At 53.3% G+C, this 115343-nt stretch carries 98 protein-coding genes (2 of these 98 cut by a window edge); 37 read left to right on the top strand and 61 right to left on the bottom strand.

All coding sequences use genetic code 11. The features are described 5' to 3' along the window. A protein-coding gene (locus tag SE15_RS07395; protein WP_201778074.1) for an MFS transporter crosses the window boundary here: on the bottom strand, positions 1–394 show its 5' portion. The gene continues 917 nt to the left of window position 1, outside the view; only the first 394 of its 1311 coding nucleotides appear in the window; it begins with the start codon at positions 392–394; its stop codon lies off the left edge, out of view. Positions 395–511: 117 nt separating this feature from the next. Between SE15_RS07395 and SE15_RS07400 the strand changes: the two genes are divergently transcribed. Genes SE15_RS07400 through SE15_RS07420 form a run of 5 tightly spaced genes read left to right on the top strand, consistent with a single transcriptional unit; the run spans position 512 to position 5513 of the window. Further along, positions 512–3049 (top strand): DEAD/DEAH box helicase, encoded by a 2538-nt coding sequence (locus SE15_RS07400; protein ID WP_054521488.1) that lies wholly within the window; start codon positions 512–514, stop codon positions 3047–3049. A gap of 8 nt (positions 3050–3057) precedes the next feature. Continuing rightward, on the top strand, positions 3058–4302 hold the full coding sequence (locus tag SE15_RS07405) for a ribonuclease H-like domain-containing protein (RefSeq protein WP_054521489.1): 1245 nt from the start codon (positions 3058–3060) through the stop codon (positions 4300–4302). Continuing rightward, the gene (locus SE15_RS07410; RefSeq protein ID WP_054521490.1) at positions 4292–4882 is read left to right on the top strand and encodes a class I SAM-dependent methyltransferase; all 591 of its coding nucleotides are present in this window, start codon (positions 4292–4294) and stop codon (positions 4880–4882) included. The genes SE15_RS07405 and SE15_RS07410 overlap by 11 nt, the downstream gene beginning before the upstream one ends. Beyond that, positions 4879–5217: a hypothetical protein gene (locus tag SE15_RS07415; protein WP_054521491.1), complete on the top strand. Its 339-nt coding sequence runs from the start codon at positions 4879–4881 to the stop codon at positions 5215–5217. The genes SE15_RS07410 and SE15_RS07415 overlap by 4 nt, the downstream gene beginning before the upstream one ends. Continuing rightward, positions 5214–5513: a putative signal transducing protein gene (locus tag SE15_RS07420; RefSeq protein WP_054521492.1), complete on the top strand. Its 300-nt coding sequence runs from the start codon at positions 5214–5216 to the stop codon at positions 5511–5513. Before SE15_RS07415 ends, SE15_RS07420 begins: the two co-directional genes overlap by 4 nt. Here the strand turns inward: SE15_RS07420 and SE15_RS07425 are convergent. From SE15_RS07425 to ssnA, 16 genes are all read right to left on the bottom strand, one after another. Continuing rightward, positions 5510–6361: an aminotransferase class IV gene (locus SE15_RS07425; protein WP_054521493.1), complete on the bottom strand. Its 852-nt coding sequence runs from the start codon at positions 6359–6361 to the stop codon at positions 5510–5512. The genes SE15_RS07420 and SE15_RS07425 overlap by 4 nt on opposite strands. Before the next feature lie 53 nt (positions 6362–6414). Beyond that, a complete protein-coding gene (locus tag SE15_RS07430) occupies positions 6415–7026 on the bottom strand; it encodes a nucleotidyltransferase family protein (RefSeq protein ID WP_054521494.1) in 612 nt (203 codons plus the stop codon). A 1-nt stretch (position 7027) separates the two neighbouring features. Then, on the bottom strand, positions 7028–8383 hold the full coding sequence (gene yqeC, locus SE15_RS14110; protein ID WP_160316685.1) for a selenium cofactor biosynthesis protein YqeC: 1356 nt from the start codon (positions 8381–8383) through the stop codon (positions 7028–7030). Further along, complete coding sequence (gene yqeB / locus SE15_RS07440) at positions 8380–9204, bottom strand: selenium-dependent molybdenum cofactor biosynthesis protein YqeB (protein WP_054521495.1); 825 nt, start codon at positions 9202–9204, stop codon at positions 8380–8382. Before yqeB ends, yqeC begins: the two co-directional genes overlap by 4 nt. 61 nt (positions 9205–9265) lie before the next feature. Continuing rightward, positions 9266–11488: a xanthine dehydrogenase family protein molybdopterin-binding subunit gene (locus SE15_RS07445; protein ID WP_054521496.1), complete on the bottom strand. Its 2223-nt coding sequence runs from the start codon at positions 11486–11488 to the stop codon at positions 9266–9268. 19 nt (positions 11489–11507) lie between these two features. After that, on the bottom strand, positions 11508–11885 hold the full coding sequence (locus tag SE15_RS07450) for a hypothetical protein (protein WP_054521497.1): 378 nt from the start codon (positions 11883–11885) through the stop codon (positions 11508–11510). Continuing rightward, positions 11885–13309 carry an FAD binding domain-containing protein gene (locus SE15_RS14115; RefSeq protein WP_083461792.1) on the bottom strand — a complete coding sequence of 475 codons (1425 nt, stop codon included), beginning with the start codon at positions 13307–13309 and terminating at the stop codon, positions 11885–11887. The genes SE15_RS07450 and SE15_RS14115 overlap by 1 nt, the downstream gene beginning before the upstream one ends. Before the next feature lie 3 nt (positions 13310–13312). Further along, entirely contained in the window at positions 13313–14122 is an 810-nt protein-coding gene (locus SE15_RS07460) for an XdhC family protein (protein WP_054521498.1), read from the bottom strand. Between the two features lie 16 nt (positions 14123–14138). After that, positions 14139–17153, bottom strand: coding sequence for a molybdopterin-dependent oxidoreductase (locus SE15_RS07465; protein ID WP_054521499.1), 3015 nt, complete (start codon positions 17151–17153; stop codon positions 14139–14141). A gap of 17 nt (positions 17154–17170) precedes the next feature. After that, positions 17171–17923, bottom strand: coding sequence for an FAD binding domain-containing protein (locus SE15_RS07470; RefSeq protein WP_054521500.1), 753 nt, complete (start codon positions 17921–17923; stop codon positions 17171–17173). 59 nt (positions 17924–17982) lie between these two features. Beyond that, entirely contained in the window at positions 17983–18978 is a 996-nt protein-coding gene (locus SE15_RS07475; protein ID WP_054521501.1) for an LLM class flavin-dependent oxidoreductase, read from the bottom strand. Positions 18979–18996: 18 nt separating this feature from the next. Next, positions 18997–19611, bottom strand: a complete 615-nt coding sequence (gene cofC, locus SE15_RS07480) for a 2-phospho-L-lactate guanylyltransferase (RefSeq protein WP_054521502.1) — start codon at positions 19609–19611, stop codon at positions 18997–18999. Beyond that, the gene (cofD, locus tag SE15_RS07485; protein WP_054521503.1) at positions 19608–20555 is read right to left on the bottom strand and encodes a 2-phospho-L-lactate transferase; all 948 of its coding nucleotides are present in this window, start codon (positions 20553–20555) and stop codon (positions 19608–19610) included. Before cofD ends, cofC begins: the two co-directional genes overlap by 4 nt. Positions 20556–20568: 13 nt before the next feature. Next, positions 20569–21342 (bottom strand): coenzyme F420-0:L-glutamate ligase, encoded by a 774-nt coding sequence (gene cofE, locus SE15_RS07490; RefSeq protein WP_054521504.1) that lies wholly within the window; start codon positions 21340–21342, stop codon positions 20569–20571. A gap of 15 nt (positions 21343–21357) precedes the next feature. Next, a complete protein-coding gene (npdG, locus tag SE15_RS07495; RefSeq protein WP_054521505.1) occupies positions 21358–22041 on the bottom strand; it encodes an NADPH-dependent F420 reductase in 684 nt (227 codons plus the stop codon). 23 nt (positions 22042–22064) lie between these two features. Then, positions 22065–23411 (bottom strand): putative aminohydrolase SsnA, encoded by a 1347-nt coding sequence (gene ssnA / locus SE15_RS07500; RefSeq protein ID WP_054521506.1) that lies wholly within the window; start codon positions 23409–23411, stop codon positions 22065–22067. Between the two features lie 325 nt (positions 23412–23736). Between ssnA and SE15_RS07505 the strand changes: the two genes are divergently transcribed. Together SE15_RS07505 and SE15_RS07510 are read left to right on the top strand one after the other, a co-directional pair. After that, the gene (locus SE15_RS07505) at positions 23737–25125 is read left to right on the top strand and encodes a dipeptidase (protein ID WP_201778075.1); all 1389 of its coding nucleotides are present in this window, start codon (positions 23737–23739) and stop codon (positions 25123–25125) included. A 10-nt stretch (positions 25126–25135) separates the two neighbouring features. Further along, a complete protein-coding gene (locus SE15_RS07510; protein ID WP_054521507.1) occupies positions 25136–26092 on the top strand; it encodes a DUF1385 domain-containing protein in 957 nt (318 codons plus the stop codon). Here SE15_RS07510 and SE15_RS07515 read toward each other — a convergent pair. Beyond that, a complete protein-coding gene (locus SE15_RS07515) occupies positions 26031–26447 on the bottom strand; it encodes a secondary thiamine-phosphate synthase enzyme YjbQ (protein WP_054521508.1) in 417 nt (138 codons plus the stop codon). The two genes, SE15_RS07510 and SE15_RS07515, sit on opposite strands and share 62 nt — an antisense overlap. A 129-nt stretch (positions 26448–26576) precedes the next feature. Between SE15_RS07515 and SE15_RS07520 the strand changes: the two genes are divergently transcribed. Genes SE15_RS07520 through SE15_RS07545 form a run of 6 tightly spaced genes read left to right on the top strand, consistent with a single transcriptional unit; the run spans position 26577 to position 31532 of the window. Continuing rightward, on the top strand, positions 26577–27173 hold the full coding sequence (locus SE15_RS07520) for a helix-hairpin-helix domain-containing protein (RefSeq protein ID WP_054521509.1): 597 nt from the start codon (positions 26577–26579) through the stop codon (positions 27171–27173). 27 nt (positions 27174–27200) lie between these two features. Next, positions 27201–27656, top strand: a complete 456-nt coding sequence (locus SE15_RS07525; RefSeq protein ID WP_054521510.1) for a GatB/YqeY domain-containing protein — start codon at positions 27201–27203, stop codon at positions 27654–27656. After that, complete coding sequence (locus SE15_RS07530) at positions 27653–29809, top strand: HD family phosphohydrolase (protein ID WP_054521511.1); 2157 nt, start codon at positions 27653–27655, stop codon at positions 29807–29809. The genes SE15_RS07525 and SE15_RS07530 overlap by 4 nt, the downstream gene beginning before the upstream one ends. Then, positions 29806–30255 (top strand): rRNA maturation RNase YbeY, encoded by a 450-nt coding sequence (gene ybeY, locus SE15_RS07535; protein ID WP_054521512.1) that lies wholly within the window; start codon positions 29806–29808, stop codon positions 30253–30255. The genes SE15_RS07530 and ybeY overlap by 4 nt, the downstream gene beginning before the upstream one ends. A gap of 11 nt (positions 30256–30266) precedes the next feature. Then, positions 30267–30647, top strand: coding sequence for a diacylglycerol kinase family protein (locus tag SE15_RS07540; RefSeq protein ID WP_054521513.1), 381 nt, complete (start codon positions 30267–30269; stop codon positions 30645–30647). A 36-nt stretch (positions 30648–30683) separates the two neighbouring features. Then, positions 30684–31532, top strand: coding sequence for a TIM barrel protein (locus SE15_RS07545; protein WP_054521514.1), 849 nt, complete (start codon positions 30684–30686; stop codon positions 31530–31532). A gap of 66 nt (positions 31533–31598) precedes the next feature. On the opposite strand, the gene SE15_RS07550 is transcribed toward SE15_RS07545, so the two are convergent. The 9 genes from SE15_RS07550 to SE15_RS07590 all read right to left on the bottom strand — a co-directional run bounded on the left by SE15_RS07550 (position 31599) and on the right by SE15_RS07590 (position 40088). After that, a complete protein-coding gene (locus SE15_RS07550) occupies positions 31599–32252 on the bottom strand; it encodes a response regulator transcription factor (RefSeq protein ID WP_054521515.1) in 654 nt (217 codons plus the stop codon). 308 nt (positions 32253–32560) lie between these two features. Continuing rightward, entirely contained in the window at positions 32561–34285 is a 1725-nt protein-coding gene (locus SE15_RS07555) for an McrB family protein (RefSeq protein ID WP_054521516.1), read from the bottom strand. Beyond that, positions 34270–35103: an McrC family protein gene (locus SE15_RS14815; protein WP_160316686.1), complete on the bottom strand. Its 834-nt coding sequence runs from the start codon at positions 35101–35103 to the stop codon at positions 34270–34272. Before SE15_RS14815 ends, SE15_RS07555 begins: the two co-directional genes overlap by 16 nt. Further along, positions 35087–35644, bottom strand: coding sequence for a 5-methylcytosine restriction system specificity protein McrC (locus tag SE15_RS14820; protein ID WP_054521518.1), 558 nt, complete (start codon positions 35642–35644; stop codon positions 35087–35089). Before SE15_RS14820 ends, SE15_RS14815 begins: the two co-directional genes overlap by 17 nt. A gap of 149 nt (positions 35645–35793) precedes the next feature. Beyond that, complete coding sequence (locus SE15_RS07570) at positions 35794–36225, bottom strand: hypothetical protein (protein WP_054521519.1); 432 nt, start codon at positions 36223–36225, stop codon at positions 35794–35796. After that, positions 36218–37807, bottom strand: coding sequence for a hypothetical protein (locus tag SE15_RS07575; protein WP_054521520.1), 1590 nt, complete (start codon positions 37805–37807; stop codon positions 36218–36220). The genes SE15_RS07570 and SE15_RS07575 overlap by 8 nt, the downstream gene beginning before the upstream one ends. Positions 37808–37884: 77 nt before the next feature. Further along, on the bottom strand, positions 37885–39276 hold the full coding sequence (locus SE15_RS07580) for a LysM peptidoglycan-binding domain-containing M23 family metallopeptidase (RefSeq protein ID WP_054521521.1): 1392 nt from the start codon (positions 39274–39276) through the stop codon (positions 37885–37887). 7 nt (positions 39277–39283) lie between these two features. Then, a complete protein-coding gene (locus SE15_RS07585; RefSeq protein WP_054521522.1) occupies positions 39284–39652 on the bottom strand; it encodes a DUF192 domain-containing protein in 369 nt (122 codons plus the stop codon). Positions 39653–39680: 28 nt separating this feature from the next. Continuing rightward, positions 39681–40088 carry a response regulator transcription factor gene (locus SE15_RS07590; RefSeq protein ID WP_054521523.1) on the bottom strand — a complete coding sequence of 136 codons (408 nt, stop codon included), beginning with the start codon at positions 40086–40088 and terminating at the stop codon, positions 39681–39683. 356 nt (positions 40089–40444) lie between these two features. On the opposite strand from SE15_RS07590, the gene lhgO reads away from it, so the two are divergent. Further along, positions 40445–41668: an L-2-hydroxyglutarate oxidase gene (lhgO, locus tag SE15_RS07595; protein WP_054521524.1), complete on the top strand. Its 1224-nt coding sequence runs from the start codon at positions 40445–40447 to the stop codon at positions 41666–41668. Here lhgO and SE15_RS07600 read toward each other — a convergent pair whose 3' ends face one another. Next, entirely contained in the window at positions 41669–43222 is a 1554-nt protein-coding gene (locus SE15_RS07600; RefSeq protein WP_054521525.1) for a M1 family metallopeptidase, read from the bottom strand. Between the two features lie 167 nt (positions 43223–43389). On the opposite strand from SE15_RS07600, the gene SE15_RS07605 reads away from it, so the two are divergent. Further along, complete coding sequence (locus SE15_RS07605; RefSeq protein ID WP_054521526.1) at positions 43390–44034, top strand: 50S ribosomal protein L25; 645 nt, start codon at positions 43390–43392, stop codon at positions 44032–44034. Between the two features lie 71 nt (positions 44035–44105). On the opposite strand, the gene SE15_RS07610 is transcribed toward SE15_RS07605, so the two are convergent. From SE15_RS07610 to SE15_RS07630, 5 genes are read right to left on the bottom strand one after another with little or no spacing between them, the layout of a single operon-like run. Continuing rightward, on the bottom strand, positions 44106–44744 hold the full coding sequence (locus tag SE15_RS07610; RefSeq protein ID WP_054521527.1) for an NUDIX hydrolase: 639 nt from the start codon (positions 44742–44744) through the stop codon (positions 44106–44108). Then, positions 44722–45588 (bottom strand): tRNA (adenine-N1)-methyltransferase, encoded by an 867-nt coding sequence (locus SE15_RS07615; protein ID WP_054521528.1) that lies wholly within the window; start codon positions 45586–45588, stop codon positions 44722–44724. Before SE15_RS07615 ends, SE15_RS07610 begins: the two co-directional genes overlap by 23 nt. Continuing rightward, positions 45585–45866, bottom strand: a complete 282-nt coding sequence (locus SE15_RS14495; RefSeq protein ID WP_054521529.1) for a hypothetical protein — start codon at positions 45864–45866, stop codon at positions 45585–45587. The genes SE15_RS07615 and SE15_RS14495 overlap by 4 nt, the downstream gene beginning before the upstream one ends. A gap of 10 nt (positions 45867–45876) precedes the next feature. Continuing rightward, a complete protein-coding gene (gene mnmA, locus SE15_RS07625) occupies positions 45877–46968 on the bottom strand; it encodes a tRNA 2-thiouridine(34) synthase MnmA (protein ID WP_054521530.1) in 1092 nt (363 codons plus the stop codon). Between the two features lie 5 nt (positions 46969–46973). Further along, the gene (locus tag SE15_RS07630) at positions 46974–48146 is read right to left on the bottom strand and encodes a cysteine desulfurase family protein (RefSeq protein WP_054521531.1); all 1173 of its coding nucleotides are present in this window, start codon (positions 48144–48146) and stop codon (positions 46974–46976) included. A 149-nt stretch (positions 48147–48295) separates the two neighbouring features. Between SE15_RS07630 and SE15_RS07635 the strand changes: the two genes are divergently transcribed. Genes SE15_RS07635 through SE15_RS07655 form a run of 5 tightly spaced genes read left to right on the top strand, consistent with a single transcriptional unit; the run spans position 48296 to position 55440 of the window. Beyond that, entirely contained in the window at positions 48296–49516 is a 1221-nt protein-coding gene (locus tag SE15_RS07635; protein ID WP_054521532.1) for a glycosyltransferase, read from the top strand. Next, positions 49513–51312 (top strand): glucosyl-3-phosphoglycerate synthase, encoded by a 1800-nt coding sequence (locus SE15_RS14120; RefSeq protein WP_083461800.1) that lies wholly within the window; start codon positions 49513–49515, stop codon positions 51310–51312. The genes SE15_RS07635 and SE15_RS14120 overlap by 4 nt, the downstream gene beginning before the upstream one ends. Continuing rightward, the gene (gene cobC / locus SE15_RS07645; protein WP_054521533.1) at positions 51299–51925 is read left to right on the top strand and encodes an alpha-ribazole phosphatase; all 627 of its coding nucleotides are present in this window, start codon (positions 51299–51301) and stop codon (positions 51923–51925) included. The genes SE15_RS14120 and cobC overlap by 14 nt, the downstream gene beginning before the upstream one ends. Continuing rightward, a complete protein-coding gene (locus tag SE15_RS07650) occupies positions 51897–53618 on the top strand; it encodes a sugar phosphorylase (protein WP_054521534.1) in 1722 nt (573 codons plus the stop codon). Before cobC ends, SE15_RS07650 begins: the two co-directional genes overlap by 29 nt. 10 nt (positions 53619–53628) lie before the next feature. Next, positions 53629–55440, top strand: a complete 1812-nt coding sequence (locus SE15_RS07655; protein WP_054521535.1) for an amylo-alpha-1,6-glucosidase — start codon at positions 53629–53631, stop codon at positions 55438–55440. A 9-nt stretch (positions 55441–55449) separates the two neighbouring features. Here SE15_RS07655 and SE15_RS07660 read toward each other — a convergent pair whose 3' ends face one another. The 7 genes from SE15_RS07660 to SE15_RS07690 form a co-directional block, all read right to left on the bottom strand. Further along, entirely contained in the window at positions 55450–58074 is a 2625-nt protein-coding gene (locus SE15_RS07660; RefSeq protein ID WP_054521536.1) for a C25 family cysteine peptidase, read from the bottom strand. Positions 58075–58078: 4 nt separating this feature from the next. Next, positions 58079–63442 carry a tetratricopeptide repeat protein gene (locus SE15_RS07665; RefSeq protein WP_054521537.1) on the bottom strand — a complete coding sequence of 1788 codons (5364 nt, stop codon included), beginning with the start codon at positions 63440–63442 and terminating at the stop codon, positions 58079–58081. A 40-nt stretch (positions 63443–63482) separates the two neighbouring features. After that, entirely contained in the window at positions 63483–63812 is a 330-nt protein-coding gene (locus tag SE15_RS07670; protein ID WP_054521538.1) for a hypothetical protein, read from the bottom strand. A gap of 77 nt (positions 63813–63889) precedes the next feature. Next, positions 63890–65053, bottom strand: coding sequence for a sigma-54-dependent transcriptional regulator (locus tag SE15_RS07675; protein ID WP_054521539.1), 1164 nt, complete (start codon positions 65051–65053; stop codon positions 63890–63892). Between the two features lie 5 nt (positions 65054–65058). Then, entirely contained in the window at positions 65059–66990 is a 1932-nt protein-coding gene (locus tag SE15_RS07680; RefSeq protein WP_054521540.1) for an ATP-binding protein, read from the bottom strand. A 19-nt stretch (positions 66991–67009) separates the two neighbouring features. After that, positions 67010–68443, bottom strand: a complete 1434-nt coding sequence (locus SE15_RS07685; protein WP_054521541.1) for an RNA polymerase factor sigma-54 — start codon at positions 68441–68443, stop codon at positions 67010–67012. 136 nt (positions 68444–68579) lie between these two features. Beyond that, positions 68580–70256, bottom strand: coding sequence for a cytochrome D1 domain-containing protein (locus SE15_RS07690; RefSeq protein ID WP_456243297.1), 1677 nt, complete (start codon positions 70254–70256; stop codon positions 68580–68582). A 628-nt stretch (positions 70257–70884) separates the two neighbouring features. Between SE15_RS07690 and trmFO the strand changes: the two genes are divergently transcribed. Genes trmFO through SE15_RS07720 form a run of 6 tightly spaced genes read left to right on the top strand, consistent with a single transcriptional unit; the run spans position 70885 to position 77222 of the window. Beyond that, the gene (gene trmFO / locus SE15_RS07695; protein ID WP_054521543.1) at positions 70885–72261 is read left to right on the top strand and encodes a methylenetetrahydrofolate--tRNA-(uracil(54)-C(5))-methyltransferase (FADH(2)-oxidizing) TrmFO; all 1377 of its coding nucleotides are present in this window, start codon (positions 70885–70887) and stop codon (positions 72259–72261) included. A 10-nt stretch (positions 72262–72271) separates the two neighbouring features. Next, positions 72272–73165, top strand: a complete 894-nt coding sequence (locus tag SE15_RS07700; protein ID WP_054521544.1) for a M28 family peptidase — start codon at positions 72272–72274, stop codon at positions 73163–73165. Between the two features lie 6 nt (positions 73166–73171). Next, positions 73172–74458: a sensor histidine kinase gene (locus SE15_RS07705; protein WP_054521545.1), complete on the top strand. Its 1287-nt coding sequence runs from the start codon at positions 73172–73174 to the stop codon at positions 74456–74458. A gap of 7 nt (positions 74459–74465) precedes the next feature. After that, positions 74466–75650: an aminotransferase class I/II-fold pyridoxal phosphate-dependent enzyme gene (locus SE15_RS07710; protein ID WP_054521546.1), complete on the top strand. Its 1185-nt coding sequence runs from the start codon at positions 74466–74468 to the stop codon at positions 75648–75650. Positions 75651–75664: 14 nt separating this feature from the next. Then, the gene (hflX, locus tag SE15_RS07715) at positions 75665–77041 is read left to right on the top strand and encodes a GTPase HflX (protein WP_054521724.1); all 1377 of its coding nucleotides are present in this window, start codon (positions 75665–75667) and stop codon (positions 77039–77041) included. Continuing rightward, positions 77013–77222, top strand: coding sequence for a hypothetical protein (locus SE15_RS07720; RefSeq protein ID WP_054521547.1), 210 nt, complete (start codon positions 77013–77015; stop codon positions 77220–77222). Before hflX ends, SE15_RS07720 begins: the two co-directional genes overlap by 29 nt. A gap of 73 nt (positions 77223–77295) precedes the next feature. On the opposite strand, the gene rpmF is transcribed toward SE15_RS07720, so the two are convergent. Beyond that, positions 77296–77490 carry a 50S ribosomal protein L32 gene (rpmF, locus tag SE15_RS07725; RefSeq protein ID WP_152965574.1) on the bottom strand — a complete coding sequence of 65 codons (195 nt, stop codon included), beginning with the start codon at positions 77488–77490 and terminating at the stop codon, positions 77296–77298. Between the two features lie 260 nt (positions 77491–77750). On the opposite strand from rpmF, the gene SE15_RS07730 reads away from it, so the two are divergent. Next, a complete protein-coding gene (locus tag SE15_RS07730) occupies positions 77751–79142 on the top strand; it encodes a GH1 family beta-glucosidase (RefSeq protein WP_236690006.1) in 1392 nt (463 codons plus the stop codon). A gap of 76 nt (positions 79143–79218) precedes the next feature. Here the strand turns inward: SE15_RS07730 and SE15_RS07735 are convergent, their stop codons facing one another. From SE15_RS07735 to SE15_RS07760, 6 genes are all read right to left on the bottom strand, one after another. Next, positions 79219–80226: a BMP family protein gene (locus tag SE15_RS07735; RefSeq protein WP_054521548.1), complete on the bottom strand. Its 1008-nt coding sequence runs from the start codon at positions 80224–80226 to the stop codon at positions 79219–79221. A 234-nt stretch (positions 80227–80460) separates the two neighbouring features. Beyond that, entirely contained in the window at positions 80461–81423 is a 963-nt protein-coding gene (gene hpdA, locus SE15_RS07740; protein WP_152965575.1) for a 4-hydroxyphenylacetate decarboxylase activase, read from the bottom strand. A 70-nt stretch (positions 81424–81493) separates the two neighbouring features. Next, positions 81494–82798 (bottom strand): MFS transporter, encoded by a 1305-nt coding sequence (locus tag SE15_RS07745; RefSeq protein WP_054521550.1) that lies wholly within the window; start codon positions 82796–82798, stop codon positions 81494–81496. Positions 82799–82881: 83 nt separating this feature from the next. Next, positions 82882–83148, bottom strand: a complete 267-nt coding sequence (gene hpdC / locus SE15_RS07750) for a 4-hydroxyphenylacetate decarboxylase small subunit (protein ID WP_054521551.1) — start codon at positions 83146–83148, stop codon at positions 82882–82884. A 45-nt stretch (positions 83149–83193) separates the two neighbouring features. Further along, positions 83194–85932, bottom strand: coding sequence for a 4-hydroxyphenylacetate decarboxylase large subunit (gene hpdB / locus SE15_RS07755; RefSeq protein ID WP_054521552.1), 2739 nt, complete (start codon positions 85930–85932; stop codon positions 83194–83196). Between the two features lie 188 nt (positions 85933–86120). After that, positions 86121–86768 carry a response regulator gene (locus SE15_RS07760; RefSeq protein WP_054521553.1) on the bottom strand — a complete coding sequence of 216 codons (648 nt, stop codon included), beginning with the start codon at positions 86766–86768 and terminating at the stop codon, positions 86121–86123. A 152-nt stretch (positions 86769–86920) separates the two neighbouring features. Here SE15_RS07760 and SE15_RS07765 point away from each other — a divergent pair, with 152 nt between their 5' ends. After that, positions 86921–88618, top strand: coding sequence for a histidine kinase (locus SE15_RS07765; RefSeq protein WP_054521554.1), 1698 nt, complete (start codon positions 86921–86923; stop codon positions 88616–88618). Here SE15_RS07765 and SE15_RS07770 read toward each other — a convergent pair. The 12 genes from SE15_RS07770 to ilvD form a co-directional block, all read right to left on the bottom strand. Then, positions 88593–90848, bottom strand: a complete 2256-nt coding sequence (locus SE15_RS07770; protein WP_054521555.1) for a methyl-accepting chemotaxis protein — start codon at positions 90846–90848, stop codon at positions 88593–88595. The genes SE15_RS07765 and SE15_RS07770 overlap by 26 nt on opposite strands. 174 nt (positions 90849–91022) lie before the next feature. Continuing rightward, positions 91023–91943, bottom strand: a complete 921-nt coding sequence (locus SE15_RS07780) for a branched-chain amino acid transaminase (RefSeq protein ID WP_083461803.1) — start codon at positions 91941–91943, stop codon at positions 91023–91025. Positions 91944–91968: 25 nt separating this feature from the next. Continuing rightward, positions 91969–93030 (bottom strand): 3-isopropylmalate dehydrogenase, encoded by a 1062-nt coding sequence (leuB, locus tag SE15_RS07785; RefSeq protein ID WP_054521558.1) that lies wholly within the window; start codon positions 93028–93030, stop codon positions 91969–91971. Continuing rightward, positions 93020–94597: a citramalate synthase gene (cimA, locus tag SE15_RS07790; protein ID WP_054521559.1), complete on the bottom strand. Its 1578-nt coding sequence runs from the start codon at positions 94595–94597 to the stop codon at positions 93020–93022. The genes leuB and cimA overlap by 11 nt, the downstream gene beginning before the upstream one ends. A 14-nt stretch (positions 94598–94611) precedes the next feature. Next, positions 94612–95202, bottom strand: a complete 591-nt coding sequence (gene leuD / locus SE15_RS07795; protein WP_054521560.1) for a 3-isopropylmalate dehydratase small subunit — start codon at positions 95200–95202, stop codon at positions 94612–94614. Between the two features lie 15 nt (positions 95203–95217). Continuing rightward, the gene (gene leuC / locus SE15_RS07800) at positions 95218–96645 is read right to left on the bottom strand and encodes a 3-isopropylmalate dehydratase large subunit (protein WP_054521561.1); all 1428 of its coding nucleotides are present in this window, start codon (positions 96643–96645) and stop codon (positions 95218–95220) included. Further along, positions 96620–96835, bottom strand: a complete 216-nt coding sequence (locus SE15_RS07805) for a hypothetical protein (RefSeq protein ID WP_054521562.1) — start codon at positions 96833–96835, stop codon at positions 96620–96622. The genes leuC and SE15_RS07805 overlap by 26 nt, the downstream gene beginning before the upstream one ends. 33 nt (positions 96836–96868) lie before the next feature. Beyond that, the gene (locus tag SE15_RS07810; RefSeq protein ID WP_054521563.1) at positions 96869–98491 is read right to left on the bottom strand and encodes a 2-isopropylmalate synthase; all 1623 of its coding nucleotides are present in this window, start codon (positions 98489–98491) and stop codon (positions 96869–96871) included. 21 nt (positions 98492–98512) lie between these two features. Next, entirely contained in the window at positions 98513–99598 is a 1086-nt protein-coding gene (gene ilvC / locus SE15_RS07815) for a ketol-acid reductoisomerase (RefSeq protein WP_054521564.1), read from the bottom strand. Positions 99599–99629: 31 nt separating this feature from the next. Next, positions 99630–100160 carry an acetolactate synthase small subunit gene (ilvN, locus tag SE15_RS07820; RefSeq protein ID WP_054521565.1) on the bottom strand — a complete coding sequence of 177 codons (531 nt, stop codon included), beginning with the start codon at positions 100158–100160 and terminating at the stop codon, positions 99630–99632. A gap of 14 nt (positions 100161–100174) precedes the next feature. After that, positions 100175–101896: a biosynthetic-type acetolactate synthase large subunit gene (gene ilvB / locus SE15_RS07825; protein WP_054521566.1), complete on the bottom strand. Its 1722-nt coding sequence runs from the start codon at positions 101894–101896 to the stop codon at positions 100175–100177. Between the two features lie 36 nt (positions 101897–101932). Further along, entirely contained in the window at positions 101933–103609 is a 1677-nt protein-coding gene (ilvD, locus tag SE15_RS07830) for a dihydroxy-acid dehydratase (protein WP_054521567.1), read from the bottom strand. Positions 103610–103953: 344 nt separating this feature from the next. On the opposite strand from ilvD, the gene SE15_RS07835 reads away from it, so the two are divergent. From SE15_RS07835 to SE15_RS07860, 6 genes are all read left to right on the top strand, one after another. Continuing rightward, positions 103954–104643: a GDSL-type esterase/lipase family protein gene (locus tag SE15_RS07835; protein WP_054521568.1), complete on the top strand. Its 690-nt coding sequence runs from the start codon at positions 103954–103956 to the stop codon at positions 104641–104643. A 173-nt stretch (positions 104644–104816) separates the two neighbouring features. Beyond that, entirely contained in the window at positions 104817–105515 is a 699-nt protein-coding gene (locus SE15_RS07840; protein ID WP_054521569.1) for a lysophospholipid acyltransferase family protein, read from the top strand. 185 nt (positions 105516–105700) lie between these two features. Further along, positions 105701–107017 carry an MFS transporter gene (locus SE15_RS07845; RefSeq protein WP_083461804.1) on the top strand — a complete coding sequence of 439 codons (1317 nt, stop codon included), beginning with the start codon at positions 105701–105703 and terminating at the stop codon, positions 107015–107017. A 44-nt stretch (positions 107018–107061) separates the two neighbouring features. Then, on the top strand, positions 107062–108114 hold the full coding sequence (locus SE15_RS07850; protein ID WP_054521570.1) for a tyrosine-type recombinase/integrase: 1053 nt from the start codon (positions 107062–107064) through the stop codon (positions 108112–108114). A gap of 138 nt (positions 108115–108252) precedes the next feature. Next, entirely contained in the window at positions 108253–109134 is an 882-nt protein-coding gene (locus SE15_RS07855) for a TerC family protein (protein WP_054521571.1), read from the top strand. A gap of 174 nt (positions 109135–109308) precedes the next feature. Continuing rightward, on the top strand, positions 109309–110967 hold the full coding sequence (locus SE15_RS07860; RefSeq protein WP_054521572.1) for a PDZ domain-containing protein: 1659 nt from the start codon (positions 109309–109311) through the stop codon (positions 110965–110967). A gap of 87 nt (positions 110968–111054) precedes the next feature. Here the strand turns inward: SE15_RS07860 and SE15_RS07865 are convergent, their stop codons facing one another. Next, positions 111055–112710 (bottom strand): right-handed parallel beta-helix repeat-containing protein, encoded by a 1656-nt coding sequence (locus tag SE15_RS07865; RefSeq protein ID WP_054521573.1) that lies wholly within the window; start codon positions 112708–112710, stop codon positions 111055–111057. 272 nt (positions 112711–112982) lie between these two features. Between SE15_RS07865 and SE15_RS07870 the strand changes: the two genes are divergently transcribed. Beyond that, entirely contained in the window at positions 112983–113252 is a 270-nt protein-coding gene (locus SE15_RS07870; RefSeq protein ID WP_054521574.1) for a YbeD family protein, read from the top strand. Here SE15_RS07870 and SE15_RS07875 read toward each other — a convergent pair. Further along, positions 113249–113779, bottom strand: a complete 531-nt coding sequence (locus SE15_RS07875) for a response regulator transcription factor (protein ID WP_054521575.1) — start codon at positions 113777–113779, stop codon at positions 113249–113251. The genes SE15_RS07870 and SE15_RS07875 overlap by 4 nt on opposite strands. 202 nt (positions 113780–113981) lie before the next feature. Here SE15_RS07875 and pdo point away from each other — a divergent pair, with 202 nt between their 5' ends. Both pdo and SE15_RS07885 read left to right on the top strand, forming a co-directional pair. Beyond that, complete coding sequence (pdo, locus tag SE15_RS07880) at positions 113982–114695, top strand: protein disulfide oxidoreductase (RefSeq protein WP_054521576.1); 714 nt, start codon at positions 113982–113984, stop codon at positions 114693–114695. Positions 114696–114835: 140 nt separating this feature from the next. Then, positions 114836–115343, top strand: partial view of a sulfurtransferase gene (locus SE15_RS07885; RefSeq protein ID WP_054521577.1) — the 5' portion only. 341 nt of this gene lie beyond the right edge of the window; 508 of the gene's 849 nt are visible here — the first part of the coding sequence; it begins with the start codon at positions 114836–114838; the stop codon falls past the right edge of the window.

A 115343-nucleotide genomic window follows, 5' to 3' on the forward strand; every position in this document is an offset into this window, starting at 1 on the left:
CCCGCATCTTGGGGGGGAAGTAATCTGAGATCAGGCTGTAAAGCCCAGGATAACTGGCATCATCAATCCCGGTCGAGGCACGAGTGATGACAAAGGTCGGGAATGTCCGGGCCAATGCACTCAACCAGGTCGTTGCTCCCCAGATAAAAGATGCCAAAGCCAGCAATTTCGAGCGCGCGTATCGGTCATATAAATAACCCCACAAAGGATAGAAAATTCCACCTACCAGCAAGGCTCCTGAAAACACCACCCCCATTTGAGCCTCATTAATGCCAAAATATTCCATTATAGGTGTGGTCAACGGCCCAATGAGAAGTTTATCCGCCTGATGCAAGAGCATAAACGCAAAAAAAACTGCCAAGACAAACCAACGGTAGCGGTTCTTTGTTGTCATTCCTTGGCTCCTGAACATGGAAATTATCAAATCGCTCGTTATGGGATGTAAAGAGTATAATCTGAAAGCGAGGTCCGGGCAACTTCAGGGCAAGGACTTTTTCTCAGGAGCAAGTTCGTGCAAGAAACCGATTTACAAACCCTTCTAGCAGATTGGCAAAGCCGCGCTCATCTCTCAGGAGCCTTTCTCTATCGTGTGATCTTGCCCGCACAGCCGGCGCAAACCTTGCCGCTACCTGCGGAAATGACCCCACCCCTCCGCCAAGCATTAAGCGCGCTGGGGATCGAACACCTTTACCTGCATCAGGCTATGGCCTGGCGGAATGCCCAGGCCAAGGTCCATACTATGGTCAACGCGGGGGTAGGCAGCGGGAAATCGCTTTGTTATCATCTCCCCGTTCTGCATGCTTGGCTAGAACACCCCCAAACGACCGCTTTATATCTCTTTCCCACAAAGGCTCTGGCATACGATCAATATCGGTTCCTTCAATCCCTGATTGACACTTTGCCCGTCTCTACCCAAGAACGCCATGCCCTGGGGAAACAAATTATCACTTATGACGGCGATACATCCCCATCCCAGCGTAAGAGAACACGACAAAATGGGCGTTTGATCCTGACCAACCCGGACATGCTTCATTATGGGATTCTACCCTTTCATCCTTACTGGCAAGAGTGCTTTTCGCACCTGGCCTTTGTCATTCTAGACGAGGCACATGTGTACCGAGGTGCCTTCGGATCCCATGTGGCCAACCTCATCCGTCGCCTGAAGCGCATTGCCACACTCTACGGCTCCCAACCGGTTTTCTTGCTCACCTCAGGCACCATTGGCAATCCTCAGGAACTAGCACAAACATTGATTGAGGCTCCTGTCGCTCTTATCCAGCAGGACACAGCCCCCAAGCCCAAACGATTTTTGGTTTTTTATAACCCTCCCCTTGAAGACATATCAACAGGTCTACGTCGCGAGGCCACTGCCGAAGGAATGAGGTTGGCCGATGATCTTTTTCAACAAGGTTGTCAAACGCTGGTATTTCTCAACTCACGGCGTGGGGTGGAACAGGCCTTACGCTCTTTCAGGGCAAACATGCCTGCCGCCCAGGGCATTGAAGCCTATCGCAGTGGTTACCTGCCTGAAGATCGGCGCTGGATCGAACAGGGGTTACGTGAGCGGTCTAACCGCTTGGTTATAACCACCAGCGCCCTGGAACTAGGGGTTGATATCGGCAGCGTCGAGGCTGTTATTCAAATCGGCTATCCCGGCTCGATCGCCGCTCTTCACCAGCGCTTCGGGCGCGCTGGACGCAAAGGACAACCTGCCCTCGGTGTCATGATTGCCTCAGATAATCCGCTCGATCAGTATCTTGTCTACCACCCCGCTGAGGTATTTGAGCGTCCTCCTGAAAAAGTGGTCCTGAATCCCAATAACCCCGTCATCCTTTACCATCACCTCCAATGTGCTGCCTATGAAAAACCCTTCCATGAGGGCGAACCCTTCGGTTCACTTGAGTGGAGCGCCATCACCCCCTACCTTGAAGCGCTGTCTGAACACGGTCATGTGTTTGCTGCCTCGAATCGCTTTGTTTGGATGCGTAGCACCCAACCCCATCGTGAGATTTCTTTACGAGGCAGCGCTCACCCCACGGTTCGGTTAATTTCACAGGACTACCAGCAGACCGCTCTCCTGGGTGAAGTGGATTACGAAAGTGCCTATTGGATGGTCCATCCGGGTGCTATCTATCTACATCGGGGTGACACTTACCTCGTGGAAGACCTGGACTTCGAGGCCGGACAGGCTTTGCTTGCCCCTACATCAAGTTCCTACTACACCGAACCGCTTCTTGAAACCGAAATCACCTCTCACCGCGTATGGAAATCCGAGCACTTTGCCTGGGGCACCCATGTGTGTGGGGAGATTCACCTTTCAACCCAGATTAAAGGTTACCAAAAACGTCAGTGGGAAAACCATACAGTGTTAGAGCAAATTCCCCTCAACCTTCCTGCTCTAACCCTCCAAACCACGGGCTACTGGCTCAGTCTGAACTCGCACACCGTCAAGCATCTTATTGACCAGGGACTGTGGACAAACGCTCCCAACGACTATGGCCCCAACTGGGAACAGCAACGTCAACGCGCCCGCGCCCGCGATCATTATACCTGCCAGCAGTGTGGAGCGAGAGAAGAAGGGAAACCCTTTCACGTGCACCACCGCATCCCGTTTCGCCGTTTTTCATCCCCTGAAGAGGCCAATCGCCTCGAAAACCTGGTCACCCTTTGTCCACGCTGCCACCGTCGTCTGGAAAGAGCAGTTTGGATTCGCAGCGGTCTATCCGCGCTACGACATCTCCTGCATCACCTTGCACCCTTGTTTATTCTCTGCGATTTCAGCGACCTGGGATCGTTCATCGAGCCCCGCTCCGCACTAAGTCAACGTCAACCCACAATTGTGTTTTATGATACCTTCCAGGGTGGCCTGGGATACTCACCTCAATTCTTTGAGAACCTGTTTCCCTGGCTGCAAACTGCTTATGAAGTCGTGACTCGCTGTCCCTGCCAAAACGGTTGTCCGGCTTGTGTGGGTCCCGCTCCTGAAAAAGGCAGTGGTGGAAAAGCCGAAGCCCGGGCTATTCTGCGGTTCCTGTTAGAAGCAAACTGAGAAGCGCTATGGATGAGGAACTGATGAAGCGCCTGGAAACCCTTGGAGTACGTCGTGGCCTGCCCGCTGATAAACCCGCAAGGCCCCCCTCCTCTTCATTTTGGCGTGTTGAAAAAGTTATTCCAGGGGGGCGGTTCTGGCCTGACCACTCGCGTTCGACCTTTATACTCGAACATATTTACCCGCCCGACTACCAGCATGGAAAGAAGAGCCTCAGAATATCCCCTCGGGATAGGGTTTATCCTGGCTTCTTTGACGGCAACCCGGAGATCAACCACGAGCATCTGCTCTTCCTCGATGTAGAAACCTCCAGCCTTAGCCCAGGATCGGGAACCCTGATTTTCTTGGTTGGTTTGGGTTACTGGGGTCTTGAAGGCTATCACTCTCACCAGGTTTTTCTTAACGACCCCACAGAGGAACTTTCCTTCCTGGCTTACCTTGATGATTGGATCAACCGTTTTCCTGTCCTGGTGACATTCAATGGACGGGCATTTGACCTGCCAGTACTCAACCATCGTTTTCTCATCAATGGAATCCGATCAAAAATTCTGGAAAAGCCTCACGTAGATGTCCTGCATCTTGCCAGGCGACTCTGGCGTAAACGCTTCCCTTCAAGGCGCTTGGGATTTCTAGAAAACGAAGTTCTTGGTTTCGTCCGAGATCAGAATGAAATCCCCTCTTGGATGGTGCCTGAAATTTACCAGAATTACCTTGTACTGGGCGAAAGCAATCTCCTGCATGGGGTCTTTTATCACAACGAGATGGATATTGTATCCCTGGCGGGCCTATTTCTTTACATTGAATCCCTATTTGAGCGGCCTGAGTGGGACCGTCTTTTAGCCGACGAGGCATATTCCCTGATCCGTGAAATGGAACACCAGGGCCATGAGCTACTTATTTGCTTTCTACAAGAGTTAACAAATAACCCCCGGTATTGGGCAACCAACGATCCTGAAACTGCTCCCCTATGGCTTCTGGTAGGGCGCATTTACAAACGCCACGGACGTATCTTTGAAGCCTTACAATGTTGGGAAAAAGCCGCCAACCTGAATTCCTTAGAGGCTTGTCTGGAGCTATCGCGCTACCACGAACATTTGGAACATAATTACAGAGACGCATTGGTCTGGATTGATCGCGCCATTGCCATTCTGGATACCAGCGCATCTCTCAAAGAGAAGCGACAATTCAGCGCCTTATCGCGTCGCCGTCTTAAGTTGCTCACCCAACTTGCCCGGAGGTCCCATGCCACGTGAGGACGCAGAGCGCTGGAATGCCCGTTACCAATCTTTGATCCATACTTCGGACATGGACCGCCCTCGGGAGTTGTTGGTCTCCTTTGCTCATCTGCTCCCTTCGTCTGGATGGGCACTGGACCTTGCCACCGGTCTGGGTGCCAGTGCGGCCTTTTTAGCACGACGGGGCCTGACCGTAGTGGCCATAGATATTTCCTGGACTGCCCTACAATACGCTCGCCAACGTTGCCCATCCCTCAATCTTATTTTAGCTGACCTGACCGAATCTCCTCTCCCTCCTAAAGAATTCGACGTGCTAACTAACTTTTATTATCTAGAACGCTCGCTATTTCCACATTTTTATTCCCGTCTAAAGCCGGGGGGATGGTTATTCATTGAAACCTTAACCGAACGTATGGAAGAACTGCTTCCCGGACAAATTGCACCTGCCCACCTGCTTAAGGAAGGCGAGCTTTACGAAACTTTCAAACACTGGAAAATTATTTACTATAATGAAGGTATCACCCAAGGCCACTCAGGTCTGAAGGCTGTGGCAAGTTTGGTTGCTCAGCGCCCGCTTAACCCCTGGAGAACACCATGACCGAATCCCCCCTTTCCCGTTTACGCAAGGAAATTATCCATCAGAAGACCGCTCATTTGGATGCGCCATCCCACTGCCCATTGTGTATTCGGGCTTACGAGCAATTTCAATATTACGAGGCCTTTGTGACACAACGTAGCATTGAAGCCCTTCAAGGCAATCCCCAAGTTGTTGAGTACCCCCATCAGAAAGCGCTCGATAAGACCATTGAGCAACTTGGTGCCTCCCCTGCCCCCGAAGACGCACGTTTTTACCGTCTTCTGCAGAATGCAAAACAGCGCCTGGACCTCATACTGGCATTGATCCAAGAACTCAACCAGGAGAGTAATCAATGAGTCCCTCAGAATCCACTCCCTATGAAGAGGTTTACCGCGCAAATGGCCGTCTCCACGCCGACATCATTCGCGGTTTCCTGGAGGCTGCGGGTTTTAGTGTGCTGCTCTATCAGGAGAGCGCAGGCGCCGTATATGGATTAACCGTTGGCCCCTTGGGAGAGGTACGAATCCTAGTGCCCGCCGACCAGGCAGCAGATGCTCGCGATTTGCTGGCCGCCATGGATCGTGGCCAAATTCCCGCACCGGATGAGGGGGAAGCCTTTGAAGAAGCGCCCCCAGACCAAGACGCTCACTAGATAGGTTCAACCATTTGCTCTACCCGCAGAGCATACAGGCAGGCAATACTCCGAGTAATTACACCCGGGCTTCCATTTCCTATGGTTATTTCATCAATGCGCACCAGCGGTAGGACCCCTCGGCTGCTGCTGGTAATAAATGCTTCCTCAAGCCCACTGAGTTCGTCAATTTTTATTGCCCGAAAGAGGAGTGGATATCCTGCCCGTTGCGCGATTTCAATTACCAACGAGCGCGTCACACCCTGCAGGACCCCATGTCCTGCTGTCAAAATGTGTCCCTCTTGAACGGCAAAAAAATTGCTCGATAGGCCTTCGAGAATCTCACCCTCTGGGTTAACCATTAAGATCTCGTTGACCCTGGGATGCGCTTTCAGGTCGCGTTCACGCATATCAGCAGTTTGATAAATAAACCGGCTGGATTTGGCCTGAGGCTGCTCGCGGCTTAACACTCGCGTCACCGCCCATGCACCTTCTTGATAAAGCCATGCTGCCGGAACGGAGAGCGGTTCAACAAAGACGTAACATCCTGGCACCTTATCGAGCATGGGGATAAGTAACCGAACGCGGACATCTTCCATCGGGGCTTTATTCGCAATTGCCAACCGAATCGTCGCCCGCAATTCTGAGCGAGGCAGTATTACATGATATCCGCTCAGACGCAGGGTTTCTTCCAGGCGTTGAAAATGCGCTTCCAGGTGCAACGCGCAATTGCCTTTGAAGGTGCGAAACGTAGTATAAGCCCCTGCTGGGAGTTCCAGCGTCAAACTATCAAGCGTACCCTCCCGGCTTCCCAGCCCCTGTGGCTTCAACGTGCAAAAATCTAAAAACCACCGCGAAACGGTTGCCATGATGCCATGCTCCAGTTATAAAAGGCAATTATTGGCGCAATTATACGTCTCCTTTACTCAAGTGAAGGGCCCTCGAGGGGCTTCATGCGTTCATAATCATCCGGCGTATCCAGGTCTTGCACAACCGTAGGAGTATCAACCACAAGATAATCAATATCGCCCGCATGGATGCCTAAGAAATCACGCAGTGTTTGAGAGGCTGGCAAACTAATTAATTCTCCCCATAGGCGCCGGTCCACCAGCCAGGGATGTCCACGTCGCATCTGGTAACTGGGCACCACTAATAAAGATTTTCGCTCGGCGTAAAGCGAAAACAGGCTGATGACCACTTCTTTTTGGATCTGGGGCTGATCCCCCAGGACAACCAAAGCGGCTTCCAACTCTGGTGGGAGATGTTGGAAGCCCACCTTCAACGAAGAAATCATTTCACCATGAGCATAATTCGGATTATGCACACACCGAACAGGAAACGTCAGAGCCCGAAGAAGGGCCTCGACTTGTTCACGATATCCACCCGTAACCACATAAATAACCGTTACTCCGGCTTCCCACAACGTGGTTACTACCTGTGTCAAAACGGTCCTTTTGCCCCAGGGTAACAGCAGTTTAGGCGTCCCCATACGCCGGGACAAACCCGCGGCCAGAACCACAGCCCCAATTCTCATCTCACTCCCCACGGCATGCCCTCCGTTTCATTTTACGAGCCTGCTCCCAATCCGCGGGTTGGTCAATGTCCAGCAAAATACGTTCATCAGACCACGGCAAGGCCAGAACAGAATATTGATCAAAAACAGCTCGCCCCCCCACATCCCCACGGATTTGCCTCAACGCGGGGAACGTAATGCGATCAAATAGAACCGGGTTTGCGCGTCTTTCTCCAACAAACGGAGCCACAATCGGCGCCAAAGTCCGGGCATGTTTTTCCACCAAGGCACGGATAAGGTCTACAGATACAAAGGGCTGATCACTAAGAAGGAAAAGAGCAGCCCCCACCTGCTCTGGAAGTGCCTTAATCCCACAGACAACCGAGGTCGCAACTCCCTCTTGCCATCTCGGATTCACGATGATTTCAACGGGCATATCAGCCAAGGCTGCCTGAATTGGTTCGACGGTAGCCCCCACGACCACTATTACTGGCGAAAGATCTGCTTGTAGGGCCCTTTCTACCACTACACGAATTAATGGCCTGCCATTCCATTCTAACAACTGCTTGGGTTGGCCGAAACGACGCGACTCACCAGCCGCTAGGACAATTCCTGCTACTGGCTGATGAACAGCCACCACCGCCTGTTCCCCACCCCGGATGACATTACCCAACAACACGGCGTCATAGGCAGAATAAAGCCGCTTCAAGTGCTGCAAAATTTCCGCCCGATATTCCGGTACACACTCATCCCACTGGTTGAGCAAAACCGCTCGTCGTGCCTCAGATGGAATGTCTTTCAACCCGCCCTGGGGGTGCAAAAGATAAGTGATCAGTGCCGAAGGGGTAACTGGCGATCCGGGTTCCAGGCCTGTCAATTTTGCAAACAGATCGGAACGAAAAACCGTTGCTTCATCGAGAGGCTGCCCCAATCCCGAAAGCCCACATACCACCACAACCAGATTGATCCACTCGGGAATGGGAGGCTCATGATTAGCCGGCGCTTTAAGAGGGCGCATGCGTGAACCGTCCGCTTCCACCAGCACAGGCAGGTGCAATCTATCTGCGTACTCATAGATGCGTCTCAACGCTTCATCTCCAGGGCTGATCAAACGCCCACTTTCATACTCAACCCCGGTTATGAGAATCACCCCTCCCCCCAGTTCAGTAAAGATTTTATCTACCTCCGACTCTGTCCTGATGACAAAATGCCGATCTGCCAGCAGGGCTTGTTGACGCCCCAGATGAGCACTATTGGTTAGAATCACGGATCCTTCCAGAGCACGCGCCAGAGCAAAAAGCGTGGTGGTCTTCCCGCCAGCCCCAACCAGCGCCACTCGGGAATCATGACTTACCCGCAGGGCATGTTTGAGGTTCATCTCCATCCATCCTCGGCATAAAGTAAGGGGCGCAAGGCTGGAATGGAGAGGATTGCCTCCAGCGCAGCCCCTCCAATTGCCAGGGATTTATCCGAGACTAAGAAACAAAATTTCGGATTTTGCCGCGGATCCACATCACCGATTTTCATTCCTTGCGTGACATGGAGACCTTCGGCCACCAGCCCGCGAATAACACCGTCAAACGGAGCGCGTACCTCATGACCATTAACTTCTGCAATCACCTGTCCCTCTCTCACCAGATCCCCAATCTCAACTCGCGTGTGAACTACCCCCTCAACTGGTGCCCGTAGCACCCGTTGGGCATTGTACCCACTCACGCTTTCAGGGATCCCGGTGTCGGGTTCCGCACTCCCCTCCCAGTACAACCGGCCCAGCGTATGTCCACGCATGGATTCAATTACCACGTGACAATCTTTACCTGCCACAAATCCCGGTCCAATCCCTATAACCAAAGGGGCCGCTGGGTGCACCAAGTCCCCACCTTTTTTGGTCAGCCGGGCATCTACCAGCACATGAGGTTGGAACCAAATACGTGTTTGCGCTGCCGGGTCAATTACAACCGGCACCTCTCCCCGCAGGAAACAGGCTCGGGCTTCTTCAGGAGATTCCACCTTTCGCGCAATAATTTCTTCAACCCTTGCCACCCCGGTGTAAATCGCCTCGGCAAAGGCCACCTTGCGCCGTACCACCAGTGGCTTTTCCAACTCGGTGACCAATACCCAGAAACCGGCGCGGTGCAATCGCAGCACCACTCCACTTCCCAGGTCACCTCCTCCTCTCACCAGAACTCGCAATGGCATCGGCTTATAGACTCTCAATCTTGTCAACCCGGGGACGAGCAACTCGTCCCCGGATTCGGTTTCACGCGGGTTTTAAGCCCGACCAAACACGTTCAGGCGTATAGGGGAAAGCATCCAGCCAATGCCCTGTTGCCTGACGCAAAGCAGCCGCAACCGCAGGCGCTAAGGGCAAATAAGGCATTTCAGCCATTCCACGCGCGCCCCATGGCCCAAGCGGATCGGGATATTCTACAATGAGGGATTCCACCCGTTCAGGAACATCCAGAACCGTGGGGATCAAGTAGGTCGAAAGCGTACCGGTAAGGACCTGGCCTTCTTGGGTCACAAAGTTTTCCAGCAAAGCGTAACCCGCCGCCTGGACAATCGCCCCTTCAATCTGCCCCTGTACCTGTTGGGGGTTGACCGCTTTACCCACATCATCTGCACACCAGACATTAACCAGGCGGGTTTGCCCGGTTTCAAGATCCACTTCCACCTCAACCGCCTCTGCCACATAACCGTAGGCAAAGTTTGGTTCAGATTTGCCCGTTTCCGGATCAAACGGGGTGGTCTTGGGCGGACGGTACTGAAATACCGCACGAGCCGGTCGCTCCTCATTGCGCCACTTTTCAAGAGCCAGTTGAGCCGCTCCTCGAATGGCATTTCCAGCCATGAAAGTCATCCGCGAAGCTGAGGCGCTTCCGGAATTGAGCGTGTAAGCCGTATCCGAAGCCACCAGCGAGACCTTTTCAAGCGGTAGCCCCAACGCCTCAGCCGCCATCTGCACAAAAACGGTATGAGCCCCCTGGCCCACATCAGCACCAGCATGATAGAGGGTCGCTTTCTCGATCTCTGCTCCGCCTTCCAGTTCTATGATCGCCCAACAATTTTCTGGTGCTCCAAATGAAAAGCCCACGTTCTTGAAACCACAGGCAAAACCGATGGCGCGGCGCAGGTTCGCAGAACCCTCAATCGCCCAATAATACCCTCCCGGTCGGGCCCAACCCTCCTCAGTCTTTTCCCAACCAGCAGCCCTGGCGCATGTCTCCACCACCTGTTTGATGCTAACGCCTTTAGGCAGGGGGGTACCGACAGAGAGCAAATCCCCTTCATCCAAGAGGTTGCGCATCCGGATTTCAACCGGATCCATGCCCAACGCTTCGGCCAGTTTGTTCATTTGCGATTCGGCGGCAAAAATGGCCTGCGGTCCACCAAAACCGCGGAAGGCTCCGGTTGGAATGTTGTTGGTATAAACAGCATACGCATCTACTTTAACATTGGGAATGTTATAGGCGCCGGTACAGAGGAGCGTTGCATTCCCAAGAACTTTGGTTGATGTATATGCATAAGCACCGCCGTCAGCAATAAGTTCCGTCTCGGCTGCGATGACCTTGCCTTCGCGCGTTGCCCCCCACTTAGCCCGAATGTAGAAGGGATGGCGTTTGTGATGGCCAATAATCGATTCTTCACGCGACCACACAATCTTTACCGGCCGATTAATTCCGCGCTGGTGTAAGCGCCAGGCAGCCAGGGCCAGCACAATCTGCACCGACATATCTTCTCGACCGCCAAACGCCCCTCCAATCGCTGGATAAATCACCCGGATCTGTTCTTCAGGAAGATTCAATGCATGCGCAATCTGCTCCCGATCTTCATGGGTCCACTGGCCAGCCACCACCACCGTCACCCGGCCAGCCTCGTCTATATAGGCCACCCCTGCTTCCGGCTGCAGATAAGCATGCTCTTGGAACGGGGTTTCGTAATACCCCTCCACAATGACATCTGCTTGAGCAAATGCATTGTCCACGTCCCCCTTACGGATCCGGTAACGGCAAAATACGTTAGACCCTTTATCCGGATGAAGCAAAGGTGCATCTTCCCGCATGGCTTCTCGCGGGTCCGTCACAATCGGTAGATCCTCATAATCCACATGAATGGCGTGTAAGGCCTTCTCGGCAATAGCCTCACTTTCTGCCACTACCAGTGCTACCTGATCGCCAATGAAACGCACCCGATCGGCAAAAGGTTTGTTTGAACCGGGCCCACACAGAACGGGTTGATCGGGCATAATCAGGCCATATTCATTAACAGGCACATCGGCAGCCGTGAATACTGCCAATACTCCCTCAATGCTCAAGGCGTCTGAAACATCAATTCCTTTGATACGAGCATGAGGACGATTGGCAAACAGGATTTTCATATACACTTGATTAGGAAAATTAAAATCTCCCGGATAGAGCGCCTCACCTTTAACCTTCGCCACGGCGTCCAGCCGGGTTACTGATTGCCCAATGTAATGACTCATAGCCCACTCTCCAGAACCATCATCGCTGTCTCTTCCTGCGCTTTGGATAAGCCACCGGAGGCACATCAAGCGGCCCATATCGTGAAGGACCAAACAGACGGTAAAGCACGTAGGTGATTAGCTGAAAGAACGTGAAGATGACCAGCATCAACGCAATCGTCAGAATGATCTTCACATACAACAGGGGATCACTACCCGGCGCCAGCAAATCAGCAGGGATCGTCGCCCAACCCCGACGCGCGTTTTCATCCAGAAGGGCAAGCGCACCAAAATACCCCAGCACTGGCGTGAGAATCATCAGGCCGAAGCCCACTCCCTGCCAGATGGGATGCAATTTCGAATTGGCTTCACGCTCGTTGAGCGACGGTTGACGTTTGTAGTCGGTATATTTGCCCATCAGACCCCTTCGGTTTGTTGCTCCGCTGCACGCTCAATGGCCTGAATAATTTTGTAATATCCGGTGCACCGGCACAAATTGCCGGTAATAGCATGTTGAATATCCTCAATCGAAGGACGTGGCTTTTCCTCAAGCAGTTTTACCGCGGACATGATGAAACCCGGAGTACAATAACCACACTGTACAGCCCCCTCCTCAACAAAGGCTTGCTGAACAGGGTGTAGCCGGTCATCCGTTGCAATCCCCTCAATCGTGCGAATCTCGGCAAGATGGGCCCGCACGGCGGGAACCATGCAACTCATCACTGCCACACCATCCAGGAACACCGTACAAGCCCCACATTCGCCCTCTGCGCATCCCTCCTTCGTGCCGATCAAGCCGGCTTCTTCCCGCAGGAGGCGCAGGAGAGTCTTATTCTGTCCTGATGTGAACTCATAAGCCTTTCCGTTGATAGTTGTCCGGATTGGGGTATTCGGTGTATGAACAATGGTCGCCTGTAAAGTGCGGCTGTTAGGCACTGCATTCCCCCACAACAGCACGGGGGAGGCGGGCAAATTACCCCGTTCACGCCCCTGAGCGATTGCCGTTAGACCCCGCCGTACCAGGACACCCACCATATAGCGCCGATACTCTGCTGATCCCCGGATATCTGAAATAGGTCGAGCAGCCTGTGCAGCCAGTTCGGCCGCCTGCCGAATCGTTTCGGTATCCAGAACCCGACCCACGAGGTAGACTTCGGCCTCGCGAGCATGAATGATGGTAGGCGCAACAGCCCCCAACGTGATGGCCGCATGAACAACTCGCTCGGCTTCAAGGGTCAGCACAATAGCCGCGTTAACCACCGAAATGGCTTGTGCCCGGCGCAGGGCGTATTTCAGGAATATGCCATGCTGATTGGACTTCAAGGCCGGGAATACAATGTCCACCAGCATTTCATCCGGTTCAAGGACAGTGCGTCGCACACCCGTGTAAAAATCCTCAAGAGCGACTAAACGTTCTCCTCGAAGCGAGCGCAAACGCACTTTGGCTCCCAGCGCCATGAGCGGTGTGATCGTATCATTGGCGGGTGAGGCCGTGATCAGGTTACCGGCGATTGTACCGCGGTTACGAATCTGCGGGGATCCCACCTCCCAAGTGGCCTGGGCCAGGGGCAGTGCATATTCCCGAATCAACTTAGACGCCACACAGTGGTTGTGAGTCACCAGTGGACCCAGGTGAAGATATCCATCTTCATCCAGCACAATCTGATCCAAATTGGGGATGCGAGTCACATCCACCAGGGTCTCAATGCCTTTACGCACTCCACGCTCAATTTCCAAAATCAGATCTGTGGCACCAGCCACAACGCGTGCCTTTTCGCGTTTTTGCGCCAAAACGCGCAATGCATCTTCCAGGGTTGCTGCACTAACGTATTCCTGCCACATAAGCTAGCCTCCTGATACAGTTTCTTTCATTCGCCGTCCGCTGCCGCCATTACGCAACATGATAATTTCAGCCATGATGCTTACGGCAATCTCCTCAGGGGTTTCGGCGTTGATCTCCAACCCAATCGGTGAGACGACCCGCGCCAGCGAACTCTCGGCAATTCCGCGCTCTATCAGCGCTTTTCGCGTGACCGCCCAGCGTCTTTTCGAACCGATGACACCAATATAAGCGGCTGGGGTCTCCAACAAAGCCGGTAAGCCCTCTATATCAACTACACTACCGCGAGTGGTCAGAATCAGGTAGGTCTGGGAATGGATACGCAAGTGTTTAGGCAATTCAGACATGGGCACAGGGTAGAATTCATCAGCATCCGGATTGAACTCCGGGGTGCAAAATTCTGGGCGGTCATCACACACCGCCACCCGAAAACCCAACCATTTGGCCAGGTGGGTGACCGCTTTGCCCACATGACCTCCTCCGATGACCACAATCATGGGCTTAGGAAGCACCGGCTCCACATAGACCTCCAGCTGACCACCGCAGACACCTGGATCACCGCGCTGCGGATCTACCATATCATACCGCAACAAACGTGGCCGGCCATCCTGAATCGCCGCTAGCGCCTCTTTATGAACCCGATTCTCCAGTTCGCCGCCGCCGACAGTACCAATGAAATGCCCATCGGCATACACCAACATTTTACTGCCCTCGTGACGAGGCGTGGAGCCCCGTGCATAGACTACCGTGCACAGAGCCCCCGCCTCCCCTCTTTCAACCAGATTCAGAACCTCCCGATAAATTTCCACACTCATGGCTCTAAACCAAGGATTACGCCTTTCTCAAAGCCCGCCAAACTTTCTCTGGCGTCACAGGGTTATCAAGGATATCCGCCCCGCAGGCATCCAGCACTGCATTGGCCACCGCCGGTGCCACACCATCCATGGGGATCTCGGCCACCGCTTTAACCCCAAACGGGTGAGAAGGCTCAAAAGTTTCCACAAAGATGGTCCCCAATTCTGGCATCTCGTTTGCGCGGAAGATGTGGTAGTTAACCCAATCTTTTTCCCGCGGGCGGCCCTGCTCATCATATCTCAATTCCTCACACACCGCGTAACCCAGCGCCTGAGTCATTCCCCCTTCAATTTGACCGGAGGCCGTGATGGGGTTGACTATCACTCCCGAATCAACCGCCATGACCAGACGATCAACCGTCACCGCCCCTGTTTCAATGTCTACGGTCACCTCGGCAAACTGAGCCGCAAAAGGTGGAGGCGCAACAGGGGACATGTGGGAACCAATGCCCATGATTTGCTCCTGGTCCGCGTGATGAAGGCTGTTCAGGGCAATTTCTTCCATGGTGACATAACGACCATCCGGAGCCACGGCTTTTCGATCAACCAGACGGATGTCTTCCGGCTTGACCTCGCCATGACCATTCCCGCGTTGATTGAGCATTTTTGCCGCGCGAATTCGAATCCGCTCCGCCGCCTGTTGTGCGGCTTTGACCACTGCTGCACCGGAGATGTAGGTGGTACTGGAAGCGTAGGCACCTTTATCAAATGGCGTGAAGTCGGTATCCGACGAGTAGACAATAATATCTTCAACCGGTACCCCCAACACTTCAGCCGCCATCTGTGCCAACACTGTATCCGAGCCGGTCCCTAAGTCTGTAGCCCCAACCATGAGATTGAACGAGCCATCATCGTTCATCTTGATCGAGGCGCCTCCCATATCCAGGTAAGGGATGGCCGTCCCTTGCATGACCATCGCCACCCCGATCCCCCGGCGCAAATGAGGTTTACCGGGCACCTGATGCCATTCGGGGTTGCCAAACTTCTGCTCCCATCCAATGACCGCCTTACCTTGTGCAACACATTCCTCCAGCCCTACCGTGTGGATGATCTCGGGACGGGGTTCGCGCCCTTCACTCCAGGCTGTGCTGAAGGGATGCAACTCGCCTGCCCGTAAGGCATTTTTCAGACGAAATGTGATAGGATCCAGCCCCAAATCTCGAGCAATACGCTCCATGTGACGCTCTACCGCCCAAAAGCCCTGAGGCACACCATACCCTCGATAAGCCCCTGCTGGGGGCTTGTTGGTATATACAATATCCGCGTAGAAACGGATATTCGGGGCCTTACGGTACTCACCATCCCCTACATAAAGGGCCATAGCTTTATGCCCGGTATTTCCTGTGACAGTCAGCCCATGGCAGCCATAGGCCCCCGTATCGCTCAAAACATACATGGCATTGGCGGTAATTGTGCCGTCAAGTTTGACACCGGTTTTCATGCGAATGCGCATCGGGTGGCGGGAGCGCGCCGCGGTGAATTCCTCTTCACGGTTATACACATACATCACCGGCCGCCCCGTTGCAATGGTCAAGTGCGCCGCCACATCCTCGATCAGTACTTCCTGTTTACCGCCAAACCCACCTCCAATACGCGGCTTAATCACCCGAATACGCTTAACGGGTAGCCCCAGCACAGGAGCCAAGATACGGCGCACATGAAACGGCACCTGTGTACTGGTGCGGATAACCAACCGATCATCCTCATCCCAGTAGGTCACCACCACATGAGGCTCAATATGGGATTGCTGCACCTTGGGAACTTCATACTCCGCCTCGTAGATACGGTCGGCTTCCTGAAAACCCTTCTCCACATCCCCAATATCAATGCGTATTTGCGCCGCCAGGTTGCGTTTGGGATCCGATTCGGCAAAGTTTACATAATCCGGTTCATCATGAATGATAGGCGCCCCATCTTTCAACGCATCTGCAGGGTCCAGGATGGCGGGCAGAGGCTCGTACTCGACCTCAATCAACTTTAGAGCCTGCTCTGCAATCTCTTCCGTTTCTGCGGCTACAAAGGCTACCCGATCTCCCACAAAGCGGACCTTTTCATCCAGGGAAAAGGTGTCCAGCGGTCCAGGAATAGGATCCGATTGACCAGCCGTAGAATATGGAACACGGGGAATATCCTTGTAGGTTAATACCGCTGCCACCCCAGGCAAGGCGCGGGCTTTTGACACATCAATATGCTTAATCCGCGCGTGGGCTACCGGACTGTGCAGTACCTTGGCGATCAACATTCCCCGCATTTCAATATCTGCTGCAAATGCTGGCTTGCCCTGCACCAGTTTAATCGCATCCACTTTGATTTCCGGCTTTCCCACACGCTGCAGAGCCTGACGCTCGGGACGCATCACCGTCCAGATGCGTGGCATAACCTGAGTTCGCACCGAGGGGGATACTTCATTGTCCAATGCGCTCTTAGGCGCATCAGAGGCTCCACCGGGCCAGTCGGTTGGGAAAGCCATAGCCTCAGGTTCACCCTCGATAGGCGGTACCTCTTCCCCACGCATGACCGCTGCCGCACGCATAATTGCCTGCACAGGTTTGAGGTAACCGGTACAACGACACAGCACGCCCGAGATGGCCTCGCGCACCTCTTCCTCGGTTGGGTTAGGGTTGCGCTCCAATAGCGCCTTCGCCGCCAGCGCTATTGCCGGCGTGCAATAACCGCACTGTATGGCACCGCTTTCCACCAGCGCTTGCTGAATGGGATGCAACCCTTCAGTTTTACGCCAGCCCAAATCGGGATGCTTTCCCATCCCTTCAATGGTTTCAATGCGATGACCATCTGCCTGCGCCGCCAGCATCACGCAAGTGTTGGTCGGTACCCCATCCAGCAAGACCGCACAGGCACCACACTCTCCATGTTGGCAGCCACCATCCTTTACGCCGTAATAGCCATGTCGGCGCAGAGCGGCCAACAGAGTCTCATGGGGGGCCACTTGCCATTTATGCTCTTCACCGTTGATCCAAAGTCTGATTTGCATGGCTCCCTCCTCTGCGCTCACAAAACACTCATACATCGGCTTAATAGTACCTGCGCTACCTCTTGACGATACGCGGCACTCGCCCATTCGTCATCTGCATCCTGCAACACCGAACGCAAGGCTACCTGGGAACCACTTGCATCCGGTCCATCCATAACCAAGCGAGGTGTTTTTCCAAATCCTCCCACGACCACCCGTGTGCGCCCCGAGGGCCACTTCGCTACTGCTACCAGGATGATCGGGCGATCTTCGGGCGTACGGGCAACTGCTTCATACTTGAAATTGACATTGGTTGCTACACGCAACTCCGTGATCAGTAGACCCTTCTGAGGGCGTCGCCCCCGCAAAGCCAGAAAATCCCCTACCGACTCCACCTGCTCCCTCGGCATCCAAAGCAGTGTGGCATCTAAAGCGAGCAAGGCCGCCAGGAAAGGTGAGCGCCCATCACCGCTGACAACACTGCCCGCCACGGTAGCACGTTGCCGTAAATTGAAGGTGGTCTCTTTGCGCGCGGCCAGAACCAAATCGGGCCGAAGGCCTGCATAATCAATGAGTTGTTGCAAGGTGACTGTAGCCCCGATTTTTAAGATGTTTCCCTGAAGCATAATTTGATTTAAGCCAAGAGCCTGCAAGTCCACTACGGCACAATCGGGCTCTTTGAGACGGCTCAGCGTTGTTCCGCCCCCTAATGGAAGTGTGGGCGGCTGAGGACGCTGCAAAAGCCCCAAAGCCTCTTCCAATGTTTTTGGACGATGATACTCGATGATCATATTTCCCTCCTTACCGGGTCACCCGATATAATCAGGTGACCTGGTTCCAGGTACTACATCTATATCTGAGCAAAAGTATCAATCAGGAGCTTGTAATCACCACCGACAGGGTACAGAATCGGGCAGGTCGCGCCCGTCTTGAGATACTCCTTGACTTTGGCCTTGGCCTCCTCAGGCGTACCCGAAGCCGTAATACGATGAATCAGATCTTCCGGCACCAGGTGCTTGGCCTTTTGAATCTGTTCATGGGTTGCTGGCCATCCTAAAATGCTTTGGATCTCCGCCACCACGTCTGGAGAAACTCCTGAGGCTTTGGCAATATGAGGCTGCTGAGCCAGGTACTGGCACAAAAGTTCACGGGTTGTATCAATGGCGCGATCATGATCCGGATCCACCGAGCACACAATTAACTGTGGGCGATCCAGGTCATCCACCCGCCGGCCTGCCTTCTTGGCGCCCTTATCCAGAAGTTCCATTGCGCGGTAATTGTATTCGGGCGGAACACAATAATTCAAAACCACCCCATCCGCAATCTCACCCGCCAGTTCCATCATCTGATCGCCTGTCGCACCGATCATAATCGGCACGTTGCGTGGCTCGCGCCGACCATGCACCACATCCAGTTCAATCCCTTCAACATGGATGAATTCTCCGTGGAAAGTAACCCGCTCCATGTTGAGCAGCCGGCGCAAAACCGTCACCGTCTCGCGCATGGCCACCAGCGGCTTCCTCCGCTCAATCCCCACGTTACGGGCTAGCGGATCCCACCAGGCCCCAATGCCACAGATGATGCGGTTGGGCGCTAAATCATCCAGGGTCAGGAAGGTAGCCGCCAGTAAACCGATGTTGCGTGTCCAGTTGTTAATGACCCCTGATCCAATTTTGATCCGCTCAGTAACCGCAGCATAAGCTGCCATTGGCACAATCGCGTCCCGCACCAGACGGCTTTCCGCCTGCCAAACAGCCTCAAATCCCCGCTGTTCGGCATAGCGGACGAAATCCAGCCCTTCGCGCAAATCATGGGCATCTTGTAAATAAAGTGCTACGCGTTCCATGGTTTCCTCCTGGGGATATTATAGAGTAAGTGGGGTAGAGTGAAGTTGACGCCAGTGCTCCAGATCCTCGGGCCAGTCGAGGTCGAACGCAACTGATGGAAGTTCCAACGTTCGTACCTCCAGTCCCTTTTGACGGGCCTGGCGACAATGCGCTTCATACGAGTTGCTGCCAAACTGATAATCCAAAACCCCTGGTGGCCGTACCAGTAAAGCGTTGGTTCCATAGTGATGGCGGTCAGGTACTATCACAATCCCTCGTTCAAATCGTGCCGTCTGAAAAATGGCTTGCACATCCTCGGCAGTGATCAGCGGCAAATCTACCGGCAGAATCAACACCTCACTCGCTGCGTAAATTTGGGCCATAACCGTTGCCCGGCGCAGGGCCATATTCAACCCGATACGACCATCCTCCTGTAAGGTACGAGCACCCCATTGACGTGCGGTAGCAAGAATGGAGGTGTCACGGCTAACCACAAGGATCTCTTCAATATTATGAACCTCTCGAAGTACCTGAAGCAAGTGCATGTAGAGCATCTGGTTCAGCAGAACCCGTTCATGTTGCGATAAAACAACTGCCAGCCGTGATTTGCCCTGATAGATGGGTTTTACAGGCACAATCGCCCATGTGCTCATAAAGATAGCGCCTCCCGGACCGCTTGTCCAAAGGTGACTGCTTCCTTTGCTAGACGGATACGATCCTGTTCATCTCGCATTACGATATCGGTAACATGCGGAATTATACCGAGATGCTGAATCTCCTCAGCCATCATTGCATCTGAGTTATCCACCAAAATTCCATGCAACAATGGCTGGTAAAAATGAGCCACTGCAAGCGGACTGGGCTGCCACCCCAATTCACGAAACATTTTCGCCGCAGGGCCTTTCAGCGCTTGCCCTCCTACAAGCGGTGAAACGGCAATAACCGGTTTTTGCATGAGCGCCTCCCGCACACCCGGAAGAGTCAGAATAGGGCCAATGCTGACCCATGGATTTGAGGGGCAAAGGATGACCAAATCTGCCCCCCAAAGGGCCTCCAACACGCCCGGGGCAGGCTGCGCCGTTTCACTCCCCATAAAACGAAACCCCTTCACCTCAGGCTGACACTGCTGCGCCACAAAATAGTCCTGGAATCCAAGTTCATCCCCTTCCTTTGTCAGGACAATAGTGGAAACGGGATCATCGCTCATGGGTAAAACTTTCACTTTAATCCCCCACGCCTGACAGAAAGCCGCCACTACCTCTGAAAGGCGCTCCCCTTGCTGTAACCGGCGAGTTCGCTCTAGGTGCGTTGCCAGATCACGATCTCCCAGGCGAAACCAGGTTGGTCCCCCAAGTCGGCCGATTTCTTCCATAACCGCCCAGGTATCTCCCATGCGCCCCCAACCGGTATCCGGGTTGGCTATGCCCGCCAGTGTATAGCAAACGGTATCCAAATCTGGGCTGATATGCAACCCAAAGTGGCAAAAATCATCTCCAGTGTTAACGATCACGGTCAGGCGATCGGGCGGCACGCAGCGCGCCAACCCATCCACTAATTTTGCTCCACCGACTCCGCCTGCCAGGGCTACGAGGTTCATAGCCAATCACTTCCTACCGGAATAAGTCCTGTTCTTCAGGACGACGTAACTCAGAGAAAGATGACTCGCGCAACGGATACGGAAATCCCCTCACATGGACGACCGGGGTCCTCTCATCCGCCTGGCCCATTACCAATGAGGCCGCCGCTGCCAATTCATCCGCTGCAGCCACCTGAGTCACTCTCAGTTGATAACCGAACAAATCGGGGTGGCCTCGCAGATCTACCAACGCCGGAACTCCTGCCACGCCAATGCATACCCCCACGGTACCCAGCCGCCATGCCCGCCCATGAGAATCAATGATCAGCACCCCGATTGAAACCCCACTGCGCTCTTTTAATCCATTACGAATCCGCCGGGCCGAAGCATCCGGGTTTTCAGGCAACAGCAACACCCACTCCTCCGGATTACCGTAAGGACCCTCCACGTTCGAGTGATCAATGCCCGCATTGGCACAAACAAACCCCAACCGATGCTCCACAATCAGCGTTCCCGGCCGGTAGCGTAAAACCTTACGGCTTTCACGCAACACAAGTTCAACAAATCGCTCATCCTTGTCAGTAAGACGCGCCAGTTCTACTGCCTGTGGCGAGGGCGCCACCTCTCTCAGATTCACCAGGCGGCCCTCGGATTTCGAAACAATTTTCTGAGCAATGACCAGGATATCTCCGGCTTGCAAGGCAATCTCATTTTTGAGCAAAGCGCGCCAGAGAATATCGCCCAAGTCATCACCTGGACGGATTAGTGGAATACCTTGCAAGGGAGTCAACACCAAAGGGGCAGGCATGGCAGATTTGAGTCTCTAATCTGGTCGTGGTACACCCGTGATTCGAATTCCAGCCGACTGTACACCAAATTGTTTATTTAAGCCGATCAAAATCGAAGTCAGTCCTTCAACAACCACCGCATTCTCTGTGGGTCCGGCATTCCAGCCCACGAGCCCCGCATCTTTTACCAAACCAAGCACCACCTCACGGGCCTCTTTATTACCGCCACACACCAGTACATCGCACTCAATCGGTTCATCATGCAAGAGATGTTCATAAGAGATATTTTGGAAAGCTGCCACAACCTGAACATTTTCGCCCAGAATGCGCTGCGCTTCCATTGTAGCACTACCGTCCGGAGGCATCTGAACACGGGTAACCTTGGGAGGTACCAGCGGAACCGTAACATCAATGACGATTTTGCCCTGAACAAATGGCTTAATAAACTCACACATCTCACGGTGGGCCGCATAGGGCACCGTCAGGACCACAATCTCACCTGTTTGAGCCGCCCGTTCGTTAGCCATCCCAACAACCGATTGACCTGATGTCCCCAACAACCTGTTCACTTCTTCAGCCGCTGCCTGGGCTTTGGCTTCCTGCCGCGAACCAATAATGACGCGATGCCCGAAACGCGCCCAACGAAAGGCCAATCCCTTACCCTCTTTACCGGTACCCCCTATGATTGCAATTGTACGTGTCATTCGTGGCTCTTCCATGGTGTTATGCTCCCGAAATGAGATTAGAACAGGGCGTGATAGCGTTCCCAAATGCGTGGCGCCAATTGTCGCGCCTCATAGGCGATTTTCTCTGCATCCAACGTGAGCAGTTCTCGTTCGCGCATCAGCACTTTCCCGGCCACAATGGTCGTGGTAACCATGCTTTCATGGAATCCGAATACGATGTGCCAGGGAAGGTTATCGGGAGTCAACGGCGTAAATGGATGGTAATCCACAAATATGAGATCGGCTTGCGCTCCAGGAGCAATGACCCCAATTGGCCCACAATTGAACTGCTGGGTAGCCAAAGCCGCGTTGTTGTAGATCGCCATTTTGACCACATCCGTGGCCGGCATACGGCGCGGATCCAGATGCCACAGTTTATGGGCAAGATAGGCCGCTTTCCATTCTTCCCACATGGCATTGGAAAAGCCATCATTCCCGAGACATACCTTAACCCCTGCTCGCAACATTCCCTCGGTCATGGCCATGCCCACTGCATTATTCATATTGGAGCGCGGCTGGTGTGTCACCCACGTACCTGTCTCGGCCAGCAGGTTGATCTCGCGGACATCCACATGCACTGCATGGACTACAATGGACCTTGGCCCCAAAATCCCGTGTCGGTAAAGGCGATCCACCACGCGTTCACCATAACGGTGCAAACTATCATACTCGTCCACGGGATGTTCGGCAACGTGGATATGGAACCCCACGTCCTCACCAACCCGCTCTCTACAAGCGCGTAAGGTTGCTTCGCCCAAAGTCAAGGAGGCATGCAGCCCAAACATGGCGCTCAGACGCCCACCAAGAGGATGTTCGCGTTTAACGTATTCGATAAATCGCAGATTCTCCTCAATCCCAGCCTGTGCGCGCTCGGGTCCATCGCGATCTGTGACCTCATAACACAATGAGGCTCTAACACCACTCTGTTCCACTGCACGCGCGATATCATCCAGCGAACCCGCTATGGCATTGGGAGAAGCATGGTGATCTATCAAAGTAGTCGTACCGTGACGTATGGCATCCACCAAACACACCATGGCGGAGTAATAAACAGCCTCATGAGAAAGCGATTTATCCAATGACCACCACAGTTTTTCCAGAATCTCGGGGAAATCAGCGGGAGCGGGTCCAGGGATTGCCAGACCCCGGGCAAAAGCACCATAAAAATGGGTATGGGCGCAAATGTTGCCAGGCATCACATATTGGCCTTTTGCATCCAGACGCTCTTCCTGAGGGTATTTGGCTAATAAGGTTTGGGTGGGACCGATTTCCTGAATGCGCTCATTGTCAATATATATGGTATGGTTCTCGAGGATACGATTGGGGGACTCCCAGGTAATCAGAGTACCATTCGTGATTAACATAAACCACCTCAGACAGATCAAATTAACAAAGGCGCCCGTGGTCTAGTCATGTTCACGGGCGTCAGAAAAAAAAACACGGGCTTAGCGAAGGAAGAAGGGGAGAAATTAGCAGACAGGTGTAAGTACAGACTCATTGGATCGGTGGACCTTATCCGGCGGCACTTTTCGACGGGCTAGTGGGATTGCCCGACGCCAGTCAAGCAGTGCTTGAACTGACCACCGATTCCTGCATATATTTTAGCACAAAACAAAAACAGAGGAAGTGTTTTTGTCTTACATTTCCAATTATAATCGGTTTATCCCGATTGGATACAGGAGTTTGAACATGATGTCGGACAAAACCCAAGCCCTGAATTACATTGAGCGCCACCGCCAGGCTTTTCTCAATGCCTTAATGGAATTTGTGAGCATTCCATCTGTTTCCACTGATTCAGATCACAAAGGGAATATTCTCCAAGCCGCTCGCTGGTTGGTTAACGAGTTGCAGCGCCTTGGTTTCACTAACGCCAGATTGGTTGAAACACCGGGGCATCCTGTGGTCTTTGCCTATACCGATCCGCCGCTACTGGATAGCCCTACTGTCTTAATTTATGGGCATTACGATGTTCAACCCCCTGATCCCTACGAAGAATGGAAAAATCCACCATTTTCGCCGTGGTTAGAAGGAGAACACCTTTATGGGCGCGGTGCCTCGGACATGAAAGGCCAGGTCGTGGCTGCCCTTAAGGCGGTGGAGGCCATCGCAACGACCGGTTCTCTTCCTCTCAATATCATCTGGGTCATTGAAGGAGAAGAAGAAATCGGATCGCCCAACCTAGGTCAATTCCTTGAACAGAACCGCCACCTTCTTAGGGCGGATGTGGCCTTAAATCTGGACACGGGAATGATTGCTCCCGATCAACCCACGATTACTTACGCGCTACGGGGTGTAGCCGCGTTCGAACTCCGTGTTTACGGGCCCGAACGCGATTTGCATTCCGGGCTTTTTGGGGGTGTGGTACACAACCCTGCTCAGGCGTTGTGCGAACTGATTGCTGGAATGCATGATGCCTCTGGAAGAGTGCTGATCCCCGGCTTTTATGACCGCGTCCGACCCCTCGATGAGGAAGAACGCCGGGAATTGGCTCGCATTCCCTTTAAGGAGATAGAACTGGTCCGCATTCTTGGTGTGCCTCACCTTTATGGCGAAGCGGATTACACGCCAATCGAACGCATTGGCGCCCGGCCAACCCTGGAAATCAACGGGCTTTATTCGGGCTACACCGGCCAGGGATCTAAAACAATCATCCCGGCATGGGCAATGGCAAAGATCTCGACACGCCTGGTTCCCGACCAGGATCCCGAAGAAGTCCATCAACAATTACGTGCCTACCTCGAGGCGAAATGCCCCCCTACGGTGCGGTGGGAATTAACCGCCTTCGCAGGTTCTCCGGCTTCGATCACCGATCGCCATCATCCTGGGGTCCGCGCGCTGGCACATGCACTGAAGAGTGTCTGGGGCAAAGACCCTCTCTTCCGCCGCGAGGGTGGAAGTGTCCCCGTAGTTGGCATGATGCAGCGCATCCTTGGACTGGAATCGGCCCTCTCTGGATTTGGATTGCCCGATGATCACATTCATTCCCCCAATGAACGGCTCCATCTACCCACCTGGTATCGAGGCATTCAAGCCGTGATTGAATTTCTGCTGAGCTATCCCGAATTTGCTCGCGTCTGAGGTTGCCCCTATGAATCGGCCGCTAAAACTCCCAGCCTACGGAGGCCAGGCTTTGATTGAAGGGGTCCTCATGCGTGGCCGGCACGCCGTCGCAGCGGCTATGCGAAGCCCTCAGGGGGAGATCATCCTTCAATCCGAGCCTCTCCGGGGCATTTACCTTACCCGCCTGACCAGCATCCCGTTTCTAAGAGGATTAGTGATTTTATGGGATGCGCTAGGGCTGGGAATGCGCTATCTCTCGATATCGGCCAACCTGCAAGCCAACGATGAGAGCGAGAAGATCGAAGGACCTGCCTGGGCGTTGACTCTGGTCATTAGTCTGGCACTGGCGGTGGGACTGTTTTTCCTGCTCCCCGCTTTGCTGGGCAAAGGCCTCCAGGCCTGGCTGGGGCTTTCAGGGTTGGCAACCAATCTCATAGAGGGAGTGCTGCGCTTGGTGGCTGTAATCGGCTATATCTGGGGAATCGGACGCATTCCAGATATTCAACGGGTGTTCGCCTACCACGGCGCCGAGCACAAAACCATCAACGCCTACGAAGCCGGAGCGGAATTGACGCCGGAGAATATCAACCGCTATCCTCTTGAACACCCGCGTTGTGGTACTTCCTTCATCCTTACTCTGGTGGTGCTCTCGGTCCTGGTTTTCTCCATCCTTGGGGATCTACCGTGGCTGGGGCTAATTCTCAGCCGGGTTTTACTCATCCCCATACTTGCCATGCTGGCCTATGAATATATTCGCTGGGTCGCCGATCATCTTGATAACCCGTTAGTTAGCCAATTGATTCGCCCTAATCTATGGCTACAAAAACTGACCACCCGCCCGCCCAGCCTGGACATGCTGGAGGTTAGCATCGCCGCTTTCAAAGCCATGTTAGAACTTGAAACCGCCCTCGCTTCGAACTCACTTAATCGCCAAGAATCTGCACCACCAGTCGTCGCTGCCGTGGACGCACATCAAAATCAATAAAGATCACCTGCTGCCAGGTGCCCAGACTCAAGCGACGTTCCACAAACGGAATGGTCAGCGAGGGTCCCAGCATTGCTGCTCGGAGATGGCTGTGACCGTTGTTGTCACCCCAACGGTAATTATGAGCGTAATCACGCTCCGAGGGGATCCACTCCTCCAGAAGTTGTCGTAAATCGCTGATACAACCAGGCTCATATTCGATGGTGGTGAGCGCGCTGGTGCTGGAAGGGGTAAAGATCACCACAACCCCATTTTCAATCCCGCTTTCCTCCACTGCACGCGAGATCAGCGAGGTGATTTCCTGCACGTCTGTGTTCCCCCGAGTGGATAAAGACAGATAAGTTGTCTTGACCATTCCGTTCTCCCGGTTATAGCATTGTCAGGAATTGGGTTGAAAACCAATGCACTGAACGGCCTTGACGGGCTTGCCGCACATATTATACTGAGGATGATCCCATCTCATTTCTTTTTTCGACACCTCTCTATGGAAAGCTCTTCTCTCAAATCCTGGCAGATCCTGATTTTAGGAATACTAATTGGCCTTTTGTCCGCTGGCCTTATTTTGCTGGTAAGCGCTCCACCGAGGGCTCAAGCAATTCTCCTCCTTCCGACCAAAACCCTCCGCCCCTGGGTGATTCACCTCTCCGGCGCGGTGGCTACCCCCGGCGTTTATGAAATTGCACCCGAGAGCCGGCTTCGAGATGTCATCGCCCTTGCAGGCGGGTTGCTTCCTCAGGCAGACCTGGAAGCCATTAACCTGGCAGTACGCTTGAATGATGGGGTCAAAATTCGCATTCCTTATCAGGGTGAAACGCCCCCCGCCCCAATAATCGAGATGCCCGTCCTTCCCGAAAGTTCTGAAGAGGCACCGGTGGCTAACACCACTCGCGTAGATATCAACCATGCCAACGCCGAGCAACTGGAGGCTCTTCCAGGGATCGGCAAAACTCGGGCAGATGCCATTGTTGAATACCGTCAGAAGCACGGCAATTTTGATACAATTGAACAGATCCAGAATGTTCCGGGCATTGGGCCGACGATTTTCGAGCAAATCCGGGATCTTATTGTAGTGACCCCATAAATGCTAATCGAGATTGGAGAGAAAGCGATGGGAGAATTAAAAGCAAAACTCGAAGCGGCACTGCGAGATGCCATGCGCAGCGGTGACGAAGTTCGCAAGCGAACCATCCGTATGATCCTCTCAGCCATTCGCCTAGCGGAGGTTGAGAAAGGGAGTGGGCTGGATGATAACGCGACTCTGGCCCTCCTACATAAAGAGGTTAAATCCCGCCGTGAAACCATCGAAGATGCTCAAAAAGGCCAACGCTCTGATCTGGTGCAGGCTGCCGAGGCAGAAATCCAGGTCATTCAAGAATTTTTACCTCAGGCGCTATCGGAAGCAGAATTGCTCGCCATGGCCAAATCTGCCATTGAAGAGGCCGGGGCGAAAACCCCAGCGGACATGGGAAAAGTGATGAAAATTCTCATGCCGCGCCTGCAAGGACGTGCCAGTGGGGAAACCGCCAGCCGGGTTGTGCGGGAGCTCCTACAAAAGGAGACATGAAGACTTTACGTTTTCCTCCATCGCTGGTTGAGCGTCTTAATCGCATTGCCATTAAGCGCGCTCTGTTGATCCTTTGCAGCCTCCTCTCCCTCGGAGCGCTGCTCTTTCCCATTGCCATCCGCCCTCCGTACTTGAGCCTTAAGGTTGGCGATGTTGCAACCCAAGACATACTGGCTCCTAAGAATTTGACGTTTGTCAGTGATGTGCTGACTCGTCAAGCCCAAGAGGAAGCCCGCAAATCGGTTGCCCCGGTTTACCTTCCTCCTGACCCCTCTATCACGCGTCGCCAGATTGAAAAATTGCAACTGGCGCTAAATTACATCACAACGGTTCGTTATGACCCATATGCCACGGCCGAACAAAAGATTGAGGACTTGCGGGCTCTGGCCGAAATTCCTCTTTCTGAGGAAACGGCGCGGCTGATCATAGATCTAAATGACAATCAGTGGCAAACCATTCAGCAAGAAGCCTTGCTTACCCTCGAGCAGGTCATGCGGGGCACCATTCGAGAGGATCGCCTGGAGGAAGCCCGTCAGAGTGTCCCCGGGATGATCAGTTTCACCCTTCCTGAGGAACAGGCTCGCATCGTCGCGGACCTGGTAACGCCCTTGGTTCAGCCCAATAGCCTATACAGCGAAGCACTGACCGAAAAAGCCCGCGAAGAGGCCGCCAAACGTGTTGAGCCCGTCACACGCTCTTACCTGGCGGGCGAGGTTATCGTGCGCCGCGGTCAGCTGATCACCCCGGTTGTCATGGAGGCCCTGGAGAAATTCGGCCTGGTTGAAACCGAAAACCGTTACCGGGAGATTGCAGCAGCCACTGCACTGGTAGCCTCTCTGAGTGTCTTCATTGGTCTTTATTTCACCCGCCGACGCGCCCCCTCGCTCGAAAGTCTTAAGGCCCTTTTGCTGCTGGCACTCACCTTCCTGGCATTCCTTTATGCTGCCCGCATCATCATTCCCAATCGAGTCGTTGTTCCCTACTTATATCCTCTGCCTGCTTTCGCCCTCACCGTGGCCAGTCTCTATAACCTGGAGATCGGACTCATTTTCTCGTTAGTACTGAGCCTGCTCTCGACCTACAATCTGCCCAACGCACTCGGATTGTTCATGTTCTACCTCCTCACCAGCCTGGTAGGCATTCTGGCATTAGGAAAGGCCCGCCGGGTGGCCAACTTTTTTGGAGCAGGCATCGCCATTGGGCTGATCGGGAGCGCCATGATTATCGCCTTTCGTCTGCCCGACCCTTTTGCGGATTGGATCGGCATCACTACCCTGGTGGGGTCTTCGTTCATTAATGGCATTGCTTCGGCCAGTCTGACCCTCCTGCTCCAATTTCTCTTTTCTCAAGCCCTGGGGGTCATCACCCCGCTACAACTCCTGGATCTGCTTCGACCTGATCATCCTCTGCTTCAATTCGTTCTGCGAAACGCCCCGGGGTCCTACCAACACAGCCTTCAGGTCGCCAATCTTGCCGAGCAAGCAGCCGAAGCCATCGGCGCAGACACCCTGCTGACCCGCGTTGGGGCCATTTACCACGACATTGGCAAGGCTGTTAATCCGGCCTTCTTCATTGAAAACCAGGTCCAGGGAAAGACCAACCCCCATAATGAACTGGATCCCTACACCAGTGCTGAGATCATCATTCGCCACGTGGAGGATGGTGTGCAACTGGCGCGCAAGCACCGCCTCCCCCCTCGGATTATTGACTTCATCCGTGAGCACCACGGCACCCTGATCGCCCGCTACCAATATGCCCGTGCGCTTGAAGCAGCAGGTAACGATCCCACCCAGGTGGATATGGAACGCTTTCGCTACCCAGGGCCTCCTCCTCAATCCCGCGAGACTGCCCTCCTCATGCTGGCAGACATGACCGAGGCACGTGCCCGGGCTGAAACCCCCACCGAGGAAGAAGAATTCCGGAATCTGGTGCGCAAAGCCATTGAGTATTGCCAGCGCGAAGGGCAATTAGATCAGACCAACCTGACCCTGCGTGATTTTTATCTGATTACCGAATCCTTCACCAAAACCCTGCTTAACGCCTATCATCCACGGATCAAATACCCCGAGGTCCAGCCAATTTCCAAATCCTCGGATGAGCCGGAAACTCAACCCATAGAATCTCCATCCCCTCTGGAAAGTCACTCCCCATGATCAACCTCATAATTGAACCTCCTTTCGAAAACCGGGTAAATGAAGATTCGATTATCCAGGCCGCTGAAACCGTCTTGAAGCACCAAAACAAGGATGTGGACCTTTCCATAGTAATCAGCGACAACAATGAGTTACAACGCCTTAATCGCGAGTTCCTTGGTGATGATGTTCCCACCGATGTGCTATCCTTCCCTTCCGGCGAGGTTGACCCGGATACACAGCGCCTCTATGCCGGTGATATCATCATTTCGTGGGAAAAAGCAAACGAACAGGCCCAAAAATCTGGTCATAGCCTGGAATGTGAAATGACTTTGCTGGTTGTGCATGGCGTTCTGCACCTGCTGGGCTACGACCACGCCGAAGAAGATGAGAAACAAATCATGTGGCGTCTTCAGTCTGAAATCCTTCAATCCCTGGGTTGCAATTCCCAAATCTTACCTGATTGAAAGGCAAGCGCATGATCCGGTTTCTTCGTTCGCGACTACCGGCCTTTCGCCACGCTTTCAGCGGTCTGGGATATGTCTTGCGTACCCAGAAAAACGCCTGGATTCATGCCATGGCAACCTTATTGGTTATTGCGCTGGGCTTCTGGCTACACCTTGACCTGATCCAATGGGCACTCTTGACTTTTGCCATTGGCGTGGTTTGGCTGAGTGAGGCCTTCAACACCGCGCTAGAAGCCTTCATTGACCTTGTCAATCCGGACACCCATCCCCTGGCTGGGATCGCCAAAGACACCGCGGCTGCCGCCGTCCTGATTGCTGCTATCACCGCAGCAGTCATCGGATTTTTGATTCTAGGGCCTCCGCTTTTCCAAAAAGTCTTTGCTCTCTGGTAAACTGCGCCCGCTCCGGGCTAGAAAGGACTTAAAATCATGCGCCCATTCCGCTTTGGTACCGTAGGCTCTCCCCTCTCCACCCCCAAAAAGCCGGGTGGATCGGTGGGGGCTGTTTACCAGATTGCTTCTCTGGGACTTTCAGCCCTGGAACTGGGCTGGGTGCAGGCTGTACGGGTCACCCCCGAGACATGTGCGCAAATTTCAGCAGCGGCCAAAGAAACCGGGATCGCCTTAAGTGTCCATGCGCCTTACTTTATCAACCTAAATGCCTCGGATGAGGAATGGCCGAAATCCCGCCAGCGGCTAATAGATGCAGCTTTTTACGGGTTTCTTGCCGGAGCCACCGATATTGTGTTTCATCCTGGCTCCTATTTTGGTGAAAGTGCTGCCCAGGTTATGGGAAAGGTGATCTCGCGTTTACAAGGATGCGTGGAAGAGCTCCAGGCCAGGGGTGTTCGGGTGACACTCCGCCCGGAGACAATGGGGAAATCAGCCATGATCGGCTCGCTGGAAGATGTGCTCCAGATGAGCCATGAAGTCCCACAGGTACAACCCTGTCTGGATTTTGCCCACCTACATGCACGAGCCGGGGATGGCTCCATGAACAGTTACGATGAGTGGATGCGCGTCCTGGAGACCTACGCCCGTGCCCTAGGGGAAGAATCCCTACAGCGCTTACACATTCACCTCTCCGGCATTGAGTACTCGACCAAGGGGGAACGCAATCATCTGCCCATCCAAGAATCGGATTTCGACGTCAAAGCGCTTTTTTCCGCCTTGCACGATCGTGGCTGTGCTGGACGCATTCTCTGTGAGAGCCCTAACCTCGAAACAGATGCCCTCTGGATGCAAGAAACCTGGGATGCTTTGTTTCCCATGGGCTAGAAAAAAAACAAAAGGCGGGATGGCCCCGCCCCTTTCACGCCTTTTCAGGGGATCAGCCCCTGTTCTCTAAAGGTAATCTCGCAGGTTGTGTTCGACCGCGTAGGCCGCGGCTTCGGCACGATTGCTAACCCCCAATTTTGAAAGAATGCTGCTGACATAATTGCGTACCGTACCTTCCCCCAGGTAAAGTGCTTTAGCAATCTCGCGGTTGGTCTTGCCCTCCGAAACCAATAACAAAACGTGCTTCTCCTGCTGGCTGAGGTTAGCAAAAGCAGAAGCCTCTTCCTCCCGAACCGCTCGGCGCACTTCTTGAAAAACTCGCTGGGTAACCGCCGGATCGAGCAAGGCTTCTCCACGCCCGACCGCCTCAATGGCCCGGATCAGGTCCTCGCGACCGATTTGTTTCAGCACATATCCTGAAGCCCCCGCCCGGATTGCCGAAAAGAGCATCTCGTCCTCCGCATAGGAGGTTAGCATAATCACTTTGGTTTCAGGATATTTCTGAGTGATCTCCTCGCAGGCTTCAATCCCCGAAGCCCCCGGTAAGCGAATATCCATCAACACGACATCCGGGCGATGTTGAGCCACTTGTTCCAAAGCCTCTTTCGCCGTCCCTGCCTCACCCACTACCTCAAATTGTGGGTGATGTTCCAATAAAGCCCTCAGCCCCAGGCGCACCACCTCGTGATCATCTACCAGCAAAATCCTCTGCTTTGCCATAATCGCTACCTCCTTAAATCCAGAACCAACCCCGCTCTTGAGTATATTCAAAAGCCCCTATTATGACAAGATAGGGTCTTTCTGAATAAAGGGCTTTTCGGGGTTCACATGCGTCTCAAAATCACTCATGTGAGGGGACGCTAAGCAAATTGGGACTGTTGTGCGTTCGGGGCTTGACGAAGAACAGTTGCTCGATCTTGATGGAGGGGGGCAGGATTTTCAATCCACGCTCCCCGTGTGGGGAGCGACTTCCCCTCTATCAAACTTCCATTTTCACGTCCCAGAATTCTGCAGGTGAAGATCAGGTCTCACAGGCGACTCAAGGCTGCTATCAAATCATCATCGTGTAAAACAGGAACAGTAGTAACGGGTGACTCATCCTGAGCGAAGAAACTTGGCAATACCTGTTGTAATAAATCAGTTTGGCCATAGAAGTATTCTTTGAGCAGCGGAACAATTTGAAAATTCCAAATGTCATCCAAGAGAGCAATCTTTTCCTCCCGGGTAAGGCTTTTTTGCTTCAACGGGAGAAAATAACTATGTCCAATTTGATAGTCCGCACCGCGCGTTTCAGTGATGCGTTGATTAATTTTCCGTAAACAGGTACCCAAATTCAAGTCTTCTTCAATAACTATTTCATCCAACAGGGCGGCATCGGGCATCAATTCCAAAAAAGCAAAACGACGGCGTAGGGCAACATCCAAAAGCGCGATACTGCGATCGGCAGTGTTCATTGTTCCGATGAGAAAAAGATTGGACGGCACACGAAAAGGCTGATTGCTATAAGGAAGTAACACCGACAAATTACCGCGCTTGTCTGCCTCAATCAGGGTCATTAATTCGCCAAACACTTTGGCAATATTTCCACGGTTAATCTCGTCAATGACAAGCACATACCGATGTTGTGAATCCTGTTCAGCAAGTTCACAAAGCCGGCGGAAAATACCATACTTAATCTCGAAAGAGAGACCATTGGAGGTATTGGTATCAAGCTTGGGGCGCAAGCCCTCAACAAAGTCTTCATACGCATAGGATTGATGAAAGGTAACCCAGTAAATATAAGTGGCAGTCTTTCCGACGACCACTTGTGATACACTATTCTGCTCGGCCACCAATCGTTCGGCAATTTGCTTGGCCCAGTAAGTTTTCCCAGTACCAGGTGGCCCGGCCAGTATTAAATTTTTAAAGCGAAGAAGCAATTGTATAGCCTTTTCAACGACTTTATCATCAGGGGACTCTTTAATCCCTCTTCCCCATTCATCCCTCAAGTGATCGTAAAAATCCAAATCTGGACCTTGAGGGCGTATTTTGACCAATTGCTGGCGAATCTGGAGAAGTTGATCATCTAAGTCTGCCGTCGGCTCGGTAACATATCGTTTATAGTGCTCTACAATCTTTCGTTTGTCAGTTGTACTGATAATCCGCTCATAGTTTTCGGGAAACATTAGATACAAAATAGCATGGCGCATGTCATAAGCGCGGTCTCCCTTGTTCTCAATGCTTTCGAGGATTTCATCCAATAAACCCGAAACGCACTTTGGATCATTCAAACACGAATTGGGGTCTGATAGTTCTTTCACCTTTATCGCAAACAAGGCAAGTAAGTTCAACTGTGTAATGCGAATATGGTATTTATAAGCCGTTCTACAAAACCCCAATTGGCGGTGAGCTTCCCAAATTGGGTCGTCCTCGGCAGGCAAACTAAGACCAGCTTTTTCTGCTGCCCAACGAATTCGATTTATACGGGTTGAAAAAGTAATGCTCGTGGATGGAAGGTAATAGACGAAGAGAAGATCAGCCGTGATAGCCCACAACGCAGTAGGTGCTTGGGCTAACTGATCTTCTATCTTTTCGCTGAATGTTTGAGAGGTCGAGATTGGGCGGTCATTAACCAACTTTTTCCACCGCCTCAGGTTTTCAAGCGTCCAGATACGCCGTTCTGGCCAAAGCAGAGAGGTATCCCCAATTAAGCAGCGCTCCTTAAACAGAGCAAACGTATCGTAAAGTAACTGATCCTTTAATCTGCGCGCCATAAGGTCTCCTCCGTCATGTTCATATGTCGATGGACATACCCCAAGATATCCCTAAATTCGCCAATTATCCCATCCAACTTATCCAAAGGTTGGTGCAGATTAAGTGTGGCAACATAAATGCGGATAGGAGAAAGTTCAACATCCAGGAAAAAGGGTATGACGTTAGTATTCTTTGCCCGCGGATAAAGAAGTAAAACATTTGGACAACGCAATCGAGTAGCATATGCTACCATTTGATAGAGGTCATCTTCGGCTATGGATGCGTATACCGGCTGATGTGATAAAACTTTGTTTTTGGCATCGATAATTAGAAAGGGTGTGCTCCCTCGTTTGATCAAAATGTCCGGTTTGATCTGCGAAAAGGGTTTCGCATTGGAGTAATTTGGTCGGGCAAGGTATTTGGGTACTCTGCCCCCTTGCGTTTCGATCACGGTCTCTTTCCATTGAGGTGGAATAATGCGGATTCGGTTGGATTGAAGCAGGCTGGTAACAAACGCTTCAAATAATTGGTTCATATCCAGAACAAACGCCCACGCTTGCTGTGCACCGGCTAACAGATGCACTGACTGTCCTAGCAGAAATAAACGTGCCAGGTCAAAAGCACCCTTGAAGCGTTCGCTGAGTCTCGTAAAATGGATCTTATCTAGGTAGGCAGATGCACTCGTAGGAATCTCAACGGGTTGGAGTAAATCGTCCAATTCGGCTAGTCGCTGTCGATTTGCCGAATCACGCGTAATTAATTGCATTTGCCTGACTGCCAAACGAAAAATTCGGTTTAATGGTGTATCTGGCAAATATTCGTCATAAGCAACATCCAACCCCCCCACTTAGATCAGGATAACGGACAAACTGACGAGTAACATTCCACCGTCCTCGCAAGTAGGGAAGCAAATCCTCCTGCACCACATAATCAAGGTGATACCCTTGTTTTAACTGGATTAGTAGTTCATCGGCAAACAGCCGGGTAAGCATTTCGAACCAGCCCGCTTGAACGGTGCCCACCGAGGCCAGGGTTAGATGATGCAGTTTTAGGTTGCGGGTGTGAATTAACATGTATATCAAGTTTCGTGCAGCGGTAATCCCTGCCGAATTTTCAGATAAAAGGACATTAGACGAGGCCGTGCCTATCCGGGGATCATAATCAATTTTGGGCAAAATCTGGATGGTACATCTTTCCGTCTGGATGACTCCAACGTACTGAAGGGTTCGCAAGGCTTTGCGTTCAAGGCGAATAATCTCTTTCCCTTGATCCTGATTAATGCGCTCGAGCACTTCCAGCAAAGGATCACTACTGGATAAGCCAAGTGCATGATAGGGAACTGCTTGTTGCTCGAAAAGGGTGATTACGCGATTAGTCATCCAGACAATGTATTCCCCAAAAACCTCTTCTCAATGCCGAATCTAAAACTTCTATCTACCTACATTGAGCCCCCCTACCTGGAAGCCAAACCTAAAGAAAAAATATAACTAACACACAAAGCCCTACCCCCTCCCCCTGCCATAAATCTCTAACCTTTGCAGGGGCGAATGCCGTAATACACCTGCGGACCTGAAAGGGTGCGGAGAATCACCTCGGCCGGACGCCCTACCAAGGGCGCCATCTCTTCAGGAGTCATAGGGCGGTTGCCATTGGCTAACAGCAACTTAAAAATCTTATTGATCAGTGAGGTCTCGCGGAGTAGGAAATCTGGTTGTTTAGCACAGTGATTCATCAATATATGCTGCAAACCATCAACCCGGTGCACCTCAGCCGTTTGGGGATCTATATCATCAATCCAGATTTCCGCTTTACCCTCAAAGGCTTTCTGATGTTCAGGACAAAGAAAATCATTTAAATAAACACGCCAATTAGAATCATGATGCTGCCACCACTCAAAATCAATGTGGAAAGGCGTCTTAATCGTCGGGCGAATCATGCTAAAGGATTGAGGGCTACTCATGCCTGTCCTCCTCTTCGCTCAGGCGGAAATAAAGGTCGCCCAAATGAGTGACATCCGGCAACCCAGCCAGCACGGCGAGCAAGGCGCTAGGCGGACAGCGCTTAACCAGATTAACCGCCGCGTAGAGTTCCTGCGCGTGAACATGTCCCTGCGGGTTCAGTTTGGCCAGTTCCTTCGCCATCGTCCGCGCCACCCGTTCAAGCGGGGTACGCTGATGATGCATTTGCTCCCACACCTGATCCAGGCGATCCGGGTCTGGGATGATGATGATCATGCGCTCATCGTATTCGACCCCAAGGGTATGTTTGAGCATGGTAAAGACAATTCCCCCATCGGAGCCAATGAGCACCGTTCGCAACCATTCCTTGGTAGGGCGTTTCTTACGCGCACGGATAAACACCTCCCCAGGTTTTTCACCCTGACGAACTGTGATCAGGCTACCCGGAATCACCCCCTGGCGGGCAAACCACTCTTTCAATCCATATATATACCGATATGGACGCACCACCCAACCCGGGTAAGGGGTTCCGTCTTCCTCATCCACAAAATTGAAACGCACCCGCGGCGATTCATACGCTGTTGGGAAGAGCGTTGCAACGGGTCCCGCAAGAGGAAGCGTACCAGCCCGCCAGTGTGGGAAAATTAAACTTAATGTAACCTCGCCAACCTCCTCACTTGGAACCTCATAATCCTCCAGTTCGTCATATACGAGCCGATTAAGTTCCTCCAAAATGTTCGGTGGGGGCTTCACCAACCCATCCTGCGCACTGTATTTTAGAAGCACAGGGGGCGTCTGAACGGCTTCTGGTTCTAGCCGTTTCAGGAACCACAAAATCTGCCCCGCCGGACCCACCTCATCAAAGCGCCCATCTTCCTGAAGCGCCAGATTAAGAGAGAACTCGGTGAGCTTAGGATTTACATCTGAGGGCAGTTCAATCTGTTCAAGAATGGCACGGGTGGGAAGCGGCCCACCTCCGGCCATCTCCAGAACAGCCTCTGCCAGATTTAAGTACCCAATCGAGACATCCACCAGCAATGCACGCGGGAACCAGGCACCCGCAATTCGCACCAAATCGGGGTTTGTCTCAAAAATCGCGTTGAGTTTGGCAGCAATTTCACGCCCGTAATGTTTGATCACGTATTTGGCGTCCAGGAGAGGATCTTGAGCGTTGACCACCATTGGGGCATTCAAGGAATGCTCCGCCAGCCCGGCAGCAAACTCCTTATGAGTGGAGGAATCAAATTCAACTTCAATCACCTCAAAAGGTGGGTAATCCGGATTGAACCCCGGACGCACGTTTACCACCACACCCTGTTTCATTCCAAGGGCAGGGAAACGCAGGGCCTGTCCGATACGATAGTGATTTTTGGGTTGGTAAAGCTCTCCCCCCGCCTCCTGTTCCCTCTTGAGACGCTCAATTTCTCGATGAATACGCTCCTTGATCAAAACCTCAGCCAATTCTGCGGCTGTTTGAGGCATCTCGGTTTCAAGGAGGTGATTATAAAGAAATTGCAAGTCTTCATCTGCGATAGTGAAGTTTTGCCAGTAGCCAGGCTCAAGGGATAATCCTAATGAGGCCATGTCTCCTATCCGTTCTCTTCAGGGTCACAAAATAGATTGCACCAAAAAGCACAAAAATTATACATCATCTCTCCGGCTCACGGATATTCCCGCTCCAACCAATCCAGGGGCTCCACCTGAACCCCATTCACCCAGACCTCCCAGTGGAGGTGTGGGCCAGTTACGCGCCCGGTACCGCCGATCTCACCAATCAGTTGCCCGGCTTCAACACGATCCCCTACGTTTACCAGGATTTGACTCTGATGCCAGAATCCACTATAGACCCCCCACCCATGATCAATGATGGTAGCATTGCCGCGAACCGTCAGGGAACCGGTGTATACCACGATTCCCGCCGCTGGTGCATATATGTTTAGATTTGCACATACTCCGTAATCCACTCCAGTATGGAAATAGGTGTAACCGCTGTCATTGTATGAACGACGATTGCCAAACCAGGATTTGATGCAACTGGGCTCGTCCACAGGTTTGCGGAAAGTGCCCTTCCAGTACTTTACGGGAGTGTTTCCGCTCGTCACCGTGCGCACCAGTTGATCCTCTGGCTCGGTTATCGATTTATCCAGAGTTTGTGGATCAACATACAGAGGCGGATCCTGGGGGTAATTACCGGGCTGTAAGAGGACAGGCTGGCTAAATGAGAACACCCTTCCATCTTGGGTAACCATGGAAAGCGAGAAGTCAACCAGTCCAGGCTGTGCCAGGGCATGGATACCCTGTAAAGCCCCATAGGTACTTGCATCCAGGGTATCAAATTGAAGGGACCAATCCCCAATAGCACCACTTAGTCTGACCGGTTGGGTCACACCCACCTTGACCACCACTGTCTTCCCTTGCGTGACTGGCAGAGGATAGAGCTCAACCCCTTGCACAAAATCGGGAGCCCCTGGAAGAGCGGACACTTTCTCCGAGGAGGATTGATCCGTCTTAACCGCCACAGGGTCTAAAGGCAAAAGGCGCGCACTGGTCTCAATATCATTTTGGAGCAAAAGTTCCCATAAAGTAAGCCCTGAGTCCACAGCCAGTTCGAGCGGGGATTGCCCGGCCTGCAGGCTTACCAAATGCACGGACTGTGAACGGTTTACTTCCTCTTGCACCGGCAAAATCAGGGTGGACCCCACAAACAGTTGCGAAGGACTGGTCAAGCGATTCAAACGGATGATTTGCTCTTCACTGATTTGATACTGACGGCTCAATGAGGCCAGAGAAGCCCCAAGGGGCACCGAAACTGTGGTCAGGGTGCCATGAACCCCTGCGAATCCGGGGATCTTAAGCGCCATACCAACGCTTATAAGGTCCGGGTTGGTCAACTGGTTAACCCGAACAAGTTCTTGAGGCGAAATCCCAAACCGGCGCGCAATGGTATTGATCGTGTCCGAAGGTTGAACAATGTAAACTGGCAAGTCCTCCGTTTGTGCCAATACGGCAGGTGGGGGTGTTGTCCAGGAGAGCAACAGCACCAGCAGAACCACGAAAACCCTAAAGTATAGTGATCTCGACCTCATCGCTCACCCTGAAATGACTAAGATGAATGGGATGGATTTCGAGAATATACGAAGCCGGTTGTTGGGGCATATATATACCCTTCCATGGACGTGCATGGCGCACATCCACAACCCGCCCGGCACGGTTGATCCACACGACAGCAATGTCAAATCGCATGAAAAGCATGTGAATTGCTGCCTGAAAACGCCCCTCCTCGGGCTCAACAAGAAGAATGCCCTCATAAGGGGCAAGGCGGGGGTGAAACATCAACCCTCGCAATCGTTCCCAATAACTCGAACAAACACGGACCCGCAGGGGGATTTCCAGTGGCCTGGTTAGATTCTGGATGATACCAAGGGGCATGTCAGCGCAGGCTCACCTCCCCACACATTCAGGCCGAGGGCTGGCCCGAGACACTCTTCAGCACATTTTCTATACTTTCAACCAGTTCCTGGGGGTGGAAAGGTTTGGCTATATAATCATCCACCTTGGCAATGTGAAGCCCAAGCACGCGATCTATGGGCTGAGCCTTGGCAGTGATCACAATTACCGGGATTTTGCGCGTCTCTTCGCGGTTCTTTAATTGCTGAAAGACCTCCCACCCATCTACATCCGGCATCATCAGATCCAGCAAGATTAAGTCAGGCACCTGCGCAAGGGCAACTTCCAGACCATTCCGTCCCCCTTGGGCGCCAATGACCTCATAACCCCGACGACTCAGGATTAACGTGACCAGTTCAATCATTTCCTGGTCGTCTTCAATATATACAATGCGTTTAGGTCTTTGGTCATCCGTCATGCTGCTCACTCCCTTGCATATATACAAGTTTACCACATAGCATTCAAATACCTGGCGGGAATGAGCCGGAGATTGGCAATGTCCGTTAAGTTCACAATAGAGTAGAGAGACAATCACTCCGTTCCCCGAAAAATAATTTAGTTTCGGTAAGGCGATTCTATTTTCACATGAATTTTGCTCATATCCTCATTATTTATGTGATCCAATGCAATTGACTGCCAATCAAGTCCCACTCATAAGGCCCGCCCCTACGTGAAACGCGCTATAATCATGGTGGCGCATTTGCTACATAGCCGACCCAATAAGAAATCTTTATGGCGCCCCAATACCACCCGCTCGAGGAGGAAGTTTTCATCATGATGGCGCGTTATGACATTGCAATCGTTGGAGGTGGAATCGTGGGTATGGCCACGGCGATGGCTTTGACTCGATCTAGCCGCGCTTCCCTCATCATCCTGGAAGCCGAAGATCGCCTCGCCGCTCACCAAACCGGCAATAACAGCGGAGTCATTCATTCGGGGATTTACTACAAGCCTGGCTCATTGAAAGCCCGAAACTGCATTCAGGGGCGAGAAGCATTGTACCGCTTCTGCGAGCAATACGAAATTCCCCATGAGCGCTGTGGTAAGATCATTGTTGCCACTCTGCCTGAAGAACTTCCTCGCCTGGAAGCACTCTATCAGCGTGGTTTAGAAAATGGACTGGCCGAGATCCGCAAACTTGGGCCGGATGAGATCAAGGACTACGAACCTCACACCACCGGATTGGCTGCTATTTACGTCCCTTACACCGGCATTGTTGATTACATTCGCGTGACCCAGAAATACGCTGAGTTAGCCCAGGCTCAAGGTGCAGTCATTCAAACGCGTGCCCGCCTGATTGGATTCCAACGGCGAGGAGAGAACCTGATTCTTGAAACCACGGCGGGTAACTATGAGGCTCGTCATTTGATTAATTGCGCCGGCCTGCATTCCGACCGGGTAGCCCGCATGTGCGGCCTGAAGCCCGACCTACAAATTATCCCCTTCCGGGGCGAGTATTACGATATTGTGCCTGAGCGCCAATACCTGGTCAAAAATCTGATTTACCCCGTCCCAGACCCACGCTTTCCTTTTCTAGGGGTCCATTTCACTCGGCGTGTCACCGGGGGTGTAGAGGCTGGACCCAACGCCGTACTTGCCTTTAAACGCGAAGGCTACCGCATGACGGATATTTCACTCCGCGATATTGGTGAGTACCTTTTCTTCGCCGGCTTCTGGCGCATGGGACTGAAATACTGGAAAACCGGTTTGGGTGAATTCTACCGCTCTCTCTCCAAACGTGCATTTGTGCGCGCCCTCCAGCGCCTGCTCCCCGAATTACGCGAAGAGGACGTCAAACGCGGGGGAGCGGGGGTGCGCGCCCAGGCTCTGGGACGCAATGGAGCCCTGCTCGATGACTTTAGCATCCTGGAAGCCCCGCAAATGATCCATGTCCTAAATGCGCCTTCACCCGCCGCCACCGCCTCCATTAGCATCGGTCAAACTATTGCTGAAATGGCCTTGAAATCCTTCGAAATCCCTGAACGCGAGACGGCCTGATCAGCGGGGAAGATAGGCGCTCAAATATTGGCGAAAAATGGGCTCAAGGTCGTTCGGGGAATGCGCATTCAGCACATCTAACAGATCTTCCGGGAAGGCAATCTTCCCGTCATAGCGTTGAGCGTATTCACGTAAGGCGGCCAGGAATGCCTCATCCCCCATGGTTTGGCGCACTCCCTCAAAAAACTGGGCCCCGCGTAAATACACTGCGTTTCGATAGGCCTGGTATCCCGCATAATCGTAAATGCTTTGATCTATCCATCCCCCCGGCTGATAATAGTTGACACGGTAGAACCACCACCAGGATACCAGATCGGGGTAAATGCTCTCATAGAATAGGCGCTCACTATAGGTACACAAGGCTTCATCTAACCAGGGATGCATAGCCTGATCATTTGCCACCCGAACATACCACCATTGATGCGCCGTTTCGTGAGCAGCGATCATGGTCAGATACCCCTGCGGAGTACCGTCGTACAGGTTGTAAAACCCCTTACTCAGAAAATACAGTCCATCGTATTCCATCCCATCCAGAAAATCGGCTTCTACCAGGCTAAGTTGAGGCCGCATGTAGGGAATAAACCACTGGGAATACAAATCCAGCGCCTGCGCAGTAGCCTCCAGCGCTGCCTGTCCTGCCCGCTCATTTTCTGGGAAAACATAACCGCGCACATCCACTCCATTGACCGTCTGCTCAAACAAGCGGTATTCAGGGCTGAGGGAAAGCACAAAATTGCGCGCTCCCTGATGCTCAAAAAGAAGAGTTCCCTCCGACGTGCGCTCGATCGGAGCACTGGCCGCAACCACCCATTCACGCGTCGTTCCCTCAATCTGCAAAGTTACCTCCTGCAAAGTTACCTCAAAATCAGCCAACGGATAGACCAAATGCTCACCAAAAAATCCTGGCGTGTGAGTTAGCCATCCACCACCCTGATAAGGGGGCACATAGGGATACCAGTCCACCAGATTCACCTGCCGCTGGGTGAAGCCAAAGATCTGGGGCTTGGCTGTGCCTGAAGGTGGAGGAATCTCTGGAAGATCCAACTGGTAAGTAACGGTAAACTCGCTCGTACCCCCTGCGGCCACCGGGGTTACTGGCTGAAGCCACCAGACATTTACTGTATCCTGCACCAGAGTTACCGGTTTTCCATCTTGAAGCGCCTCTATCAATATAAACCCATTTGGATAACCAGCTGGCTCGATGACCAGAGGTAGTTTAGATTGGGAATCTCCTGTGTCATTGACCCAGTTTATTACAGCCTCCACCTGGGCAGTATGGGCTTCGGGATTCAGTCTTAGCCTTAGGCGATAGCGGGTTAATTCACCTTTATTTGGATACACCTCTGTAGAAGTCAGTGCAACCGTTTCGGTCACCTCAGCCACTGGTGTAGGAGCCGGCGCCGAGGATGATAGCGATGGAGAAACAATCTCGTGAGTCTGTTTTGTTGGGGTTAACGGTGTATCCCTAACCGTCTGGCAAGCCACCAGGCCAAGCCCCACGCTCACACCCAAACACCACCCCAAGATTGCTCGCCCAAATCGCCTCGTTAGCATACCCCACCTCTCACCCAAAATTGGGGGAACATGTAGCCTTGACGAAGCCGACAGAGGTGCTTAAAATCACACCCTGCGGCCAATTTAACTGGCCTATATCATACCTCAAAAAGAGCGAAGGTAACCTCGATTTACCGAGGTGAGAGGCGCTCGAAGGATGGAAAAAAATGGAAAAAGTTGTATTAAAAGCCACCCGCCGAAACGTGATTGGCAAAAAGGTTGGCGCTTTACGTCGCGCAGGTCAGCTTCCTGCGATCCTATACGGGCATCACTTTGAACCTACCCCAATTACTCTCGACCTGCACGAAGCCACTAAAGTGCTCGCTGGCCTGAAACCCTCATCCCTGGTGACCATCGAACTTGACGGCACCCAGCACGCTGCGTTGATCCGCGAGAAACAGCGCGACTTTATCAAGGGCACACTGCTGCATGTGGATTTCCAGGTCGTTTCCCTGACCGAGAAAATTCGCGCAGATGTTTCCCTTGAGTTTGTAGGTGAGGCTCCCGCCGTGCGTGACTTCAATGGCGTCCTTATCACCAACCTCGAGGAGGTTGAAGTCTCCTGTCTGCCCCAGGACCTGCCCGAAAAGATTGTGGTGGATATCTCCGGTCTGGCCCGCGTTGGCGATGCCATTTATGTCCGTGATCTCACTTTCCCGCCCAATGTCGAGTGTCTGGAGGATCCCGATGAAGTAGTGGCAGTAATAACGGGCGGCGCTGAAGAAGAAATGGTCGAGGGAGAAGAAGTAGGCCTGGCAGAACCCGAGGTCATCGAACGTGGTAAGAAAGAAGAAGAGGTGGAAGAGGAATAGCCTTCCCCTCTGGTCATGGTAGCCTATAAAACTGGATGCCTTTCTTAGGGCATCCAGTTTTATTTGCGCCTTTATGCCGTAAGTTTTAGGGCTTTTAGCAGCAAATAAACAATGCGGGCAGAAATGCCCCAAACACGCTCCCCCTGATAGGGTGCGAAAAAGAGCACCTCGTGAAGAGTACCGTCTCCCGCGGGCAGAATCTCTCGCTCCAGGTGGTCCGGCTGAGCCAGCCAAGCCAACGGGATTGTAAAAACCTTTTCAACTTCTTCCTCAGATAATCGAAGCGACACCGGCCAGTCCATCTTACCCACCACTGGGTAAATGAGGTAATGAGTCACCGACGTAAGCAGCGGCAATTGGCCCAAAAGCGTGATCCGTGACGCCTCAACCCCAATTTCCTCCCAGGTCTCCCGTAAAGCCGCACTCTCCACCGAAGGATCTTCTGGTTCGATCGCTCCACCCGGAAAGGCGACCTGTCCTTTGTGATTCTGCACACGTGAACTGCGACGGGTAAAAAGCAAATGCCACTCCCCGCCTTCCCGCACCAACGGCACCAGAACCGCGGCCGGACGAAGGGACGTCCGCTGAACAAACAAGGTGGGATTCGAGGCCGACCAGGTAGATTGAAACTCAGCCAGCCGTTGCTGAATGGTCTCTAAAGTGAGGTGATTCACCGCACCGGCAGTATCAGAAAGTGGCCGCTTCGCCATCATCCTCGTGCGCCATTTCCATCTCTGAAAGGTGCTCTTCTGAAAGTGCTTCTGACCCTGCCTGGACGGCGCGGGCAAAGATCAGAAAACCAGTGTGAGCCACCATGCGGTCCACTGGTCGCAATCGCTCAGGTTCTGGCTTGTAATGGCGCAAAAGCACTTCGCATACCTCAATCAGATCAAACGCTTGCGCTCTCAAGGCGGCCACCAAACGCGTTACCTGGTTCGTAGTAGGCAAAATGCTACCAAAAAATCCCCCCGGCTTAAGCGCTTGACGGGCTTGTTCCGTATAATCCTGCGGATTGGGCACATCCAGAAATACAGCATCTACCTCGCGTTCGTCAAAACCAGCCGCAATGTCCCGCAGTTTAAGGGTTACCCGTTCAGCCAGTCCCAGACGTTGCAGGTTTTTTGCCGCTAGGTTTTGCACGTCCGCGCGCACATCGTAACTGGTCACCCGCCCATGAGCGCCCACAGCAAAAGCAAATGCACAGGTAAGCGAGCCTGAGCCGGTGCCAGCCTCGAGTATGTGCTGTCCTTCGCCAATACTCATATTGACCAGGATCAGGCCAATGTCTTTCGGATAGAGGATTTGAGTGGTCCGGGGTAACTCACGGATCAGATCGGCCAGGGAAGGCTGGAGCACCAGGAAAGTTTCTCCCATGTGACTGGCAACACGGCTTCCCCAGGGTTTTCCAATCATATCGTCATGTTTGATGATGCCACGATGGCTGTGAAATTCACCGCCTTTTTCCAGACGCAAGATGAAAGCTTTGCGCCGCGGACTGACCAAATAAACCAGGTCACCATCTTGTACAAAAGTTGAATGAAGATTCCAGCTCACGCCCGTTTTCCTCCTTGAGGGGGTTCGACCTGGCCTAACCAATAAGCAAGGCCAAGAAAGAGAACGCCGCCCACCAGTGCACCCCCCAGGTTGATCGGTCCAACTCGCCCTGCCGTCCAATTCAGCGCACCAGCAGCCCAGTGCCCTACCCAAAAGCCCAGGTTAGCCGCTACCAGGTACGCTATCAGTTTCACCCAGCCGCCTCCTCGCCACAAGTGAAAGAGCGCCCCCAACAGTGTGGCCATGCAAATGCCAAGCAGGATGCTTTGTATGGTCATCGTTAAATCCTTACCTGTTCGATGCTGAAACGATAGTCCCCCCACCTACGACCACATCCCCATCGTAAAAAACCGCGCGCTGGCCAGGTGTAATATCTCGAACCGCTTGGTCAAATTCAACCCGTACCTGTTGCGGTGTCTCCACTATGACCGTCGCAGGAAGGGGATTAGCAGTATAGCGGATCTTTACCTCGGCACGGAATCGCTCCGCTGGAGGCTCACCCAACACCCAGTTCACCGGGGCCCCATGAAGCACCGTCTTTCCCAAGTCCTCCAGGTGTCCAACAATCAGGAGATTCTGGCGAATGTCTTTGTCAATCACATAGAGGGGTCGGGAAGACGTCACCCCCAATCCCTTGCGTTGCCCGATTGTGTAAAACGCCAGCCCGTGGTGTTCGCCCAGAACCTCACCCTCACGATTGACAATCCGCCCAGGGCGGATCACCTCAGGAGCATGCCGTACCAGAAAATCTCGGTAATCCTCTCCGGCCAGAAAACACAAATCCTGGCTCTCCGATCGCTCCGCCACCGGTAAACCGAATGCACGCGCCAGTTCGCGTACCTGAGGTTTGGTATAGCCCCCAATGGGCAATAGCGTGTGGCGCAACTCCTCCTGCCCCAACACACTGAGCACATAGGATTGATCCTTGTTGGCGTCCAGAGCGCGTAAGAGCAAAAAGCGCCCCTGCTGGTCTCGTTCAATTCGCGCATAGTGTCCGGTCGCCAACCACTGGGCGCCCAGTGAAAGGGCTTGCTGGAGCAGCAATCCCCACCGAATCTGACGATTGCAAACCAGACAGGGGTTAGGCGTCATCCCCGTCAGGTAACCCTGGATAAAGGCCCCTACCACCCATTCACGAAATTTTTCCCTTACATCCACAACGTAAAAGGGGATCCCCAACTTGGCTGCCACACGCCGAGCCATCATCATCGCATCCGGGGTACAACAACGGTTGAGATCTTCTTTGCCCGGCTCGCTCCATAAGCGAAGCATCATCCCCGTGACATCATACCCCTGCTCGACCAACAATGCAGCAGCAACTGAGGAGTCAACGCCCCCGCTCATTGCGACCACAACCTTAGGGTTTCGATCCGGCTCCATGCTGATTAATTCACCCTGCTAACAACCCGGCACTTCTCCACTGCTGCCGGCAGCACGCCCAAAAACCGTTCAATATGGTCTTGAGTTGTACCTCGTCCCAAGGTCACCCGTAGCCCGCCCATAGCCCACTGCGAGGTGAAGCCAATCGCCTGTAGGACCTCAGAAGGCTCCGGATTGCCCGTCTTACAAGCCGATCCTGAAGAACACGCAAAACCTGCATGGTCCAGGTACATCAGGAGTGCGTTGGCCTCAACATTCTCAAAGGCAAAGGAGGCGTGGTTGGGCAACCGTTCTATAGGATGTCCAGTCAGTCGCACGCGGGGGATGGTGTTCAATATTCCTTCAATTAAGTGATCCCGCAATGCGCGTAAACGTTGCGTTTCCTGGTCAAGTGTTTCCAGGGTCCATTCAAGGGCCTCGGCCATGCCGACTATCAACGGCACATTCTCGGTTCCAGCGCGTAAACCCCGCTCTTGGGCGCCTCCAGTTTGAATAGGAAGAATAGACGTCCCCTGACGCACATAGAGCGCCCCAACCCCTTTGGGCCCATAGAACTTGTGGGCACCAATCGAAAGCGCTGAAACTCCTAAGGCCCTCACATCCAACCGCAGGTGTGCCACCGATTGAACAGCATCTGTGTGAAAGGGCACACCCTTCTCCGCACAAACGGCTGCAAGCTCGACAATCGGATTGAGAGTACCAATTTCATTATTCGCGTGAATAATTGAAACCAGAGCCGTACTCGAATCAATCAAGCCACGCAAGTCATCCGGATCCACACGGCCATAGGAATCCACAGGTACGTAATCCACAATGAAACCAAACACATCCTGCAACTGGCGGGCTGTTGCTGAAACTGCATGATGCTCAACGGGCGTGATCAGAATGCGATATGCTCCGCGCCGTTGATGTTCCGCCAGCGCAATTCCGCGCAAAGCCAAATTATCACTCTCCGTCCCCCCCGAAGTGAAAATTATTTCCCTGGGTTTGGCCCCCAGTGCTCGCGCAATCCGCTCACGTGCTTCTTCCAGCGCAGCCTCGGCTTGTTGACCCTCAAAATGCACCGAGGAGGGGTTGCCAAACGTGCCCCCAAAGAAAGGCAACATTGCCCTTATGACTCGATCAGCCACCGGGGTAGTGGCAGCGTAATCCAGATAAACACGTTCATCCCAGGTCATCTCTCGCTCCAGATAACGCTAAAATCAGCACTTCGTCTCTGATAACTCCCGATTATAGCACGAGATGTTTCGATCCCCTGGCGTTCATAAGAAGCCATTTGACAAAAGATTTAATTTCACGATAAACTCTCAATAGTGAGGAGATCATCATGCACATAGCCTTACTTCACTACGCGGCTCCCCCAATTGTCGGCGGGGTAGAAGCCGTAATCGCACGCCAGGCTAAGTATCTGCTGAAAGCCGGTCACCAGGTTACCATCCTGACTGGACGAGGCAAAGCCTGGGACGAGCGCATACCTGTGCACGTGTGTCCACTCCTTGATTCTCGGCACCCGCAAATTCTTGAAGTCAAGCGCGATCTCGACCGTGGACACATCCCGCCGGAAATGGATGCCCTGGTAACCACTTTGCAAGAATGGCTCGAATCTTACTTGCTTCAAACCGACGTGCTCATTGCACACAATGTGGCTACTCAGCATAAGAACCTACCTCTCACAGTAGCCCTTCATCGCCTGATAACTCGTGGCATTCCTCGCCGGGTTATCCTCTGGCATCACGATCTGGCCTGGACCGCTGAGCGGTATCAGGGCGAATTGCACCCAGGCTGGCCATGGGACCTCTTGCGGCAAGCCTGGCCCAATACGATTCAGGTCGTTGTGTCTGAAGCCCGTCGCCTTGAGTGGAGTCAGTTGTGCGGATTGCCGCGCGAAGAAATTCATGTCATCCCAGCGGGCATTGAACAGGTAGAATTCCTCGGCTTATCAGCGATCACACAAGAGCTCTTTGAGCGCCTCAGCCTGGCTTCTGCCATGCCGATCCTGCTTTGTCCGGTGCGCATCACCCGGCGTAAGAACCTGGAACAAGCGCTCGCGATTATGGCAGAATTACACTCCCTCCTCCCCGCCGCCAGGCTTATCATCACAGGGCCACCAGGTGCCCATAACCCAGAGAATTTAAACTACTACCAGAGTCTTCTTTCCCTACGTGACCAACTGGGAATCAAAAACTCGGCTCACTTTCTGGCAGAATACTACCCGGATGGCGTCAGCGATCTCGTAATCGCAGATCTCTACCGCCTTGCAGATGCCCTATTGCTCACCAGCCGTGAGGAGGGGTTTGGCATACCTCTGCTAGAGGCAGGAATCAGTCGCCTACCCATCTTCTGTACCGGCATTGCCCCATTACGCGCTATTGCCCAAGAAGATGCCTTTTACTTCACACCGGAGACCTCCTCTCTGGATATTGCCTATGCCATTAAGGAGCGCCTCGAGGGAGATCCTCTTTATCGAGTGCGTTGTCGCGTACGCCTTAATTTCTCCTGGGAAGTTGTCTACCAGCGCCAGATTGTCCCCTTGCTGGAGGGTCTATGATAACCGAGAAACGCTTTATCCCTTTTCGACGGGTGGCTGTCCCCGTCCTTGGACAGGTGCTGCCCCACCACGCGTTAAGTCTGGCCCGTGCTCTGAATACCGAGATCATCATCTACCAGTTGATGCCGCCTTCATCAGGAGAAAGGATCACCCCCCACCCCAAAGGGTATAAAATTGCCGCCACATTGCGCGAGTCGCTTGGTGTTACCAACCGAGTCCAGGTTCTTTCCGAGTCTACCGAATGGTTTGATTTGCGTCAGCGCCTGGAAAACGATTCACCAGATTTGCTTATCCTGGAAATTCCTTACCATTTTCAAGGTCTGTTTACCCTTCCCGAAGTCCTCGCCTCCGCACCTTGCAACCTAGCGCTGATCCGCGGCCCGTGGCCAGAGCACAAAGGCAACATCTTGCTCCCTTTACGCGGCGGTCCTCATGCTGAACTTGGCCTGCGCATGGCCTTGGGATTGCACGATTTTCGCACAACGGCACTCCACCTGGTTGGGCCAAATCGCAGCCAGATCGAAGGCCCGTTCCGCGGCCTGGCGCGGATTCTCCCCAGTTTCCGAGAACTCACCTACAAAACTGCTGCTGCGGATCAACCAGCCCGCGAAATTCTGGAAGAGGCTCGACAGGCCGATCTGCTGATTATTGGGGCAGCCGCATGGCCAACCTCTGAAACCAGCGGTCTGGGATCAACCGCTGAAACTCTGCTCAATCAGGCTCCATGTGCGGTGATCGTCATTAAGAGCGCCCAACCGCTGCCAGCAACCTGGAGCGGCCCCGAAAGCGAACGTATTGGTTACAAAGCCATCTCCGTTTTGGTGGATAAATGGTTCGCCGAAAATACCTTCCACGCGGATGAGTTTGCAAATTTAAAGGAATTGGTGGCGCTTAAAGAGAAACAAAACCTGACCATCAGCCTGGCTCTCCCGGCACTTAACGAAGAGGAGACAGTCGGGCAGGTCATTTCCTGTGTCAAATCCGCGTTGATGGATCAGGTGCCCCTGCTGGATGAAATTATCCTGATGGATTCCAATTCCACCGACCGCACGCGAGAAATTGCCACCGACTTGGGCATTCCTGTGTACATTCATCAGGAAGTCCTGCCTCAATATGGGGCTCGCAGGGGAAAGGGAGAGGCTTTATGGAAGAGTCTGTATGTCACAAAGGGAGACATTATCGTCTGGATAGATACGGATATTGTTAACATCCATCCACGATTCGTCTACGGCATATTAGGCCCCTTGCTCCACTTCCCCCAAATCCAGTTTGTCAAAGGCTTTTACCGCCGTCCAATCCGCGAGGGTGAGAAGATTCAGGCCACGGGTGGAGGACGAGTCACTGAGTTAACCGCTCGCCCTCTGATCAATATGTTCTATCCTGAACTCTCCGGGGTGATTCAACCGCTCTCTGGCGAATACGGGGGCCGACGTCGCGCCCTTGAACACCTGCCCTTTTTCTCGGGCTATGGGGTAGAGACAGGGCTTCTTATAGACGTTTTCGAAAACTTCGGGCTTTCCGCCATCGCTCAGGTTGATCTTCAAGAGCGCATCCACCACAACCAACCTCTGGAGGCGCTTAGCCGGATGTCCTTCCTGATCCTCCAGGCGTTTATCCGCAAGCTTGAACAGCGCTACCATCTCCCCATTTTGGAAGAGGTCAACAAGTCCATGAAGTTCATCCGCTACGAAGAGGGGCGCTATTCACTCATGGTTCAGGAGGTCGTGGAACAGGAGCGCCCTCCCATGATTGAAATCCCCGAATATTTGGAGAGGCACCCAGATGGTCGTTCCTGAATCCCGCTGTCATCCAACGCAATGTGAAATCTGGGCAGTTCGCCACGGTCAGACCGACTGGAATCTGGAAGGTCGTTACCAGGGCCAAACGGATATCCCTCTAAATGCCACCGGGATTGAGCAAGCCAAGCGACTCGCCGCCACCTTGGATGGATATCGTTTTGCCGCCATCTACAGCAGTGATTTGAAGCGCGCCCACGAAACAGCCCTCATCCTTGCCGCCAGGATTCAATGTCCGGTCATCGTGGACCCACGTTTACGGGAGATCCATCAAGGTGAGTGGGAAGGTATGCAATTCTCCGAGGTAGTGGCTCGTTTTCCCGCTCATTTGGCGCAGCGGCAAGAACAACCCTTGCATGCCCGTCCTCCCGGGGGTGAAAGTGTGCTCGAAGTAGCCCAGCGAATCGCTACTGCCGCTAACGAAATCGCCTCTCGTCACTCCGGTCAACGTGTGCTTTTAGTCTCACACGGTTTGGCAATTGCCACACTTATCGTCCAGGCCTCGCAACTACCTTTCGAACGCGTCTTTTCGTTGATTCCCGAGAATGCCTCTATCACAGTAGTCTGCTGGCCCCCTCAGTCCAATGGACATCAACCCCACCCCTCTCTTTGAACACCTGGAATTCATTTACGGTAGCGACACCGCACAACGTGTTTTGCCCGTGCTGGTAGCGCGCCTTCAACGTTTTCGCTCGCCGGCGATCTCAACGCGCCCCTTAGATCATCGGGATGCCATTCTCATCACTTATGGGGACCAATTTACGACCCAGGGTGAGCCCCCTCTAAAAACATTGCATCAGTTTTGCCAACGCCACCTTAGAACCGCCTTGACAGGGTTGCATATTCTCCCCTTTTTCCCGTATTCCTCGGACGACGGGTTCTCGGTTATAGATTTCTATCAGGTCAATCCTGCCCTGGGCACTTGGGATGACATCCGGGCACTGGCTTCCGATTTTATCCTCATGGTTGACCTGGTACTCAATCACACCTCAGTCCAAAGCCCATGGTTTCAGGGCTTTCTGCGAGGGGACCCTGACTACCGCGATTTCTATCTTACTGCGTCACCTCAGAGTGATCTCTCCGCTGTGGTACGTCCACGCGCACTGCCTCTACTGACCCCTTTTGAAACTCCGCAAGGAACGTTGTGGGTCTGGACCACTTTTAGCGCTGACCAGGTAGATCTCAATTACAAAAATCCTGAGGTATTGCTCCGGATGGTGGATGTCTTGCTCACTTACCTGGAGCAAGGAGCCCGGATTATTCGTTTAGATGCGGTCGCCTACGTCTGGAAAGAAATCGGCACTCCTTGCATTCACTTGCCCCAGACACATCGCCTGGTGAGTCTCTTCCGCACAATTCTAAACCAAATTGCGCCCTGGGCGCTTCTCATCACCGAAACCAATGTGCCGCACGCCGAGAATCTCTCCTACTTTGGAGACGGGTCTAACGAGGCTCATCTGGTCTATAATTTTGCCCTCCCCCCATTAATGCTCCATACCCTCCATAGCGGAAATGCCGAAAAGTTGACCCAATGGGCCAGTTCTGCTCTCCAACTACCTTCGCCAGAGGTTACCTTTTTTAACTTTCTCGCTTCCCACGACGGGATTGGCGTCAATCCCGCGCGGGGTATTTTGAGCGAAAGTGAAATTCAGGCCGTGATGACTCACGTTCTGGAACGCGGCGGGTTGATCTCCTATAAGAGCAATCCGGACGGCAGCCTGAGCCCCTACGAACTCAACACTACCTACTTTGATGCCCTTGCAGATCCCCATTCAGAGGAGGTTTCCCTCCAACGCTTCTTAGTAGCCCATGCAATCCTGATGGCCCTACAAGGGATCCCGGGAATTTATGTTCATAGTTTGCTTGGCTCGTCAAACTGGTACGAGGGAGTACGCTTGCTGGGCTACAATCGGGCCATCAATCGCCAAAAGTTTTCCGTATCTATGATTGAAGAAAAACTACGCCATCCCGAATCTCGAGAAGCACGTGTACTCAAAGGAATGTTATCGCTGATACACGCCCGACAAAAAAGTCCAGCCTTCAACCCATACGCGCCTCAAAGGGTGCTTTCACTTTCACCCGCAATTTTCTGTCTGATCCGTCAAACCCAAGAAGCCGCCTCGACAGTCCTTTGCCTGCACAATGTAAGTGCAAAGCCTCAAAATCTTAAGATACCCATCACCTCATATCAACTTTTTGGAACAAAAGGAGTAGAATTACTATCCGATCGCGTCGTTGCACTGACCGATCCACTCGAAGTAAACCTCCCACCTTACGGGATTCTGTGGCTTGAGATAGTGAGGTGATGCACCCTCTATGCCATTCGATACCAGTGTTCCCCCATCCGGTTCCATTTGCTCTTTGCTGAAGAATCGAATTGATTTGATTAATATCCCCTTCACCGAGCGCGGTTCGCGCCTGATGGTCTTGCGCAATAATGACACGCTGACCATCCGCCTCGCCGAACGGTGGCTCAAAATAGATCCACGCCTCTCCGGTTACCGTTACCGCCCCCCACTGATCGAAAACCTGACCTTCTGCGACGAAGAGGGATATCCTCTCGCATTTAGTGAAGTCACCACGTATCCCCATCTAATTGACATTCACACAACTAAAGGGAATTTCGCAATCACGTTTGTTGACCCCGAGACGCTTCTTATCCTCCTCCCTGAAGCACGCTGCGGTCTCTGCTTCACTGTTCATGTTAACCAGGGTCAAACAGATCGGCGCGGGGGAATTCTTCACATGGTCGGGGATATTCGGCGCAACGTAGCCTACACTACCGACCGTCCAATGCTCAAGAATCAGATCACACAAAAACAACCCAATGAAATCAACGTAGAGGTCTTATTCGACCAGGGCGGTCCCAATGCTTTGCTGATTAATATCACACCACGTCTGGGCTTCAATCGTTATCTTCCCGACCCCCAAAAGACCCTTGCTGAAGCCTTGCAGCGATGGGAAGAATGGTTCCAGGCTGTACCCAAGGTAGAAGGGAAATATCAAACACAATATTACTATGCCTGGTGGATTATGCGGGCCGGGCTGATTTCCACACGTTTCTACACAACCCGAGAGGCCATGGTGCCCTCCAAGCCTTTCTACGTTGGGGTCTGGCAATGGGATGCCTTCTTTCACGCACTTGCCTATCGCCACGTAAACCCCCGTTTAGCCCAGGATCAATTCCGCGTACTGCTCGACCATCAACGTGAAGATGGCATGCTCCCCGATGCCGTCCACGACGAAGGCACCATCACACATCTGGATTTCCCGGTCGAAGCAGACGTGACCAAGCCTCCTGTTTTGGGTTGGGCGGCCTGGAAGTTCTATCTAAGCACCGGAGATCAGCAGTTTTTGAAAGAGATTTACGATGCTGTTGCCCGCTGGAATGCATGGTGGTTCAGCAAGAACGACACCGATGCAGATGGTCTATGCGAATACCATCACCCTTATTCCTCCGGCCTGGACGACAGCCCGTTATGGGATGAAGGGATGCCAGTAACTTCCCCTGATCTGAATACATATCTCTTCCTTCAACTGGAAGCTCTGGCTAAAATGGCCAAGGTGCTCAACTTTAGCAATGACGTTCAGCATTGGCAAACCCAAGCCCAAACGTTGCTTTCCCGCATGATCGCAAGGCTTTGGGATGCCGAAGCCGGGGTGTTCTGGCCGCGGCACTGCGAAAAACCCATCAAAATCCTGACCCCATTCAGTTTATTTCCTCTTCTAACCGGGCAACTTCCTCCCAAAATTAACTCTGCCCTGGTTCAACACTTGACTAATCCGGCTGAGTTCTGGTCCGCCTTTCCGGTGCCCACTGTGGCGCTCAACGACCCTCACTACAATCCAACCCAGATGTGGCGTGGACCGACCTGGATCAACGTCAACTACCTCCTCATCGAGGGACTGATGCGTACGGGCTACCTTGAACTCGGGCAAGAACTACGCCAGCGCACCCTGGAATTGATTAACCGCAATCGCGATATCGTTGAGTACTATCACCCCGAAACCGGTGAGGCTTGTGAAAAAGCCGCCCACGTTTTTGGTTGGTCGGCGGCTTTGTTCATTGACCTGGTATTGCAGGAACAACGGGAAACTTCACACCCGCGGGAGCCAGTCCCGGCCTAACTTTATTAATTAATGCGAGACCGAAATCTTCATCACCTTCCCTTCTTTGCTCATGGTGACTCGGGCAAAGTAGTGGTGAGCCTTTCCACCCTCAACTTGACTCCTGCGGAAGACAAGCACCAGTGGATCATTACTGCTTCTTAGAGGAGACTTTCCAGAACCTGAGTGAATGTCTTTTTCACCCGTTAAGGATTTGGCAACATTAAGTCGCCACTCTGCCTGCGAGAGTCCGGGTAGGAAGGGCTCCAAAATCCTCTTGGCCTCCATCACCAAATGGCCACTCTCCGCTTCGGAAAGCATCCTGCCATCCGGCTGATCAGCAATGGTCTTAACCTTAGGACGCTGGAAGGATCGGGGCAGGCGCTTAGGGGTTTTGAGCAAATCCACCCCATAGACCAAAGGATCCCCATAGAGAGTAAACGAGATAAGGGTCTTCTGGTCTTCACCATCTAGAAAACCCTGGCGGCGATTCATTTCTCGTACCAGGGCAATTTTTGCCAGCGAAAGAGCCTCGCCAGCCGAATAACCCGCCCGCAACCCGTTCCAGAAATAATAGCCCAGCAAATCGGCACCAACCAATGGGCTTTGAACTGCTCCATAAGAGATGCTGGTTGAACCGACAATGGCTAAGGTACCAATTTCCAGAAATCGCAGGGCAATTGAGTCTTGCTCGCTTTTACCTAAAATGTGACCACCATAACAAGCCTCGGTAAATACAATCCGAGGAGCTTTACCGTTCTTGACAAGATCACCGGGGGTTAGGGCAACCGGGTAATCCGGCCCAGGGGCGGGATCGTGAGGATCCTTTTGACCGTACCACTCCGCTCCATCTATCACCCCGTGGAGATTGTAGTAATTCAACGGGGCATGGGTCAACGCCTTGGGGTTGAGTTGCTCTCGCCGGTAAGGGGGTGAAATCCAGAATATTCTCCGTCTTCCCACTGGTCGGAAGGTTGCCAGAGCAGCCCGACGCCATACGGCTGCCGAGTATCCCAGCCCCCGATACCCTGAAAGGCCCCAAGCCCGCCAAAACGCCAACCAGCGCTCCCACCAGGAGGGGGCTTTGCGACGCTCACGATGGTACCTCTGCATGGCTCGCAGGCTCTGCAAAATCGGCCCAGGATCGCGATCCCTCCCACCAGGCAAGCGCCCAACAGCCCACTCAGGAACAAAGTAATTACTGTCACGGGTGGCATAAGGATTATCAGACAACACCTCAGTGTCTATATCATCAGTCGGGTTTGGCAATCGGTGGAATGGAACAATTTCATCCCCCCCTACAATTAGCAAAGCGCCGATGCGAGCACCCCGTTTGGCTAGCGCCTCATCCAAATCTGCCAAAGCCAGTTTGAGTGACCAGGCATCGGTTTTTAGAAGGGGTTTCATCCCCAAATGCGCCATCAAATCGGCATCATCCGGTAAAAAGAGCATAGCTCCCCAGCCAAATTCATTCGCCACAGCCTCCACTAACTCTCGCATGTGAGCCACTATAGTAGCAGCAGTTTGCTCCCCATAATGGCGTTCCAGAGCAAGGCGTGAAGTAAAAGCCACATAAATTGGGAATCGTCCATCCGTACGTCCAGGAGCGCCACGATTAATTCGTTTGGCGATGGCATCGAGCTCGTTCTCAATCTCTAGAAGCCAGGGACTCTTTGCTCGACGTGAATGGAGTGTTTGGCTTCCCCTACCACACTCCCCCGCTGCCCCTCCATGCTGATCAATTAATTTTTCTTCTAATGGGTGCTCAGGAGACCCTTTGGCAAACGAATCCGGGTTGGTGCTGGCGGTAACTTCAGTAGAAACCTCTTGTGCCACAGATTCGGCAAGTTGATTCCATCCCAATCGAGCAGCCACCTCCGCCGGAACCGGAAAATCAAAGCCCAGAGTCAAACACTCGGGCCAAAGACGCCAGAAGGGGTGCTCAAATCCCAGCCACCGTTGAATCACCTGGCCGGCGATATCCATGGTTACACATCGGTGCAACAGGCTTGTGCCTTCCGCCTCATCTCCCAGTGCCAATTTGCCCTCTGCCAGCGCCAGGGTCAGCCCCACGCAATCTGGCCAACGCTGGCGATAGAGATTACCAAATCGAATGACACTCACCCAATCCTGCAAATTAAGCAGAATCCGAATGTGAGTAAGGCAGACCAACAATTGATCCTGGGCAAGGGTAAGGGCACGGTAAATCAGATTCTCCGCTTGATCAAAGCGCCCCTGCTCTAACGCCTGCCTGGCCTGGCGTAACCTTTCAGCCCACTCGGGCATGGGTTCAAGCGGCTCAAGGTCTGTGTTTAGGATAAATAGCGCGGCCTTCGTGGCTTGGGGGTCCACGTGAGTACTCCCTTGCTCAGCGATATCCAGGAGTAATTGGTGTCCCTCGTAAAACTCCGGGTCCACCTGCAAAGCGCGCTCCAAGATAACCTGCCCTTGCCCGATTAGTCCATCCAGAACGAAGCTCTTGGCCAACCAATAACTCATCATCAAGTCACCCGGATAAACGTTCAACCAGGCCATAGCAACCTGTCGGGCAAAACGTAGGCTTCGTACCTCAGTTGCTATTCGAATAACGGTCAACCATTGCTCACGATCCCAGAGCCGTGCGGTTGAGGGCAACATAGAGAATTGCTGTTCCATGAGATCATGCCTCCTGGAGTTGATGCACCAGATTCAAGGCCACCAAAGCCCCCAACTGGCGCTTGATGGTCAGGTTATCCGGAGCCAATTGGGCTGCTCGACGCAGCATAGACTCGGCGGCCAGATAGTCCTTGCTATCCCGAAGTGCCAAGCCATACTCGTAATACACTCGAGGATCGCGTGGGGCAATACGTAAAGCCTGTTGATAGACTTCAAATGCCTTTGAAGATTCGCGCCGCTGTTGGTATACCTTTGCCATGGTCAGGTATCCCTCAACATTCTGAGGATTCAACCGCAATACCTCGCCAAGGTGATAAAGGGCTTTATCCAGTTGCCCCTTCTGAGTACAAATCTGGCCCATCAAAACATGCAGGTCTTCCTGATTGGGATCGCTTTGCAACCCCTTGAGCGCCATATTTTCCGCCTGAGTGAGATCGCCCAGTGACCAAAGCGCTTGCGCTGCCAACCTGAGCATGGCTAGATTCTCCGGGTCCTGAGCCAGCACCTTTTGAATAATGGGCAAAGCCTGGGCATTCCCCTCCAACTGACCTATAAGGCGGGCTTTCTCAACCAACAGTGCCACCTCCTCACCTCGGCCATCAATGAGCCGCTCCAGGTAAGCCAAGGCCTCCTTCTTGCCCAATCGTTTCTCCAAATAGGCCACTCTCAAAATTACGGACTCATAGTCATCCTTCGATTTCTCCATAAGCGCTTCGGTCCAAACATCGGCCTGTTCCCACTGGCCGGATTCCAGCGCCGCTTGAGCCGCAACTTTCAACAACGCAGGCTCCTCAGAAAATTCACCCAAATAATCCTGGGCAATTTCAATCACCTGGCGAGACTCACCAAGGATCAGCAGGGTCTGAAGATATTGAAGAATAACTTTCAGATTATCGGGAGCCAACTGAAGAGCCTTTTCCAGGTGCCCTCGAGCCAGTGCTCCCTGATTAAGATCCATATACAATTGCGCCAGATTCAGGTGCGCTTCCAAGTGATCAGGACGCTCTTTCAATAAGCGTTCTAGATGATCAACTGCCTCGGTTAAATTTCCGGTTTCCATAGCCAAACGAGCCGCTTCTTCCCGCCAGACCCACTCGGTGGGCCACAGGTCCAGGGCACGATCCATGGCTTCCAGAGCCAACTCCGAGTTGCTCGCCATTCGAGCACAGCGAGCAAGGGCTACGAATAATGGTGGGAATTCGCTCAATTCCTCCAGAGCCTTTAGAGCCCAAGCCATTCCCTTTTCTGGCGCCCGCATACCAAGAAACGTGGCAGCGTGGAATAGCACCCAGGCATCCTGCGTGAACTGCTCTACCACCTTTTCTGCCCCAGGCCAGTTTCCCAGGTGGACCAGTGCCATAAGCAGAGCCACCGCACGCTCACCGTTCAATGGAAAGCCCACCAATGAGCGCACGGTGGAATAGGTGGGAGTGAAGACACAATGCCCCCAGACACGCAGCGGCTCCACAGAAGCCTCGTAGCCGCTGTCCTTTAGCCTTGCAACGGCCTCCTCAAAGCGCTTGAATGCTTCCGAAGACATAGGAGGTCGGTGATTCTGAATGCCCAGCACATCTACCCAGGTAGCAGCCAAATGAGCACTCACCCACGCGCGCGCCAGACGCCAATGTGCCAATGGGATTTCCTTATACCGTTCAGCATTGGTCAGTAGCAACTGAAGTCCGCGCTCCCAATCCAAAACCGCCAGCGCCGCCTCACCTAACCACCCCAACTCCACGTCATTCCCAGACCCTTCCAGAGTACCTGAGAGGGCGGCCTGGATAACGGGCTCCAAGCGCTCATAGGCTGCGCGTGCTTCGTGCCACCGTCCTGATGCCGCCAAGTATCGCACTTTTAGGGCAATGGCCCGGGGATGGTCGGGAATTCGGCCAAGACTCTGCTCAATCCCTTGACGGGCTTTTTCAAGATCACCCTCTTCCAACCCAACCTCACCGACAAGGAGCGCCAGCAGGGTTAGCCAATTACGCTCTACCTCCCCTAAGAGCATTCCCTCAACAGCAATCCGTTCAACTTCAGTAAAAGTGCATACCTCTGCAAAACGCAACGTTGCCTGTGCCAGAAAAGCAGCCCACCCCCGATAGGCGACCACCTCGGGCTTCAGAGTCGCAGAGCGCACGAAATGCAGATAAGCCGCCTCAACATCTCCCGACCGGAATTTGAGATGGGCGTAAAGAAAGTGGATAGAAGCCCAGGAGAGATCAATTTGACTTTTCTGAAGCAAATCGAGAGTCCAGGCTTCAATACCAAACTCATCGCAAACCTCATCATCCTGGGCTTGCTGCAAAATGGCTCCCAGTTCAGCCATTGCTCCAGAGATTTGTCCATCCTGAGCCAACCAATGCGCCTTTACGAACCGAGCCGGTAGCCAATCGGGAGCCAGGCCAAGCGTTTCCTGAAGTACGGCGCGGGCCTTTTCTGGCTCGTTTCCCAAGAAGCGCAAAAGCGCAACCTGCAATCCTCGCTCCCGATTCCAGAACTCAGCATCCCCTTTCAACCGGCTCAATGTTTGGGCAGCCATCAAATAATTACCATAAGCATATAAACGCTGGCTAAGCATCGGCACAATAGCGGAATCTAACTGGGACTGTGAGGAAAGTGTGTTTAGAATTTCAAGCCCTCGGCCCTCTTGCCCCCCCTCCACCAGAGCATCTGCCAGTTTAAGCCAGTAAATCCCGCATTGAGGTGCCAGCACAGTGGCTTGCTCAAACCCCTTTATCTTCTCCTCTACCCACTCCTCACGTTCCGCGCATTGTATAAACCACTCTACAACGTCAAGATCATCTGCGAAGCGCTCCAGAAGGCGATTGGCGGTTTCACGGGCAGTGGCTTTTAGATTCAAGCAGGAATAAACGTCGGTTAACAACATATACAATCGCGGCCACTCAGGACATAGGGCAATGGCCTCTTCCAGGGCAGCCAACGCAACCTCAGGCTGCTGCTGCTTCATGGCTCCCACCCCAATCCCTCCTTGAAGGACAGCCTGCTTACAGCGATCAAAAGATGGTTGGCTGCTTTCCAGCATTTGGAAAACATTCAGCGCGGCTTGGGGTTGTTCCAGAGCCAATAGCACACACCCCATGACCAGGCGGACTTCTTGATTTTCAGGCTGCTGACCTAGAAGACGCTGTAACAGCGTATGTGCTCGCTTCAATTCCTCCGAAGTAGCCCGTGCCTCCAGGTTCAGTAGGTCCTCATCTTTATTCCACAGTGTTTTCAAGTAAAACCAGGCCCATTCGGGTTGTACATTTCCATGGTCTAAAAGGGGATGCATCATCTCCCGAACTTGGTGGGGATCTGCTCCCAACCGCTGCTGGAGGCAAGCCCCCAGAAAAGTCACACGGGGATCACCAGGCCAACGTGTGCTCGCACGGGTTAAGACAGCCTGGCTTTCCTCAAAGTAGCCCAACCCAAGCAGAGTCTCAATCAGCAGGAGATTAGCCTGGTAGGAGTTCGGAGCCAGCTCAGCAGCACGACGCAGGTAAGGTAGCGCTTCAGAAAGGCTTCCTCGTTCCAAGAGGATCTTTCCTAATGCCAGATGAATTTCCGCTGCAGCCGGCAAAATAAGGCTGGCGCTGCGTAGGGTATCAATCGCCTTGTTGGCCTCGCCCTGACGCTGGTAGTACTCCGCCAGTTTCACCCAGGGGTAGGCTTCATTAGGACATAAGAGCGTGGCCTGAGTCAGGGCTTGAACGGCTTCTTCCGCCTCTCCGTTCTCCAGCAAGATGACCCCGAGATAAGCGTGAGCCATCCCGTTTTCAGGGAAATCAAGCAGAATTTTTTGGCACTCCTCGAAAGCCTCCTGAAATCGTCCTGCCTGAATGGCACAGTGAATCAACGCCATCCGATCACTGAGGTCATTCCTCGAAGCCTCGTCCCCAATGAGACTGCGCCATTCCTCCAGTGCCTTCTCCCAAGCCCCTGAACGTTCATAGGCTTGGGCCAGTTTCCGTCGTATAGGACGCGATTGTGGAAAGTGGATAATGCCCTGCAACCCATAGGTCAGCGCCTGTTGATAAAACCCCGCCTCATCGCAAAGATCGCACATCTGAAGATAGAGATCTTCAGAAGAGGGGAGAAATTCCAACACTCGCTGCCCCAATTCAATACCCAATTCACTAAGCCCCAAACGCCGCAAGGCTTTTAGCAGGGGATTTGGGTCTAATTTACCCAGCCAGGCCATTATCTTCTGAAGGTGCGCTGAATCCTGATCATCCAACCAGGCGCGCAACCTATCTGCCAGGATCTGACGTCGTGTTGCCGGGAGGGGTTCATCTTTCTGAGCACACTGCAAGATCTCCACCAGAATAGGTGGAGCGTCCTTCGGGCAATCATCCCCTTCCCCCATGGCCTGTCCTGAAAGGGCCAGGGCATCTCCCAATCCCCAAGCGGAGAGTTGCTCCATGGTCACCCCGGCCAACTCCGGTAAAGCCTCCTCCCCAAAGCCAGGCGAACGCACCACCGACCGCTGTACTGCCACCCCGGTTTTCCAATAATCCAACAGCCTCTGCAATTGTTCATACCGCTCCAAACTTCTTGTGGGCATCCCGCTAAGCCGAAGCAGTAACGCCATTGCATGCAGCCAGAATGCCCGCTCTTTCAGATCGCTCCACGTGGTCAGAGCAGAAATGTCGGTGTCGCACCACGCCTCCAGGGCCTTTCGAGAAAGAACCAGCACATGACTTGCGGCAAGGCTGGCCACCTCCTCTTGACCACTTTGCAGGAGATACCACGGCCATTGTACTTGCTGGGGCAAAGGTTGCCTGAGAATCAGCGGGCGCAAATACTCCCACTGCTCTTGATCGCTCAAAGGTTGGCTAAGCAAAACGTGAAGCACATAATGGTAGCACAGTGGCTCGGGTAGCACGGCCAGGAATTCCAGCAGGGAATGAGGATCGTCCAGGTAGGCCCACACACAAACCAGAGGAGCGTTCCACCGCTCAGGGTTGGTTTCAAACTGGACCCGGGGCAATACACTTTCCCAGGCGGCTTCTTGAGAGCGTCGCCATAATACCAAAGCCACCAACCCCGCTTCCCGCAAGTTGACCGGGGTATGCCCCTTCTCCACTCGCCCTAAAAGTGTCACCCCTTCTCGCACAATTGTTTCATCATTCATCAAATGCCCCAAACCTACTCCCCCCGTTGTTTGAAGCATGGGATGGATTAAGGGGAGCGCCAAATTTCCCGGCATCCACAATTCACGGGCATCACGCTTTACCCCATTCAGGATTCCCAATGCACTGGCTTCCTGCAACGCTCTCCATACCACGGGGTCGCGGCGCAGTGCCCGTAGCACCAGACCTTGCTCATATTCGTTTAGGGACGAGCGGATCCATTCCAAAAGCGACTTCATAATAGCCTCGCCTTGTTTTGGAAGATGAAGAGGATTGGTTTTAGACGATCCGCACCACCAGGAGGTAAGAGGCCAGGATCAAGAGCATCCCCACCAGCATCAGAAAGACCCCAATGCCCGCTGTAGTGTGCACCAATTGATTGAGGGATTCAATTAGGGTCGCAGCATTGCCAACCAAACCGGCGATCTCTTCACTAATCCCCTTCTGAATTATCTTGGTAGTCTGGGTCGCCAGGCGCTGAATGTCGCTTCCCAAAACCCGCGAGGCTAGCGTGATAAGCCCCATCAGAAAACAAACGACCCCCAGCAGGAGCAAAAGCCCAGCCATAGTAAAGAAAAAATCATTTTTGGTCATCTCAAAAGGCATCATTCCCATCCTCCTGACTTTGACAGACCGGATGATGGGAATGATGCAAGAAACGTGCCAAACCAGCAAGCCGCCTACACCTAGATCACATCTGCTGGCAAGTCCCCTAAATCAATGACACGCCCATTACAAAACAACATGGCCCGTTCGATGGCATGATTGAGCTCCCGAATATTGCCCGGCCAGTCATAGCGCATCAGGGCTTCCATGGCCGCAGGCGTTACATCCTGCACATTCATCCCCAATTTAGCTTTGTGATGACGGATGAAGAAGCCCACCAATTCGGGAATATCTTCCTTGCGTTCCCGCAAGGGAGGTAGGTGCAGATCCACCACCTTCAAGCGGTAATAAAGATCCTGACGGAATTGCTGTGAGCGGATCATTTCCTGTAGATTGCGATTGGAGGCTGCAATGATTTGTACATCCACCTTGATCATGGTCGTTCCCCCCACGCGGCGGATGGCCTGCTCTTCAAGCGCCCGCAACAATTTAGCCTGCATATCTAAAGACATGGAGGAGATTTCATCTAAAAACAATATGCCCCCATCGGCCACTTCAATAAGGCCGTGTTTACGCTTCTCCGCGCCAGTGAAAGCCCCCGCCTCGTGCCCAAAGAGCTCCGATTCGATCATGGTCGGTTGGATGGCCGCACAATTGACCGCGATATAGGGTTTTGACGCGCGCGGGCCGTTCTGGTGAATGTAGCGCGCCAGCACATCTTTGCCCGTGCCAGTTTCACCCGTAATAAGCACCGATACCTGAGCCTGGGCCGCCTTATGCGCTTGCAAAATGACTTTCTGCATGGATGGGCTTTTGCCAATAATAAAATTGACCTCCCGTGTCTGAGCCCCACGCCAGTGAGCCAGTTCGCGCCGCATAAAGACAATTTCACTTGCCCGTTTCACCGAATTCGCCAATTGGGATAATTGAAATGGCTTGGTCACAAAGTCACTGGCACCGTTGCGCATCGCCTCGACGGCCATCTCAATATCCCCATAGGCTGTAATGACGATCATTGGAGGGCGGAAGGGCAAACGATTGCTCTCTAAAAGCAAGTCTGGGCCGTAGCCATCCGGCAATTGCACATCTACAATAAAGATGTCCCCCTCGCCGCGCTCCAGGCAGGCGCGGGCTTCGGCTAGCGTGCTCAAGCCAATCGTTTCGTATCCCAACGTGCTCAAATGCTCTAGAATGTTCAGACGGGCATTATCTTCGTCTTCAACGACAACAACTGTGATCGCCACGGTGTTTAACCCTCATCTTCTGGAATGGCCGGTAGAAAGACGTGAAACACGGTTCCACCGGGAAACGAATTGACCTTAATCGTACCATGATGAGCCGTGATAATGCGCTTGGTGATGGGCAATCCCAGGCCAGTACCATGGGGTTTGGTAGTCACAAAGGGCTGAAAAATGCGTTCTCGGATCTCTTCAGGAATACCCGGACCATTATCTGAGATGGTAATTTCCACCTGGGGGCGCAGCGTTTCGGAATAATTGCGCTTAACGCGCACCGAGAGCACCCCACCCTCCTGACTCATTGCATCCATCGCATTGCTGATCAGGTTCATAAAAACCTGTTCCAGCGCGCGCCAGTCCCCCAGCACCCGGGGCACATTTTCATCCACCTGCACAATAGAGGTAATCTTTAAGCGCGCCATGCGCGGCCGCCACCTTTCTACCAGGCGGCTGACCACTTCGCCAACGTCCACCGGCTCCTGCTTGGGCTCATAGGGCTTGGAAAGGCTCTTTAATGCCTCCATCTGATGTCCCAGACGGTGGCAATCGGCTTCCATGCGGCTGATCAGATCCCGATGGGGGCTATCCTCACCCAACCGCGCTGCCAACAACTCCAACCCGGTTGAAATTCCGTTTAGGGGATTGAGCACCTCATGGGCAAAAACCCCCATAAACTCTCCCAGAAAGGCCCGCTGTTCCAACTGACGCGTTTGGGCGCGGATCTGCTCATTTTCGCTGATGTCGTTGATCAGGACCACTACCGCCTGGACCTCACCCTCCCGCTCAACCGGCAAGATTTTTAAATCCGCAGGAAACGATTGCCCATTACGACGATGCAGGGTCACTCCAGGCAAAGATGGAAAACTCTTTCCCTGGCTGGCGCTGATTAGTGCCGGCATGACCCGATCTGGACTGATAAGGATATTTTCCACGGTATGGCCCACCACCTCATTACGGGCGTACCCCAGCATCATCTCAGCCGTTGCATTGAGATCTTCAACCAACAGCGCCGTATCCAGAATTAAGATCCCCTCGTGGCTGTTCTCCACAATGGCCGTTCGAATCAGGTTCTGCCGCTCATAAATGGCCTTTTCTATCTGCATGGATTCATTGCGCAGGTAGTGCTGAATGAGCAGATCTATGTAACTGGCCATTAGCATGGTCACTTCCAGTAAAAACGGGGGCGGAGTCTTTTCCCAGTCAGCCACAATCAGTAACCCCACCATTGCTTGCTCATAACCAATGGGGGCACTCACCACGTAACTGAGGTTTTGCATGCGGGCCAGGCGATGAACCTCGGTGGTAATGCGCTTACCCGGCACCCATATGGTGCCAACCGCCAGGCGAATTAAATCGGTGGTGGGAAGGGTCTCCGGAAACAGGGCTTCATTACCCATCCATGCCATACGCCGCAGAGCAGGGAACCGACTCTCGGCCTGATAAACCCCCACATAGGCAACCCTAAAGAGACGGGCAAATGCACTCAGGGCCTCCCACACAGCCTGCTCCAGGGTGGGCTGACGAAAAAGGCGCGGCAGGTTTCCCAGAGATTCCAAAACCTGCAGCCACCAGCGCTGCATCATGGCAGAAGGATCCTCACCCGGGGTAAGGCGTAAAACCGCCCAGGGTTCAGGCAAACCCAGGGGCATCCACCGCCCTACCACGCTAATCACATTCCCGCTTTTGGAGTGAAGCACCAGATCACGATCGCTGCCTTCAACGAACTCCGTTATATTTTCGCCACCTAGAATATCGTCTGGAGCCCGCTTTACCAATTCGCTCAAGTAGTAGCCGCTTAATTCGCAAAAGCGAGGAGTAGCGTATAAAATTCGATTCTGACGGGTATCAAACAGCAGAACCGGTTCATTGCACAAATCCAGGAGCAAAACCAGGCTGCGGAACAGGTTATTTTTGGTGTTGCGTCCAATGGAATAAAACGTCATTCGGCCTCGTTTGAGGAATTCATAAGGTAGAGGTTGAGTGGGAAGGTGAATGTCGCAAATGAGCAGGCAGGATACCCTCAATGGTTCGGTATTTGGCTACCGTCCGACGCGCTACCTTGAACCCCTGCTGGCGCAGGTGTTCAGCAATCTCAGCATCACTCAGCGGATGGGATTCACTGGCGATGATCTCGCGCAAGGCGCTTCGCACATTGCCATGCCGATCAAAGAACGAAGCCAGCGGCACAATGCGCTTATTTGGAAGTTGCACATTTTTCTGGGCCACCGCCCTGGAAATGGTAGATTCGTGCAGGTCCAGTTCGCGCGCAATTTGATGACGGGTAATGGGCCGTAGATAGCGCTCACCTTTCAGAATGTAATCGCGTTGCAACTCAACCACGCGGCGCATCAGGCGCAGTAAAGTGTGGTTGCGTTGCTGGAGGCACTTGATAAAAAGCGCCGCCCGGTCCAGATCGCTGCGCAGTTCCTCGCGTGCCTCACCCTCGGCCAGTTGGAGCCCCTGGCGAAAGGCCGGGTTGATGCGCAAAACACCTCTCAACGGCAGGATGATCTCCACCACCAGCGGCCCATTGGGATCATCGTTGAGGTGCGAGATGATAATATCAGGGTAGGTCAAAGTGCGCTGAGCCACAGCGGCTGGTGAGCGTACATCTCCCCAATGCCCCCGCGCGGGGAAGGGGTTCAGATTATCGCTGATAAACTGCGCCGCCTCTTTAACTGCACGCAATGGAATGCCTAGGCGCCGCGCCAGATCCGCATAATGGCGCTTACCCAGGTCATCCAACCCCTCCCGTATCAAAAGGTCCACCACCGCGGGCACCTCTTGAGTTTCTTTCAACACCTCCAGTTGCACCAGCATGGCCTCCTGAGGGGTGCAGGAGCCCACCCCCAGCGGTTCGGCGTGTTGAATAGCCCGGCGAATGCGTTCCACCCGCGAGGCCGGTATGTGAAAATAATCTGCCACCTCGGCCACATCCACCCTAAGCAGCCCATCTTCATCCAGATGCATGACCAGATGCGCTGCAATGAGCTGGTCGTCGTGCCCCAACTCGAAAGCCACCTGGCGCAGGACGTAAGTGGGCAGATCCAGCGGATCGGAGAAGAGCCGCTCTTCCGGGAGGCCCTCCTCGGTTTCCTCGCCGCTTTCCCCCGAGGAGGTGGGGAAAAAATCTTCGCGCGGGGAGATAAACACCACCACCTCATCCTGGGCATCGCTCCGCGGCTTGCTGCACACGGGACAGACGCTTTCGCCAGCTCTCAGCAGACGCTGACACATTGGACAACGCCGTTCCTCGACCAATTCAAGAGCGGGGTTGGCCAGTTCAGCCTGAATCTGCTGCCATAATTCCGTAACCGACTGGTGCAGCAGCGACATGGTTTGGGTCAGATGAGCCGTAATAACCGTTCGCGTGGAAGTTTGCTGAACCTGCAACATGGACGCTCTCCCAGCCTGCTTCTGATAGTATATGCGCAATTGATTCGCGTTGCAAGTTTCATGCCTGATTAAATCCAGCCCCCAGCGCTTTCGCTGGGAGCTGGAAGGTCCTGCCTCTCTGCTGAACAGCCGGGGCTCAGTAGATGTCGTTCACCGTGTTGTACACGTTAAACTTGCCGGTGGGGGTGATCAGGTTGGGGATGCGTTCCTTCTCCTGCAGGGTACGGTCATCGTAAATGACGATCTCGCCGGTCTGGCCCGGCTTATCCGCCGTGCCCCACACACTCACCCAAACCTCGGTGCCCTGCCGATTGTACTCAAAGTGTGTGGCTCGCCCGTAGTCGGCCACCTCCCAGCATTTATAGGGCTGGGTGGGGTCGGACTTGGCCACCACGCAGATGGTGCGCGCCAGTTTGGGGTCGGAATTCAGGGTCATATCCACCCAGATCCACGGGCTGGTGGGGTGTGTCTTGATGAACAGGCTACCAGAGCCGGGCAACGCTATCTCGCGCACGGCTTTCCAGGCATATTGCGGGTGACCAACGGGGTCAGTGCCGATGGTGGTGATTGCCGCATCTCCCAGATGAGCCGTGCTCCAGACCGGCCCAAACTGCGGGTCTACCCAGTTCGCCCCGCGCCCAGGATGCGGAACTGCTGGTGTATCCACCAACGCCACCAGTTTGCCATCCAGAGCGTCCACGACTGCCACCTTGTTTGATTGATTGGCAGCCACCAGGAAGTAGCGTTTGGTAGCATCCCATCCCCCATCATGCAGGTAGCGCGCTGCTTCAATCATCTTGATGGTCGGGTTATGGGGATCGCTGTAATCCACCAGCCAGATCTGACCAATTTCCTTGATATTGACAATCCACTCCGGCTTGAAGTGCGAAGCCACAATGGCGGCCACCCGGGGCTCGGGGTGATACTCCTCCATATCTATCGTGTACCCACGCGTACTCACGATTTTGAAAGGCTCCAGCGTCTGCCCATCCAGAATGACAAAGTGAGGCGGCCAGTAACAGCCCACAATGGCGTACCGATCCGTGAAATCACCCAATTCGCCTTTGTACTTACTGACCTCCACCGACCGGGCATCGTAGCAGGTCTGCACCTCGGCAACTTTTTGCGGCACCTCGGGCCAGAGATCTACCATCACAAGGCGACCGTCGCGACCGATGACGTACACATAACGGCCAGTTGCCGACATGCGCGAGATGTGAACTGCGTAACCGGTATCCAGTTTGGCCACCACCTCATACGTATCTCCATCAATCACGGCCACCTGGCCGGCATCCCGCAAGGTCACCACAAAGTAATTCTGCCAGTTGCGCGTCGTCTGAGGCTGGGTGGGGCGCTGCTCGGGGGGTACCAGCACCTTCCAGGTCTGCTTCATCTGCTCTAGCGACATTTCCGGGGGCGCAGGCGGCTCCATCTGCAAGAATTTCGCCATGATCTCTGTCTGCTCCTGGGTCAAGAACCCCTGCTTGCCCCAATCCGGCATTCCGCGGGGTGTCCCATTGAAGATAATGGAAGCCAGAGCCAGCGTCCCCTTGGGCTGCGTCTTATCGGGGGTGAGCGCTGGGCCGGTCGCACCTTTGCGCAACGTCCCGTGACAACCAGCACAGCGCTCAAAGTACACCTGCTTGGCCCAGGCAAACTCCTCCTCACTCAAAAGGGGAACCTCACCGGTAAGCGAGGGTTCTTCAGGCACGGATGTGGTTTGCTCTGCAACCTCCTCCGGTGGGTGATAGAGGTATTGAACCACGGCTTCAATTTCCGCTGGGCTAAGAAGCGCTCCCAGGTTTGCAGGCATCAGACCTTTCTGACAAGGTACCCCATTACAATCTGGGGCCACAAAGGCATCGGGCTCGACAATCGCCTCATGAAGATAATCAAGAACGCTCTTGGCCTTACCAGTGTACTCGCCCGATTCCAGCCGCTTCTCTGCCACTTCAGCAATTTGGGACAGATCCGGGCCAAGGGTGCCCTGCGCGCCCGGCACGCCTGGAATCACATGGCACGCCCCACAGGCCCCTTTCTTGAATCCCTCCATCGCCAGTTCCATGACGTCACTGCCAGCCACAGGAGAGGTCGCTGACAGCGCGGGGGTAGATGTTGGGGTTGGTTGGGAGCGTCCTGCACAAGCCGCCAATCCCAGCACACTAATCCCGAGCAGGATCCATGCCATCCAATGGTGCTTCATGTCACCTCCTTCAAATTTAATCGTTTTAGAGCAAAATAGGATGATTGAGTGACCTGAAATTTAGCATATGACGTTTTATCCTCAGCATGATTGCGCCAGCGCAAACAACGCCAGCCAAAGGGTCTGAGCCCTCACCGCGACCAGCACCACTTGACACTTCTCCTCCTCCTGGGATACTATCAACACCACAACGCCCAGGTGCCTTGAGCACCGTGGCGCAGAGAAACGAGGTAAACCCATGGCAGTTGTTCATGTGATTGGTGGTGGATTAGCCGGAAGCGAGGCAGCCTGGCAGGCTGCGGAACTGGGAGCAGAGGTCATACTTTACGAAATGCGTCCCCTGGTCAGCACCGGGGCTCATCGCACAGACAAACTGGCCGAGTTAATCTGCTCCAATTCTCTCGGATCCCGCCTCTTGGACCGCGCCTCGGGGCTGCTCAAAGAAGAATTACGCTTGTTGCGTTCCCTGCTATTGGCGTGTGCCGAGGCTACCGCGGTACCCGCCGGGGGCGCCTTGGCTGTAGATCGAGATGCCTTCGCTGACCTGGTCACCCAGATTATCAGTCAGCACCCGCGCATCCGGGTGGTGCGCCAGGAAGTGACTCGCCTTCCCGAAGGGGTGGTCATCATCGCATCCGGCCCGCTGACCTCCCCCGCGCTGGCAGAGGAGATCCAGCGATTAACAGGTGAAGATTATCTTTTCTTCTACGACGCCATCTCCCCGATTGTGACAGCCGATTCCATCAACATGGACATTGCTTTCAAGGGTTCACGCTACGGGCGCGGAGCACAAGAAGAAGGGGATTATATTAACTGCCCAATGAGCAAAGCCGAGTACAAGGCTTTTGTGGATGCACTGGTCCATGCCGAACGCATCCCTCTGCGCGATTTCGAGAAAGCCATCGAACACGGCGTCAAAGCCGGGGCCGACAAATACTTTGAGGGGTGCTTACCCATCGAGGTGCTGGCTGCACGTGGTGAAAAGGCTCTGGCATTCGGACCACTACGGCCGGTTGGTTTGATAGACCCGCGCACCGGGAAACAGCCTTACGCGGTGGTTCAACTGCGTCAGGACAACCTGCGTGGTACGCTTTACAGCCTAGTGGGATTTCAGACCAACCTGACCTACCCTGAGCAAAAACGGGTTTTCCGCATGATCCCGGGCCTGGAACAGGCAGAGTTTGTCCGCTACGGACAAATGCACCGCAATACTTACATCGCCTCTCCGCGCCTTCTGCTTCCCACCCTCCAATTGCGTCAGCACCACACGATCCTGTTTGCCGGGCAGATTACTGGCGTGGAGGGCTACATGGGGAACATCGCCACTGGGCTGCTGGCCGGCTGGAATGCAGTGCGCCTTTTGGGCGGTAGCGACCCCCTCACCCCTCCAACCACCACCATGTTGGGAGCGCTATGCCGCTATATCACCGAGGCTCGCCTCGAGGACTTCCAGCCCATGAAAGCCAACTTTGGCTTACTGCCCGACCTGGACCATCCTCCGCGGGGCAAACAGGAAAGACACCAGCGCCTGGCCATGCGCGCCCTGGAGGATTTGAGCGCCTGGCTACGCCGTTTCCCAGAGCGCACCCAGGTCACACTTCCCTTACTGCACTGAGGTGATCACCATGCGATCCCGAATTTATCGCCTGCGCCTCCTCCTGACGCTCCTTCTAGTAGCGAGTGTGTTGGTCATCGGACGTTGGATCCTCAACGCAACCCGGCCCGCCGAAGTGTTCAATGCCCAGCGCGCCTACCGTGATGTGCAAGACCAGGTGGCACTGGGGGCACGTACTCCCGGTAGTCCGGCTCACGCAGCCCTTCAGGATTATATTGTGAAAACCCTGCGCACCAACGCCTGGACAGTTGAAGTGCAATCGGGCACGTATAACAATCAGCCCATCACCAACATCATTGGAAAACGAGGCACCAACGGGCCGTGGATCATCCTGGCCGCTCATTATGACTCTCGCCTGCTCGCTGACCAAGACCCCGACCCCGCCAACCATTCCCAGCCGGTGCCCGGCGCCAACGATGGAGCCTCGGGGGTAGCCGTTTTATTGGAACTGGCACGCACCCTTCCCACCTCCATTGAGAAGCGCATCTGGCTGGTCTTCTTTGATGCTGAAGACCAGGGCGGAATACCCGGCTGGGAATGGATTATGGGATCTCGCCACTTCGTCTCCCAACTTGAGGGACGTCCAGATGCAGTAGTCGTGGTAGATATGGTTGGCGATACCCACCTTAACCTGTTCAAAGAACGCCATTCCGATCCTAAATTGATGCGTGAAATCTGGGCAGTCGCTCACTCTCTGGGCTACCAGGAAAACTTTTTAGATGCCGATGGCCAAGCCATTTTGGATGACCACATCCCATTTCTGGAACAGGGAATCCCCGCTGTGGATTTGATTGACTTTGATTACCCCTACTGGCATACACTGCAAGACCTTCCTGATAAAGTTTCACCCTATAGTCTGGAGGTTGTGGGACGTACGTTGTACCACTGGCTCATTCAGCCCTGAGAGCGCATGCAGGAATTGGCAAATTTCACATCCTCGCTTAAACTTGAACCCATGAAAGGTCTTCCGGAATCCTGGCAGCAAATTCAAGCCGAGTGGATTGAAAATACGGTTCGGGTGGTGGGCCAGAGCACCTCAACGCGCGAGAACCTCCATTACCTGGTCCGTGAATTCGTCCACACCACTGCCCAGATCCTGGAAGGAGGGCCTCTTGATCTCCTGGATCCTATCTTAGCCCGGTGGGCCTCTTCGCTGACTCAGACAGACCTTGAAAGCAGTGCCAGCGACCTAATGCGTTTCATGGGTGTGCTGGTCACTTCGGCCCTGGAAGCCCTTATCACCCATCTAGAACCTGCCACAGCCCTAGTGACATATAAAGCCTTGCTTCCCTGTTTCAATTACGCCTATGAACGCCTGGCTCAACATGAGATTGAAGCCAAAATCACCTACATCTCAAATCACCTTAGCGAGGTGCAACAGCGACTGGAACGGCTCGATAAAAGCAAATCCGATTTTATTGCCATTGCGGCGCATGAGCTGAAGACTCCGCTGACGCTGGTGGAAGGGTATACCGCCATGCTCCGCGAAGGGTTGAGTCAGCCGAATACTGACTCTGGTGAACTAACCCCAATGTTGGATGGGATTGAAAATGGCGCCAGGCGCTTGCGTAGCATCATCGAAGATATGATTGATGTTTCGCTCATTGACAATCAATTACTTTCCCTTAATTTTCAACCGGTTTGGTTGAACCATCTTTTTGCCATCCTGGAGCGCGAGTTTCAGCCGGCTATTGCAGAGAGGCACCAGACCCTCAAGATCCACGACTTTCCGGGCAGCCATGCGGTCCTGATGGGCGATCCCGAACGATTGTTGCAGGCTTTTCGTAACCTGCTGAACAACGCGATCAAGTTCACCCCGGACGGGGGCAAAATTGAGGTGAACGGACGCGAGCTGCCGGGGTTCATCGAGGTTACCATCACCGACACTGGCATTGGTATTGATCCCGATGACCAGGCCATTATTTTTGAGAAGTTTTCACGCCTGGGAAATGTGGCCTTGCACTCCAGTGGTAAGACCAAATTTAAGGGAGGTGGCCCAGGGCTCGGATTGCCCATTGCCAAAGGCATTATTGAAGCCCATGGTGGCACAATTTGGGTAGAATCAGAGGGTTATGATGAAGTACGCTGCCCTGGCTCTACCTTCCATATCTTGATCCCCCAACAACACCCCTCCCTGGAAGGTCGCGTGGCCGATATCTTTGCTTCTCTTACCCCAACCCCTACCCCTTCAGAGTAGATAAACCATGAGTAACGCATTTATTCAACCCGCTGACCGCATTGCTTCGTTCAAACCTTACTTCTTCGCGAGCCTGAATCAGAAAATCGCCGAACTTAAGGCCCGCAAGGTGGATGTGATCCGAATTGACATGGGTTCTCCCGACCTGCCGCCAGCCGACTTTATCATCGAAACCCTGGTTGAAAATGCTCGCCGACCGGATACCCATGGCTATACACCCAATGGGGGCTTTCCCGCCTTCCGGGAAGCCGTTGCCTCTTACTATCACCGACGCTTTAACGTCGAACTGGATCCCATGCGCGAAACCCTTGCGCTGATCGGCTCCAAGGAAGGCCTTTTCAACCTGGCGCAGGTTCTGCTCAATCCGGGCGATCTAGCCCTGGTGCCGGATCCCGCCTATCCCGTATATGAAGCAGCCAGCCTGATCGCGGGGGCCGAGGTGATTAAACTGCCCCTCAAACGCGAGAACGGCTTTCTGCCTGCATTGGATGAGATTGCTCCCGAGGTTCTCGATCGGGCTAAAATCTTATGGCTCAACTACCCCAACAATCCGACCGGTGCAGTTGCTCCCTATGAGTACCTCGCACGGGTGGTAGACCTGGCTCATCGCCATCGCTTTGTAATTGCCTTTGATGCCCCCTATACTGACATTTGCTTTGGCGGCTATAAAGCCCCTAGCATCCTGCAGGTTCCAGGCGCTAAGGATGTGGCCGTTGAATTTAACTCGCTTTCTAAAACCTATAACATGGCTGGCTGGCGTGTGGGCATGGCAGTGGGTAACCCCCGGATTATCCAGTATCTCCACGTTTACAAGAGCCAGATGGATTCGTCGCACTTCCAGCCCATTTTGCTGGCCGGAATTGCTGCCCTTACAGGTGATCAATCCTGGATTGAGGCACGCAACCGGATCTACGAGCAGCGCCGCGATTTAGTGGTTCAAGCGCTTCAAAGGGCCGGTTTTGGTGTCGAGCCTCCCGCTGCCGCCATTTACGTTTGGGCACATCTTCCTCCCGGTTTCAGCAATAGCACCGAGTTCTGCACGCGTTTGCTGGAAGACACTGGAGTTAGCATTACTCCTGGGGTTGTCTATGGGCAGTATGGCGAAGGCTATGTGCGCATCTCATTGGGAGCACCCACAGAGCGCCTGGAAGAGGCCATGGAACGCCTGCTTTCATGGATTCAAAGGGCGTAGAGTATAATGAAAGCATGAGCCCTAAGATTCCAGAACCCACCGGATTCCCACGTGAGCGCGCCTTCCTGGTAGGGGTAGAAATCCGCAGCGAGCCTTCGCCGCTCTCCATGGAAGACTCGCTTGCCGAGTTGCGCCTCCTGGCCCAAACTGCCGATCTGGAGGTGGTGGGGGAAGCCTACCAACGCCTCGATCGGCCCCATCCGGACACATTGATCGGTAAAGGCAAAGTTGAAGAGATAAAGGTGCTGCTAGAGGAAACTGCTGCCGACGTGGTGATCTTCGACACCGAGCTTTCGCCCCGCCATCAGCGCGAACTGGAAGAACAATTTGGTAATCAGGTGCGAGTGTTAGATCGCACCGCACTGATCCTGGATATTTTTGCCCGCCACGCCCACACTCGTGAGGGCATCCTGCAGGTTGAATTGGCCTTCTACGAATACCGACTGCCCCGCCTGACCCGTGCTTGGACCAACCTGGCCCAGCAAACAGGTGGCGGTGGAGGTCGAACGGGAAGCCAGGGCGGGGTAGGATTGCGTGGACCCGGCGAAACCCAGCTGGAGGTAGATCGCCGCGAAATTCGTCGCCGCATTGCCTTCCTCAAGCGCGAACTCGAGAAGGTACGCGCACATCGCCAGCGCTACCGCCAGCAACGGCGCAAATCCCAAGTCCCGGTCATTTCACTGGTAGGCTACACCAACGCGGGAAAGTCCACTCTGCTGAATCGACTGGCCCGTGCGCAGGTGTATGTGGCCGATCAACTCTTTGCCACACTCGATCCCACCACCCGGCGCGTGGAGCTTCCCGGTGGTCACATCGTTCTCTTCACTGATACCGTAGGCTTTATCCAGAAACTGCCGACCCAGCTTGTGGCCGCCTTCCGAGCCACCCTTGAGGAGATCACCGAATCGGATCTTCTGGTACACGTTCTCGACGTTACCCACCCCAACGCTGTAGAGCAGTGGAAAGTGGTCCAGCAAACCCTCGAGGAGATCGGTGCGGGGGCTATCCCGGTGATCACGGCATTGAATAAGATTGATCGGTTGCCCAATCCCTCTGCTATCCAGGCACTCTCAGAAACTTTTCTGCACTCGGTCCCCATCTCTGCACTCACTGGGGAGGGCATTCCCGAATTGCTCCGTGTCATTGAGACTGCCCTCTTTGAGGATTACAGCCCCATGACAGTGCACATCCCTTACACAGAAGGGCACATGATTTCACTCTTCCACGAGCACGGGAAAGTGGAACGCGTCACGCACCATGATGGTTATGTGACCATTCGGGGACTACTGCCGGGCCGTCTGATCGCCCGCTTCCAGCCCTTCACGCGTCGCATCAAAACTGTGACCCAACCGGATAACGTCCATGAGCCAGTTGATCTCTCGGATTCTTGATCACCTTTCCGAATTCCTGGCAGCCCGCAAAGGACTTCTGCCACTTCTCGGCCTTGGGTTGATCCTGCTTAATTTGATCATTCAGTTTCTTAGTGATGGATGGGTGGCCCAAACGCATCTTCTGCTTCATCTAGGGCTGATTATTGCAATTTTGGGCTTCATGCTGGCACGAGCCTTATAATCACGAGCCTTATAAAAGAGAAACGCGACTCTGAATCAAGTCGCGTTTCTTACAACGCCAAATATCCACGCACCTATTTTTTGGTTTCTTTCTCAAGGCTGACAACTTCGCGACCTTGATAATAACCACAATTAGGGCAAACGGTGTGGGGCAGTCGCAGTTCCCCGCAGTTGCTGCACTGAACCAGGTTCGCGGCTTTCAAGGCATCATGCGCACGCCGGCGATCCCGTCGTCCTTTCGAAAGTTTTCGCTTTGGTAGAGGCACCATAGTTTATTCTCCTGAACCTTTTCTTGCTCCCAATCTCCAGTGACCGCCGAATTATAATGAGAACCAGGTAAAAACGTCAAGTCTTTGAGAAAAGTTCCACGATTTCCCCTTGCATTTCGCCCCAAAACCCCTATAATTGGAATTGAGAGCGCTCCTAAAATATCCCGTTTTTCTTTGTAAAAGCCGCTTTTCGAACGGCTTTTAGTCCCCAATATATTGGGAGCGCTCCCAAACCAACCGCACGACGAGGAATTTTTCCCATGAGCGACCAGATGCAAGTCTCCCCATTGACTTCAATTCATGTTGAAACCCAGCCTCTTCGTTTCCCACCCGATTTCCTTTGGGGCGCTGCCACCTCTGCCTATCAAATTGAAGGGGCCTGGAATGAAGATGGCAAAGGGCTTTCTATTTGGGATACTTTCACCCACCACCCCGGCAACATTTGGCAGAACCAGAACGGCGACATTGCCTGCGATCATTACCATCGCTGGCGAGAAGACATTGAGTTAATGAAAACCATGGGGCTTAAGGCCTACCGTTTCTCCATTGCCTGGTCCCGAATCCTTCCTGAAGGCACTGGCAGGGTAAACTCCAAGGGTTTGGATTTTTATCAGCGATTGGTAGATGGGCTGCTGCAAGCCGGCATTGAACCCTTTGTCACTCTTTATCACTGGGACCTTCCTCAGGCGCTCCAGGACCGCGGGGGATGGCCCAATCGCGAAACGGCTGAGGCTTTCGTGGATTATGCCGACCAAGTAAGCCGCGCTATAGGTGACCGCGTCAAATACTGGATTACCTTCAACGAGCCTTTCATCGTAGCATGGCTAGGGCATCTGGTTGGTGAACATGCCCCTGGCCATAAAAGCCAGGCCGAAATGCTACACACCGCGCATCACCTCTTGGTGGCTCATGGGTGGAGCGTACCGGTGATTCGTCGCAATTCCACTCAAGCGAACGTAGGAATTACGTTGGACTCGGTTCCCATGACTCCCGCTTCCTCTCGTTTCGCGGATCGCTACGCCGCCTGGCTACAGGACGGCTACCGCAATCGCTGGCTACTTGATCCCCTGGTCGCTCGGGGTTACCCTTTGGATGTAATCGGATTCTTCAATTACCCCATGGATTTCGTTCGCTCGGGTGATTTAGAGATCATCGCTACACCCATTGATTTCATCGGATTGAACTACTACAGCCGTCAGATCATCAGGGCCCGCAACAGCGCAAAAGAGGATTACACGCCCATCCCCCTCCCGCCCGCTCCTGATGCCGAGGTCACCGAAATGGGCTGGGAGGTGCACCCACAAGGGCTGTTCGACTGGCTAACGCGCCTCACTTATGAATATCGTTTTCCCGAGATTTATATCACCGAAAACGGCGCCGCTTACCCAGACAGCCTTGCCGAAAACGTTATTGAGGATACCCTGCGCATCCACTATCTACGCGAACACTTCGTTCAAGCCTGGCGTGCAATTCAGGCTGGAGTGCCTTTGAAGGGCTATTTTGTGTGGTCGCTCATGGATAATTTTGAGTGGGCACATGGCTATGCGAAACGCTTTGGATTAATCTATGTGGATTTTGAATCCCAAAAGCGTATCATGAAACGCAGCGCTCACTGGTATCGCCAGGTTATCGCCTCTGGAAGTGTGGTCTAGATTCGTCTCTTCCTCCTTGAAAAGGAAGCCCCCACGTCGACGTGGGGGCTTCCTTCTTTGGCTACAAGACTTCGAACTACTTCACATCTACCACGATGCTCCCGTCCTTAATGCCCTGGATGGTAGCTTCCGCTTTAGCCTTGACCTCAGGTGGCACTAATTTGTCGTTATAAACCATCTCCAGGCCACCGTTTTTGAACGAGAGGTAGAAAACTTTTCCACCCGGCTCGCCTGCCTTATTACTGGCAATCATATCCCGCAAAACCACTTCCCAGCGATAGATCAGGTTAGCGGCCACCGTATCAGGAGCCAGCGAATCCTGATACCAGGCAGATGCCAGCCACAGAATGCCATGTTGCTTTGCCACACTGATCGCGCCCGTGACCGATTGAGAAGTGCCGGTTAACACATCTGCTCCAGCCCGGACATGCGTCTCTGCTGCCGCCGACATCAATGACACATCCGAAAAAGACCCCGTGTAACTGATATTAACCTGAATAGTAGGATCTACCGACTTTACCCCGGCTTCAAAGCCCAGGTTATATAGTCGAGCATCTCCTGCTTCCACAGGTCCGGTAACGCCTACCACCTTGGTTTTAGTCAGCATTCCGGCAATCACCCCGTTGACGTATCCCCCTTCTTGAGCCTGGGGTTGATAGGCAAAGATGTTGTTAATCCCCTCATCTTTGTAAGTCTGGTTGGTTGTACCCCAGGCAAACGATGTCTGTGGGAATTCAGGCGCAATTTGTTGTAGTGAGGTGCCGTACTGGGCTCCGTGGGCAATGATCAGGTTATACCCCTGGCTGGCGTAATCGCGGATCGCCGCAGCCGCATTGGTAACATCCCAGGCATCCTCGGAAATGGCGATTTCAAGTTTTTCAGGGCCGCCCATCTCCTGTTGAACTTTTAGCAGCCCCTCATAGAGCGATTGACTCCATTCCAGATCCCGAACAGTACTGGGCAAGATCAAGGCTACCTTGAAGGGTTTCTCCTCGGTCTTGGGGGGTTCTGTGGCTTGCGAGCATGCTCCAAGCAAAAACGAAGCCAAGACCGACCACAAAACAAGCCATTTTGTCGTTTTCATAAATTCCTCCTTGATGTGTAAATTGGTAAAACGCTCGAAACACCCGGTGTTGTTCCCCCTATTTCATTTTACACCTTACACACCATTTCACCATCCAAATAGTGTCCCTAAAAAACACAACGCGGCTAGGGGCTCAAACTCCCTATCCGAGCCTCCTCTATTCCTCCTCCGAGGCGGCCCATAGAAGGCCGCCTCGGTTCCAAGTGGATGGCTACTTCTTTTACATAGTTACGGTTAGAACGGGGTTTCAGACCCCACGTAACACGCAATTTGCTGGTCTAAAAGGAGTTTCTGGAGGTGCGCCATTTTCTCCTCGGGGGTGCCTTCATAATCCCGATAGGGATAAACGGCTCCAAGTTGTGTCCATTTTGAATCCCCCAGGCGGTGGAAGGGCAGAATGTTCATCTCTACCAATCCCACTTCACGCAGAAATTCGGCTGTTTTCAGGATGTTCTCATCATCGTCATTGAATCCCGGAATAACCGGCATTCGAATTATCAGACGCCCCGACCAACCTGAACGTGCAAGTAATGCAATGTTGCTAAGGATCAATTCGTTGGAGACACCGGTACCTGCCCTATGCTTCTCCGGATCCATGTGTTTAATATCAATAAATGCCCAATCCACAAACCTCATTAATTCCAAGAACGCGCCCGGCTCAATATAAGCGCTGGTCTCAACGGCTATGTGAATATAGGCATCACGACAAGCCTCCAATACGGCGCGCATAAAGCGGCGCTGCATGAGAGGTTCTCCTCCCGAAAACGTGACCCCTCCCATGCCGCCCCAATATTGCTGATCTCGCTTCAGCACCCGCATCAATTCTGAAACCGAGTACCATCGGCCGCAGACTTTCAAGGCCTCAAAGTAACATAGCGCCACACAATCCAGATCCCGACAGTGCTGGCATTTTGAACGATCTAACACCAGTGGCGCGATTTCTTGATCTCCATTTCCCGAAAGGTTCTTTTGAATCGCCCCTTCTGGACAAGCCGTTATGCAACGTTCACATCCTTGGGTCAAATAAGTGCATTTTGTCGCCCGATACATGATCTCGGGTTTAAATAGTTTTCCCTCCGGATTAGAACACCACGCACAATCCAGAGGGCATCCTTTCAAAAACACCAGCGTTCGGCAACCTGGTCCATCGTGAACTGAATAACCCTGAATATCGAAAATTAGCCCTTTTTCCTCCATGATCTCTCCTTATATCTCATTGGACCTGGGAGATAGAACCCTATCTACCAGGTCCATAACCCCAGGCTGGCTAATCTGCAGTGACACCCTCAACGGCTTTCACAGCAACGGATTTTGGAACAGCCGCCAAAGGCAGGAAAGAAGCCACAATCGCCGAAACCACATAGGCCGATAGGGCAAAGATGATTGAGTAGCGATAGGTCCCGGATACGTCAAAGAGATAGCCTCCCATGAATGAACCCACCGCCGGACCGATGCCCATTACAATCAGCGTCGCCAACCCCCAGATTTTACCCAGGGTTTTGCGCCCATAAACGGAGCCTGCATAACCCGCGCAACCACCGGGTTCAATTGCCCAATAGATTGCGAACAGAAGACAGGCAATCAGACCCGCGATAATGGTCATTCCGGGTGTCAGGCTGACCAGCAACAACACACATGCAACAGCGCCGCAAATGGGAGCGAAGATCAACATTGTCTTGCGTGCCTTGCTCTCCAACCCCAGTTTCGCCACCAATTTATCCGCCACAACCCCCATCAAGGGCATGGTAACGATGCCAGCCAAACCAATGGCCACATAGAGGTTCGTTGCAGAGGAAAGGCTTAGTTTGGCATCCTCGGTCCAGAAGCGTACAACCTGGGTCCAGATCAAGAATTCCGCCAGCATACTGGTCAAGAATGCCAGAATGGTGCCCCAAATGGCGAAATTGCTGAACGCCTCCTTGATAGACCAGTTATATTCCTCCTTCGCCGCAGCACCACTAGCGGTTAACCCAAAGGGCTTTAAGCCGTACCCTTCTGGATTCTTGCGAGCCAAAATCCCCGCCAGGACCAGAGCCACAAAAACCACAATGGCCAGAACCTGCATCGCCGCCCGCCAATCTGTACGCAGAAGCGCTGCCTTCACCCCCAGGCTAAGCACTACCTGGGCGATTGGAGCACCGGCAAAGGCAATACCCCACATGGTAGCATAAGTTCGTCCCACATACCATTTGCGCACCGAAACCGTGGAAGAGACCCAAAGCATCCCGGTACCGATTCCGGCAAACAAAGCGTAAACCAGCAGGTATTGCCAGTACTCCTGAACCCGACTGGTGACAAAGAAGCCCAGTGAAGCAAACACGGCCCCAATGAAATAAGCGGGGCGAGTCCCCCACCGATCAATGATCATACCGCTGAAAAACGCGGTGATCGCGTAAACCGTCATCATCAGCGAATAGCCCAGGGAAGTCTGGGAAGTCGTCCAGCCCATGGCTTTGGCCATCGGTCCCTGCAACACCGAGAATGTCGAGCGGTATCCAAAGAGGCAGAACACGGCCAACCATGAGGCGGCAACCACCATATAACCTAACCGCTTTGCTGTTTTCTCGTCCATTTTTTTGATCATCCTCTGGTCTTGAGATTTAGGGGCGTTGGGGGTGCCTGTGCAGGGCACCCCCATTTTGCCATTTCAGGCGATTATTTTGTGGCGTACATCTCGCAGGTAACCGCGATCAAATCCTTGTACGTCCATGGCTGGTTCTTCTCGGCAGTGCAGGTTCCAATCGTCTCCTGGCCATCTTCCTTGAAGAAAGCGCAGTTTTTGCACTTAGGCAGCGGAGTGAAGCAATCACACACCTCCGAGTCAATCAGTACCAGTTCGTTTGTGCGGCGGCAAATGCCTTTAGTCACATCCACCGCAACGAAGTTCAAGCAATCATTGTGCCGTAAGGTTTCCTGGCTCACGTTAGTTTCTCCTTCTTGTGATAAGTTTCGTCTCTCACTGTAGCCTTAGACTTCCTCGTACTCCGTGCGCGCGATCACTTCATCCTGGATCTGCTTGCCCAATTCAACCCAGTACTGGGTGAAGCCGGCCACACGGATGAGCAAGTCGCGGTAGTTTTCAGGGTGGGCCTGCGCGTCCTTCAAAATCTTCGAGTCCACGATGTTGTACTGAATGTGGAAGGCACCACGGCGCATGTAAGCCCGAGTCAGTTCCAGCAACTTGCGTGACCCTTCGATGCCTTTAACCGCGCTTGGGTGGATCTTGAGGTTCATCTGGCTGTTCTGGGATTTGGCATGATCCCACACCGTAGCCGAATTGAACAAGGCGTACGGGCCATTGCGATCCGTGCCCGGATACGCAGACATCGAACCATCCGCATAAGTGGTGCCCGCAAGACGACCATCCGGCGTTGCCAGAGTAGCAGCCCCCTGAGGCCCATGAGTTGAGACGGAGATCTGGCAGGCGTAGAGCGGTTTCCCGTACAGCGACTCAAACTTGTGGCACATGGCGCAGAACCAATCTTCGTATTCGCGCAAGATGCCATCTACGTAGGGGTCATCGTTCCCATACTTATTGGCCAGCAAGCAGTCGCTGTGGATCTTATCGTACTTTTCACCACCTACTTTCTTGACCTGTGAGAACAAGGAGAAGGATCCCACTTCGTGAGCGGTCTTGAAGCCGAAGTTCTCAAGAATGGCCTCACGCATCTGGTCGAGAGTGTACTTCTTATCCTCATAGACCAGTTTCTTAAGCGCCGCCAGCGAGTTCACCATATTGATGGTGCCGCAGGACTCGACATTGAAAGTGGCGTTATAGCGGTACCCCAGTTGCCCAATATGGCGGCCCTTTTCCAGGCAATCCGGCTTCAAGAACGAGTTGATAACCGTCATATTATTCTTGCGCCAGATATCGTGCTGGATGTTGTTGCACTTGCACAGGGCGTCAACCGCCATTTCGTAGTACTGCTTGTAAACCTCCCACAGTTCCTCGTAGGTTTCCAGTTTGCGATTGTGCGGCGGGAAGATCTGCTCTTTGAGACGGTGATCGTAACCGTTGAACAGCACGCACTCGAGGATCTTGGGATTGGCAATGAAGTGTACACCCACCGAAGTCGGTTGACCAGCACCGCCCGGGATCCAATACTTCTTCCCATTCAGCGTGAGCGGATGCCAGGTGCAGGGTGAGGTTTCCAAACAACCACCAATTGCAATGGCACGCGCCTCTGGGAGGGTCATTCCCTCGGGGCCATACTGGCTCAGCAAGAACTGAATACCGATCTGGTTATTCATCCAGGCCGGATAGCCTGTTCCCGTCTTGACACACTCAATCGCTTTCAGCAAGAAGTCTTCCGGTAGTTTCTCATCATAGAGGACCGAGAGCGTGGGCTGCGGTGACTGCAAGCTCATCGCTGATTCAAGGATCAGTTTCTCCAAGTCATTGCTGGCCGGGTCGCCGTCTTTGGTCAAACCGCCCATGCTCAGGTTATTGAAGGTATTTCCAGAGAGCACGCCACCGACTACACCGGTTGAGGCGAAGCAGTCAATGCAAGTAAACTTGACGCGATGGCACTCAAGCAACTCAAGGGTCTTTTCTTTTGTCAAGCGTCCAGCCTCTGTATCCTGCTCGTACCACGGCCACAAGACCTGCCCCAAACGCCCAGGGGACATACCCGAAATGGCATCCTCGTTGAGCACGGCGATGTGGAGCGTGTAGGTGAGTTGCAGCGCCTCACGGAAAGTGCGGGGCTGATAATGCGCGATCCATTCCAGGGTTTCAGCAATTTCTTCGTACTCTCTCTTCTGAACCGCGTCCTCGGTGATACCTGCCAGACGGCGTGCCTCTTTCGCGTAATTGAGGATCCACGTCTGCAAACCTTCGATAACGTGAATCACGGCATCGTAATAGTACAGCCGGTCCATGCCGGTGATTCCATCACCATCCGCCTTACCAGCCACCTCGGCCTTGCGCTGCTTGCAAATTTCAATCAGGCCATCGAAACCGTACTGGAGCGGGTAGTAGTAATTGATAACTTCGCGTCCCTGGGGTAGGGTAAAGCCCGAATCGAACATACAGATGAGCGAGCGCATTAATTTCTCTTTCAGCTCATACTCGGGCACCATCATCTCGTACTTATGCCCCAGATCTTCCACCGACTTACCCACCCACTGCTTAGCCAGTTTAATCAGGGCAGGCACTTCCTCACTGCGAATACCGAATTTTCCGGCGATGGAAACCACATTCCCAAAGGACTTAGTGACGTTGCCACCACCCGATCCAAACTTGGAAAGCTCACCCGATGAAGCGCTCCCGCGTTTCAGAGCCTCCTGGTAGAGCTCATCCTCTTTTGCAACGTAGAAGGACTCAGAAAGCCAGGGCATCGGGAAAGAACCGCGGTAGTAATGCGCTTTCCCCATCACCAGAAGCTCACCCGGGTAGATGCTGGGCGTCAGGTGGCTAAAGGCATGCTTCAGGGCCAACGCGCGGCGTACAATCGGAACCTCGTTGTCCAATTCCATGTACTTGCGCGTGTACCAGTACGGGAACTCCAGATCAACCGAAGAGTAGGTATTAAAATACAGATCGCGAAGTTTCTTTGCACGCGGGGTCGGCTCGCGCTTAACCTCGCGATCTACCATCTCTTCCGGGGCTTTCCCATACTGGAAACTGATGGGGATCCCCTTCTCCTGCAGTATGTCAGCCAGGCTCCTGGTGACTTCCTGCACACCTACGGATTTTTCTGACATGTTCCACTCCTTTCCTACGAAAATTTGGGAGGGTGACTCCGTAAACACTTTAACCAAATCCGATACCCGACTCAATCGGGGATTCCTCCGATCTTGCAGACAGAAAAAAGGCCGATTGAACAATCAGCCTTTTTTCCGATTCGTGCATCCCCCATTTGACCGATGGGACGCCCTAAGCCAGATGTAAATTAGCCTTGCAGAATGCCTTTGCGTATCGCTTTGGCAACGGCTTCAGCACGATCATTAACCTCAAGTTTTTGATATATGTTACTTACATGGGTCTTTACTGTATGACTACTAATTGAAAGACGGACTGCAATCTGCTTGTTTGACGCCCCATTTGCCATCAGGCGTAAGATCTCAATCTCACGCTCCGTTAGCGTACTCTCCTGCTCCGCTTCGGTGCTGCTCGAAACCCGTTCAAGCAATTTGCGCGTAATCCGCGGGTGAAGCAAGGATTGTCCGCTGTGAACTTCACGAATAGCATTAATCAATTCTTCTCGTGACACATCCTTTAAGAGATATGCCGATGCTCCAGCCCGTATCCCCTCAAAGATATACTCATCATTATCATAGACCGTCAAAATGATAAAACGCACTGACTCGCACTGAGCGTGGATTAACCGCATGGCTTGAACACCGTCCATGCCCGGCATTCGCAAATCCATTAGCACGACATCCGGCTTTAAGCGCAGGGCCAAATCGAGCACCTCCTGCCCATCCTTGGCTTCCCCCACCACCTCAAAACCCTCCACACTGGAGAGCATTGCACTCAAACCCTCGCGTATGACTGGGTGGTCGTCAGCGATTAAAATGCGCACTTTCGGATTTTCCACCGGACCTCCTGTAATAAGGGTGTTAACCAGAATCGGGACAATCTGATTATAAACTGGCAACCCATTTTGAGGTAGAATACCACCATACCCATTATTCTTGGCTATCAGATTCCCTCAACAAGTTTTATAAACCACGAAACATGAGCAACCCCATGACCATTTCCCAAACGTTTGAATCGCCTCTCGAAGACAGCTTTCAGATAGGTCAACAAGCCGCCAACCTCGCCGCTGAAGCCATGGAAGCGTTGGGCAAGCAACTGATTCGCCAGAAAGCATCGGATATCGCCAAACAAATCGAGATCTACCTTTCCTGCCACACTTATTCGTCTCTTGAAGCGCTAAGCGCGGACTCAACCCTGGCGGCTATTGCCGTGCAGCGGGTCGGTCAGACCGGTTACTCGGCAGTTCATGATACCCAGGGCATCAACCGATTTCACACCAATCCAGAGTTGATCGGTGCAGATTTACGCCAACTTGCTGGTCAATTCCAAAATTTCTGGGAAATTATTGAAAACTCTCTGAGCGGGGAATCTGAGGGCTACTACGAATTTAAAGATCGAGAAGGGAAAGTACGTAAAAAGTTCATGGCATGTTATCCCGTATGGCCACCCTCACTGCATCCCCATGGTCTGGTTGTTGCTGTTACCACCTTCATGGATGAATTCCTTCAGCCTTCCCGAGAGATTCATCGTAGCATTCTCACCCTCTTGAATCACTTAGAAGAACGCACCCGCGCTGAAAAACGTCGGGCAGATCAACTTCGTGCCATTAACGAGGTGGGCCAGAAAATAAGTGCGGTAGTGGATGTGGAACAGGTCTTACCCACCATTGTTGAGTTTCTCCAAAAAACTTTTGCATTTAGTAGCATTCGTGTATATCTTAAGCAACCCCAAACCCGCTTTCTGGTATTGGTCGCTCAAGCCGGTCATGTCAAAGATAAACCGGTGGGCACACTTATAAGCATGGAAGAAGGGGTTGAAGGTCATGTGGCCCGTTCCGGCCAACCCCACCTTGAAAACGAAACCCTCTCTGCCTTAAAGACCGTTGGCCCCAAGGCCGAAGCGCTCTCGCGCATTGTGGTTCCAATCAAAATTGGTTGTGATACCCTGGGGATCTTGGATATTCAAAGCCCACGCTACAGCAGCCTCGATGCTCACGATCTTTTCACAGTTCAAACCCTGGCCGATCAAATCGCCATTGCCCTGGAAAATTCGCGCATGTACCAGGAACTGCGAGAAATGGCGGTGGTTGAAGAACGCAATCGCATCGCGCGTGAAATACACGATACCCTGGCCCAGGGCTTTGCCGGTATCCTCATGCAAGTCGAAGCCCTGCGCCAGGCTTTAGTGCAGGGTAATGCTGACCTGACGAATGATCACCTGTTTCGCATTCAAAGCATCGCCCGTGAAAACTTAAACGAAGCGCGCCGCTCAGTGCTTTCCTTAAGGCCGCCCACAGTAAGCAGCCAGTCCCTGGAAGATCTCATCCGCAACGAAGTCGAGAAGCTCACTCGCGACTTGGCCATAGAAGTTCGATTTCAGGTATTTGGAAGTCAGCCATTATTCACCACTGATGTCAAACAGGCCCTCTACCGCATTGCTCAAGAAGCGCTCTCGAATGTACGCAAACATTCTCAGGCAACCGAGGTACAAATCACGCTGAATTACAGCGAACGATCTGTCTCATTGTGTGTTCAGGATAATGGGATTGGCTTCGACAGCCAGGCTCAATTTGAGCAATCCTTTGGCATTACCTGCATGCGTGAACGGGCACGCATGTTTGGAGGCGTTGTAAATGTTCATAGTGAAAGGGGCAAGGGGACAACTATCGAAGCCGTACTTCCTGTTTAGAGGGGGTGCTTACCATCTCCCAGCGCACATCATACTCACAAATGGGATCACCGTTGTACACACAACGTGTCTTCCGAATGTAAGGTACCCCTCCTGCTGCCTCGATTACCCCTTCCATCCAACCCACATGGTTGTACGTGCACCGCTCGCGAGGCTGTTTCTTACCCATATCCACTTCCATGCGCACGTGGTTCTCCGCCAAATCGAAAATCCGCACAATCACCCCATCGCCCCAGTTATGCCGCAGGCCCAAATCCATCCGGCGAATGATGTAACCTGGATCGCCGGGTTTGAAGTACTTTGCCAGAGCGGCACCTGGCTGAATATCGTATTTGGCCCGGTAACGCGTCATCTCACGCAGGATGTCATCCTTACCTCCCGCCAGGGTATCTTTAATGGCTGCCGTGAGTGCCCCCAGTACTTCAGGTGGATACTCCCCCTCGGGGTCTATTTTCCCACGTAGAATCTGCTGAACCTCAGCCGGCACCCGACTTATAACCTGATCCAGAGCAGCCTGTCCGTATTTCTCACGTACAAAATCCAATCGTCCAATTAAAGCACTTCCCCGGCTGACCTTTCCGCTCACCTGCTGGGTAACGATCCGGGCAATTTGTTGCTGCAAAAGGGTTGTTTGTTCACTCATCCGCTGGATAGATGATGTGACCGCCGCAACCTGGTCACGAATTTGTTCCGAAGCCTGTGCCACGTTGTTGAGCACACCCATATTTTGCTCACTGGCACCAACATAGGCACGGACAGTAGTGGTCACCTCCGCAGCACTGGCAGCAAGCTCCTCGGTGGCCGCTGTATTCTCTTCAACAACCGCGGAAACCGTTTCCATGGCGACCATCAGCCCACGAGTGGCTTCATGGATCTCGTCAGCAGCCTCAGAAATATCCTGGATCCTGCTTTCTACTTCTCCAATTCCCTTCAGAATGGCATCCAGTGCTTCACCCGCATGAAGGCTCTGTTGCACCCCTGCATCTATTTCTTTGCCTTGTTCCTGGATGGCCACCCCCATCTCGGATACTGACATCTGAATATCACGGATCAAGCCTGCAATTTCCTTGGTCGCCTGGACCGATTTCTCAGCCGGTTTGCGCACCTCATCGGCTACAACCGCAAACCCTTTCCCTTGCTCACCAGCGCGGGCAGCCTCTATGGCTGCATTAAGAGCCAGGAGATTCGTTTGAGCCGCCAATTCTTGGGTGGTTTCAAGGATGATCCCGATTTGCCGTGTGTTTTGCCCCACCCATTCAGCCTTCTCTTGCACATGCTGGGTGCTTTCTACAATTCGTCGCATGCGCTCAATACTTTCCCCAATAACTTGCGAGCCACGCCGGGCTGAAACGGAGACCTCTCCAGTAACTTGTTCGGCTAGATGCGCTCGCTCCGCGACCACTTGAATCTTCTCTGTAATTTGTTGCATCCTTCGCGATGCCTCCGCCACGGCTTGGGCCTGCTCCTGGGCACCTTTACTCACTCCATTGATAGCCAGAGCCATTTGTTCAATGGCCTGCAATGTGGCTCGCAAGCGCTCAATTTGCTCATTAGTCTGTTGGGCCACGTGATGTAGATTATCGCTAATTTCACGCGTTGCCTGACGCGTCTGATCAGCCGCGAAGGCAATGTTGCCATATTCGCGGCTGATCTGATCAATGTTCTGGGTCATCTTGCTAATGACTTCCCGCAGGGACTTCACCATCCTTACCAGGGCTTGTCCAATGGCATCGTTTTCAGAACGTGCACCAATGTCTTGCGCCAGGTTGCCCCCGGCGATTTTCTCCGCAATCGAATTAATTTGCAACAAGTATTCCCGTATCTGACGCTGAGCCTGAAGCAAGTCTCGGATCTCATCCCAGCCCTCAATCGAACGGTTTTGCCCTAAATCCCCCTGCGACAGTTGAAGAGCCGATTCGGCCACAGATTGTATGGGCAACACAATGCGTTTGAGAGCCAGCAACAGCAAGAAATAAGCAGGCGCTACCGAAACCACCGCCAGTCCCAAACCTGCAAGGGTTAACCCTTGCTTCCCCAAAATAAAGCCCGCTGTTGCCGCCAACGATGTCATGCCCACCACAATGGCATTGAGACGAAGCGCTATACCCCGCCGGAAGACCAGATACACAATTCCTAACGTCAACAGCGCGACTAGCAAAATTAATCCTGCAAAAGTCAGCCCGTCCATCTGCGCCATTACTCCCTTGAATTCACCCCAGAACGCTGCCATGCACTCTTTTCCCATTGCGTTGATATTGGCGGCTCCACCTCAGCCATTTGTAATTTACCGATGGTCCCTTACCAAAATCGTAAATAGTGGCTAAAAACCCGATAAATTCCCAATTAAAATAAAAGGCGCCCTCTACCCGGGCGCCTTCGTTCAACCATTGCGCACGCAAACAGACTACCCATTTACATAACTCAGCCATTCCGCTGAGCGTGGATGTTCTCCTCTAACTACCTCTCGGAACGCCCTGGCTAAGGCGCGGGTCACCGGTCCGGCTTTGCCATCGCCAATGATCCGGAAATCAATCTCCGTCACCGGTACCACTTCGGCCGCCGTTCCACACACAAACATTTCATCCGCAATATAAAGGTGATCCCGGCTAATCTGCGTCTCCACTACCGGATAACCGAGATCCCTGGCCAGGACGATTAGCGAATCACGGGTAATGCCTTCCAAAACCGCCCAAGTTCCCGGCGTATAAATGACCCCTTTGCGAACAATAAAGAGGTTTTCGCCCGTGCATTCCGCAACATATCCTTGGGGATCCAGCATAACTGCTTCATCAAAGCCCAATCGCACCGACTCGGTCTTAGCCAGCACGCTATTGGCATAGTTTCCAGTAACCTTGGCCTTGGTCATCATCACGTTGGGGTGGTGGCGAGTGTAGGACGAAACATTCATCCTCACCCCTTTTTCCTCGGAATCTTCTCCCAGATAAGCCCCCCACGCCCAGGCCGCAATGCCTACCCGCGCTACGCCGCTATCTAGATTCAGATCACGTTTCTCACTCTCGTGAAAGATCAGCGGACGGATATAACATGCCTGAAAACCGTTTGCCCGCACCACCTCTTTACACGCCTCCCCCAATTGATCAGCGGTAAAAGGCAGGGAGCGAAAGCCCAAAATTTTGGCCGAGTTGACCAGTCGCTCCATGTGCTCCTTCAACCGAAAGATGGCCGGACCGCGAGATGTGCTGTAGCAGCGAATCCCCTCAAACACCCCCAGCCCATAATGCAGGGCTGTGTTCAGAAAATGAACAGTGGCCTTCTCGTACTCAACGAGCTGGCCATCCAACCAGATGTAACGTGACTCAGCCATAGATGATTCCTCCATATCTGAAAAGTTATCCTAACCGCTCAATGACCGCATCCGTCATCGCGGTTGTGCTCAACGACCCGCCCAAGTCTCGTGTACGGCATCCCTCCTCAATTGCACGATCCACTGCCCTTTCGATGGCTCGAGCTTCCTGTTCCAACCCCAATGAGTACCGCAACAGCATTGCCGCACTCAGAATGGTGCCAATAGGGTTGGCAATTCCCTGGCCTGCGATATCAGGAGCCGAGCCGTGAATGGGCTCATACAGCCCGCCGTGCTTCCCGTTCAACGAAGCCGAGGGGAGCATTCCCATTGACCCCACAAGTACGGCAGCCTCATCGGTGAGAATATCCCCAAACATATTCTCGGTAACCACCACATCAAAAGAATGGGGGGCACTGATCAAGCGCATGGCTGCGGTATCTACCAATACATGTTCCAGCAGAATGTCCGGATATCGCTGTGCAACCCGATTGGTAACTTCGCGCCACAAGCGTGAAGATTCTAGCACATTCGCTTTGTCCACCGAACTCACTTTCTTCCGACGCTGACACGCCAGCCGGAATGCTAAATCCACAATGCGTTCGATCTCGGTTTCGCTGTATTCCAGAGTGTCTACAGCATGGTACTGACCATTTACCCATTCGCGCTTCTTAGGTTGCCCAAAATAAAGCCCACCTGTCAATTCGCGCACAACGATCAAATCCACACCCTGAAGCCGATCCGGCTTTAGTGGAGAGGCTTCGATCAGTGCTGGGTGTACCCGAACCGGACGAAGGTTTGCAAACACCCCTAAACCTCTGCGCAAACCCAAGAGCCCCTGCTCCGGACGCACGGAGGCTCGCGGATCATCCCATTTGGGCCCTCCAACCGCCCCCAATAGAACTGCATCCGCTGTCCGGCAGGCTTCCAGCGTTGCCTCGGGTAGGGGATTCCCGGTCTGGTCAATGGCACATCCACCAATCAGATGTTCGGTGAACTTAAATGTGTGGCCAAAGCGTTGCCCGATTGCCTCCAAAACTCGCACCGCTGCACTCACAACCTCCGGACCAATGCCATCTCCTGGCAAGAGAACAATGTTAGCCTTCATGTGTCTTTCTCCTGCTCAATTCCCAGAGTCCATATTCCACAGAATCCGCCAATGCTAGCCAGGAAGCTTCAATGATATTAGTAGAAGCTCCCACCGTACTCCACTGGCTCACCCCATTGCTGGTATCAATGAGCACACGTGTGGTTGCCATCGTGCCATGGTTTCCATCCAAGATACGCACCTTATAGTCCTTGAGATGGAAATGATCAATTTCAGGATAAAAGGGTCGCAGAGCCTTACGCAATGCCCGGTCCAGTGCATTGACCGGCCCGTTCCCATCCGCAGCAGTATGAATGACCTCACCGTTGACCCGCACTTTCACGGTGGCCTCTGCGATCATCCCGCGCCCTTGGCGATGTTCCACACTTGCCGTGAAGTCAATCAATTCAAACGGTGGCTGATAATCCGGCTGTCGGCGACGCAACATCATCACCACTGAGGCCTCGGCGGCCTCAAATGAGAACCCCTGAGCCTCCAACCCCTTGAGGTCTTTTAGCGCCGAACTCACATCAAACTGTTCATCCAGGTTCAGTCCATACTCTTCTGCCTTGCTGAGCAAATTGCCTCGCCCTGATAGTTCTGAGACCACCACCCGACTGCGGTTGCCCACCAATTCTGGATCAATGTGCTGATAAGAGCGAGAAGTGCGCCGCATGGCGGCTACGTGGATGCCACCTTTATGGGCAAATGCGGCCCGGCCAACATAAGGGAGGTGCTCATCCGGCGCAAGGTTGGCCACCTCCGCCACATAGTGCGAAAGTTCGGTCAGTTTTGCCAGGTGCCCTTCGGGGAGGGCTTTGAGCCCCATTTTTAATTCCAAATCGGGGATGATCGAACAGAGATTTGCATTTCCACAACGCTCACCGTAACCGTTGATCGTGCCCTGCACCTGAATACACCCCTCACGCACCGCTACCAACGAGTTCGCCACCGCGCACTCGCTATCGTTGTGAGCATGAATACCCAATTGGGCTGCGGGGAAGTGTTTCCGAACTGTCCGTACAATCTCACCCACCTCCCAGGGTAGTGTGCCTCCGTTGGTATCGCAAAGCACCAGCGTTTCAGCACCTCCCCGCAAGGCTGCCTCTAGGGTCTGAAGGGCGTAGTTTGCATCCTCTTTGTAGCCATCGAAGAAGTGCTCGGCATCGTAAATAACTTTGCGCCCGTTTTGAACCAGGTAAGCCACACTCTCTTCGATCATCCGAAGGTTATTTTGCGGTGTCGTTCGAATGACCTCATGCACATGCAGAAGTGAGGATTTGCCCACAACCGCACAATAGGGGGTCTGCGCATCCAACAACGCCCGAATGTTCTCATCCTCGTGCGCGCGCTTTTCTGCCGCGCAGGTCATTCCAAACGCTACAATCTTGGCATGACGCCATTCCATTTTGGCAGCCCGGCGAAAGAACTCAGCATCTTTTGGGTTAGATCCAGGCCATCCCCCCTCAATAAACGCCACGCCCAGATCATCCAAGCGCCGTGCGATGTTCAATTTATCATCCACAGAGAACGAGATATCGGTCCGCTGGGAGCCATCTCTCAAGGTGGTATCATAGATCTGGATCATGGCCGCAACTCCCTCTACCTGGTAAGATATCTGGACTCAAAAGCCGCAATTTCAGGTTCTAAACTGAGCAAATAGCCGAGTTCGTCAACACCGCGTAATAAACAGTCTTTTGAAAATGGGTCAATGGGGAACTGCACCTCTCGGTCAAGCCAGCGCAGAGTTTGGGTTTCAAGATCAATCGTCAACGTCTGAGCCGGGTCTTGCAGGAAAAGGCGCATTAAATCCTGGTGCACCTCGGGCGATACAATCACCGGTAGCAAACCGTTTTTGAGCGCATTATTGCGGAAGATATCCGCAAATGATGTGGAAATCACGGCGCGAAAGCCCCAGCCCAACAAAGCCCAGGCAGCGTGTTCGCGCGAGGAGCCACACCCAAAGTTATCGCCCGTCAGAAGGATCTGAGCTCCCTGGCTTTCGGGGCGATTCAAGACAAACGCGGGATCAGGTTGCCCATCGGCAAGGTAACGCCAATCTGCAAAAAGGCTGGCTCCCAGACCATGTTTATCTGTGGTTTTCAAGAAACGGGCTGGGATGATCTGGTCGGTATCGATGTTATCCACCGGTAACACCACAACCCGCGAGGTCAAACACTTAAAGGCTTCCATAGGTCTTCATACCTCCTAGAGCAAGGTACGGGGATCGGTAATCACACCATTAATGGCCGTTGCCGCTGCCGTGAGCGGACTGGCTAAGAAAGTGCGCCCGCCTCGCCCCTGCCGTCCTTCGAAATTTCGATTGCTGGTACTCACGGCATATTGTCCTGGCGCTAGGGCATCCCCGTTCATTGCAATGCACATTGAACAGCCCGGCTCGCGCCACTCTGCTCCGGCCTCCTTGAAAATACGATCTAGACCTTCAGCTTCAGCCGCCCGTTTGACCTGCTGAGAACCCGGTACAACCAGAACCCGCACATTGGGAGCCACCTTGCGACCTTTAATCAGGCTGGCCGCTTGGCGCAAATCCGTCAACCGCCCGTTGGTGCACGATCCGATAAAAACCACATCCACTGGATGCCCCAGTAAGGGCTCACCGGGGCGCAATCCCATGTACGCCAATGCCTTCTCTAGAGCGGCTCGCTGAGCCGGATCGGTTATTGCGTCTGGATCGGGAATGCGGCCAGTGATGGGCATCCCCATTCCTGGGTTTGTGCCGTAGGTAATCATTGGCTCCAAACGGCTCACATCCAGGGTGACCACTTTATCGTAAACCGCTTCCTCATCACTGGGCAGTGTGCGCCAATCAGCCAAGGCTTTTTCCCAGGCAGCCCCCTGGGGAGCAAAGGGGCGTCCTGCCAGATATTCAAACGTGACATCATCAGGGGCTACCATACCCGCCCGCGCCCCAGCCTCTATGGACATGTTACACAAAGTCATGCGCTCCTCCATAGAAAGCGCACGCACCGCCGGGCCGGCATACTCCAGAACGTGTCCCGTGCCCCCACCTGTGCCAATCTGGGCAATAAGCGCCAGTATCATATCCTTGGCGGTTACCCCTTTGCCCGGGTAGCCCTCCATGTTCACTAAACAGGTCTTAGGGCGACGCTGTAGCAGGCATTGCGTAGCGAGAACATGCTCAACCTCGCTGGTGCCAATTCCAAAAGCCAGAGCCCCAAAAGCCCCATGGGTAGAGGTATGGCTATCCCCACAGACAATGGTCAAACCCGGTTGGGTTAACCCCAATTCCGGTCCCACAACGTGCACAATACCCTGATAGGGACTATCTAACCCCATTAGCTGAATGCCAAATTCACGGCAGTTTTCCTCCAACTGACGGATCTGCCGCCGGCTCATTTCATCGGCAAACGCCAACCGCCCTTCAGGTCGTCCATCCGGCGATGGAATTGTGGGTACACCATGATCCACCGTTGCGAAGGTACGTTCTGGTCGCCGGACCCGCAACCCCTTTTCACGCAGAGCGCTAAATGCCTGGGGGGAAGTTACCTCATGAATAAGATGCAGGTCTATATAAAGCACTGCGGGTGACTGGGGAGGTTCTACGACAACGTGTCGCTCCCAGATTTTTTCAAACAGCGTCTTTGGGGTCATCATAGGCGTCTACACTCGATGTGAAGGATTGTTCAAAGGCCGTGCCATTCATGTCCGCCATGCTATTCAGCGGATGGGGTGGATTTAGGTAGGCGCTCATATCCCACCGCCCCGGAATGGTGCGGGGCATATCAAACCAATGGCGATAACCCGTTGGACCGGGATTCTCAGAACTTACACGTCGCGGATTCATGTCATTCCTCCTTTGGCAAATGGCTTGGAAATCCTAACCGACCGTTTCGGCCGAAGGTCGTTCTACAGGGCCGTACTGACCACTGGCCACCAACAATTTGTTCAACGCCGAAAGGTACGCCTTAGCGCTGGCGACTACTATGTCTGTATCTGCTCCATACCCGCCAAACGTACGCGGGTGGTCAACCGCCTCATCCCCGTCGCTGGGCAAGTACCCTTCACCGGCTTCAATCCGAACCGTTACCTCGCCCAGCGCATCTATCCCTTCAGTGACTGCATGAATGACGAACTCTTGTAGAACGTTTGGCGCCCCAATGATCGCATCAATGGCCTTGTAGGTTGCATCCACCGGTCCGGTCCCAATAGCTGCCTGGACGCGCAAGCGCCCCTCCGGATCACGTAAACGCACCGTGGCAGTGGGCATTCCCATCGTACCGCAGGTTACCTGCAGGCCATCCAGAGCAAACAACTCGCGAGGCTGGTAGAGTTCATCCGAAACCAGCGCTTCCAGATCGGCATCTGTGATGACCTTCTTACGATCCGCCAGATGTTTGAACCTTGCAAAAATCTGATCCAGTTCCTCGTCGCTCAATTGATAACCCAACGAAGCCAGACGCGCACGCAAAGCATGGCGGCCGGAATGCTTGCCAAGTACCAGACGCGTTTGGGGCACGCCTACAGTTTCCGGACGGATGATCTCGTAGGTCATGCTGTGTTTGAGCATCCCATCCTGGTGAATTCCCGCCTCATGAGCAAAGGCATTTGCCCCTACAATGGCCTTATTGGGCTGAACTGGGATGCCAGTGTAATTGCTAACCAGTTTACTCACCCGATAAATCTGGGTCGTATCAATCCCCGTGCGCAGGTTATAAAACTGCCGTCGGGTATACAGAGCCATTACGACCTCTTCCAGCGCGGTGTTTCCGGCACGTTCCCCAATCCCATTTATGGTCACTTCTGCCTGTCGAGCCCCTGCCCGTAAGCCGGCCAGCGTGTTAGCCGTAGCCAGCCCCAGGTCATTGTGACAGTGCACCGAAACAATACAATTCTCAATTCCCGGCGTATTACGAATGATGCCCGCAATCAGCGCCCCAAATTCTTCCGGGGTTGTGTAGCCCACCGTGTCCGGTATATTCAGCGTAGTGGCTCCGGCTTGAATAGCTTCTCCTAGCACATAGTAAAGAAACTCCGGATCACTACGCCCGGCATCCTCGGGGCTGAATTCCACATCTGGGCACAACTGACGCGCGTAAGCCACCATTTCGCGTACCCGCTGCACAACCTCTTCACGCGTCATGCGTAACTTGTACTTCATGTGAATTTCAGAGGTGGCCAGGAAAACATGAATGCGTGGCTTGGCGGCATGACGCACTGCCTCCCAGGCCTTATCAATGTCATTGACCGAAGCACGCGCCAACCCGCATATTACCGGTGTCTTTCCGTTGTAGTCAGCATTGCCCACCTCTATGGCGATGCGACGCACTGCTTCCAGGTCATCGGGAGAAGCCGCCGGGAAACCGGCTTCAATAATGTCTACGCCCAACGAAGCCAGTGCCCGTGCAACCTCTAACTTTTCCGCACTGGTCATGGTCGCACCGGGGGATTGCTCGCCATCACGTAACGTGGTATCGAAAATACGAACATAATCATCATTCATTCGACACCTCCATTTGATTCGCTATGCCGAGGCAGTGGTTTCAGCCTGTTTTTCCGCAGCGTTCCAATTCTCAGGACGCAACGAACGCACTTTGGCTCCGGCCCGCCACATCTCGGACTCCCGCATCTCGCGCAATTCAGCCTCCAGTTTCTCCTTGTAATCTGGGGCACTGTTCGCCTTTAAGACGATTCGTGTCTCCTCCCCAGAGACCACCGACTGATAAAGACGTTCAAAAACTGGCAAAGTCACGCGACGGAACTCATGGCGCCAATCCAAAGCCCCACGCTGCGCCGTGGTGGAACAGTTAGCATACATCCAATCCATACCATGCTCCGCCACCAGGCGGATCAGGCTTTGCGTGAGTTCCTCAACCGTTTCATTGAAGGCTTCAGAGGGCGAATGCCCATGGGCACGCAGGACTTGATATTGGGCCTCCATAATCCCCGCCAGAGCGCCCATCAACACCCCACGCTCCCCAGTCAAATCGCTATAAACCTCATGCTCAAAGGTGGTTTCAAAGAGGTAACCCGAACCAATTGCGATACCCAAAGCCAGCGTGCGCTCGCGTGCGCGCCCGGTGTAGTCCTGCGCTACCGCAAACGAAGCGTTGATGCCACTACCAGCCAAGAAGTTAGCCCGCACGCTGGTGCCCGAACCCTTTGGCGCCACCATAATCACATCTACATAGGGCGGTGGTACGACCCCGGTCTGATCCTTATAAACAACGGAGAACCCATGCGAGAAATAAAGTGCATTACCGGGCTTCAGGCAAGGTTCAATTTTGGGCCACATTTGCTTTTGGGCGGCATCTGAAACCAGATACTGGACGATGGTCCCGCGCTCGGCGGCTTCCTCCAGGGAGAAGAGGGTTTCGCCGGGCACCCAGCCATCCTTCTGGGCCTTTTCCCAAGACCGCCCACCCGGCCGCACTCCCACAATGACCTGTATGCCGTTGTCTCGCATGTTTAGGGACTGTGCCATTCCCTGCACCCCGTATCCCAACACGGCTACTACTTCATCCTTTAAAACCTCACGCGCTTTTTCTAGAGGGAACTCCTCACGAGTAACTACTTCTTCCAGAACACCTGCAAAATCCATTTTGGCCATATGAATACCTCCTGAAGTCTTTGAAGAAAATTTATTCAGAGTATGCCAGCGCAGTGTGGTAACCATTGCCATTAGCGTACAAGGGCATGTTCCCGCGCGCCATGCTGACCACACCCGTACGGACCATCTCAATAATCCCAATCGGGCGGAGCACCTCTAAAAATCCCTCAATTTTTTCTTCATCTCCGGTGATCTCAACAATCATGGAGTCCGTGGCCACATCCACCACATGAGCCCGGAACACCTCAACGATTTGCATGACATGCCCGCGGTTTTCCGGCGTCGCCCTTACCTTGATCAAGGCCAGGTCTCGGGTAACCTTGGGCACCGAGGTTAGGTCGGATACCTGAATGACGTTGATGAGCTTATAGAGATATGCCGTTAAGCGTTCCGCGTTGACATTGTCACTATCCACCACAATCGTCATGCGCGAAATTCCCGGTTGTTCGGTATGCCCCACCGTCAGTGACTCAATGTTGAAGTTGCGCCGTCGGAACAAAGACGCCACTCGATTCAGCACCCCTGGTTTATCCTCCACCAATGCCACAATAATGTGTTGCATCGCGCCCTCCCCAATCAAATCTCGTCTTCTGCCGTCTCAATCATGCGGTTGACCAATGGCCGCCGGATCATGGCATGCAGATCGGCACCAGCGGGTACCATCGGGTACACGTTGTCCTCCTGCTCTACCCTGAAATCAATCACTACAGTGCCCTCTATTTCGCGAGCACGCTGCAAGGCCGCATCCACTTCATCCCGAGAAGTGACCCGCAGACCAGCCAGACCGTGAGCCTCAGCAAGTTTCACAAAGTCGGGGCTACGCATGGGAGTGGCCGCATAGCGTCGCTCGTAGAAAAGCTCTTGCCACTGACGCACCATGCCCAGATAGCCATTATTGATGATCGCCACATTGACCTTCACACCCTCCTGAGCCGCGGTTGAGAGTTCGGCGGCGGTCATCTGGAAACCCCCATCACCTACAACCGCCCAAACCTCCGCATCGGGGCAGGCGATTTTTGCCCCAATGGCCGCAGGCAACCCAAACCCCATGGTTCCCAGTCCTCCCGAGGTAATGAACCGGTTGGGATGATCCTGTTTGTAATATTGCGCTGCCCACATCTGATGCTGACCTACGTCGGTCACTACAATGGCATTACCCTGCGTAAAGCGCCATAACGCATCAATTACATGGGCTGCGTAGAGTTTTCCATTTTCCGGCACCAGTTTGAGGATATCCTCATCTTCCGCCTCACGGCGCAGTGATGCAATATGCTCCAACCAATCTGCATGTTCCAGGTTCGGCGTTTCTTCCAGCAATAGGCATAGGGCTTCACGAAGGTCGCCTATCACTGAAACATCTACCTTGACGTTCTTATTGAGTTCCGTGGGATCAATATCCACATGAATCTTGCGCGCACCAGTTGCATAGGTTTTGACATTGCCGGTTACCCGGTCATCAAAGCGCATACCAAAAGCCAGCAGCAGATCGGCCTCCTGAATGGCCTGGTTGACCCACGCTTGCCCGTGCATTCCCATCATGCCTAGATTCAGCGGATGAGAAGCTGGAAAGCCACCGATTCCCAAGAGAGTCATCGCCACTGGAATTTGTGTCTGCTCGGCAAAAGCGCGCAATTCCTCTGTTGCACGGCTGAGCAGCACCCCCCGACCCGCTAAAATCAGAGGGCGCTTAGCCTCACGGATCAACTGGGCGGCCTGGGCGATTCGAGCCCGATCGGGAATCCGATAAGGACGATACCCACGCAACTGAATCGGTTTGGGATCGTAGGTCCAATCTGTGCTATTTTGCTGCGCATCCTTGGCGATATCCACCAACACCGGGCCAGGGCGACCGGTGCGTGCAATGTAAAACGCCTCCCGCAACACTGGGCCGACATCTTCTACCCGAGTGACCAGGTAATTGTGCTTGGTAATAGGGAGCGTAATCCCCGTCACATCTGTTTCTTGAAATGCATCGTAACCGATCAAATGACTGGCAACCTGCCCGGTAATAAAAACTGTGGGCGATGAATCCATCATTGCAGTTGCGATCCCGGTGACGAGGTTTGTGGCACCCGGACCGGAGGTTGCCAACGCGACTCCCACCTTACCGCTCGCCCGAGCATACCCGTCCGCCATGTGCGCTGCACCCTGCTCATGTCGCACTAAAACATGGCGAACCGGATAGTCTAGCATGGCATCATAAATCGGCAGGTTCGCTCCTCCCGGATAACCGAAGACAACTTCCACCCCCTCACGCACCAACACTTCCCACACAATTTGTGCACCCGTCCGTTTCATCGCTGCTCCTCCTTCGACAAAGCCATTCCACTGATATCAGACGCCGGGGTATTCCAACACGGCGCCTCGATCCGCACCACTCACAAAATAGGCATACCGCTTTAACCACCTGCTGTTTGTGCGCGGCTCGAAAGGTGGCAAAGCCTCAAGCCGTTGCCGAATCTCCTCATCGCTTAAACGCACGTTTAGCGTGTGGGCATCCAAATCAATCTCAATAATGTCGCCTTGACGCAAGGCTGCAATCGGCCCACGCGCAGCCGCCTCGGGAGCCACATGGCCCACGCAGGCGCCTCGCGTTCCTCCGGAAAAACGACCATCGGTGATCAGAGCTACTTTGTCACCCAACCCCATTCCCATAATTGCGCTGGTGGGGCTAAGCATTTCCTGCATTCCCGGCCCACCTCGGGGGCCCTCATAACGGATCACTACCACCTCGCCAGGCTGAACCTCCCGAGCCAGGATGCCGCGCAGCGCATCCTCTTGGGATTCATAAATCCGTGCTGGCCCGCTGAAACGGCGCATACCAGGTAGGACACCTGCTGTCTTCACCACGGAGCCACGTGGAGCGAGATTGCCAAAGAGAATGGCCAGTCCACCCGTTTGAGAATGCGCGTTTTCACAGCGACGAATTACTTCCTCGTCTTTGATCTCGGCCCCATTTAACGCATCCCCCAGGGTGGTACCGGTGACCGTGATGCGATCCAGGTGCAGCAAACCGGTACCACGATGCACCTCCTTGAGAATGGCCGGCACACCACCAGCGCGATGGACATCCTCCATGTGCCAGGGGCCTGAGGGGCTAACCTTGCACAGATGAGGCACCCTGGCTGAAATCGTATTGATGCGTTCCAACGAATAATCCAACCCGGCCTCATGAGCAATTGCCAACCCATGCAGGAGGGTATTGGTGGACCCTCCCATAGCCATATCCAGTACAAAGGCATCATCCAGGGCCTCTAAAGTGACAATGTCACGGGGCTTAATCTGCCGCCGCACTAATTCAATAATTAAGTGCCCCGCGCGCCGCGCTAGTGCCTCACGCTCAGAGGTCAGCGCCAGCGCCGAACCGTTGTAAGGCAATGCCAGCCCCAAAGCCTCCATCAAGCAGTTCATGCTATTGGCAGTGAACATCCCCGAGCACGAGCCGCAAGAAGGGCAGGCATAATCTTCAAGGGATTTCAAGCGCTTCTGATCAATCTTTCCCGCCTGATAAGCCCCAACCCCCTCAAACACCGAGATGAGATCCACTACCTCGCCTTCGGGCGTGCGCCCGGCCGCCATTGGACCACCGGAAACGAAGATGGTGGGGATATTTAACCGCACGGCCGCCATAAGCATGCCGGGGACGATTTTGTCACAATTGGGAATGCAAACCATACCATCAAACTGATGGGCTTCGATCATGGTTTCCACAGAGTCGGCAATCAGTTCCCGCGAGGGAAGGGAGTATTTCATCCCTGCATGTCCCATGGCAATGCCATCATCTACTGCAATGGTGTTGAACTCAAACGGCACTCCGCCAGCCTGACGAACGGCTTCCTTGACAATCCGTGCAAATGCTTGCAAGTGAACGTGACCCGGTACGATATCGGCATAAGAATTGACAATGGCAATAAACGGTTTATCAAAATCCTCGTCCTTTACCCCCGTGGCTTTCAGTAATGCCCGATGCGGCGCGTGTTCTATGCCTCTTTTTACCTGATCTGATCGCATCACCGGTCTCCTCCGTGCTGGTATAAAAAAACCGCCCTTGCGGGCGGTTGGTATGTACTTTGGTCTGGGTTTGCGTAAGGGTTTAGGCTAGTTCCACTTCGCTCGCTCCAACCGCCCAAAAGGGAGCCAGGCTCTCAATAAGGACGAGAACCAGAATAAGGCTAAGGGCGAGGAGCGAGTAAATGTAAGACATTTTTGACCGAATGGGTTCTTTTAGAAGTTATTGCGCAATTCTATACACCATCGAGAATTTGTCAAGAGGTTAAATCTTAAAAAATCCTGATTATCAGAGGAGATTTACCATCCGCTGGTATTTGCGAGTATACTTGAGCCACGAGGTAACAATGTGGTTTAATGTGATCATTTCTTCCCTACTTGTCATTACACTGATCTACTTGATGCTGGCACGCATGGCCGCCGAACGATTGGCACGCACGCATCACGAACAAAAGTGCGATTTTTTTGCCCACCATCCGGTTCAGAAAGGAGATATAGTCTTTCTGGGGGATAGCATCACCGACGGCGCCCGTTGGGATGAGTTGTTTCCGGGCCTCCCTGTAAAAAACCGGGGGATTAATGCCGACACAACCCGTGGCGTGCTAGCACGCCTGGATAGCATCCTTCCCGGACAGCCGGCTGCAATTTTTCTACTGATTGGCACAAACGACCTGCCCTGGTTTATGTTCCGCAGCGACCACGACATTCTCGAAACCTATGCTGCCATTTTAGAACGTTGCCGAAGGGAAAGTCCATCCACCCAGATATTCGTCCAGTCAATTCTTCCACGTGCTCGCGGCTATGCGAAACGCATTCAGCGCTTGAATGTTGAACTCGAAAAACTGGCCCGGCGTTTTGGTTATCCGTTCGTTAATCTCTTCCCTCACTTCGCTGATCGCGAAGGCCAGATTCGTCCTGAGCTTTCCAATGACCGACTCCACCTAATGGCTATTGGGTACGATCTTTGGGTTGAACAAATTAAGCCGCTGATCGCCAACCTGAGCCCCACAACCCTGGTGGAAGAGGTTACTTCTTAGTAACTTTTCTCCCAACAAGGGGTTACATAATATAACTCTCTTGTGACCGTGTTGTTTTTCTATAACTCGTTTTATCTCCCAAGATCATCCCCAGGCTATGACCAGAGTGAGATACAACTGAGCCATTCTTTTGTTAACATCAACCCAATCCTTTAGAACGGAACCCCCTCCCCATGATTTCTGAAAAACTCCTCTACTGGGCCTCCCATCCGGTGGTACGTACTTTCGTTGCTCTCGCCCTTCGAATGGAAGTCAAGCGCTACCAAACTTTTCCCCACGGAGGCAAAATTTTTGCGGCCAATCACCCCAGCACTGCCGATCCTTTCTTTGTCGCCGCGGCTATACGCGAACATTCGTTTATCCTGATCAACAACCTCTTATTCCAAGTGCCGCTGTTGGGTCCTTACTTGCGCTTTTCGGGTCATATTCCGGTCAAAGCCGGAGAAGGTCAAAATGCCATTGAGACCGCACTCAAACGCCTTGCCGCTGGACACAACATTATGATATTCCCTGAGGGGGATCTCAGCCCGGCCGAAGGGGGTTTCCACAAACCTCGCACGGGAGTCGCTCGGCTGGCCATCGCCAGCGGTGCCCCTGTCATTCCCATTGGGATCCACCTGCAACGCGAACGCTTGCATTTCATTCGCTCAACCGTGCGGGGTGAAGTTACTTATGGCCGATGGTACCTGCGTGGCCCCTACCAGGTCACAGTGGGTGCTCCCCTCCAATTCACTGGCGATGTAGAAGATCGCCCCTTTGTGCGCTCGGTGGCCGAGACAATCATGCACTATATCATTGAATTGGCACGCGAAAGCGAAAATCGCCTGAATCCCCTCCAGGCTCACCTCGACCTGGCCCAACAAACCGGCTAAACTTTCCCTTCATATCCACCAATCGAATGATATTACCCCCGTAGGAAGGCTCTAAAAAGGGGAAAATTGAGCCGTTTGGATTAAATCACCTCCTCTCCATGAAAGTTTCTTTTTGACATGATCTTATAAAATATAAAGAGAGCACCCATTTTACGTATGAACTGCTCCCACCCTGGAGGTAGCCGATGATTCAACGGTTGCGCAATTCTCCCTGGAGTTATGCTTTGGGAATGCTGGCTCTCATGATCCCAGGCCAGGCGTTTTCCTCTTTTTACACTTACTTTTACGTTGAAAAACTGGGATTGGCTGTTGGCCTGGTCACCCTCGGACGCACTATTTATATGATCTGGGATGCCATTAATGATCCCATCTTTGGCTACTTCTCAGACCGTACACGCACACGCATTGGACGCCGTAAACCCTGGCTGATCGCGACGCTCCCTCTCTTTGCTCTCTTTTTTGTACTGATCTTCTCCCCACCCCCTCTCAAAGGTCAAGCCCTTTTCTTCTGGTTTACATTGGCTCTCATTCTATATGAGACCACGGCTTCGATCCAGTGGGTCAACTACGGTTCACTTTTTCCAGAAATCTTCCGCGGTGATCAGCAACGTGCCAAAGCCTCTGCCATCCAGCAGGGCTTCCAAATCGTTGCTCTCCTTATTGGAACGGCAGTAGCCCCACTTCTATTTGCCGCGCTGGGTTTTGCAAAAATGGCGTTAATTTTTGCAGCCGCCTATGGCATCCTAATGAGCCTGTGCCTGTCGCTTATCCAAGAAGATCCACAGGCTCGCGCAACTTCTCCTCTGGGGTTTATGGATGCTTTCCGAATCACGTTGAGCAACGCTGAGTTCTGGGTCTTTAACATCGCCAATTCTTTCGGCCAGACCGTTAATGGACTGCTCAGTTCCATCATCCCATTTTATGCAAAATACGCGTTGAAAATTCCCGAGAGCCAGGTCTCGGCCCTTCTGGCCTCAATATTTGTGTCAGTGATTCCCTTAGTTGCTTTTTGGGCCTGGATGATCCGTCGTTTTGGGGCAAAGATGGCCTGGCGTGTTGCCTTTGCTGTGTACGGACTCTCCGTGCTGCCCCTTGCGTTGGCATCCAACTTGTGGCAGGGGATCATTGCGGGCATCCTGGTCGGGTTTGGGCTTTCAGGCTTCCTGGTAACACCTGGAGTTCTAAATGCCCAGATCATTGACCGCGATTTTTTGCGCACCGGGCGGCGGCGTGAGGGCGTTTACAGTGCCGTCGGTGGCTTCATCACTCGCGCTAGTGCCCTGATCTCTGCGGCTGCATTCTGGGTGGTTGGCCTCACCTTTGGTTACGTCAGCGGAGATAATCCAGGTCCTAATCCCGAAGGGGCTTTCCGTTTCTTAACCAGCGGGGTAACTTTCGGCTTGCTGGTCATCGCTTTTCTGGTATCTCTGATTTTTCGGGAAAGACCTGTGCCAGGGTTGGGCTCTTCTGAGCCCTCCCCAACAGCCTTGCTACCCGATTAAACCAGAAGCAGAAATTCTCTGCGCAACTCGTTTATAATGAGGATATGCCTCCCCCACGTACTCGCCCTTCATCGGCCGAAAACAACCCTCTCCCCCTCCCCGTTCCAGAGCGCGAGATTCAAATCGGGAATGCGGCCAATGAGGCTGCCGCCCGTCATCGCTTCAACGATTATCGTGCCCGCCGCGCCGACCACACTCTTCGCCGACAGGATGCTGATTTAGCCCTTTTTGCCTCTTTTCTTTCCTCCCTTGGGATTCAGGTAGGCGACCTGGCCCACGAACCCGCCGCCTGGCGCGGAATTACTTGGGGATTAGTGGAAGCTTTCGTCAAATGGCAACTGAGCCTGGGATATGCGATCCCCTCTATTAACGTCCGGCTTTCTACCGTAAAAACGTATGCCCGCCTTGCTCTTCAGAGCGGAACCCTGCCCCCCGAAGAATATGCACTAATTCGCAGCGTTAAGGGGTTTTCCCATCGTGAACAGCAACGCCTGGATCAACGCCGACCACGCCAACGCGTTGGCACCAAAAAGCCTGCCCCGGTTGCTCTGACCCCCCAGCAGGCCACAGCCCTTAAGACGCAGCCCAACACCCCTCAGGGCCGACGCGATGCTCTGCTCATGTGCTTGCTCCTCGATCACGGATTACGTGTTGGCGAGGTCGCTGCTCTACGGGTTGAAAACCTGGACCTGGACGCCGGAATTTTGCGTTTCTTCCGGCCAAAGGTGGGCAAAACCCAGACCCATCGCCTGAGCCCGGATACGCTGGAGATTTTACATCGCTGTGTTGCTTTAAACGATCTCCCCACCAATCCGCATGCGCCCCTTTTACGGGCAAGCCTGAAAGATGGAAGCCTAGGCAAGGCTGGGATGACCACCCGGGCCATTACCCAGCGAGTACGCTTTCTGGGCGAACAATTGGGCATTACCGGGTTGAGCGCCCACGATTGCCGCCATTACTGGGCCACCCAGGCAGCCCGAAGAGGGGTAGACCCGTTTGCACTGCAACAAGCCGGTGGTTGGGCTTCACTGGCCATGCCCCGCCGTTACATTGCAGACAACGAGATTGCAAACGCGGGATTATTGGACGAAGAATAAAAAGGATATCCATCACCTCGCCTCAGGAGGTCCTTCCTGCTAAATCCTGAAGATTTTCACGCGGCGAAAGGGCCAATCAGGGGTAGACTCAGGTGGGGAGATCAGGCTCCCTTCATACTCTTCTGAAGGAGACGGCACTTGGATTGGAGCATCCCAATCGTCATTTTGCAACTCATCCTGTTGGAGGGGCTGCTTTCGATTGATAATGCGGCTGTCCTTGGAGCCATGGTAGCCCATTTGCCGGATGATCAGCCCATTCGCTGGCCACGTGCCCTGGAAAAAATCGGTCAACGGCTTCATAGGGTATTGGGCAATCAACGCACCGCCGCCTTACGAGTAGGGTTGTTAGGAGCCTACCTGGGGCGAGGGCTGATGCTGGCGCTTGCCGCCTGGGTAATTCAATACCCATGGCTTCGCATCATTGGAGCCGCCTACCTTATTCGCCTGGCTTTCGACAACCTGGGCCAACCCGAGCCAGGCGAAGAAGATGCCCATGCCCATCCCCTGGAGCAACATTCCTTCTGGATAGTGGTTTTGACGGTTGAAATGACCGATCTTGTTTTCAGCCTGGATAACGTGGTAGCCGCCGTTTCCCTTTCTAATCGGTTATGGGTGGTCATGACCGGTGTCGCCATTGGCATCCTGATGATGCGTTTCGCGGCTGGCTTATTCAGTTACGCCGTAGAGCGAGAACCCATCCTCAAGCCCGCTGCCTACCTTCTGGTGCTGGCTATTGGGGTGGAACTCCTGCTGGAAGAGTGGGTGGGTCTGGACCTCAATGACTGGCTGAGGTTCGGAATTTCTATCTCGATTATCCTGATCTCACTTCTATATGCCCACAGCAGGGTGCTTCAACTCCTTCGCCCGGTATTGCTCTGGATCGGTCAGGGATTTGCCAACATTAATGAGTTAGTGGATTGGGCTTTAGTACCGCTTATGGTAGCATTACGTCTACTCGGAGCCTTTCCTCGGGTGGTCTACAAAATCCTGATGCGCTCCTATGCCCGCCCACGACCGTAGGAACATTTCTCCAGAAAACTCAAATACGCGCTTCTTAAGCCATCCTTAAGGTTGCCTTGAGGATGGCTTAAGGACAAATCAGCAGTTTCCGCATTAAACTCAGGGCGCAGAGGATGGGAATAAACCCATTTATCCCATTCCTGCTTAACTCATGGATGGATATGGAGGTGAACAATGCGAGCTCAATCCCGTGTATTGACCCTGGTGATTGTGGTTCTGCTACTGAGCATGCTGGTCTCGGCATGTGCTTCCTTCGACCTACGCAGCTTTCAATTACCTAAGATTCAAATAGAACGCAGTACACAACAAAAAGACTCTCAAACCCCTATCCCCGTTCCAACAGCCACACTCGCCCCCTCAACAAGTATCTCGGGACCCGAGAGCAATTCGGCTGCCACTGCTATATCGGCATTAGAAGAAACTCTTACCCAAATCTATGCCCAGGCCAATCCTTCCGTGGTTAACATCCAAACGACCCAGCGTTTGGCCCCCTCATTCAACCTGCCTTTCAACTTCCCCGGCCAGAGCCCCGATCAGGCACCGGTAACACATAGTCTGGGATCGGGCTTTGTATGGGACACCCAGGGACACATTGTAACCAACAACCATGTTGTGGAAGGAGCTGACCGCATCACTGTGACTTTCTCCGACGGGAGCACCTTTGAGGCCCAGGTGGTTGGAGCGGACAGTGATGCGGACCTGGCTGTGCTCAAAGTGGAGGTAACACCTGATAAATTGGTACCCGTCCGCCTGGCCGATTCCAAACAGGTTAAGGTGGGGCAAATTGCCATTGCCATTGGAAACCCCTACGGGTTAGAGGGCACTATGACCGTGGGCTTTATCAGCGCGCTGGGGCGCTCGTTGCCGGTCCAAAGCACTTCAACCGATGGAGCAACCTATACCATTCCCGATGTGATTCAAACAGACGCTCCCATCAATCCGGGTAATTCGGGAGGTGTGCTGGTCAACATTCGTGGTGAGGTGATCGGTGTTACAGCAGCCATTGAATCGCCCGTCCGTGCCAATGCCGGCATTGGATTTGTGATCCCATCAAACATTGTCCGCCGTGTTGTACCGGCTTTGATCACCAACGGGCGTTATGATCACCCTTATTTGGGTATTAGCGGCACCACGTTAACCTCCGACCTCGCCAAAGCAATGGGGCTGAGCCAGGATCAGCGGGGCGCCCTGGTCATAGACGTCACTCCGAATAGCCCCGCCGATAAAGCCGGTTTGCGTGGCAGCGATCGTCAGATCACGCTGGATGGCAACACGGCTCGAGTTGGCGGAGATGTGATCATTGCCATTGACGGCACACCCGTGCAAAAATTTGAGGATTTGGCCAGTTACCTTGCCACCTCGACCTCAGTAGGGCAAAAGGTGACCCTTACAATCTTGCGTAATGGCCGCGAGCAGACTCTTGAGGTCACTCTTGGTGCCCGACCTCGTGGCCAAAGCATAGCCTCCACCACCAGCCGGGAAGGAGGGGCTTATCTCGGCATTACCGGCCGTACCCTGACCCCGGAGATTGCCCAGGCTATGGGGTTGGACCGGAACCAACAAGGTGTCTTGGTAGTTAATGTGCTCAATGGTAGCCCAGCCGACAAAGCAGGCTTGCGGGGAAGCTTCAAACCAGCTACGATTAATGGTGAACAAATGCTCATCGGAGGTGATGTGATTACCGCTTTCAATGGTCAGTCTATCACCTCATTTGAAGACCTTCAAGCGGCGTTAGCGCAAGCCAGCCCAGGCCAAAAAGTTACCCTGACCCTTTTGCGCGAGGGCAAAACCCAAACCGTAGACGTGACCCTTGGTGAGCGCCCTAATCCCTAAATCCCTAAATCGTGCGGCAAGGTGCTGCGTTAAACCGAAAGCCCCAGCGGCTCCGCTTGCCGGGGCTTTCGGCCTCCCACCACACCTTTAGGGGGCCAGTACAATAAACACTCCAAACTCGGGTAAAGTCACCGGACGCAAGGGTTCGGGCCAACCAATGGGTTTAGCCACACTCCAGCCATTCATGGGCAAGGCGACCGGCTCTCCCTGGTATGTTCCAGTCAAGGTTTCATCATAGTTCTGAGCGTTGTGAATCTCATAGCGGTCACCAACCTTGTAGCCTAACCCGCTCAGGTCCACCATCACCTGAGATTGCAGGGCCCAGTTATATACGATGATGTGACCTCGTTTCGCTTCATAGCGGTTGGAACGAATGATCACCTGACTATAGGTAGGCCAACCATTAACCATGGAACTATGGGCATCAAAACCGGTGCTTGATCTCCACTGATTCCAGGTCCGTGCCTGCCCATTGATAAGAAAGGGCGCCCGTGTAGAAGCAAAGTAATACTGGTTCTCATCCCAGGTAGCCCCCGAGGTACTGACGAAATTCAACAAGGGCGCATTCTGCCCACCCAAAGTGTTGTGATCCACGGTGACTCCCTGCCACCACTTTACCTCCAGGGCATAATCCCCCCGATTGAACAAATACGAAGCCTGGAGGCGCACATTCTGGTTCTGGGTCTCCGCAAAACCCAGCGCCACGGTTTCGTTGTAAGTATGCTGGTGGGTTAGGATCACATTCCGTGCTGGCTGTCGTCCGCCGATCAGAAAGGTGCCGTTAAAAGTAACATTCCCGTCCAGGTTGAAATTCAATAAGGGGTAGTCGTTTTCACGATAAACATGCAGGCTGTAACCGCTGAAGTTATTGAAGATGATGTTCTCTTCAATCCATTTGCTGCCCTGTTGATTCTGAGCATAAATCCCATGCCCATGACCGCGGTCCGGTCCCTTCCAACCGTTATTGTAGATCAGGTTACCGTAAATGACCGGATCAATAGCCCGGTCATCGGCATACACTCCTTCGGCAGCGTCGTGCATGATGTTGTTGATAAGCGCGACATTACTAGCGTAAATGCTAAATGCATCCTCACGGTAAATGTCATTGGGAAAAGAACCACTGTAAGCAGAGGTACGGCGGGGATCCGTGTTGACGACCTCTAATCCCCAGAAAATCACATTGGATTTGTAGATTTTAACATTGCCGTTGATTATGGGTCGTTCACCAGGATAAGCGCGCACCACAATTGGACGATCTGGAGTGCCCTGAAGGTGACTGTTGAAATACGTAAGACCACCCCCACCATAAGTGCCTCCGCGCACCCAAATGACATCACCGGGTTGAAAGAAACCCGTCTTGGCTTTATCTTCAATGGCGTAAGCCAGATCAAAAGGGCGCTCCATGCTTCCATCGCCGTTACGGGACCCATTAGGTGCAGCAAAGAAAGCCCGCCCACCACCAATAGGGGGTAAGGTAGGGGCTTGGGTAATCACCGGCAGGAAGATCTTCATGGTTGCACTGGCTTCCAGAGTGACTTCAGGGGGCAACGTAGGCGAAGCCGATTCGGCTGGGAGTTCATTTGTTGCCAGTAAAGGACTTTCTATAGATTCCGGAATGGGTGGTGGCGATTGAGTGCGCCCCACCGTATCGGGTGAGGTAAGGGCCGCACAACCAACCAGTAACATGACCAGGATCAAATACCCCCTGCGCAGGCGCCAGAATTTTCGTTTCTTAAGGGACATGATCTACTCCTTGAGATTGGTAAAGCCGAGCCAAGTTAATAGGAACCCGGTTGGCTGAAGGAATGATGGCACGAAGATGGGATTAGCATTAAGGTACGCAAGAGAGATTTTTGAGCTATCATCAGGATTTCGATCTGCCCGCCAGTGGTCACCAGTATACCCCTAATTAAGGGGTTTATACAACCATTAGTGGTCCGATTTTTACAGGCGCATATGCTTCCAGGTTTTTATGGTATAAATTTCATTCAGAACCATATCGAGGCTATTGAAGAATGCATCGTTCGTTACGTGACTTGATGGACTTTCCCACCGTGTTTCGTCTACGAGTCATCGGTTATAACCAGGATGACTTTGCCACTTATATTATGGTCAGGGTTCGACGGTTTGCTCCCGAGATCAACGAAGATAATATTAATGCCCGATTGAGTAATGGCGGAAAATATTGTGCCGTGACGGTCTCGTTTGTGGCTGAGTCGGAAGAACAGCTTTACGCCATTTATGCCGACCTGAGCCAGGATCAACGTGTCTTATTCCTGCTCTAAGAAAGCCTTTTCCCTGAGGCTGAACGAAGGCGCTTATTCCTCTTCGGTTTAGACTCAGACGCAAAAAGAGGCAAAGTCCCCTCTTCGGGGTTGCATAAGCCCAACGCAGTGCCCCGCAAGATCGCTTGAGCCAATGTGCGACACTTCAAGTGCCGCTTAATGCTTCGAATATGAGCGGCTACGGTACTCGGGGATATTTCCAGGCGTCTGGCGATTGCCTTCAGGCTAAGCCCCTCCGCCAACCCTTGCAACACCAAGCGTTGCTTTTCAGAAAGATGCACCTCATGCAGTGGGTAATCCGCCTCCTCCTTTTCCAACCCCGACGGGTAAATCACAACCAGATTACCCAGGCGCACCCCGTGAAGAGGCGTATTCGTGGCTCGCGCCTCTTGGGAAAGCAATCCCATAATTCCCGGTGGAGGTTGCCAGTTACCACGGTTAACGGCAACCAGCAGATCCTGCGGGCTTAGCGAAACATCAAAGGAGAAAAAAGCGTTCTCATGCGCCAACCAAAGTACACGCGTCATAAGGCCTTCCAGAATAGAACTTTTGTTCTATTATAGCAAAGTATTTTTGAAAGGCTCATTGGCGTTGCCCCAGATGGAGTTCTCTTCCCGGAGCCATCAAAATATGTTTTCCTCCTGGCAAGGGGTTGATAATCTTTTTCTTATGCATTCACTCTATAATATACCCAAGCAGATTCCCAAGCGAATCTCGAAGGAGGGAAGTATGGCACTTTTAAATGCCCAAGTCAGAGAACAAGTGCGAAGTATGTTGAGCGAAATGGAGCACCCAGTAAAGTTGCTGATGTTTACCCAGGGCGAAGGTGGGGCGATTGAATGCGCGTTTTGCGCAGAAACACGCCAATTAGCAGAGGAACTCACTTCACTTTCGGATAAACTCACCCTCGAGGTTCACGATTTCATCCGTGATAAAGCCCTCGCCGAGAACCTGAAAGTGGATAAAATCCCCGCGCTTATCATCCAGAGCGCAGGCGAACATCCCAAGGACTATGGAGTGCGCTTCTTCGGCATTCCTTCGGGTTACGAATTCGGAACGCTGATTGAGGACATCCTCATGGTCAGTCGAAGAAAACCTGATCTCAGTCTGGTCACCTTACAACAATTGGCTCGTCTCGATCGCCCGGTGCACCTTCAGGTCTTCGTAACCCCAACCTGCCCCTACTGCCCACGAGCGGTTCTGCTGGCTCATAAACTGGCCTTAGCCAGCGATTGGATCACCGCTGATATGGTGGAGGTGAGCGAGTTCCCCCACCTGGCCAATCGGTATCACGTCTATGGTGTCCCACGTACGGTCATCAACGAGGTCATTCACATTGAGGGTGCTGTCCCCGAGAATGTGCTGATGGCAAAATTGATGCTTGTCATGGACGACCAGGTGATGGAGGAGTTAAAACGTTCCTGGAGCCGTGCAGGCTCCTAAACCGTACGAACCCGCAATTCCAGTAAATCGAACGTGCCCTCCGGGGAAGGCTACCTGGAGAGCACGTTTCTTATTGACAATCTCCTAAATTTCGCTTATGATATTTTATGGATAAAAATTATCCTAATTAGAGGTGCACAATGAGCGAGGATCGTTATGCCTATCCCGATTACCTGGTCGAAACGGCCTGGGTCGCCGAGCATCTCCAGGATCCCACAATCCGTTTGGTGGAATCCAATGAAGACCCCTTGCTTTACGAAACCGGCCACATTCCTGGTGCCGTCAAAGTAGACTGGTTTACCATGCTCCAGCATCCTCTACGCCGGGATTTTATTGACCAGGCTGAGTTTGAAGCCTTGTGCTCGCGACTGGGTATCCGCAATGACACGACCGTTGTTTTCTACGGAGATAAGCACAACTGGTTCGCCTGTTATGCTTTCTGGCTTTTTGCATACTACGGACACGAGAACCTGAAAATTATGAACGGTGGACGTGCTAAATGGGTAGCAGAAGGACGACCCCTGACCCAGGAAGTTCCCACCTACCCTCCCACTCAGTACCGGGCAAAAGCCCCGGATGCTTCTATACGGGCTTTTCGAGATGAGGTCTTCCGCCACATGGAACAGAGACTCCCGTTAATTGACGTGC

Source organism: Thermanaerothrix daxensis (assembly GCF_001306145.1).
Classification (GTDB): domain Bacteria; phylum Chloroflexota; class Anaerolineae; order Anaerolineales; family Anaerolineaceae; genus Thermanaerothrix; species Thermanaerothrix daxensis.

Excerpts from the sequence above, each read along its gene's own strand:
- SE15_RS07405 (WP_054521489.1), top strand. The coding sequence starts at position 3,058 with ATGGATGAGGAACTGATGAAGCGCCTGGAAACCCTTGGAGTACGTCGT.
- SE15_RS07410 (WP_054521490.1), top strand. The coding sequence starts at position 4,292 with ATGCCACGTGAGGACGCAGAGCGCTGGAATGCCCGTTACCAATCTTTG.
- SE15_RS07415 (WP_054521491.1), top strand. The coding sequence starts at position 4,879 with ATGACCGAATCCCCCCTTTCCCGTTTACGCAAGGAAATTATCCATCAG.
- SE15_RS07420 (WP_054521492.1), top strand. The coding sequence starts at position 5,214 with ATGAGTCCCTCAGAATCCACTCCCTATGAAGAGGTTTACCGCGCAAAT.
- SE15_RS07425 (WP_054521493.1), bottom strand. The coding sequence starts at position 6,361 with ATGGCAACCGTTTCGCGGTGGTTTTTAGATTTTTGCACGTTGAAGCCA.
- SE15_RS07430 (WP_054521494.1), bottom strand. The coding sequence starts at position 7,026 with ATGAGAATTGGGGCTGTGGTTCTGGCCGCGGGTTTGTCCCGGCGTATG.
- yqeC (WP_160316685.1), bottom strand. The coding sequence starts at position 8,383 with ATGAACCTCAAACATGCCCTGCGGGTAAGTCATGATTCCCGAGTGGCG.
- yqeB (WP_054521495.1), bottom strand. The coding sequence starts at position 9,204 with ATGCCATTGCGAGTTCTGGTGAGAGGAGGAGGTGACCTGGGAAGTGGA.
- SE15_RS07445 (WP_054521496.1), bottom strand. The coding sequence starts at position 11,488 with ATGAGTCATTACATTGGGCAATCAGTAACCCGGCTGGACGCCGTGGCG.
- SE15_RS07450 (WP_054521497.1), bottom strand. The coding sequence starts at position 11,885 with ATGGGCAAATATACCGACTACAAACGTCAACCGTCGCTCAACGAGCGT.
- SE15_RS14115 (WP_083461792.1), bottom strand. The coding sequence starts at position 13,309 with ATGTGGCAGGAATACGTTAGTGCAGCAACCCTGGAAGATGCATTGCGC.
- SE15_RS07460 (WP_054521498.1), bottom strand. The coding sequence starts at position 14,122 with ATGAGTGTGGAAATTTATCGGGAGGTTCTGAATCTGGTTGAAAGAGGG.
- SE15_RS07465 (WP_054521499.1), bottom strand. The coding sequence starts at position 17,153 with ATGCAAATCAGACTTTGGATCAACGGTGAAGAGCATAAATGGCAAGTG.
- SE15_RS07470 (WP_054521500.1), bottom strand. The coding sequence starts at position 17,923 with ATGATCATCGAGTATCATCGTCCAAAAACATTGGAAGAGGCTTTGGGG.
- SE15_RS07475 (WP_054521501.1), bottom strand. The coding sequence starts at position 18,978 with ATGGAACGCGTAGCACTTTATTTACAAGATGCCCATGATTTGCGCGAA.
- cofC (WP_054521502.1), bottom strand. The coding sequence starts at position 19,611 with ATGAGCACATGGGCGATTGTGCCTGTAAAACCCATCTATCAGGGCAAA.
- cofD (WP_054521503.1), bottom strand. The coding sequence starts at position 20,555 with ATGAACCTCGTAGCCCTGGCAGGCGGAGTCGGTGGAGCAAAATTAGTG.
- cofE (WP_054521504.1), bottom strand. The coding sequence starts at position 21,342 with ATGCCTGCCCCTTTGGTGTTGACTCCCTTGCAAGGTATTCCACTAATC.
- npdG (WP_054521505.1), bottom strand. The coding sequence starts at position 22,041 with ATGGAAGAGCCACGAATGACACGTACAATTGCAATCATAGGGGGTACC.
- ssnA (WP_054521506.1), bottom strand. The coding sequence starts at position 23,411 with ATGTTAATCACGAATGGTACTCTGATTACCTGGGAGTCCCCCAATCGT.
- SE15_RS07505 (WP_201778075.1), top strand. The coding sequence starts at position 23,737 with ATGATGTCGGACAAAACCCAAGCCCTGAATTACATTGAGCGCCACCGC.
- SE15_RS07510 (WP_054521507.1), top strand. The coding sequence starts at position 25,136 with ATGAATCGGCCGCTAAAACTCCCAGCCTACGGAGGCCAGGCTTTGATT.
- SE15_RS07515 (WP_054521508.1), bottom strand. The coding sequence starts at position 26,447 with ATGGTCAAGACAACTTATCTGTCTTTATCCACTCGGGGGAACACAGAC.
- SE15_RS07520 (WP_054521509.1), top strand. The coding sequence starts at position 26,577 with ATGGAAAGCTCTTCTCTCAAATCCTGGCAGATCCTGATTTTAGGAATA.
- SE15_RS07525 (WP_054521510.1), top strand. The coding sequence starts at position 27,201 with ATGGGAGAATTAAAAGCAAAACTCGAAGCGGCACTGCGAGATGCCATG.
- SE15_RS07530 (WP_054521511.1), top strand. The coding sequence starts at position 27,653 with ATGAAGACTTTACGTTTTCCTCCATCGCTGGTTGAGCGTCTTAATCGC.
- ybeY (WP_054521512.1), top strand. The coding sequence starts at position 29,806 with ATGATCAACCTCATAATTGAACCTCCTTTCGAAAACCGGGTAAATGAA.
- SE15_RS07540 (WP_054521513.1), top strand. The coding sequence starts at position 30,267 with ATGATCCGGTTTCTTCGTTCGCGACTACCGGCCTTTCGCCACGCTTTC.
- SE15_RS07545 (WP_054521514.1), top strand. The coding sequence starts at position 30,684 with ATGCGCCCATTCCGCTTTGGTACCGTAGGCTCTCCCCTCTCCACCCCC.
- SE15_RS07550 (WP_054521515.1), bottom strand. The coding sequence starts at position 32,252 with ATGGCAAAGCAGAGGATTTTGCTGGTAGATGATCACGAGGTGGTGCGC.
- SE15_RS07555 (WP_054521516.1), bottom strand. The coding sequence starts at position 34,285 with ATGGCGCGCAGATTAAAGGATCAGTTACTTTACGATACGTTTGCTCTG.
- SE15_RS14820 (WP_054521518.1), bottom strand. The coding sequence starts at position 35,644 with ATGACTAATCGCGTAATCACCCTTTTCGAGCAACAAGCAGTTCCCTAT.
- SE15_RS07570 (WP_054521519.1), bottom strand. The coding sequence starts at position 36,225 with ATGAGTAGCCCTCAATCCTTTAGCATGATTCGCCCGACGATTAAGACG.
- SE15_RS07575 (WP_054521520.1), bottom strand. The coding sequence starts at position 37,807 with ATGGCCTCATTAGGATTATCCCTTGAGCCTGGCTACTGGCAAAACTTC.
- SE15_RS07585 (WP_054521522.1), bottom strand. The coding sequence starts at position 39,652 with ATGCCCCTTGGTATCATCCAGAATCTAACCAGGCCACTGGAAATCCCC.
- SE15_RS07590 (WP_054521523.1), bottom strand. The coding sequence starts at position 40,088 with ATGACGGATGACCAAAGACCTAAACGCATTGTATATATTGAAGACGAC.
- lhgO (WP_054521524.1), top strand. The coding sequence starts at position 40,445 with ATGATGGCGCGTTATGACATTGCAATCGTTGGAGGTGGAATCGTGGGT.
- SE15_RS07600 (WP_054521525.1), bottom strand. The coding sequence starts at position 43,222 with ATGCTAACGAGGCGATTTGGGCGAGCAATCTTGGGGTGGTGTTTGGGT.
- SE15_RS07605 (WP_054521526.1), top strand. The coding sequence starts at position 43,390 with ATGGAAAAAGTTGTATTAAAAGCCACCCGCCGAAACGTGATTGGCAAA.
- SE15_RS07610 (WP_054521527.1), bottom strand. The coding sequence starts at position 44,744 with ATGGCGAAGCGGCCACTTTCTGATACTGCCGGTGCGGTGAATCACCTC.
- SE15_RS14495 (WP_054521529.1), bottom strand. The coding sequence starts at position 45,866 with ATGACCATACAAAGCATCCTGCTTGGCATTTGCATGGCCACACTGTTG.
- mnmA (WP_054521530.1), bottom strand. The coding sequence starts at position 46,968 with ATGGAGCCGGATCGAAACCCTAAGGTTGTGGTCGCAATGAGCGGGGGC.
- SE15_RS07630 (WP_054521531.1), bottom strand. The coding sequence starts at position 48,146 with ATGACCTGGGATGAACGTGTTTATCTGGATTACGCTGCCACTACCCCG.
- SE15_RS07635 (WP_054521532.1), top strand. The coding sequence starts at position 48,296 with ATGCACATAGCCTTACTTCACTACGCGGCTCCCCCAATTGTCGGCGGG.
- SE15_RS14120 (WP_083461800.1), top strand. The coding sequence starts at position 49,513 with ATGATAACCGAGAAACGCTTTATCCCTTTTCGACGGGTGGCTGTCCCC.
- cobC (WP_054521533.1), top strand. The coding sequence starts at position 51,299 with ATGGTCGTTCCTGAATCCCGCTGTCATCCAACGCAATGTGAAATCTGG.
- SE15_RS07650 (WP_054521534.1), top strand. The coding sequence starts at position 51,897 with ATGGACATCAACCCCACCCCTCTCTTTGAACACCTGGAATTCATTTAC.
- SE15_RS07655 (WP_054521535.1), top strand. The coding sequence starts at position 53,629 with ATGCCATTCGATACCAGTGTTCCCCCATCCGGTTCCATTTGCTCTTTG.
- SE15_RS07660 (WP_054521536.1), bottom strand. The coding sequence starts at position 58,074 with ATGGAACAGCAATTCTCTATGTTGCCCTCAACCGCACGGCTCTGGGAT.
- SE15_RS07665 (WP_054521537.1), bottom strand. The coding sequence starts at position 63,442 with ATGAAGTCGCTTTTGGAATGGATCCGCTCGTCCCTAAACGAATATGAG.
- SE15_RS07670 (WP_054521538.1), bottom strand. The coding sequence starts at position 63,812 with ATGATGCCTTTTGAGATGACCAAAAATGATTTTTTCTTTACTATGGCT.
- SE15_RS07680 (WP_054521540.1), bottom strand. The coding sequence starts at position 66,990 with ATGACGTTTTATTCCATTGGACGCAACACCAAAAATAACCTGTTCCGC.
- SE15_RS07685 (WP_054521541.1), bottom strand. The coding sequence starts at position 68,443 with ATGTTGCAGGTTCAGCAAACTTCCACGCGAACGGTTATTACGGCTCAT.
- SE15_RS07690 (WP_456243297.1), bottom strand. The coding sequence starts at position 70,256 with ATGCCTGCAAACCTGGGAGCGCTTCTTAGCCCAGCGGAAATTGAAGCC.
- trmFO (WP_054521543.1), top strand. The coding sequence starts at position 70,885 with ATGGCAGTTGTTCATGTGATTGGTGGTGGATTAGCCGGAAGCGAGGCA.
- SE15_RS07700 (WP_054521544.1), top strand. The coding sequence starts at position 72,272 with ATGCGATCCCGAATTTATCGCCTGCGCCTCCTCCTGACGCTCCTTCTA.
- SE15_RS07705 (WP_054521545.1), top strand. The coding sequence starts at position 73,172 with ATGCAGGAATTGGCAAATTTCACATCCTCGCTTAAACTTGAACCCATG.
- SE15_RS07710 (WP_054521546.1), top strand. The coding sequence starts at position 74,466 with ATGAGTAACGCATTTATTCAACCCGCTGACCGCATTGCTTCGTTCAAA.
- hflX (WP_054521724.1), top strand. The coding sequence starts at position 75,665 with ATGAGCCCTAAGATTCCAGAACCCACCGGATTCCCACGTGAGCGCGCC.
- SE15_RS07720 (WP_054521547.1), top strand. The coding sequence starts at position 77,013 with ATGAGCCAGTTGATCTCTCGGATTCTTGATCACCTTTCCGAATTCCTG.
- rpmF (WP_152965574.1), bottom strand. The coding sequence starts at position 77,490 with ATGGTGCCTCTACCAAAGCGAAAACTTTCGAAAGGACGACGGGATCGC.
- SE15_RS07730 (WP_236690006.1), top strand. The coding sequence starts at position 77,751 with ATGAGCGACCAGATGCAAGTCTCCCCATTGACTTCAATTCATGTTGAA.
- SE15_RS07735 (WP_054521548.1), bottom strand. The coding sequence starts at position 80,226 with ATGAAAACGACAAAATGGCTTGTTTTGTGGTCGGTCTTGGCTTCGTTT.
- hpdA (WP_152965575.1), bottom strand. The coding sequence starts at position 81,423 with ATGGAGGAAAAAGGGCTAATTTTCGATATTCAGGGTTATTCAGTTCAC.
- SE15_RS07745 (WP_054521550.1), bottom strand. The coding sequence starts at position 82,798 with ATGGACGAGAAAACAGCAAAGCGGTTAGGTTATATGGTGGTTGCCGCC.
- hpdB (WP_054521552.1), bottom strand. The coding sequence starts at position 85,932 with ATGTCAGAAAAATCCGTAGGTGTGCAGGAAGTCACCAGGAGCCTGGCT.
- SE15_RS07765 (WP_054521554.1), top strand. The coding sequence starts at position 86,921 with ATGACCATTTCCCAAACGTTTGAATCGCCTCTCGAAGACAGCTTTCAG.
- SE15_RS07770 (WP_054521555.1), bottom strand. The coding sequence starts at position 90,848 with ATGGCAGCGTTCTGGGGTGAATTCAAGGGAGTAATGGCGCAGATGGAC.
- SE15_RS07780 (WP_083461803.1), bottom strand. The coding sequence starts at position 91,943 with ATGGCTGAGTCACGTTACATCTGGTTGGATGGCCAGCTCGTTGAGTAC.
- leuB (WP_054521558.1), bottom strand. The coding sequence starts at position 93,030 with ATGAAGGCTAACATTGTTCTCTTGCCAGGAGATGGCATTGGTCCGGAG.
- cimA (WP_054521559.1), bottom strand. The coding sequence starts at position 94,597 with ATGATCCAGATCTATGATACCACCTTGAGAGATGGCTCCCAGCGGACC.
- leuD (WP_054521560.1), bottom strand. The coding sequence starts at position 95,202 with ATGGAAGCCTTTAAGTGTTTGACCTCGCGGGTTGTGGTGTTACCGGTG.
- leuC (WP_054521561.1), bottom strand. The coding sequence starts at position 96,645 with ATGATGACCCCAAAGACGCTGTTTGAAAAAATCTGGGAGCGACACGTT.
- SE15_RS07805 (WP_054521562.1), bottom strand. The coding sequence starts at position 96,835 with ATGAATCCGCGACGTGTAAGTTCTGAGAATCCCGGTCCAACGGGTTAT.
- SE15_RS07810 (WP_054521563.1), bottom strand. The coding sequence starts at position 98,491 with ATGAATGATGATTATGTTCGTATTTTCGATACCACGTTACGTGATGGC.
- ilvC (WP_054521564.1), bottom strand. The coding sequence starts at position 99,598 with ATGGCCAAAATGGATTTTGCAGGTGTTCTGGAAGAAGTAGTTACTCGT.
- ilvN (WP_054521565.1), bottom strand. The coding sequence starts at position 100,160 with ATGCAACACATTATTGTGGCATTGGTGGAGGATAAACCAGGGGTGCTG.
- ilvB (WP_054521566.1), bottom strand. The coding sequence starts at position 101,896 with ATGAAACGGACGGGTGCACAAATTGTGTGGGAAGTGTTGGTGCGTGAG.
- ilvD (WP_054521567.1), bottom strand. The coding sequence starts at position 103,609 with ATGCGATCAGATCAGGTAAAAAGAGGCATAGAACACGCGCCGCATCGG.
- SE15_RS07835 (WP_054521568.1), top strand. The coding sequence starts at position 103,954 with ATGTGGTTTAATGTGATCATTTCTTCCCTACTTGTCATTACACTGATC.
- SE15_RS07840 (WP_054521569.1), top strand. The coding sequence starts at position 104,817 with ATGATTTCTGAAAAACTCCTCTACTGGGCCTCCCATCCGGTGGTACGT.
- SE15_RS07845 (WP_083461804.1), top strand. The coding sequence starts at position 105,701 with ATGATTCAACGGTTGCGCAATTCTCCCTGGAGTTATGCTTTGGGAATG.
- SE15_RS07850 (WP_054521570.1), top strand. The coding sequence starts at position 107,062 with ATGCCTCCCCCACGTACTCGCCCTTCATCGGCCGAAAACAACCCTCTC.
- SE15_RS07860 (WP_054521572.1), top strand. The coding sequence starts at position 109,309 with ATGCGAGCTCAATCCCGTGTATTGACCCTGGTGATTGTGGTTCTGCTA.
- SE15_RS07865 (WP_054521573.1), bottom strand. The coding sequence starts at position 112,710 with ATGTCCCTTAAGAAACGAAAATTCTGGCGCCTGCGCAGGGGGTATTTG.
- SE15_RS07870 (WP_054521574.1), top strand. The coding sequence starts at position 112,983 with ATGCATCGTTCGTTACGTGACTTGATGGACTTTCCCACCGTGTTTCGT.
- SE15_RS07875 (WP_054521575.1), bottom strand. The coding sequence starts at position 113,779 with ATGACGCGTGTACTTTGGTTGGCGCATGAGAACGCTTTTTTCTCCTTT.
- pdo (WP_054521576.1), top strand. The coding sequence starts at position 113,982 with ATGGCACTTTTAAATGCCCAAGTCAGAGAACAAGTGCGAAGTATGTTG.